Consider the following 115,343-nt stretch of genomic DNA (forward strand, 5'->3'; position numbering starts at 1 on the left):
CCTCAAGGTCAATGTCACCCATGTTGTTAAATGAATCATAGACGCCATTATCAGCCCAAAATTTAGATTGCTCGGATTTAGGATCGACTTTGACGTTTACGGCACCGGGCAACCTTTCAGGCTTTGCGTATTCAAGTCCTTTGTCATCATCCTGAATAAGTTCAGCATAATGAAACATGTCTAATCCGTAGATTGTTTTCCCCATCTATTTTCCTCCTAGAAAAATGTTTTGACGTACCTCATACCCTTGTGAAAGATTTTTGTATCTGTTTCGTAAAGATCGACTGAATCGTACCTTCCGTAACCTAAACCTTTCATCAGTTTGTCTATCTGTTTTGCTATTTCTGTTTCATGCGTTCGCGTGTCTGCTTTTGAAAATACACTTAGCTGAAAACGAACTTCACTAGCAGCTGCTTGGTTGTCTCTGTATTCCTGGTCCCTATCTGTAATCTCTGAAAACACAACTCTAGGGAATGCGGCCACATCATCAGCCACAAGATTATGAAAACCACCCGTGACAAGCTGCTTTAATTCATCGTTTTTTATTAACGCTGCACTCAATTCTTTCTTTGCATCAAAGCTCATTTAATAGGCGCCGTGATAATTCTTTCCATGATCTTCACAGCTTGTCCCTCCCCTTCGATTCCGCCTTTCTCTATAAATGGATGCGGCGGCATTTTAGACGTGCCCCACTCTAAAAATCGCCCTCTGTAAGCGACTTTTCTATTTGGCCCAACCGATACAAACATCTCACCGTCTTTTGATTCTCTTGCAGCTGAAACAGTGATGTTATCGACCATGTGAGGCTGATTTTTTGAACTCTTATTCACGTTACTTTTTTGGTGCGCGGCTATCACCTCGCCGCCAGCTTTAAGTGCTATCTTTTCAGCTTTTTCGACGTCGTCACCGATTTTATTAAAATATCTCGTTAAATCTTCAAATCCTTCAATATCCATATCAGCCATTAATACCGACCTCATTACATGTGACTTCAAGCTGTTTCTTTTTGTTTTCTATGTCGTTATAATCCATTACATCGAAAGTGCGATAGATTGGCTCTCCTGCCTCGTCTGTTCCAGTTTGAAGAAGGATTCTCATGTCTTGCTTAACGTCTTCCCGGTATCTTATTGTGATTTTCTTTGGTGACTTAACGCCTAACGCACCTGCAACAAGCGTGTCTGATTTTGAGCCGGAAAATCCTTCAATTGAACCCCATGTCTCAAAAGCATTTTCGTAGGATTCATTCCAATTCAGCTCATCATCCTGTACCCTTTTCTTTACTTGAAAAGTTAATCGGCGATTCAACTCGCTTATTTTCTTCATCCTCTTCTGCCTCCACATAGCGAAGTTGAGTTAGTTGGTCCCGAATAGTAAAAGGGATGGATGAGCCGGAAACGCCTGACTCATACACCCCTCGATTTTCGTACCAATGTGCAACAAGCATGCCTGTTACAAGCGCATACTGTGCATTTCCTTCCACATAACGTCCTATACCATTTTTGATATATCCCTTTGCTGCAGTAATTAAGGTTTTAAGCAAGGCGTCATCTTGGTCGGTATCAATCTTTAAATATTCATCTTTCAGCATTTTTAAATCCATAGAAGACCGCCTACTTATTCAGTATTTTCTTTACCCTCAAGCTCATTGACTCGCGTCTGTAAATCGGTGATCATTTCTTTTACTGCAGAATTGAGATTCTCCCACATAACACTGCCAGTGCCTAAAGTACGAGAGTTAACAGATTTATCTGCTAGGTGTTTATTTGTAACTGCGCCTTCCTCAATAACAGCAGCATCACCCTTATCACCTTTCGGGCCCTGCTCTCCTGGATCGCCTTTTGGACCTTGAGGACCGGTATCACCTTTTGGTCCTTTTTCACCCTGCATCCCATGAATGTAAAGAGGATTTTCTTCGCTGTTTCCTTTTACGTATACAGCAGTGATGGGTTTTCCATCAGCGTCTGCCTCTGCAGATGTTAATACTCCGTTACTTTCATTCAAAAAATCTTTTGCCATGTTAGATCAATTCCTTTCCTTTGTTTATTCTTTGCTTATTCTTTGCTCAGTTTACTTTGCAGCTCTTTTATCTCGTCTTCCATTCCCTTGAGTCTAGTTTCAATAGACGAATTAAGATGCTCCGGCATGACGCTTCCCGTCCCGATGTTTACCGAACGAACCGCTTTTTCGGCCAGCATTTCATGTGTCACGGTTCCTGGTGCAGCTGATCCGCCACCACCTAAACTTACTTCCTCGCCGTCTTTAACGATTTTTCCGCCCGCAAATTCTAAAACACCACCGATAACAGTTCGATCTCCGCCGTCAGTGGTGTAATTTTTTGTCACTCGCATGACTTATTCACCTCTTTTTTATTTACTCGCTTATTGACAACTGGCCGTATACTACCGCTTCTTTGTCCCAAGCCACAACGTCTTCACGTTCAATCGCTCGTACTTTCGTTGTGTTTGTCTCAAACGATCCTGCCGCAAGATTCGTATAGTCGATAGATTGTTGCTGACGATCGAATAAGACAACTGCCTCTTTTAAATCACCAACAATTACAGGTGCTTTCCCTGCTTTTGTTTCTAAGACTTTGTTTGAGATCACCACCACACGACGACCAAACAGCATTTTGTTTGTTGGTTCAGAAGGAATATCTTTGAGTAGATATTTGCCGTCCGCATCTTTCAATTGATCAAGATAGTTAAATCCGTCTTGGTTTGTCATAATGATCGCACCGGCTGAAATGGCGGTATCTAACGTAACGTTTAAAGTCTTTTTAATGTCATCCAAACCTTTAAATTCAACCTTTTTTAAGTCATCAATGATTTTCAGAATAAGCGCATTTCTTGTCGCAACTGATTTTTTGACAAACCATTTCGCCACATACGTCATGATGGCCTGATCAGTATCTTGTAGCAATGTATTTGAAAGTGGTAAAAGCCCTGCATAATCGGTGATGCTATATGTTAATTTTTTAAACTTAGGCTGATCTGTTTTTGGAATTTCCGCCATTTCCTCGATGTCTTGGAACGGTGTCATGTCTGCATTTTTTTCAAGCATACGACTACCTGACCGGGTTGCAACCGGCTCGACCGTGACATATTGCTCAAGTTGATGTAATTGCTCCCGCTTTAATTCTTTAATGGTTCTTGAAATATCTTCAGGGATCAGGATTCCGCCATCTTCTTCGTTTTTTCCTGACATCGCTCTAAACTCAGGATTTTCTAGGAATTCACGTTCTTCATGTGTTAAGGATTTACCTCGAAGAGACTTCATGAACAACTTGGTGAATTTCTTTTGACGTTCTTCCTTATCCCCTTCGGCTCCTTTTCGTCCCTCAGGGTTACGTTCTAGCTCCGGCACAAAAGGACCAACGTTAGATATGTCAGGAACGTCAAGTGATCGTCCTTCTACCATCAATTCAATTTGATTCTTAAGCTCTTTCACTTCATCGAGAAGCTGGCGCGCTTCCTCTGTTTTTCCTTCCGCTAGTGCTTTATTAGCATCTTCTTTCTTTTGCGTAAACTGCTGACGTAATTCAATTTCTTTTTTAGACATTTTTATTTTTCCTCCTCATAGAACGCAAAAAAGCCTTACTCTGGAAGATCAAGGCTTAATAGTTCCAATTCAATTTTTAAAGTTTCATCTGTTGGTGTGCTTCGTTGTTCTTTCATTTCTTCTACTTTCTCTAAGCTGCGGGCACCTACCACAGCTTCGGTATCGCTATACGCTGGTGTCGTTACAAGAGATATGTCATAAATGCGGTGAATGTTGTTTATTCTTCGTTCGTATATGTCCTCGTTTTCGTTAATTCTCCATTCGTCGGGTTCGTCTCCGTTGTAATCCAACGAAAAGGCAAAAGAACATTGATTAATAACGCCGCTGCGTATATTCTCCATGAGATCGCGCGCATATGACGTGTCTGACGGTTTAAATCTGAATTTAAGACCTATGCCATCTATTTCGAGTTCAAGCCGTCCTGATTCCCCTGGAACGGTGTTTCTTGCTAGAGGAAAATCCTCACGATGGTTAAAAAGTGCAATGACGTTTGATAGATCGGTAGATTCTAAAGCGCTCCTGCTGATAATTTCTTTGAACCACCCCAAACGCTCGGACCATTTTTCAAACTTCAAAGCATAGCCTTCCACATATTCAGCTTGTCCCTCACCGTCGGAACGTATCTCAATTGGCGTCGTGAGCAGCCGCACTTCTTTTTCTTTACTCATTCTTGCTGTCACCTCCCTTCACGGTTGAACCAGCTTTAAGCCGCTGGTATTCTTCCATAAAGTCGAGAAACACATAATTCAAACTAGATAGATATTTTTCGCCATGTTCAATAGGGTTTCTCTCAATCAAGTCGCGAATCTCATTTTTATTTAAAAGACCCGCTTCACTCATGGTCTTAAAATACTCTGCTTGAGTTTTACTATCGCCGCGCAGCTCACTATCAACATTGAATTTTACATAATGACCCGCTTTTTGATCATTGTCAGTAAACAGCTTAATATTTAATTCTTGTTCAAAATTCACGATCCATGGTTGCAATGTGTTTTTTACGTATTCCAAGGATTGATGCTCAATGTTTGAAAATGTGGCTTTATCAAGCTCATTGAGTTTATGCAACGGAACTTTATATATCATTGCAATTTGAGCTTTGTTGAACTTCATCGACTCGACGAATTGGGCTTCTTGCAACGGCATGGCAATAGATTGATATTCTAGTCCATTATCAATAATGGCTATGTTTTCACCTTGGTTGACCCGCAGCCATTCTTTACGGACGTTCTCTTTTGGTTTTTCATCCAAGAAAGAAGGTACTTTTAGAATGCCTCGCGGCGTGGCTTCGTTTTTATATAGTTTTGCGTTATATTTTGTGGCAGCTGCTTGAGCGCCTATATGCTCTCTCACTACCCCAATAGGCGACTTACCGTGAATGCCATCCGTTGATAAACCTTTAAAATGCAGCACTTGGTGTTCATATAGTTCCATCGTTCTTCCGTTAACAGTGGTTTGGTACCAAAGCCTCCCTGAGTCGGGATGGATGTATGCTATTGTTGAATCCGGCCGCAACGGGTAAAGGTTTTCAGGGAAACCATGTGCCCCAAATTCAATCATCGAATAAGCATTTCCCCATGTGAGGACATGCGTCATCATCAGTTTTTTCCACACATAAGCAGTCATGTATGGATTCGGCCTTGCGTAGATTGCATAGGCAGATGGGTGATTAGGGTTTCTGTTGACTCCTTGACTCTCTTTTTTAAAAGTGTGTATCGGTAGCTTTGCGATGTCATCAGAAAGTACGTTAACACATGCGAAAATGTCCGGCTGCACAAGTGAATTGCTTTCACTCACTCTTTCACCGCTTGCCGTTTCTCGACCTCCGAATAGATTGATCAGCTGACTGAAACCGTCTATTGTTGTTGAGCTGGATCGTTTTTCAAAAAACTTATCTATAAACATTTATTTCACCTCTCTTTCTGCCGCGCATGATTTGACAGCAAGTAGGCATAAAACATAAAAAATACACCCGTCAGAAATAGACCGATGTTTGTATTTACCCGATACGCTGCCAGCAGAATAAAGATGCACCCTCCGATAAACAGCAAGTCGTTTAATATTGATTTCAGAAGTACAATGAATTTTTTCACTCTCTCACATCCTAAAAACTGAAATTTCCTGAAAAGTGTTCGTTTAAGTCAACGTTTGCACCCATATCGTGATACATTGCTCTTGCAAAAGCATTCATAACTGCTGCAGCTGGATCTATTCTTTGCGGTGATTTCGCTTTGTCTAACATGATGTTTTCTTGAGCATCTTGTTTAATGATCGCATTATTATACGCAAAAGTTAGAAGAGGATCGTTCCCATGAATGACCTTTCCCTCGTATACCTTTTGTCTGTAATCCTTTGTGGGTAAAGATAGATGCTGAATCCTTTGCGGCAGCTCAACCATATTAAATCCCTTACTCTCAAGCCGTTGTGCAAGGTGTAGCGCATTCCATTTGTCGTAAGCAGCTTCAATGACCCTTAATTTGTTGACGTGTGCAAATTCAATGATCCACCTTTCGACAAATTGATAGTCAACTGCCTCCCCTGGTGTGAATGTCATCCAACCTTGATCACGCCATAAATCATAAGGCACTTTATCAGTAGCCATTTTCTCTTTTGCCTTTTCCTCTGGAATGAAGGAATGCTGGCCGACATAATAAAAACCATCAAGAACGCCAACCCACCCGACAGAAGTCAAGTCCGTTGTCATAGATAAATCTAAACCAAGATAGATCGCCATTTCTTTTAGATCGGGTATTTCACCATGACAGGCCCGCCATTTAGACATTTTCATATATCCGTTGTCTTTTTGATCAACCCATCCATTCATGTTTTTTGTAAGGAAACTTCTCATCTTTTCAGGCACATCTAATGCAACTTTTAACGCTGCCCTTAGTGATTCCATCCCCTCCGGGTAAGTTGCGACTATCGGATTTGCCTTGATCCAGTTCGATTCATCCTTTATATCGTCTTGGGGATCAAGCTCACAGATCATAACAAAATAATCATCGTTTTCAATTTCAATGTCGGGATCAAGAATCTTAGAAACATACTGATACTCTTTAAAACACGGCCCGTTTAAGTTGAAACCTGCAGTAGTAATGATAATCATCAAAGGGCTACGACGGGCGACCATACCACTATCAATAACATCATATATTTCACTTGTTTCATGAGACATATATTCGTCAACTATCCCTAGTGATGGGTTTTTTCCGTCGCCAACTTTTCGGGCTTCACGGGATAACGGTTTGATAATTGAATTTGTCGCATATTTCGTGACCTGTCCGTTGGCGTCTGTGTATTTCCCCTCTAAAATAGGTGCGTGCTGTAGTTGCTCAAGGATTGCTTGATAGACTTCATCTGACTGCTCCCTTGACCAACCAGCAATAAACACACGATGTTTTTCCTTAGTGGGAAATATTTCATATGAAGCCATGATAGCCAGCAATTGTGATTTCGCATTTTTTCTCGCTAACTGAATATAAGCCTTTCTAAAACGCCTGGCACCATTGATCTTTTTGTAAAACCCATAGATATTAGCAGCCATGAATAGTTGAAAGTCTGTAAGCTCAATAGGTTTACCGGCCAATACGCCTTCAACATGGTTAAACTGTTTGGCCCATTCGTAAAAATCTAGGACTGCTTCCGCGTCAAAATAATAAGGGCAATCTTCATCTGCTAACCGCTCTACGTCTTCAATAAATCTTTGGACAGCCCACTTGTGTTTCTTGCCTGCTTTTATTTCCCCCGATTCGATCTTTTCGCAATATGACCATACACGCTCAATTAAAAGCTCTGCGGTCATTTCCTGCGTTAGCATTACATGCGACCTCCAAAGCGTTCTTCTTCTTTTGACTTCGGTTTCCCATCATCTTTTTTCGGAATGACAAGTTTGCAGCGAGAGGAAATGGTTAATCCTAAATCACTTGATGCTTGTCTGCATTGCTTAAACAGCTTGTCTTGATTTATAAGAAGATCACTGTAGGCAGCATTCGCAATTTCAAACTTTTCTCCCTCTGAATTTTCAGCAAGGGTTGTGATCGGCGTATCTAATATGATTTCTGTTATTTGTAGGTATTGTTTTCTTGCAAACAAAAAACGGGCAAGCGCATCAACATCTAAATTTGTCATAATTCCGATGTTTTTTAGCTCGTCCGCTATCTTTTTGAATTCTCTTTTTAAGTCTTTTGGTAAGTAAGAAGGAGCTTTCACTTTGTCATCTGGTGCCTTTATTTCTTGCTCTCTTCTTTCTGCAATCTCTTTCTTGGTAAGGTTTTTCTTCCCTTTCACTAGCAACAAGTCAACTGGTTGTCTCGGCCTTGCCATCCCCTCACCTCCTTCCGAATTTTCATTTAGGGAATTTCTCGCGATGTTGAGGGAGACGCGGTCTACGCCAAATCGTTTCTAGGGATTTAACCCCGGGGGGTGCCTTCAACTTCAATGCGAAGCTGATTCATTTCTCTTTCTAAATCTGCTCGTATTGAATCTATTTTCTTTTGGTGTTGATCAAGTAGGCTTTTGTTCCTCGTCATCCGAACAGCATTATATAGCTTACTGATCCTGCTTTGCTGCTTTCTGATTTCAGTGTTTGTATAGTAGGATGTGTACTCAGCTTTACACCCTGGACATACAAGAAAGTGACGTTTGATTCCACGGCCGATCTTCATAATCCTAGAACAGTATTTAACTATGAAGATTGTTCCGCAGTGATCACATGTGCATTTTTTATAATCCATTTCCAAACCCTCCATCTTCTTTAGCGGTCTTTCTGTTATGGCAGGACTCACACAGCGGCTGCCAGTTAGAAGAATCCCAAAACAGTTTCTTATCTCCCTTATGCGGTTTGATATGGTCCACTACTGTAGCGGCAATACGTTTGCCTTGTAGCATACAAGACTGACACAAAGGATGCTTTCTTAAATAGCCTTCACGCGCTTTACGCCATCGGCTGTTATACCCACGGCGAGACGATGATTCACGGTGCAGATCATATAACGGCTTCGATGTCTTATGCTGCTGGCAATATCCTTCGCGCGTTAGTTGAGGGCATCCAGGTTCATTGCATGGTTTCAATGATTTTTTCACAATTATGCCTCCCCAAAATAAAAAGCACCCCGAAGGATGCTTGAAAATTATTCTTCTCTTTTAATTACCAATAACTGCATCATTTCACTAAATGTATTTGTGTAAATGGCAAATACCTCAAATGAATTCAACTCTCTACCTTGTTTGATTTCTTCTTTTATTCTTTTCCATTCGGATTTCAAGATTGTTTGCTGATTGACATCTACAGATCTGAGTATGTCTGTTAATACTTCAATATCTATATTTTCACCTTCAAATAAAAGCATAACTAACTCTTGAGAAAGTTCGTTCAATGTATTGGCACTAACTTCTTGTGGATTTAACAATAACCTAATATGTGTTTTAGTTTTCTCTAGTAAGTGATATTTATCTAATAAGTTATCTGACCCTGTTCCTGTGATCTTACGACGATTTACATCTAAATAAATCTCATTAGTTAAAGTATTAAATTCAACAAACTTTTCTCTTAAGTTATTTAACCATTCTATTCTTTGTTTGACTAAAGCATCAACTATAGCATTTCGAGATGCATTCTTATATGTAATCCAGGCAGTTAAACCAACACCTAACAAAGCTATCAATGCACTTACAATAGCAATTATCATCGTGAGTTGTGTATTTCTTGAAGCCGTTTCTGCTGCTATTCTCGCTGCTTCAATATATTGATTTTCATTAGACATATTATCCCTCCCTTATATTTATCGGAAAGGATGTAAACCTTTTGATAAAAAGCGACCTCCGCAAAGGAAGTCGCTCTCAATTTATCACCTAATACCATCATAACTACTCTCAGACAAAATGCTTTGCCAAGATCGTGCCAAAAGTGTGCCATTTTATAAATATTGTGGCGGGACATTCTTGATATATTTTACGTCAACAACTTTGCTATTATCGTATGTATAAATAACTCCACTTTCCCTCAAATAGGGTAATATAAATTTTATATCAGCAATATTAAAAGAATTATACACTTCATCAAGAAAAGCACTATAATCTTCTGTATCGCTTTCTGGAAAAGTGGCTTTAACCCATTTCCTAAACTTCAAAATACTTTTCTTTTTTTGAATGCTATTACTATCTTTTGTTGATCCCATATCAATTTTTTTGAACCGTTGATTGATTTCGTTGTATTTATTATTTAATTTTAAATGGATTTCTTTTAATTGTTCATTTGAAATTGTCCCTTGTACTTCAAATTCTTCTTTTAATACGTTCTCTGTAAAGTTCTTTAATTCAGACGTATTATTTTTCATAGTATTCTTTAAATCATCAACCTTTTCCAATGCTAATAATAGTTCTGTTATTTTTTCTTGTGCTAATTCTTGAAAATCCGTTAATTTCTTAGCAGTTTCTTTGATTTCAGTGATTGATTGTCTTTGACCAGCAACATCAGCTAATGTCATAAAAATAGCTATAACTCCTAGAACAATAGAAATTCCTGTGGCCATTACATTTACTTGATTCCCTGCATCCTCATTACCTCCAAATACATATACTAATATTGAAACAATTATTAAAAGTGCAATAATACAAATGTATACAAAATGCAAAACATTTACTTTTTCTTTCACCATTAATCTCCAATCTTTTTTAAGAACATTATATAACTGGATATATCATTTATCCACACAATTCACCAATTCACCATATCTAATATTGTGTCTAACTCAGGGAAACGCTGAATCTTTTGCCCCTCTTGCTTTTCAGCCATTTCCTTAAAATCAGTTGGACATTTTCTCATTTTGGCGAGCTGATCTAAAAAGCAAAATTAAGACTCACCTTTTACTAAACAGGTGAGTCCATAAATTTATCTTTACTAAAGCAAATATGATATTTTATTCCATAGTGAGCAAATATATAATATTTCTAGAATCGATATGGTATACTTGATTTTTTAATCTCATCAGATGAAATATCAATATCCACTAATTTGAGAAATTTGCGAAGCCCTTCCAAATTAATATCCATATTGTTTTTTGGTCCAATACTTACACCTAAAACAGCTTTTTTATCAAATTTCGATTCTATATAAGGAATAAAAGTCCCATTCGATATTCTACATTGATAGGTTTCTATATTTCTGATAGCTAACCTAAACTCTTCTTCCTGTGCAAAGCAAACATCTTTAAAAAATATAGAGATATAATTTACTAACTCTAAACTGCCAAGCAAAATTGTCGCATAAGTTCTTTCTGAGAGCTCTTTATAAATTTCAGCAAAGTCAGTTGCTGAAACCTTTTCTTTTGAGATCTTTTCGGCAGTTTTTTTTAAAACTTCTTCTAAATCAACTGCTGAAGCGTCATTTTGTAATATCTCTGCTATTGCCTCGTCCAAAATCACTTCTAAATCAGCTGCTGGAGCTTCTGTTTTATTATCTGATGGCGATTTAGCTAAAACTTCATTGAAATCAACTGATTTTCCATTAAGAGTTCTTATGGTATAAAACATACTAATTAATACGGGTTCTAATAGCTTTTTTTGCTGAGTAATATCATAATTTACTTGTGAAACAATCACATTCAATCCAGCCTTTTTAAAGCTGGCAGTTAGCTTATTTAAATCAAGCTTAATACAATATCCATCATTTTTTGAATAATTTGACCATAGTAAATTTGAATCTGGGTTGGTGCTAAAGGAAAGTGAATAACAATTCTTTTTTTCCTGTTCAAAATACAAAGTAATTAACATGTCATAATCCCTCATGATAGATTCTGTTTCACTTTCACTTAATCCATATTTTTCACAAAAGGAAAACATTATTTCTCTGCTTAACCCTAAAGTATATTTTATTTCATTCATATCATTTAAGAAGTCAATATGAGAAATCCAAAAAGCCTTATTTTCAAGAATCCCCTTAAAACCATGAATATCTGTATAATGATATATTTCTCTTGGTTTCTTTTTACTAGATATAAATGGTCCAAAAATTTGTTCAAGAAATTCATACTCAACCGTCAAAATTATTCACCACTCCTAATATTATTAATTACTATTAATATAAACTTTTGGAAATTTTAATCAAGGATAAATATTGGGTGAATATTAAGTTCTTACCTTTAGATTCAAATTATTTTGAGTCCTTAATTTCATATCCCAAAATTGTCCATCGTTTTGTCCATTGTATCCTGGGTGATTCCGATATATCTCAATGTAATATCCGGACTTGAGTGATTGAACATTTCTTGCAATAAAGCAACATCCTTGAATTTCTTATAATGCCAGTAACCGAATGTCTTCCTTAGTGTATGTGTGCCTATATTTTCAAGGCCAACATACTCAGCTGCCTCTCTCAAAATGATATATGCACTACTACGACTAATTGGCTTGTTTAGTCCCTCTCTGCTTCTAAATACATACTCTTGATCATCACGATCTTTAATATATTGATCTAGTGCTTTCCGAAGCGTCTTGTTTATCTTGATTCTTTTTTCTTTGCCTGTCTTCTTCTCCCTTAAAGACACATATTGTTTCTTAACGTCTTTGACACGTAATTGAAGAAGATCAGATATTCTCAAGCCTAAATTGATCCCGGCCACAAAAAGCAGCAGGTTTCGTTTATTCCGCTCTCCAAGATATTTTTTTATATAATGGATCTGATCAAGATCCCTGATCGGCTGAACAAAATTCATGATTTATCCCCCTGCTTGTACACTTCTTCTCTCAAAGCAAAGGCCAGTCTATAATATGCTTTATTTTTAACACGATAATAATTCCTTTGGCTGAGCCCCATTTCAGCGTAAATCTCGTAATCATACATTTCTTCATCCTGCATATAGAGCATAACTAAAATGCGGCGCTCTTTTTGCGTAAGACGATTGATTGCACGCTGAATCCGTTTCATGAATTGTTCACGTTCTATTTCCCAATCCATTTTTTTTAGAGCTGCTTCTTCTGTGGTTGAGTGGAACTGATTTGAAAAACTCGGTGGCGTAATGGTGTATGTTGTTGTGATCTTCGGAAGAAAGTCTTCAGGTGTTTGAAGCCTTAACATTTTATACTTTTCTAACATTCTTTCCATCTTTGCTCTAGTTTTTTCCTCGTCGATTTGCGGAATGTCTAAACTTGTTTGATTCATGATAATTCCCCCTTTATTTTCTGCGCATGGCCCCGCCTTTGGCTCTTCTCAGTCTTTGCATGTTTTGCCCCATGAGTTCACGTATCTCTCTTTCTGTAAGCTCCTGCGGCTGTTTTTTCGGTTTATCCTTCTTCATGTTCATCCTCCGTTCAGACAAAAAGAAAACGGACACCAACCAGCACCCTTAAAAGGTGTTGATCAGTGTCCGCAGGCTCTCCGTCTTGGACTTATTCAATGTCATGTACAATTTTTTCAAGTAAAAAAGTGCCTTGCATTAAATTTATTGCTTCTTCAACTTTATTTAATTGCTGAACATCATCGTCAAATAGGTCCCTATGCTTTTTATAGATAAAAAACTCTTCCGAACAACAAGTTGTTGGATCACGCAAAGGGTCTTTTTCCCCAAATCCCAAACATACAGTCCCCACATGTGGTTCTCTTTCACACTTTTGCCACTCTTCCAAAGCCGGAAAAGTGTGCCGACTAGATTGATTAGTTTTCAGCCATAAACAACAAGTACTTACATATTTCAGTTGCTCTAAGATATGGTCATCTCGATTATCATTATGTTTATATTTAAGTTCCGATGAAACAAGTGCTCTTAGAGATACTACTAGTACCATCAACTTTACAATTTTTCTGACACGCTCGACATCATTTTCATTATTATATAAATTAATTAATGGTCCAACAATTTGCGAATTAGTATCAAAGGCGATTCGATCCAAGATCTGTTTGTCACTATTAACAGAATCATACTCCTTAAAGTTTTCAATTTGACCAAAATAGAGCCCCGTCAGTCGATTTACTTCATAATCTTTTAGTGCTTCTTCAATGGCATGTCTGTTTTCAATAATAGTTCCATTAATCGCTTTGATTATCGCTTGAACTCTTTGATCATCTTGTTTAACCTTTTCTCTTTCTAGGTATGCATTAACAACAGCAACAATTAATTCGGTAATTCCCACTATTTTTTCCTCCTTTAGTCATTTAGAAATATTATTAGACTAAATGAGAGAAATATTAGTTTTTCAAATGTAATCTCTCCTTTTTAAGACAATCAAGTAACCAATTGCTCTCAATCGGTAATAATAATCGTCAGGATGTCCGTGCCATTTTACTCCTTATCCAAATGTTGCTTCCGGCTCTTCATCCGGCGTCACTTGATCTTCTTCCCACTCAATATCAAGGTCGAGCTTCACACCATTTTGATTTAATCTCATTAGCAAAATTTCAAATTCGTTCAGATATTTAAGAGATTTCAATTCGTTACTTGTTCGATAGTTAATACCCCATTCCTTATCTCTTTTATACAGAGAAATTGATATCTCGAAATTCATATCTTCGTCATGCTCACATTCAAAAAATATTGTGGCGTGTTCAAAAACACTCCAAGATCTGTCCTCGTTACGCTCAACTTGAACACTAACTTCAACCGCTTCATACTCTGGTCCATCATCAAATTCAACTTCAAGGCCGTCAGTTTCTACTTTCTTCGCTACATACTCTTTCCAATTTTCATAAAGATCGGACAGCTTAATTGTTTTTTCTTTTTCTTCAATCATTAAATTCTTGAAGTTCTCAAGCAGTGTTCGGTTATCAAATGACGCTTCTTTTATCGTTTCGACTAGCACATGATCCAGTTTGGTGATGTATTCTGAGTAATCGTAAGTTTCAAGGTAAGGAACAATTACACTTTTCAACTTGTTTTCAATGACTTTCCTTGCTTCTCCACCGTATGAAGAAAACAGGTCTTCAAGCGCTTTTGAAACGCCTTGTTTCAATTGCTCTGCGATAAGATTTTCAACGATTCCATTTTCTAATTGTTGTGCAATAACATCTTTAATATTTTTTTCAAGGTTCATTATTTTTTCCTCCTAAGTCGTTCCTCAAATTTATTTTCAAAATACGAACACAAGTTCTATTTTATAGTGTATAATACTTTTATTCTTGTAAAAAGGTGGTGAATTCAATGGCTAAAAATAAATCTGAAAATCTTTTAATTACTTTTCTAGCCTCAGTTTGTATCACGATGATTGTATTAAAATTAGTTCCAACACTAGCAGGGAAATAAATCCCTGCTTCTTTATTGTCCAAGTCCCCCCATCAACCCAGCGACAGCAATGATCCCCATGAAAGCCAGCAGCGTGAAGATAACAGGCCCGTTTGACCCACGCTTTGTCATGACTACATTTCCTTCGATGATCAAATCAGGACAGTAATCAGCAAGCACCGGCACGAAAAATTTCGGCACGCCTATATATGCAGCTGCATCATCTATTGTCATTGCTTGGTTTTTGCAGGCTTTGACAGCCTGTGAAAGCTCGACATGTTTAGGTAAGTTCATGGTATTTCCTCCCCCGCAGGGGATGAACCCCTGCTATCGTTTAGTTTTATAACTGAAATCAAATCTAACTCTGTCAAAACTTCCTTTAATCGTTTCAATGATTGTGTGACCGTGTTCGGGAGCCTCTATGTAATGCGCTGTGTTGTTGATCCCGTCCAGCACGATCACTTGTACCTTGCCTTGTTCAACTAATGTTGTGAAAGGCTCGTTTTTTGTTAATGAGATAGTCTGCGGTCTATTCACAATCTTCACTCCAATGTGATATAATTAAGGTTCCTAAGCTTAATTACTCACATTGAACTGATGTGAATTCTTACCGCTGAGACTCGACGGATTGATCTGTGCGCTGCCAACGCCAGTCTTTACGTCTGAGTCTCTTTTTATATGGTTTTGGTGGGTGTTGCTGCCTATATGCTGCCAGTTCATCCGCTGACATAACCCACGCTTTCACTGGACCTGCTTTGTATGGGTTCGCTGCTTTTTCCAATGTGTTCACCTCCATTTATTCATCCCTTTGAGGAACGTTGAGATTATAGATTCTTTCTAGCTCGTCGTCAGTCAGTTTCTCGCAATATTCCCGCCCATAAGCCCCGTTTGTAAGACTCAACCACTCGATCAAAAATTCTCTCTCTGCAACTGTCATCACTTAATGCCTCCCCTCTTTTTGAGGTGGCGCACGGCTGCTGTCTTTAGCTGTTTAGGACAATCTTCATATCTAGCAATGACTTCCAGTTGGCGTGCTGTCGCTTTTTCAAATGGCAACAGGATGCTTTTTCTTTTCATGCTTGTCTTCCTTTCCAAAAACTCCACCTTTACGTGGTTCGATCTTTCCCAACTCTGCTTGATCAAGTATCAGCAACAGGATGTCATCGACATTGCGGACCAAACGATTTGCGATGTGTCTGATCGGTTCATGGTCCTGCCACATTTGTCTAAATAAAATGATGTCTTTTTCATCCCATATGAAATCGCTGTGCGGGCAAGCGTAGTAAACCGGTTGTTGTTCAAACAGCTTGCGTAAATCTCTTTTTTTGTAGCTCATTGTGCATTTTTTGATATACATAGGCTCGTTTGCGCCGACACCGTTCGGACGCTCCTTGACCTTTCCTCTTTTTGAAAAATCAATCATCAGCAACAATACTTCTTCTGCCGGACGGTTAAATAACTCCGCCATTTCAACGACCGATCTTCCTTCGTACCAATAATCAAGAAAACGTTTAAGACCTACGATCGTCCATTCAAAATTGACATGATCCAAAATGATTCTAGTGACACTCACTTTGCAATTTCCTTTCTGCGACCGACCTCTTTATGTACAACGTGCACAGATGTCGTCAAATTCTTTTCTACGAGCCAATAAAGTGGGTTTAACCCATTTACCACTAAAATCTTCCTTTCGGCTCTCGTGGGCTTTCTACCGCCTTTTTTCATGTTCGTTCCTCCTTGTGTTTTTCATACTCATTCAGACTTGCTTGCAGCCGATCTATTAAACTATCAACCTTCTCGGAAGTGATGATACTGTTCATGCTTACACTCCTTTAGAACGGCAATGCTTCTTTACGCTTGTCCGATGTGTCTTTAAAAATGATGTACTGCTGTTTTTGGGTGATGCGTGATACTAGCTTGCTGTCATACATTTGATACAGCTTTTCGCTAGTGAGGTTTGTTGTATAGATGGTCACTTTATCCTGCCGAGCAGATGTAACTTTGTAGATGAGACGATGAATGAAATCGCTGGCTTTACTATCCGAATGTTCTGACCCTGTTTCTGCACCGATGTCATCTATCACGAGAAAATCGGCTTCTCCCATCAACTGTGTCACATATGCTTCTGTGTACTTACTCTCTTTGTTACTGAATGAATCTTTAATTGCCGTAGCAGCATCTTCCATATTGATGAACAAACAGGATCGACCGTTGTCTTTAGGGTTGTCGGGATCAGGAGGAACATTAAGTTCTCTAAGTGCTGCATATGCAAGATGACTCTTCCCCACTCCTGGATGTCCCTGCAAAAAGATGTTGAACACCTCACCTTGTTGCAAGTGTTTAACAAGATCCATCATGCGGTTTTTATTCTTTGTCTCTTCTGTTTCAGATACATCGTAATTATCAAACGTTGCTCGTGAGACAGTTCGATCCCTGAACATACTGCGCTTTTCCAACGTGTTAAATTTCTTCTGACGCTGGCTATATTCAATTTGACTTTCTAAGTCTTTTTGCAATTTCTTTGACTCTTTTTCCAGTTCACATCGAGGGCAAATAACTTTCCCATTCATCACCATCATTCGGACAGGTTTTACAACATCTTCACTGCCACGAGTGTATTTATGCTTATTACAGTAATCAGAATGGAAGGTCATTTTGTCGGTTATGACTTCGGCTGCCGCCTTTATGCTGCGCACGCTTTATCACCTCATCACTGTTGTTTAAGTAACCTTCGAATTTTGTCCCAAAAAGTGTTTCGGGACGAAGGAATTTATTCATATCAGGGTTATCACGCCATTCAAAGCATTTTGCTAAGATGACCTTTTTAAAATCATCGAATCTGAATCCCTCGTTCCATCTTGCTTTTATTAGTTGCTGCGTCTTTGGTGTGGTGTGACGATAATTTTTCTTTGACATTTGATTGAGAAGGTCAGTTATGAGTTTGAATGGGATTTCAGGTTCATCCGCTGTCGGGTTTCCCGACAATATATCTTTATTCTTCTTTCTTACTTCTTCTTTCTTACTTCTTCTTTCTTGTTCGTTACTTTGCGTTACTGTAACGTCACATGTAACGTTACTGTTAGTGTCTAGAACAAGAGCCTTCTGCTTTTCTCTATGTTTGGCCACTCGTTTCCTAGTGTCTTCCCTGATCTTTTCGAGGGCATCTAAATTTTGATGCTTCTCCCAATTACATATACTGATATAATTCTGTTCATTAATTTCTATCATGCCAAATTTCCTGAATGTATCTAAAGCCATACGAACAATTCCTAATGGTCTTCCAAAGATATGCGCTAACATTTCGTCTGTGTAAGGCACGTTTTCGCTTAGATAAATAAAACCAGATGCGTTAGTTTTTCCTGCTTGAGCAAGTAATTTAACCCATATAATCAACAGAGTGTCAGATTCAGGCATTTGTTCAATGAGTTTAATTTTTTCATCATCGAACATCTGGGTGCTTAGTTTCACCCATTTGACTTCCCCCATCTTCAAAAGCCTCCTAATGTTTTTTATGAATAGTTTTTCTCATTAAAGCTTGTCCTTTTAAAAAAGGTGAAACAAAAGTTTCAAGCCTCTTTATTTTTTTTGTTCTTCTCTTTTTTTACTGGTGTGTAATAAGGCGCCACAGCCTCAGTAAAAAGTTTTTCTCTGTCTTCTGTTCCAAAGAAAACTTCTCCGAGAAAAAGGTTGCTTTTCCTCTTTTGCTTTTTCTTGGCCATAAAGATCACCTCGAAACATAATATGCAATGTGGACAATAGGACTGCCCTTTGAATTATGATTACTATAGGAAGCACTCATTTTAAAAAAAATAAGCCGGTGGCAAATTTAATTTTTCACTTAGTTGAACTAAAGAAGAGTGCGACGGGTTAGCTTTCCCTTTTTCCAATTTACAAATATAAGAGCTAGAAAACCCTGTAACCAAGCCAAATTGACGTTGAGTTTCATTTCTCTCTGACCTTAGTTTTTGAATCTTTTCTGCAAAAGTTGAAGTTTCATGGTCCATCGTTTTCACCCCCTAAATGCTTCTTATAGGAAGCACAAGTAAAATATACCATCCTTCTGCTTTTAGTGCAACCATAAATTTCACAAATGTTTCTTATAGGAATCTTAAACATGGTATAATTAATACTGGTGTTACTAATCAGTGGCGTTAAATCGAGGTGACTTTATTTTATGGATAACAAGAAAAATGAGTTAATCGGAATAAACTTAAAAAGACTAAGACAAGAGCATAAACCAAAACTGTCTATTAGAAAGCTTGCTCAAGAAGTTGGCTTAAGTAACGGCTATTTATCAAAACTTGAAACGGGCAAAATCAAGAGCCCCTCTTTGGAATCTTTGACAAAACTTGCAGATTTTTTCAATGTTGATCCCACTTACTTTGTAACTGATCCGAGGGACATTGAAAAAATGGGTAAAGAAGCTGAGAAAGTAGTTTTCGCGAAAGAACTAACTCTTGAGAATATCCAAAATGCAAACATTATAGATGCAGATGGCAAACAAATAACAGATGATGAGCGTAATTTCATGCTAGATGCCCTTAAAAATTACAGAGCTTCTAAGGCTAAATTTTTAGAAGATGATTCACCTGAAGAGGATTGATTTTGATCTTCTTTTTTTGTTGCTTCTATGATATCCATTAATTCTTCATATTTTATAACCATTTCTTTTCCCTCCAAAGAACAATCATTCTATATATGTTTTAATCCGCATTGGATATATTTATGAAAATTTCCTGTTTTCGTATTTTTTGAAAACAGGAAACTTCCCCAGAAAACACGAAAGACGATACCAGATTACAGGTAGCGTCTTTTTCATATCTTATATTTACATTCCAGGTCTTACATCTTTTGTTTCATATACTGTTTCTGGGTTGTTAGTGATAAGTGAGTGAATTTCCGAAACAACTATTGTTGCTCCTAGTGTAACTGTTAAAACAATTACATTGAAACGTTTAGTCATGTATAGCACCCCCTAACTCTTAGAGTGTATACCTAAATCCAATTCTATTCAATTCATTTTTTGGGAAACTTGCCCTGAAATAATCTTTGCTTTTTGAAAAATAATGATGGGATAATAGCAACTTTTCTGAAGACAATTCTGTTATTCCATCAAAAAGAAGCGCATATTTATTATACCTTTCATCCTGATAAAACTTGCTTAAATCCCCATCATTTTTTAATAACGTGGCGAATTCACTCACTGCGAATTCATCACTAATTCTTTTGTTCCAGTATTTTTGAAGAAAAACTATTTCTTCTTTATTCTCATTTATTTCGGCCAGTCTATCAGGGAATTTTGAATAAAGGTCAATACATTTAAGATAATAAGAAATTGATTGTTCATAGGATTCTAGAAAATATGAAAGACCTAAAATATGATAAGCAGTAATGTTGTGAGCTGTGCTGAAATTTCTATCCAAAATTCTGTTAGCTATTTTTCTTGATTGGATTAATTCTGTTTTTTGCTTTAAGTAAATATTAACTTGAATTTCATCTAACCTAGCACCGTATGCAATTTTTAGAAACGGATCATTAAGCTGAAACAATAAGTCATTTATTTGATCAATAGTATAAATAGTTAAATCATAAAGACCATTCAAATAATAATAATAAACTTGTAAGACCTTCCCCATGATTTCAGTTTCCAAAAATGTGGTCTTAAAAAATCTTAGGTTATCTATAAAAGCGTTCCTTTCAAATGTAAACCTCGACTCAATCATTAGTGAATATAAAGCACACAACTCCTGAGACTTGGGATTCCTTTTGCTTTTGTATTCTCGTGCAATCACACTTGTGTAGTCGTACAATTGTTTAGAATAGCAATATTCTAAAGCAGCAGGAACATTTTTAGAACTAATGCCTTCTTTAAAATAATTTAAAATGAGTTCAATTTCGTTCTCTTTGTCAATGTAATTAATGATCTTATGAACTATCCAGAACGAGACATCCTTACCATATAAAAATTTGCTTAAATAACTACTGCTTATGCCCAGCTTTGTTGCAACTTGTTTTTGACTTTCTTTAGACATTTCTATTGAGTTTCTTAAATGTGTCCGTAAGTCTTTCGCGATTGTACTTGTCATATATGATCACCTTACCATTGTTAAATTTATCATGAAGTACAAAAAAATGTTGTCGTAAATTGTCGCAGAAGTATGAATTTTTGCTCTATAAATAAGTTAATTCAATTATAATCCTATTGTGTAACTTATTAACATACGACTTTCGGAGTTATTTAGATTAAAGGTTTAATTTGCAAAAGGTTTGCTTAGCATTCGAAATATGATTTCGAACAGTCTTTTCGCTAATAAAAAGCTCGCTTGCAATTTCTTTTGTTGTTTTATCTTGGACGAGCAATTCGAATACTTCTCTTTCTCTTTTGGTTAATAGCGGCTTGGATTGAAACTCTTTCTCCTTCAAGTATTGTAACCCTCCTTGCTAAGGTGAGAGCTCTAGTCTCTATAGAATGGGATTCTGTATAGTCGAGATATCATATGCCGGGTACTTGAGGTAGGTGACGTTAAAATCGAGAATTCCCGCAGATCGGCGTCCAATTTCCTCCCTTCAAACCGCACAAAAAAGGACGAGTCCCCTATAGAGACATCATCCTTTATCAAACAAGCTTTTAAAATATCGAAATGGCTCCTGTTAAAAGAGCAATAAGTGTTGTAAACAGGGCTGTGAGTACGGTCCATAGCAGTGCGTACTTTTGCAAATCACCAATATCTTTATTCAGCATACTCACAAGCAGTAATGTGGAAGCGACAAGCGGACTCAGTAAATGGACAGGCTGTCCGATAATAGAGGCGCGCGCAATTTCCACTGGATCAATTCCGTAAGCTGCGCCGGCTTCAGCTAAGATTGGCAGCACCCCGAAATAATAAGCATCATTTGAAAGAACAAATGTAAATGGCATACTCGTCAAAGCGACAATGAGTGGAAAAAATGAGCTGTATGAATCTGGAATCATGTAAATGACCAAGTTAGCAATGGACTCCACCATTTTTGTTCCCGAAAAAATGCCTGTGAAAATTCCTGCGGCAAACACAAGGGTAATGACCGTTAAGGCATTTCCTGCATGCGATAAAATCCGCTCACGCTGATCTTCAACTTTTGGATAGTTGATCATAAGCGCAATGACAAAGCCAATGAGAAAGAGTACAGGAATCGGTACGATATCCAATACAAGTGTGACCATGACAGCAATCGTCAGGAAGAAGTTGACCCAAATCAAGTTTGGTCTCTTCATATCAGCTACGCCATCTTCAATTGATGCCGCCAATTCAGGAGAGATCGAGACCTCTTCTTTATACTGAATCTCGGCTACCCCAATGCGCTTCCGTTCTTTTTTTCCAAGAACATACGCTGTAAAAAGGATAAAAAGACCGCCCCCTATCATCGTCGGGAGTAATGGAATGAAGAATTCCGCTGCATCTAAACCAAGTGCAGCAATCGCACGAGTAGCTGGACCGCCCCAAGGCGTCATTCCACTCATAATGCCTAGTGATAATAATGAAATCGTCCCTAAAATCAGTGGGTTCATCCCAATTCTTAAGAAAAGTGGAAGCATAGCTGATACGGTAATCATGTACGTTGTGGTCCCATCACCATCTAATGCAACAAGCATAGACAAAATCGCTACCCCAAAAGCAATTTTGACCGGATCGCCTTTCACAAAACGTAAAATCAGTTTGATCAATGGGTCAAACAATCCAGCATCCAGCATGACACCGAAAAATAAGATGGCAAATAACAATAAAGCAGCAGATGGTGCAACGGTCTTGAGTCCATCAAGCATCATGTCCCCTAATCCGCTGTAAAATCCACCGATTAATGCAAAGATGATTGGCACAACGGTGAGAGCCACCACCGGATGCATACGTTTTGTCATAATAAGAAATGTAAAAGTCACGACCATCAAGATCCCTAAAATAGCTAGCACTTCATATCCCTCCATCCTCTTCTTTACACGATCCACAAGCGCCCCTTTTGCACTTGCGGCCCGAAATGTTAGCGCTTTCTATTTCAAGGATATAATAGCTTTTTTTATAATGAAAATATCGATTTTTTCGTCTATTCAATAAATTTTTTTTATAATTAGCCTTGCTGACTTCTTAAAAACTCAATGAATGCTTTCACAACAGACAAATGAAGGGAATCTGGCTGGTACATGAGCCATGTATCTCTTAAAACAGGCTGTCCATCTTTATACGAAAGACCTTTTACAAATAGCTCATCACTTGGTCTGAGGCAAATTTCCGGGACAATGGCATAACCTAAACCATGCTTCACCATCTCTTTTGATGTATCTTGCCTGTCTGTCTCCATTGTCACAAGCGGAGGCATCGTGAACGTCTCCTGCCACCATCTGTTAATCAATCGTTTTAATGAACTATCCGTGTGATAGTCAATGAGCGGCAGCTTAGGAAGATCCTTTAGCTGTATTTCTGATTTTGAAATGATACAAAGCCGTTCTTTATCAAGCAAAAATCGCTCTCCATTCCAGTCGTAATCTCCTCTTAAAATCCCTAAATGTACACTTGATGTACCTAATAAATCCATGACTTTTGTGCTCCATCCTGTGTTCACCATAAATTGAACATGTGGATACTGCTTAGAAAACTCTCTTAAAATTTCCGGCAGTTTATATTGAGCAAAGTTACTCGACACCCCTAGTCGGATCGTTCCTTTGACCTTTTTTTGCATATTGAGCATGCCATCTTTCGTTTGCTGGAGCTGCTTGAGCATGTCATTTGCGTATTTAGCCAAATATTCGCCCTCTGATGTAAATTCAATTCCTCGTTTTCTTTTAAAGAAAAGCTTCATGTCAAATTCCTCTTCAAGCTGTTTCAATCGATAACTTAAGGCAGGCTGCGAGACAAATAATTTTTCTGCCGCTTTTGTGATGTTCTTCTCTTCATATAGCACCCTTAAAAACCGCCAATCTTTCTCATCCATTGTGTGCCCTCCTTTTGACCTTGTTATAAAAATAATTTATCGGTTTCTCTTAAAATAATGTATTTAACTTATTTCTTATTATACTTTACCATTTTGATTAGATAAATAGTAACTAAACAATTGAGGGTGAGAGCAATGAGAAAAGTTCCAATCACAATCATGCGAGGCGGTACAAGCAAAGGGGTCTTCATTCAAGCCAATGATGCACCTTACGAACACGATGAGCTCGAAGCATTTCTATTAGACATTATGGGCAGCCCTGACCGGCTACAAGTTGATGGAATCGGGGGCGGTAATTCTTTAACAAGTAAGGTGGCCATTATCGATAAAGCCACTCGTCCAGATGTGGATGTGAACTATACGTTTGCACAAGTCAGCATCAATGAAAGATTTGTCGACTTTAAAGGAAACTGTGGGAATATCTCATCAGCAGTTGGACCGTATGCCATCATTAAAGGACTTGTCCAAGCAGTTGAGCCTGTCACAACAGTACGTATTCTGAATACCAACACGAATAAAATCATTGTGGCAGAGGTAGAAGTCGAGAACGGAGAAGTAAAATTTGAAGGACAGGCAGAAATTCCAGGAGTGAAAGGAACAGGTTCTCCCATTTATTTATCCTTTGAGAAACCTGAAGGCGCTGTCACAGGTAAAACCTTTCCGACTGGAAACAAAATGGATATGATCCAGACAAAGTTTGGAGAGATTCCGATCTCAATCGTTGACATTGCAAATCCAATCGCCTTTGTCCGTGCCAAAGATATTCAATTAAAAGGAACTGAATTGCCTGAGGAGTTTACAGACGAATTGCTGGATGATTTAGAAGAGATTCGTTCCATCGCTACTGAAATGTGCCACTTTGCACCAAAAGAACTGGCCACATTACAGTCTCCAGCTGTTCCAAAGCTTGCAATTATCAGCGAGCCTGCTGATTATGTAGATACAAATGGAATATTGAGAAGAGCAGCAGATATGGACATCATCGTTCGGATGCTATCGATGCAAAGACCGCACCAAGCACTTGCCATTACCGGATCTGTCTGTGTGTCAGCCAGCTGTTTCATGGATCAAACACTTCCGGCACAGCTGTTTCAAGGTCAAGATGATACACTTCGAATTGGTCATCCTGCTGGTATTATGCAAACTGAAATTGATATCTCACAAAACAGAGTGAAAGTCATTCGAACCGCAAGAGAAATTCTAGATGGAGTGGTCTTTACAAAAAAAGACTACATGGTTCAACCTCAAATAAAAAGAGAAGCATAAATGAGACGTCATCATGTCGACAAAGAGCTAAAATGAACTGATTTTAGCTCTTTGTCTTTTTTTCAGTTTGAAGATCTTAAAGCAACTCCGTTCTAACATCGAATGCAACGGTTTGTCTACACACTCATCGAACGAGAAATTGTCTACTTGGGCGGTGCATCAATATCTCCTGCTGAATGGGCTTTTATATGTCCTTGATCATCTTTTAACTGAATATGACCATAACGGTTCACACCACAGCAAATCCCTTCCTGCCATGTTTGCTTTTCACGATCTAATGAAATACGAAGCGGTTGATTCAGCCGATATAATCGTTTGTTATAGAGGGCTGTGAGGGCTTCAAATCCTTCCATTTGCCAGCGTGCATGGTATTTTTCAAAGGCCGCTGCCAAATCTTTCACTAGCTGGTCCGCTTTCACCTCAGTCAGTTCTGATAGGCAAACGGTTTTATACGGAACGTGCTCCGGCTTTGTCTCTACATTGATGCCCACACCGATGTAAATGGCGCTGCGGTCTGCTTCAATTAATGTGCCAGATACTTTCGCTTCATTAATCAATAGATCATTTGGCCATTTGATTGCCAGCTGATCCTCTACTCTCATGAGTGGTTTGAGTACATCATAAATGGCGAGTGCCGTCAGCGGGGCAATCGTTGATTGGGTGGAGATATCTACTGGCGGTTTTACTGTCATCGTGACAGCCACATTGCCTGTAGGCGTTTCCCACGGTCTGCCAAGCCTGCCTCTTCCCGCTGTCTGCTGCCGGGCATATACAGCAAATGAAGGGGTTTCTCCTTGCTGAATAAGCCTTTTCGCTTCATTATTTGTACTATCAATGGTGTCGTATTGAAAAATCTTCATGCGCTCTCCTTTTGTTTCTTCTTCATTATGATTCTTTTATTATAACAAAATGAAACATGTGACCGTGATCCTTTAATGTCGCTGAGCCTGAAAAGTCTCTTTTTCTTCTTCTGTAAACGGCACAGGTGCCCCTGTATCTTTACTTATTTGCACCATGGTGACTGAGCCTGTAAAACACGGTTCTTGCTGTTCATTTTCTCCTAAATAATGAAGGATGAGAGAGCTTGATCCAACCTTTTCTGGCTTTACATACACTCGCAGTCTCTCACCGATCTCCACTTGCTTAATGTAATCACATTGAAGGTTTGCCACGACCGTAATCGTCTCTCGCGCACGCTTCATTCGTTTATCTACAATTCCCGTTTTTTGAAAGAAGGCAATCCGCGCCTCTTCAAAATACACAAACGGGGTGACATTGTTCATGTGACCAAACATATCCGTTTCTGAAAAACGGACGGTTGTTTCCACATAAAATCGAAACGATGCCCTCCACTCATCAAACGGTTCTTCAATATATGACGGCAGCCTCATTTGATCCACTCCTTATTCGCAAACAAAACGCCTCTCCCTTATTGGAAGAGGCGTTTGTTATGTTTTGCATCCAGCCTCTTGTAAACACTCATCATGATTGGCAAGGAGGACTGAATGTGATGTTATTCTGCGTGATCGCTTCCGAAGAAGTTACGGAAAGCTTGTAATGTTGTATCTCGGTTAAGTGCTGCAATTGATGTTGTGAGCGGGATTCCTTTCGGACAAGCCTGCACACAGTTTTGAGAGTTCCCGCAGTTTGCAAGACCGCCATCACCCATAATTTCTTCTAAACGGTCAGACTTATTCATTGCACCTGTCGGATGTGCGTTAAATAGACGAACTTGTGAAAGCGGTGCAGGGCCCATAAAGGAAGACTTATCATTCACGTTTGGACAAGCTTCAAGGCAGACACCACATGTCATACACTTTGAAAGCTCATACGCCCATTGACGCTTTTTCTCAGGCATTCTTGGTCCAGGTCCAAGATCATATGTGCCATCGATCGGCACCCATGCTTTGACTTTTTTCAATGAATTGAACATACGGCTTCGATCAACCTGCAAGTCTCTCACAACCGGGAAAGTTTTCATCGGCTGAAGACGAATCGGCTGCTCTAGCTTGTCAATTAGTGCTGTACATGACTGGCGAGGCGTTCCATTAATGACCATGGAACAAGCGCCGCATACTTCTTCAAGACAGTTCATGTCCCAGTTAATAGCCGTTGTTTTTTCACCTTTTTTATTGACCGGGTTACGTCTGATTTCCATGAGTGCGGAAATGACGTTCATATTCGGACGGTAAGGGATTTCGAATTCCTCATCATAAGGCTTGCCATCTGCTGTATCTTGACGTGTGATAATAAATTGAATCGTATTTTTTTCACTCATCTTATTTCTCCACCTTTTTCTTCGAGTAATCTCGTTTACGAGGTGCAATTAACGATACATCGACGTCCTCATAGTGGAATGCAGGTTTTTGGTTTTTCCCTTTGAACGTAGCCATCGTTGTTTTTAGGAATTCTTCATCGTTTCTTTCTGGGAATTCCGGTTTATAGTGTGCGCCTCGGCTTTCATTCCGGTTGTAAGCCCCAATCGTAATGACGCGTGCCAGCTGAAGCATGTTGTCAAGCTGACGCGTGAAGGCAGCGCCTTGGTTGCTCCATGAAGCTGTATCGTTGATGTTAATATGCTTATAGCGTTCCATTAGTTCTTCGATCTTCTGGTCTGTTTTTAAGAGCTTCTCGTTGTAACGAACCACTGTAACGTTATCCGTCATCCATTCTCCAAGCTCTTTATGAAGCACATATGCATTTTCTGTGCCATCCATGCTAAGGATGTTGTCCCATTTCTCCTGCTCTTTCTTCACGGCACTGTCGAATGTTGCAGATGATAAATCTTCTGCAGACTTTTCAAGACCGCTAATGTATTTCACAGCATTTGGTCCAGCAACCATTCCGCCGTAAATCGCAGAAAGCAATGAGTTTGCACCAAGTCTGTTTCCGCCGTGCATAGAGTAATCACATTCTCCGGCAGCAAACAAGCCTTTGATATTCGTCATTTGATCATAATCAACCCATAATCCGCCCATTGAATAATGAACAGCCGGGAAAATTTTCATCGGAAGCTTACGCGGGTCATCACCCATGAATTTTTCATAGATTTCAATGATTCCACCAAGCTTAATATCAAGCTCTTTTGGATCTTTGTGAGAAAGATCTAGGTACACCATGTTCTCTCCGTTGATGCCAAGCTTTTGCTCCACACATACGTCGAAAATTTCACGCGTTGCAATGTCACGCGGTACAAGGTTCCCGTATGCTGGGTACTTTTCTTCAAGGAAGTACCAAGGTTTTCCGTCTTTATATGTCCAAACACGTCCACCTTCACCACGAGCTGATTCACTCATGAGACGCAGCTTGTCATCTCCTGGGATCGCTGTTGGGTGAATTTGAATAAATTCTCCATTAGCATAATGAGCACCTTGCTGATAAACGATCGATGCAGCTGATCCGGTATTAATCATGGAGTTCGTTGATTTACCGAATACGATACCAGGGCCGCCTGTTGCCATGATGACAGCATCTGAACGGAAGGATTCGATTTCCATTGTCGTCAAGTTCTGTGCGACAATGCCTCGGCATACTTCCTCGTCATCTAAGACAGCGCCAAGGAATTCCCAGCCTTCATATTTCGTCACAAGACCCGCTACTTCATAACGGCGAACCTGCTCATCTAGTGCGTATAATAACTGCTGACCTGTTGTCGCACCAGCAAATGCTGTACGGTGGTGCTGTGTTCCCCCGAAACGGCGGAAGTCCAGTAATCCTTCTGGTGTTCTGTTAAACATTACACCCATACGATCAAGTAAGTGGATAATGGACGGCGCTGCTTCACACATTGCCTTTACTGGCGGCTGGTTAGCTAAAAAGTCTCCGCCATATACCGTGTCATCAAAATGCTCATAAGGTGAATCTCCTTCACCTTTTGTATTGACCGCTCCGTTAATTCCGCCCTGTGCACAAACAGAATGCGAACGTTTCACAGGTACGATTGAAAATAGTTTAACAGCTGTTCCCGCTTCTGCTGCTTTGATAGTTGCCATGAGACCAGCTAAGCCGCCTCCGACAACGATGATGCTAGAATTACTCATTGTAGCCCCTCTCCCTCTTCTACTAATCTATTTCCTCTTAAACAAAAGCGAAAATTGCTCTTAGCCCTACATATGAAAGCGCTATAAATATACCTAATGTCACATATGTGGAGATTCTTTGTGAGCGTGGTGAAACTGTAATTCCCCAGCTGACAGCAAATGACCACAAGCCATTAGCAAAGTGGAAAATAGTAGATAAAACGCCGACAATATAGAAACCTAGCATAAATGGAGAGCTTAAAATATTCGCCATCATGTCATAGTTTACTTCAGCTCCAAGCTGCGCTTGAATGCGTGTTTCCCATACGTGCCAAGTGACAAAAATCAATGTGATGATACCTGTAATCCGTTGCAGTCTGAACAACCAGTTTCTTAAGTAACTGAAGCGAGACGTGTTGTTTTGTGCCGTAAAGGCTATGTACACCCCATAAACAGCATGATAGATCAGTGGTAAGAAAATCACGAACAGCTCAAGTGCATATCTGAATGGAAGCTGTTCCATAAAGTGTGCAGCTTTGTTAAACGCCTCTGGTCCATTCGTCGCAAAGTGGTTAATCACTAAGTGCTGTACTAAAAATAGACCGACCGGAATGACGCCAAGCAAAGAATGCAATCTCCGATAAAAAAATTCTTTGTTCCCCGACATTACTTTACCCCCTAGTAAAAAAAGTGCAATTGCTTGAAAATTGTCTTACCCCCGCTTCTTTCAATTGTAAGCACTTTATTCAAATTTATTGACAATTTCATTTTACTCCTATGTCAAAAAAGCGTCAAGAAACCGCGTACATAAATTAAAATTTTCCGAAATTTAAAAGTTTTAAATCAAAATTCGTTTTACTACAATAAGAATTTCTTAGACTTCAGGGAAAACTCTGTCATCATATGCCCACATAAGCTATAATAAATTGTTGAAAGAGGGGAGCCATACAATGAATAAATTCGAATCTAACTTAGAACAGCTAAAAGAAATTGAAGTCAATGGATTTGCCTACGAGCTGATACGCGAAGTTCTGCTGCCTGACATTCTTGGTCAGGATCATTCATCTATGATGTATTTTGCGGGTAAACTGCTTGCTCGTAAATTTCCTCAAGAGTCATGGGAAAAGATCCCCGAATTTTTCCATGATGCCGGATGGGGAACTCTCACGATGGTCCATTCTAAAAAACAGGAAATTGAGTTTGAGCTCGAAGGTCCACTTGTATCGAATCGACTCAGCTACCAAAAGGAGCCATGCTTTCAAATGGAAGCAGGTTTTATCGCTGAACAGATTCAGCTTCTCAATGAGCACGTGGCTGAATCCTATGAACAAGTAAAAAAGCGTGCTGATAAAGTCATTTTAACCGTTAAATGGGATTTAAGAGACCCTAGCTAACACTGTTTATGAAAGGCGATGACTTCGTGTCACGCCTTTTTTATATACCCTTCTATCATAGCACAGTTGGCGTAACGGTTTACGCACGTTTTTCTTTCTTCATATGCTGATGATTTCCAATATAAAAAAGAGGTGTATCTTTTTACGGAATACACCTCTTTTGAAGATTTAAGAATGAGCAGCGGCGCTCACCTTTGATAATTCAAACGCATCATGAAGGGCTTCTACCGCTTTCACCATATCTTCACGATCAACGACTGTGGAGACTTTGATCTCAGACGTACTGACCATTTTCACTTGAATGTCTTTTTGAGCTAATACAGCGAACATTTCAGCCGCAACGCCTGGGTTTGAAACCATACCAGAACCCACGATGGATACTTTGGCTAATTTGCTTTCTGTCTCAATCTGCTCATAACCAAGCGCACCTTTGTATTCTTCTAATACTTCAACTGTTTTAGACAAATCATCCGTTTTCACAGAGAAAGAGATGGAGGTCTGATTGGTGCTTGTGACAGACTGAATGATGATATCGACATTGATATTTTGCTTTGCAAGTGTCGTAAAAATAGTCGATAGCGTTGTTAAACCGCTTGAAAGGCCGCATACCGTCACGCGTGTCATCTGATCTTCAAATGCAATGCCTCTTACAACTAAATTTTGTTCCATGGATGATTCCTCCTCAATTAACGTACCCGATTCATTTTCAATACTAGAACGGACTTCTAGTGGGATTTGATAATTTTTCGCAAATTCGACCGCTCTCGGATGCAGCACACCTGCTCCTAAATTGGCTAACTCAAGCATTTCATCGTATGAAATTCCTGCAAGTTTTCGCGCAGACGGTACATAACGAGGATCTGTTGTAAACACACCTGGTACGTCCGTATAAATATCACATTTGTCCGCTTTGAGTGCCGCAGCTAGTGCCACTGCTGTCGTATCTGATCCACCACGCCCAAGTGTTGTAATATGTAGATCATCCGCAATTCCTTGGAAACCTGCTACAACGACGACTTTTCCCGTACTCAGTTCTTCTTGGATTCTTGCTTCATCGATGTCCACGATTCTTGCATTTCCGTGCACCTTCTCTGTTTTCACCCCAGCTTGCCAGCCTGTAAAGGAAATGGCATCATAACCTTTTGCTTGGAGCGCCATCGCTAATAATGAAATGGTCACCTGCTCACCAGTTGTCAGTAGCATATCCATTTCTCTTTTGCTTGGATCATCTGTGAGTTCTTTCGCTAGGTCTACTAGAACATCCGTTGATTTGCCCATCGCAGACACAACCACGACCACATCATTTCCTGCCTCGCGTTCAGCGATGACTCTCTCTGCGACATTGCGAATTTTTTCTGTCGATCCAACAGATGTTCCACCAAATTTTTGTACAATTAGTCCCATGTCTACCACCCTTTTTCAAAAGATCACGTGTGAGAGAAGAGGCTGCGGAGACTGCTCTGTTCACTGCAAATAAAAAAGCAATGAGAGAACAAATCTCCCATTGCTTTAAAATCATCATCAACGATGCAAACAATGAGATAGCCCTCCAAGAAATGAATTCTTGACAGCCCTACATTTCTTCAATGTACAGCCAGCGAATAAAATGAGTGGATTTTATTCACTTCGGCGACGCTCCCCTTTCAGCCCTCTTCCTAGATCCCCTCGATCTCTGAAGGCTTACTCTTGAAGTTCGCACCTCTATCTTCAACAAACAACACGTTCATTTATTAAATTAGTCACATCTTAACAGACTTTTGGAAAAAGTACAATCTATTTTTTTAATGCCTCCATTAAAAGTTCAGCCGTTTGTTTCGGAATACCAGCGTCCTGAAAATCCTGGATAGAGGCTTCTTTCATCTTTTTCACAGAGCCAAAATGTTTAAGTAACTGCTTTTTGCGCTTTTCCCCGATACCTGGGACATCGTCTAGAATAGACTGGAATGCATTCTTCCCGCGCAGCTGCCGGTGAAAACTAATCGCAAATCGGTGCACTTCATCTTGAATACGCTGCAATAAATAAAAGGCCTGACTATTCCGTTCGAGCGCAACAATTTCAAGCGTATCACCCATCATAAGATTCGATGTCCTGTGTTTTTCATCTTTCACTAGACCTGCCACAGGAACAGACAGATTTAATTCATTTTCGAGCACATCTATGGCTGCGTTGATTTGTCCTTTTCCTCCGTCGATTAAAATCAAGTCAGGAAGCGGCAGTTCATCCTTTAACACCCGGGTATACCGCCTTCTAATGACTTCACGCATGGAAGCATAATCATCGGGCCCCTCAACGGTTTTAATTTTGTATTTTCGGTACTCTTTTTTATACGGCTTCCCGTCTTGGAAGACAACCATAGCGGATACGGGGTCTGCTCCTTGGATATTGGAGTTATCAAACGCCTCAATCCGGTATGGCATATAAATATTGAGTGCATCGCCAAGCTGCTCCACTGCACCAATTGTCCGTTCTTCATCACGCTCTATAAGCGAGAACTTTTCTTTGAGAGCGATTTTGGCGTTTTGGTGGGCGAGTAAAAGCAAATCCTTCTTCTTTCCTTTTTTCGGCTGATGAACATTCGTTTCAAGCAATTGCTCAATCATCTCTTGATCGACGCTGTCCGGCACCAAAATTTCTTTCGGCAGAAAGTGGTTGTTTTTTTCATAAAACTGCCCCATAAACGTGAGAAATTCTTCCTCAGGGTCTTGATACATCGGAAATAGGCTGACATCACGTTCGATTAATTTCCCCTGTCTGATGAAGAAGACTTGGACACACATCCAGCCCTTATCATAAGCATAGGCAAACACATCACGATCAGATAAGTCACTCATCGTCATCTTTTGCTTTTCCATCGTTGAGTCAATATATGCGATTTGATCTCTCAGTTCTTTTGCCCGCTCAAACTCTAATTGTTCGGCCGCTTCTTGCATCTTTTCTGTTAATTCTTTCTTGATTTGCTGATGTCCTCCGTTTAGAAATCTTGTGATTTCGTCGACGAGCTGTTTATTCGTTTCTTCAGAAATGTCATACACACACGGAGCAAGACATTGTCCAAGATGATAATAAAGACAGACTCGGTCAGGGAGTGTCGCACATTTTCTAAGTGGATATAAACGGTCGAGCAGCTTTTTCGTTTCTCTTGCTGCTTGTACATTTGGATATGGACCGAAGTATTTCCCTTTATCCTTTTTCACATTGCGGGTGACAATCAGCTTAGGATGACGTTCATTCGTAATTTTAATAAAAGGATACGTTTTGTCATCCTTGAGCATGACATTGTATTTCGGGTCATATTTTTTGATTAAATTCAGCTCTAAAATAAGTGCCTCAATATTTGAAGAGGTGACAATGTATTCAAAGTCTTCGATTTCACTGACAAGCCGCTGCGTTTTGGCATCATGAGATCCTGTAAAATAAGAGCGGACCCTATTTTTTAATACCTTTGCCTTTCCCACATAAATGATCGTATTTTGTCTATCTTTCATTAAGTAACAGCCTGGTTGATCAGGTAAGACTGACAGCTTTTCTTTGATCAATTTGTTCATATTTTCATCCGTCCTTGTTTTCCTCTTTCACTCCTTCTAGTGTATCACGAACATTTGTTTTATACCACGATGAAAGAAAAGCGGCTCTCGACTATACGAGAACCGCTTTTGAGATCATGCCACGCGGGCATCGATCGGTTTATAGATGTTTGTTTACAAGCTCAGCTAATGCTTCTTTTGGTTTGAAACCAACAGACGTTTCGACGACTTCACCGTCTTTTAAAACAAGAAGTGTTGGGATACTCATAACGCCGTATTTACCAGCAGTTTCTTGGTTATCATCCACATCAATTTTTACAATTTTCATTTTATCGCCCATTTCTTGATCAAGTTCTTCAAGAACTGGAGCAATCATTTTACAAGGTCCGCACCAAGGTGCCCAAAAGTCTGCAAGAACAACACCTTCTGCAGTTTCTTGTGAAAATGTTGCGTCAGTAGCTTTTACGATTGCCATTATTCATTCCTCCAATGTAAATTATGCTTTTTAGTATAGCATCTACCAATGTGACTTGCGAATGAAATGCTTACGAATCATTTTTTATGAAATGAATTAAAAAACAAACCGTATGATCGCACCAATAACAACAATCGCACCGATGATCATCAGAATGGTTCTAAGCATATGACATGACTCCCTTTCCGCTTCATTTACAATGTATGATGCCCCAACATTCTTCTCATCAAACATTGAAATATGCGATCAAGCCAGATCGACGGTCAACATTACAACCGACATAGGCGGCAGATCAATAGTCAGCTCGCCGTGCTTAACAGCAAATTGCCGAAAGTCCGCAGGCTGAACGGAATGAGGATCATCGAACGTGTTGTGCGCATTCATCCGATCAGCAGTCAGCACACGGCCAGTGACCTTCGTTTTTGCATCGATTCCCTCTATCGCTAGAGATACGTCTGCTTTTTCATGGGGATTCACATGACATAAACTAATATGCATCTTATCAGATGACCGCGAGGCTGACACACTGACTTGAGGGATTTTTTCACCCCGGCGTTCATATGAAGGGACATTCAATTCTACTTCAAGCGCTTCTTCTTCTTGATGCACTTGAAACATATGAAATACGTGATAGGTAGGTGTCAGGAGCATCTTTTCGTCCTGCGTTAACACCATCGCTTGCAGCACATTGACGGTCTGGGCAATATTCGCCATATGAATCCGCTGGCAATGGCGATGAAAAATATGAAAATGCAAGGCACAGACTAGAGCATCTCTTAATGTGTTTTGCTGATACAAAAACCCTGGATTTGTCCCCGGTTCTGGATCATACCATGTCCCCCATTCATCAATAATCATCCCGATTCGCTTGTCTGGGTCATAACGATCCATGATCTCTCCGTGATCTACAACAAGCCGCTCCATTTCAGACGCCTTTTTCAGCGTTGTAAACCACTCATCCTCATCAAAATCAGTCGCTGACCCTTTCTTCTCCCATGTTCCTGGGACCGTATAGTAATGCAAACTGAGCCCATCCATCCATGGCGCTGCAAGCTCCATTAACACTTTTGTCCAATTCACATCATTTGAATTCGCACCACATGCGATTTTGTAAATGCGCTGACCAGCAAACTCTCTCACATACGTTTGGTAGCGTTTATATAAGTCTGCATAATACTCTGGCGTCATATTTCCACCACATCCCCAGCTTTCATTGCCTACACCAACATACGTCAGCTCCCACGGTTCTTGTTTTCCATTTTGAATCCGCCAATCCGACATAGGTGTCCCTTTAGGAAATGTGATATATTCAATCCATTCTGCTAATTCTTGAACAGAGCCGCTTCCAACGTTTCCACAAATATAAGGCTCACATTCAAGTAATTCACACAGTCTCATAAATTCATGTGTACCAAACGCATTTGATTCAACGGTGCCACCCCAATGAGTATTCACCATCGGCTTTCGTTCACTCAGATCACCGACGCCGTTTGCCCAATGATACTCGTCTGCAAAACAGCCGCCCGGCCACCTCAGCACCGGGATATGTAAGGCTTGAAGTGCCTTTAGTACATCGGTACGAATCCCCTCAATATGGTCAATCGATGAGTCTTTCCCTACCCAAATGCCGTCATAAATTCCTCTTCCTAAATGCTCTTGAAAGTGTCCATAGATGTGTTTAGAAATGCGTCCAATCACTTCATTCACTTTTACTGTCCCATTCACTTGTAAACCGCTCCTTTGTTTCGTGATGACATACAAAAAAACCCAGAATACCTAGGCATTCTGAGTGTATGAGCGTTAAGAATGGATATTCATCTTTTTTAACTCTTCATTTAAAAGCGGAACGACTTCGAATAAGTCACCGACAATTCCGTAATCGGCAATTTTGAAGATTTCAGCTTCTGGGTCTTTGTTGATCGCAACAATGACTTTACTGTTGGACATACCGGCTAAATGCTGAATAGCTCCTGAAATCCCGCAGGCAATGTAAAGGTCAGGTGTGACCACTTTACCGGTTTGACCAATTTGCAGGGCATAATCGCAGTAGTCAGCGTCACATGCACCACGCGAGGCACCGACTGCTGCGCCAAGCGTTTGGGCAAGTTCTTTCAGCGGTTCAAAGCCTTCTTTGCTCTTGACCCCCCTGCCTCCTGCGACAATGACCTTCGCTTCAGATAAATCTACACCTTCTGATGTTTTTTTAATGACTTCCTTCACGATCGTTCTTAGGTTTTGAATATCGACAGAAACTGGCGTCACTTCTCCGCTGCGTGACGCATCACGCTCCAGCGGTGCCACGTTGTTTGGACGGATAGTAGCCAAAAGCAGACGATCTGTTGAAATGACTTTTTCAAAAGCTTTTCCTGAATAAATCGGTCTAGTGAAAACAAGATGTTCACCGGTAACGCTTACATCTATTGCATCTGAAATTAATCCTGTTTGCAGGCGTGCAGCTATTTTTGGTGACAAGTCTTTTCCGATCGATGTATGACCGAACAGCACTGCATCAGGATTGACTTGATCTAATATTGCTTGAAGCGCCTGCGCAAAACCATCAGACGTATAATAAGAAAGATGCGGGTGCTCAACGATCATCACATGATCCGCTCCATAATAAAGCAGTTCATCCGCTTGGTCTTTGACGTGATCCCCTATTAAAACGCCAATCACTTCACCGCCATCAGCCACCTCGTGAGCGGCAGCAATCGCTTCAAAAGTCACATTTCTTAATTTACCGTCACGACTTTCTCCAAGTACAACAACTTTTTTACTCATCCTTTAAGCTCCCCCTTGTTCTCGTGATATCGTAAAGTGGATGTTTAGATGACTTTTGCTTCATTTCTTAGCAGGTCTGTCAGTTCCTTGACCTGATCCTGAAGCTCGCCGCTCAGCACCTTGCCACCCTCTTTTTTCTCCGGTAAAAAACGTTCAATGGTTTTGATTTTATATGGCACATCGTCTTCATCTAGATCTAGATCGTCTAATTCTAATTCTTCTAAAGGCTTTTTCTTTGCCTTCATGATGCCTGGTAACGATGGATAACGAGGCTCATTGAGACCTTGCTGCGCGGTGACCACTAGCGGGAGCTCGGCAGAAATCACTTCCACATCCCCCTCTGCATCTCGCTCAATTGAAGCTGAGCCGCCGTCAATTTGAATACTTGTAATGGTTGTGACATATGGAAAGCCGAGTAATTCAGCAAGACGCGGGGCCACCTGTCCAGACCCGCCGTCAATCGCTACATTCCCTGCTAAAATTAAGGAAGCTTCTTTATCTTTGAAATAGTGATATAGAATCGTAGAAGCGGAAAACTGATCCCACTCCTCCAAATCATCTTCAACATTTAATAAAACGGCTTGATCGCAGCCCATTGCAAGTGCTGTTCTAAGCTGCTTCTCCGCATCTTCATTGCCAACTGTCACGACCGTTACTTCTCCCCCGTGCTCATCCCGAAGCTGAATCGCTTCTTCAATTGCGTACTCATCATAAGGATTAATAATGAACTCTGCCCCATCTTCTTGAATAGCACCAGACTGAATAGAGATTTTCTCTTCCGTGTCAAACGTACGCTTCATTAAAACAAAAATATTCATTCATTTCTCCCCCTTGTGTCGTACTAATCCCTTATTCCCCTTTAAAATTCGGTTTGCGCTTTTCGATAAAAGCCTGGATGCCTTCTTTGGCATCATTCGACTGGAACACCTCAGCAAACTTTTTGGCTTCCAGCTTCATTCCGCCATCATATGAGTACACTTTTGTCGCATTCAATAACTCAAGCACATACTCAAGCGTTTTAGGGCTTTTCGCTGCAAATTTCGCCGCCAATGTTTTGGCTGTTTCCAGCGCTTCTTCCTCTGTTTCCGCAAGTTTTGAAACAAGTCCGCAGGCAAATGCTTCTTCTCCTGTAATCGGCTCAGCTGTTCCCATCATTTCAAGTGCTTTAGCTGATCCAACATAGCGAGGCAGGCGCTGCGTTCCGCCGAATCCTGGGATAATACCGAGATTTAATTCCGGCAGTCCCAGCTTTGCATCTTTTGTTGCGATTCGAATATCACACGACATCGCCAACTCAAGCCCGCCGCCTAATGCTGCCCCGTGAATGGAAGCAATCACCGGTTTTGGACATTGTTCAATTCGTTCAAACACTTGCTGTCCTCTGTCTGCAAGGCTGGCATAATCAGATTCTTCCTGCAAGGTCGTAAATTCTTTAATATCAGCACCTGCTGAGAAAAATCTACCTTCTCCATGAATGACAATAGCTCTCACTTCACTGTTTTGTTCAAGCTGATCAAACATGTCGTTGAGTTCAGTGAGAAGCTGAGAGGATAAGGCATTTGCAGGTGGGTGTTGAATCGTGATGAGTGCTGTCTGTTCGTCTTGGTGTAAGCTAAGTATTTTTTCCATGTCAATCATCCTTTTTCAATTGTCTTTAAGATTGATGTATTCCGTTTAAGAGAAGATCATGTACACTTTCTGCGAGTGCAGGCAGGTCATACTTTTGATCATTCATGACCCATGTTGTAGCGGTTTCGTCAATCGTCCCAAATACCATTTGTCTCGCTAAGCGGACATCTAGATTTTGTCTAAATTCTCCTGTCTTCTTTCCTTCGGCTAAAATGGAGTCTAGCATATTTAAATACCCTTTCAGCACCTCATTGATTTTTTGGCGCAGTTCAAGGTTTGACTGCCTGAGTTCAAGCTGTGTCACTAGGGCCAAATGATGGTCTTGAGATAGCAGGCGAAAGTGTTCTCGAATGAGGAGAAGAAGCTTTTCTTTGGCAGACGGTTTCTTTTGAATATCTGTTTCCATCCGTTCGATGAATTGTCCCATTTTTTCTTTGAACAACGAGATCAAAATGTCCTCTTTGTTTTTGAAATAGAGATAAATGGTTCCGTCTGCTACCCCTGCTTGTTTGGCAATCTTTGAAACTTGTGATTGATGGTAGCCGTTCTCTGCAATCACCACAACGGCTGCATCAATAATTTGCATGTACTTCGGTCTTTTCTGCTTCAATGTGCTTCGTCCCTTTCTAAATTGAATGAGCATTCATTCATAACTTTATGTTAAAAAGAAACGAGTGATTTGTCAAGTAATGTTCTTCTTTCTTTTCAACCATTAGCATACCAGAGCAGACACGTACAATTCAAATCATCCGGCCGCTTGACCGGATGATGCTGGTTCATTCTCTCATCGATCGACTGGTTCTTCTGTTGAAGATGATTGCTTTCTTTTTTCTTCTTCAATTAACACTCTGCGCAAGATTTTCCCTACAGCCGTTTTAGGCAGTGATTCCTTAAATTCGTAGACACGCGGCACTTTAAATGAGGCAATTCTTGTTCTTACAAAACGATCCAGTTCATCCTCTGTTACATAGGCATCCTTTTTCGGGACAACAAAGGCTTTTACTGTTTCCCCTCTATACGGATCTGGAATACCCGCCACAACCACTTCTTGTACAAGCTCATGCTCATAAAGGGCTTCTTCAACCTCTCTTGGGTAAATATTATAGCCGCTCGCGATGATGACATCTTTTTTCCGGTCTACGATATAGAAAAAACCATCCTCATCCATATACCCAATATCTCCTGTGAAAAACCAGCCGTCTCTTAACACTGCCGCTGTCTCCTCCGGCTGATTCCAGTATCCTTTCATGATTTGAGGACCTTTGACGATAATCTCTCCGTGCTCATATGGCGCTTTGAGTCCACCCGTTTCTTCACAATAAATACCGGCATCTGTATTCGGCCAAGGGCACCCGATACTTCCTATTTTGTTCGCTCCCCATAAGAAATTGGCATGAGTGACAGGAGAAGTTTCTGAAAGTCCATACCCTTCCACCAGCCTTCCTCCTGTTAGTTTTTCAAAACTCTGTTTGACTTCAACAGGAAGAGCGGCCGATCCGCTTAAGCATGCGGTGATGGATGATAGGTCATACTTTTCAATATTCGGATGATGAAGCAGGGCAATATACATCGTTGGTGCTCCTGGGAACAGCGTCGGTTTCTGTTTTTCAATGGTCTTCAAGGCATCCGCTGCATCAAAACGCGGAAGAAGAATCATTTGATGACCTTCTTTGACTGCAAGGTTTAGCACGGTCGTCATGCCGTATACATGAAAGAACGGAATGATCCCAAGAATCCGTTCTTTTCCACGGTTCGTTTTATACATCCAGGATGCACACATTTCTGTATTGGCTACTATATTTTCGTGTGTGAGCATGACCCCTTTTGGTAAACCGGTCGTTCCGCCTGTATATTGCAAAACTGCGACATCCTCTTTCGGTTGAAAGGATATTTGCGGAATCCGTTCTCCTGACGATTCTTTCATGATCTGTGAGAAATGATGAATGGTCTCACTCTTCTCCACTTGGATGACCATGTTGTTTTTTCTTCGCTGGACAATCGGAAACAATATGTTTTTCGGAAATGGCAAGTAATCTTGTAATTTCGTGACGATCAAATGTTCCATACTTGTCAGCGCTTTCATTTTATAGGCCTTTGGATACAGTAGATCGAGAGTGATCAGCACCTTAGAGCCACTGTCCTCCATTTGATATTCCAGTTCTTTCTCCGTATAAAGCGGATTGGTTTGAACGACAATGCCGCCTGCTATTAAAACCGCATAATAAGAAATCACCGATTGCGGGCAGTTTGGCAGCATAATCGCTACTCTGTCGCCTTTTTTGACACCGATGTCAATCAAGTGACTGGCTAATTTCAGTGCATCTTCTTGTAACTGCTGGTAGGTGATGTTTTTTCCTAAAAAATGAATGGCTGTATGCTCAGGTGCTGCCTCTGCGGAGCTGAATAAGTAAGATTGCAACGTTTCATTTGGGATGGTGAGTTCGTGGGGAATTTGATTCGGGTAATGCAGAAGCCAACGTTTATCTGACTGCATAAAAACCCTCCTTCCTGAACTTTCGTACTATTTTATTATAGCAAACTTTTCCTTATGGCTGTTTGCTTTTTTCAAATCGAGCTCGTTCCATGACACATCTTCATTTTTTCGCCGGTGTTTCTATAGAGGCTCTTTTCCCTTCATGATGCCACTTTTCGTATAATCCACCGATCGCACGAAATGACTCATGGACTCTCTCCACAATCTGTTTATGGATACTAGGGTCATTAGGTAAATGTGTGTGGATGTTGTCCACTTGATATTGTCTCATCATGTCTAGATACACAGTTAGAAAGATGGTGTCTTCTAAAATCCAATAAACGACTTCATCCGCCTCTTTTGTTCTTTTATGAAGCACTTTAATCCCTCGTTCATATTGAATAAGAATATAGCCGGCTGGATCAATTTCAATATAGGGGCTCAAATCATCAAAAAAACCAGTCGTTTGAAAAGGACGTGCAATATACGGTTCATATATGTCTTGGGGAAGAGATGTCTTTTTGAGACAACTGTCAATGCGCTTTATGAGTTCGTCTTTTTGCAAGATTTGATTCATTCTGATTCGCCGCCTTTGATGAGTGAAAAGCTGTCAAGGTTTTTCCTGACAGCTTTCTAGAATGTATTCTTCATTTTACAGGAACATGTAAACGGCACCAATAACCGCAAAAGTGCAGGCAACTACAATTAATACTTTGGCTAGTTTTTCCATGTCGTCTCCTTAAATGCCGGCTGCTACTACATAAGACAGCCCAACAGAAATAATGAGTGAAATAAACCCGACCGCTCTATTATCATTCTCAATCTCTTTGTCTACTTTAAATCGTGGTGTTAAAAATTCAAAAATGAAATAGCTGACGAGCAGCATCACAAAGCCGTATACGCCCCATCCGACCATTTGAAGAAGCGAGTTGTGCTGGGCGATGGAATGCTGAAAGACATTGGCAATCCCAAAAATCTTCCCGCCGGTTGCCATAGCAACAGCTAAGTTCCCCCGCTGAATCTCTTCCCAGTTTTTATAGGAGGTCACGAGTTCAAATATGGTAAGAAATAAGACAAGACATAGGACAGCCACGCTGTAATAGGCGGCAATTTCCACAAGTTCATTTTCCCAAAAGGCTTTCATGCGTTTTCTCCTTTTTACTTTAATTCGACGATGGTGACGCCTGATCCTCCCTCGCCTTGTTCTCCAAAACGAGCATTTTTTACACTACGGTGCTGTTTTAATAATTCCTGGACCCCTTTTCTCAAGGCGCCAGTGCCTTTACCGTGAATGATCGACACACGCGGATAGCCAGCTAAGACGGCATCATCTAAGTATTTCTCGACTCTGCTTAAGGCATTCTCATAACGCTCTCCTCTTAAATCAAGCTCAAGTGATACATGGTAGTCTTTTCCTTTGACCGCCGTGATGGCTTTCTCCTGCTTAAATTCCGGTGCTGATTTGATAAATTCCATATCTTTTTCTTTTACTTTCATTTTTAGAATGCCCATTTGGACACTCCATTCTTTGTTACCCGTTTGTTCGATGAGCGTTCCTTTTTGGCCAAACGTCAGCACTTTGACTTCATCACCTGGCTTTAGCTGTCTTGCTGCTTTTTTCACCGGCTCTGGTTTTTTCTTACGGTCAAACTCAGGGACAGCTTCTTCAAGACGCTTTCTCGCGTCAATGAGTTCATGTTCTTTGAATGAACGATGCTCACTTTTAATGGACCGAAGCTCTTGAATAATCTCTTCTGCTTCTTTTGTTGCTTGTTCAATTTTTTCTGCCGCTTTTTGTTCGGCTTCTTCAAGCAGTTTGTCCTTTTGTTCATTCCATTCAAGGATTTGTTTTTGCAATTCTTTATGGAGCTTCTCTGCTTCTTTTCTATAGAATTCCGTCTCATGCAGTTCTTCTTCTGCTTGTTTTTTGCTGTCTTCTAATGAAGCAATCATCTGATCGACTTCATTATGTTCCGCGTGCATATCTGCTTTTGCACGGTCAATTAAATGATGAGGCAGTCCTAGACGCTTGGAAATTTCAAATGCATTACTTCGTCCCGGCACCCCGATGAGCAAGCGATATGTAGGGGATAAGGTTTCAATATCAAACTCTACACTCGCATTTGTGACGCCTTCTCGGTTATATCCGTATGCCTTCAGCTCAGGATAGTGAGTCGTTGCGATGACGCGCGCATTTGTTTGATGAACTTCATCTAAGATGCTCATCGCAAGTGCTGCACCTTCAGCAGGATCTGTCCCCGCACCTAATTCATCAAATAACACGAGTGAATTAGACGTCAAATGCTTTAAGATATCCACAATATTGACCATATGAGATGAGAATGTACTCAAGCTCTGTTCAATAGACTGCTCGTCCCCAATATCAGCAAAGACTTGATCGAATACAGCCACTTCTGATCCTTCTTCGACTGGAATATGAAGACCTGCCTGCGTCATCAGCGTAAGAAGTCCGAGTGTTTTTAAAGTGACGGTCTTACCGCCTGTATTTGGACCTGTGATGACGATCGTAGAAAAATCTTTGCCTAGCTCAATATCATTTGCCACAACCTGATCTCGGGGCAATAGGGGATGTCTTGCCCGTTTTAAATAAATCTCCCCCTGGTTATTCACAGTAGGTTTTGTGGCTTTTTCTGCTTTTGCATATTTGGCTTTGGCGAAAATAAAATCTAATGTCTGAAGTTCATTCACATTATGAAGCAATTCATCAATGTGCTCTGACACACTCGCTGTCAGCATTTGCAAAATCTTTTCAATCTCTTGCTTTTCTTTTAGGCGAGTTTGCTGCAAGGTGTTATTTAAATCCACGACCACCTGCGGCTCAATAAAAAGAGTTGCGCCTGAAGAAGATTGATCGTGAACAATCCCTCCATAATTCGAGCGGTACTCTTGTTTTACGGGAATGACAAACCGATCATTACGAATGGTCACAATGGTGTCTGACAGCATTTTCGAGGCAGATTGTGAACGAATCATTGATTCTAATTTATCTCGCACTTTTGATTCTAGTGATCGTAACTGTGTTCGTATGGTGCGGAGGGCTGGCGTTGCGTGATCAAGCACTTCTCCATTATCACCAATACAGCTTTCGATTTCTTTTCTCACGTCTGGCAGTAAAATCAGCGATTCTGCATATGTATGAAGACGGGGTATCTCTACTCCGTCCTCATACATAGAGGCGAGAAAGTGCTTCATGTTTTTTGTGGTATATAACAGCGCCGCAATTTCCATCAGCTCAGAAGGGCTTAATATACTGCCTATTTCTGCTCGTTTGACTCCTCGTCTAATATCCGTTAACCCGCCAAACGGCGCAGATCCTTTTAAACGAATCACATCTTGCGCTTCTGCTACCTCTTCTAGCAGATGCTGAATGCTCTCGATATCTGTGAGTGGTATTAAGTCCTGCGCTTTTTCTTTCCCTAAAGTCGAAGCAGTATAGGACATGACTTTTTCTTTTACTTTATGAAATTCTAATGATGCTAACACTTTTTGTTGCAGCATGGTCCAGCCTCCTAACGACTACCTGTCACGCGTTAAAAACTTTTTCATCTCATTGAGTGAAAATGTATTCACGACATTTGCTTTTGGTGTCCATCCTTTTCTTGCAGCTGTGACACCGACGTCCATATGATCGAGCATAGCGATGTTGTGCGCATCTGTATTGATCATGATGTTCACACCCGCTTCGTTTGCTTTCATTAAATGCTCTGTTTTTAAATCAAGTCTTGACGGGTTGCTGTTGAGTTCCAGTGCAGTGCCCGTTTTTTTCGCAAGCTCTATGAGCTGATCAATATTTAAGGCATAGCCGTCTCGTCTACCGATCAAACGGCCAGTTGGATGAGCAATTAAATCCACATGCTGATTATTCAAGGCATTTTCTAGGCGCTCCATAATGACTTCCTCCGGCTGAGAGAAGCTAGAATGAATAGACGCAATGACAAAATCCATGTCTGCTAGAAAGTCATCATCATAATCTAACGATCCATCCGGCAGAATATCCATTTCGACCCCTTTGAAAATGTGAAAATGCTCGAATTCTTGATTCAGCTTATCAATTTCTTTTGCTTGCAAACGCAAACGTTCTTTTGTTAAACCGTTTGCTACTTTTAAATATTGTGAGTGGTCTGTAATGGCCATGTATTCATAGCCTTTTGCGATACATGCCTCTGCCATTTCGCGAATAGAAAAAGCGCCATCACTCCATGTCGAGTGCATATGAAGATCGCCTTTGATATCTTTTCGTTCTACAAATTGCATACTTTCTTTATACGTATCAATCTCTGCTCCGGTTTCACGAATTTCTGGCGGAATGAGCGGAAGTTGGAAATGTGCATAAAAAGCGCTTTCGTCTTCAAATGTTTTCACATCCCCAGTTTCGATCGTTTCAACCCCATATTCACTAATACGCTCACCGCGTTCCTTCGCAAGCTGGCGCATACGAATGTTATGATCTTTTGAGCCAGTGAAATGGTGCAGCGTTGTTGCAAATTGGTCTGTTGTCACAAGCCGGAAATCTACACTGATTTCAAAATCAAGTGCAAGCATGACAGATACCTTCGTATCACCGCTCGCAATGACATCTTTGACATCATCAAGAGCAACAAGTTGTTCTCTCACTTGTTCAGGATTATCAGTCGCAATGATGTAATCTAAATCTTTGACCGTTTCACGCGCACGTCTTAAACTGCCCGCTCTTGAAAAACGGATGATTCCCTCCATCTGTTCCAGCGCATGATCAATTCGTTCTGCCACATCTAATGCAAAACCAATTGGCAGTCGTTCTGGCTGCTTTCCCGCCTCCTCAAGAGCGGCAAGAATCTTTTCTTCTGTTTTTTTGCCAAACCCAGCAAGCGTTTGTACTTTTTCCGCTTCACATGCTTCTTTTAAAGACTGTGCATCGTGAACACCAAGCTCTTGGTAGAGCTTAGCAATCTTCTTCCCGCCGAGTCCTTGCAATTTTAAGAGCGGGACAAGTCCTTCAGGCACTTCTTTTTTTAATTGTTCGAGTGTTTCAGACTGTCCTTTTTCGATATACTCTGTGATCACAGCAAAGGTTCCTTTTCCAATGCCGGGTAATGCTAATAGGTCATCTATTTGAGAAAGACTGCGGTCATCTTGTTCCAGTGCCGCAGCTGCTTTACGAAAGGCAGAAATTTTAAAAGGATTATCTCCTTTTAGCTCCATATAGACTGCAATTGTTTCAAGAAGTTTGATAATATCTTTTTTATTCATCTCTCATCCTCCAGCCACTTTGGCATCTTCCTATATAAATATACAAACTTTCCCTTCATCCTACAACTTTCTGTCATGGAATGAGAAAAAACTTCTCCAAGAAAGGAGAAGTTCTTAAACTCCATACGTCGACCAGAGGTCTTTGACAAGACCGGACAGGTAAGGGGTGCTATTTACGATCACATCTGCTAACATTGATTTGCTCATCATGGTTTGAAGCGCATCGACTGGAAGTAATGCAGCCACAAACAATAGAATAAACACAAATAGATAGGTTTCAAGAAATCCTAAAACAGCGCCAAACAGTTTGTTGACCTGTTTAATCACAGGGATACTTGCAATGGTTGTGAGCAATCCGCCGATGATAGCGAGCAGGATTTTGGTCAAGATAAACAGAATGATAAACGCAATGGTATTATAATAAGCTGTTTCTAGATTCCCACTAAAGAAAGCGAGCTGCGCTTGACCGCCGCTAAAATTAGGTGCTGGAATCCACGTAAGCTGTGGTGCAAGTGACTGATAAAACATAGAAGCCACTAAAATAGAAACAACAAAGCTAATCAATTTAATAAATTGAAGAATAAACCCGCGTTTTAGACCGACAAGCGTTCCCATAAGAAGCAAAAACAAAATGATGATATCGATCACGGTAATTTCATTCCTTTTCTTTTAGATGAAGCTCTAGTTTTTCGTATTGCTCTTTTAATTTCAAGTAGTCGTGGACGACATTGACTGCTGTCAGTACAGCTAATTTGTTTATATCAAGGTATGGATTTTTTTCATTGATTTCTCTCATTTTATCATCAACAATTGAAGCAACATGTCGCATATGCATCTTCGTTTCTTGGCCGATGATCGTATAGGACTGTCCGTAAATCTCAACTGTTGTTTTCGTTTTACCGCCGTCAGACAACGTTTCTCCTCCATTCCACGAGAATCCTAGTCTCTATCATAACATGTTTAGACATTGAATGGAAAGACGAGCCCTTCCCTGTTATGGTACACTTTAGAAATCAATGATATCAAGGTAAAAAGGAGTTATCCACTGTGCCCCAATCCGTCTTAAAAGCAACATCAGAAGACATGAAAAAAATGAAGAGCGTGTACGCTCAGCATTTAACTGACACTTTGCCGCCAGGCGCTCTTTTTCAAGCAAAGGTTCCCGGCTGTACGATTACAGCCTACAAATCTGGAAAAGTACTGTTCCAAGGACAAAAGGCAGAAGCTGAAGCGAGTCAGTTCAACCATTTACAAACAGCTGAAACAAAAAGCAAAAAAACACCATCCATCACACAGTACAGCCCACCACCCGGCATTGCTTCCATGTCGGTTATTGGCTCAGATGAGGTCGGTACTGGCGATTATTTTGGACCCATTACGGTCTGTGCGGCTTATGTTGATTCCAGTCAGCTTGCTCTCATGAAAGAGCTCGGGGTGAAAGACTCAAAAGGACTAAAAGATCCGCAGATTATCAACATTGCCAAAGACTTGATCAAAACCATCCCGTTCAGCCTTCTCGTGCTTCGGAATGAAAAATACAATGCGATGCAGGAAAAGGGCATGAGCCAAGGGAAAATGAAGGCACTGCTTCATAACCAAGTCATCACCTCCGTGCTAGAAAAACTGGATGGCAAGAAACCAGAAGCCATTCTCATTGACCAATTTGCCGAACCAGGCATTTATTTCAGGCACCTTGCAGGGAAAAAGATCATTCGGGAGCGTACATATTTTAGTACGAAAGCAGAAGGCATCCACTTATCGGTTGCTGCAGCTTCTATTATTGCAAGGTATGCTTTTTTAATTGAAATGGATAAATTATCAAAAGCAGCGGGCTTTGACATTCCAAAAGGGGCCGGTCCGCATGTTGACAAAGCGGCAGCAAAGCTGATGAAACAGCACGGCGAAGAGGCTTTACGCCAATTTACAAAACTTCATTTTGCCAACACCCAAAAAGCGAAAAAATGGTTATAATCAAAAAAGAGCTATCGCCCATAAAGCGATAGCTCTTTTTATTATCCGCGCAAGACGGCTTGATACGTATCTTCTAATGCTTTCAATACGTTTGTATGAACAGCCGTGACTTCTTCCTCGGTCAACGTTTGTTCTGGGTTTAAATATTGCAGAGAGAATGCAACAGATTTCTTGCCTTCTTCCATATGCTCACCCTCATACACATCAAAGACGGAAAGGTCTGTGAGCAATTGGCCGCCAGCTTCATAAATGACTTGCTCAAGCTGTCCGCTTGAAATATGCTGATCGACGACAAGTGCGATGTCTCTTGTCACTGCTGGGAATCTCGGAATAGCCGTATATTTCATATCCTCTGTTTCAGACGTCATTACATCTGTTAAATCAAATTCAAATACATACGTTTCTTTTAAATCTAATTCCTTTTCCACTACTGGATGAAGTGCAGCTACAAAGCCAATCACTTTTCCATTTAAATGAACATCGGCTGTACGTCCTGGGTGAAGGCCCTCACGCTCTGCTTGAACATACGTGATCTCTTCTGATACACCAAGCTTTTCAAACAGCCCTTCTGCAATACCCTTCGCTACATAAAAATCGACAGCTTTTTTCTCGCCCTGCCAAAGATTTTTATGCCAAAGACCTGTTAACGCACCTGCCACATGCTCTTTCTCTACTGGTTTTGCGCCTTCCGTTTCCGCTAAGAAAACAGAACCTGTTTCGTAAAAGGCAAAAGAATCAGCTTGTCTTGCTAAGTTATATGCGACAGAATCAAGTAAGTTTGGCAGAAGGCTTTGTCTCAGCACACTGCGTTCCTCACTCATTGGCAGGGAAAGTCTTGTTTGATAAGCTGAATTTAAAGCAAAGGCTGTGGACTTATGCTGATTCGTTAATGAATACGTAATCGCTTGAGAAAGCCCTGCGCCCTCTAAGAAACGTCTCACCTTTCTGCGCTTCACTTGGTATGGCGTGAGACCGCCAACGGTACCAGCTGTCGCAGGCAGTGTAGATGGAATATTGTCGTATCCGTATAATCTCGCGACTTCTTCAATGAGGTCCTCTTCAATCGTAATATCCATTCTGCGGGAAGGAACCGTTACGACAAGCACATCATTTGATTCACCCACAGTAAAGCCTAGTTTGTTGAAAATCTGAATCATATCTTCTTTTGAAATGCTCATGCCAAGCACCTTGTTCACACGCTCAGTTGATACGTGGATGACATTCATACTTGTTTCAAGGTGGTTTTCCTCAACTGTACCACTTAGCACTTCGCCACCTGCATACATACTGATCAATTGCGCTGCTCTTTCGGCTGCTGATTTCGTCCGCTGCGGATCGAGCCCTTTTTCAAATCGTGTGCTTGATTCACTGCGAAGCCCTAAGTCTCTAGATGCTTGACGGACGGTTTGTCCGTTGAAATATGCCGCTTCTAAAAGAATCGTTGTCGTCTCATCACGCACCTCTGATTCAAAACCGCCCATGACGCCTGCAACAGCATGCGCTTTTGTGCCATTTGTAATGACAAGATGCTTCGAAGACAATGTACGTTCTTGTTCATCCAGAGTTTGAATCATTTCATTTTCAGCCGCTTTACGTACGACCACCTGCTTTGAACCAAACCTGTCATAATCAAAGGCATGTAGAGGTTGACCGTATTCAAGTAAGACAAAATTCGTAATATCCACGACGTTGTTAATTGGGCGGATACCTGCATTCATCAATCTTGTTTGCATCCAAAGCGGTGCTGGTCCAATCTTTACATTTTTAATGATCTTCGCTGCATAAAGTGGATTCGCTTCTTGATCCTCAATTTTAACAGAAATATAGTCTGCTGCTTTTTCAGAAGAAGTGTCATGCGCTGTATCAGGAAGCTTGATGTCTCTCCCTAAAATGGCGGCAACCTCATAAGCCACTCCTAGCATATTAAGGGCATCGGCACGGTTTGGTGTTAAGCCAAGTTCAAGTACCGCGTCATCTAATTGAAGCGCTTGAAGGGCATCATCTCCTGGTTTCACGTCATTCGGGAAAACAAAGATACCTTCTGCATATTCTTTTGGTACGAGCTTGCTCTCTACGCCTAATTCTTGCAGAGAACAAATCATGCCATGAGACTCTTCACCGCGCAGTTTTGCTTTTTTAATTTTAAAGTTTCCAGGAAGGACTGCACCAACCGTTGCGACGGCCACATGCTGTCCTTTATCCACATTTGGAGCCCCACATATAATTTGCACCGGTGCGTCTTCGCCGATATCAACAAGACATTTGTTTAATTTATCCGCATTCGGATGCTGTTCACGTTCAATGACGTGTCCAACGACAACACCTTTGATGCCTTCGCCTTTATACTCAACGGCTTCCACTTCAATTCCGCTTCTTGTGATTTTCTCTGCTAATTCATCCGGCTGAATGCCTTCTAAATCGACATAGTCCTCTAACCATTTATATGAAACAAACATGTTGATTTCCTCCTCTTAGTCCTGCTTAAATTGCTTCGTGAATCTAATATCATTTGTGTAGAAATGACGAATGTCATCTATGCCGTATTTCAGCATGGCAATACGTTCAACACCCATTCCAAAAGCAAAGCCTTGGTAAGTATCTGGATCAAATCCGCTCATTTTCAATACATTCGGGTGAACCATTCCTGCACCTAAAATTTCAATCCAGCCTGTTCCTTTACATACAGAACAGCCTTTCCCGCCGCATTTAAAGCATGACACATCAACTTCAACGGAAGGTTCTGTGAATGGGAAAAAGCTTGGGCGCAGTCTAATTTCACGATCTTCACCAAACATTTTTCTTGCGACTGTCTCAAGCGTCCCTTTGAGGTCACTCATGCTAATATTGTGATCGACCACAAGTCCTTCAATTTGCATGAATTGATGGGAGTGAGTGGCATCATCGCTGTCACGTCTATATACCTTACCAGGGCAGATGATTTTCACAGGGCCTTGGCCTTTATATTTCTCAAGTGTACGTGCTTGAACGGGTGATGTTTGCGTTCTCATGAGTGTGTCTTCAGTAATATAGAAGCTGTCCTGCATATCACGTGCCGGATGTTCTTTTGGAAGATTGAGCGCTTCAAAGTTATAGTAATCTGTTTCTACCTCTGGGCCCTCTTCAACGGTATAGCCCATGCCGATAAATAAATCTTCAATATCTTCTACGACAATCGTTAATGGATGTCTTGCCCCGATTTTGATCGGACTTGCTGGTAATGTGACATCAATGGTTTGAGAAGCCAGTTTCTTTTTCACTTCTTCTGCTTCTAGCTGCTCATTTTTTTCAGCAATGGCACCAGCAATCTGCTCTCTCACTTCATTTGCAAGTGCGCCCATTTTTGGTCTTTCTTCAGCGGAAAGCTTGCCCATTCCGCGCAGCACTTCTGTAATCGGACCTTTTTTCCCTAAATATTGAACACGAATATCATTGACTTCTTTGAGCGAGCTGGCTGCTTCTACCTTCGCTATCGCTTCTGTTTCAAGCTGTTTTAACGTTTCTTGCATGAGTGTTATCCTCCTTTTAATATACAAAACCGTCTGAATAAACGGGTGTTTGATTGTTTGAAGACAATAAAAAAACCCGCCCCTCCAAAAAAGAAGGGACGAGTTGTGGTCGCGGTACCACCCTTGTTAAGCACAAATATATGTGCGAATAAGCTTCATTGACATAACGGAATCAAACGAATCCGGTTCACCTTTACGCAAAACCTGCGGTCCCGGTGACAACTCCAGAGGTGAATTCCTGTTTCAGCATTCCTTAAATGCACTTTCAGTCTACGATGCATTCTCCCTATTAGGACGCTCCGTGAAACAATCTTCCTCTATCATGGTTTTTAAAATATTAGTTTCATTATAGTGAAAAATAGGACGTGATGCAACACTATCCGCGCAAATGATAGACAAGAACCGCTGCTGCCACAGCCACATTTAATGATTCCGCTTGTCCGTACATTGGAACATATAAATTTTGATCTGTCATTTGAAGAATCTCTGGATCAATACCTGCTCCCTCGTTGCCTACAATTAACGCAAATGGACCTTCTGATGCTATGTGTCTATACTCTTTCGCATCTTTCAAAGCACTGCCATATACAGGTATGCCTTGCGCCTTTAATGCTGGAATTGTCTGTTGTAGCGTTTGTTTTAAGATAGGCAGGTGAAAATGAGACCCTTGTGCTGAACGGAGCGTTTTTCCGTTAAACGCATCAACGGTTCCATCCCCTAGAATCACAGCATCAAGCCCCGCTGCATCTGCTGTCCGAATGAGTGTGCCTAAATTCCCCGGATCCTGCACTGCATCTAACAGAAGCATTCGTTCATACTTTTTCTCCTCAAATACAGGAATTGTACAAACCGCTGCGATTTGCTGAGGTGTTTCCGTTTCCGTCATCGCAGTAAAAGCCTCTTCACTTAATTCATACAGCTCAATGTCAGGCTCGATGTCAGCAGGGAGCATGTCAGGCGTTGCGACCATTAACTCTTTTACAACCCCGCTTTTCAATGCTTCTTCTACTAAGTGTTTTCCTTCAACAAGGAACAGCCCTGTTTTCGTTCGTTCTTTTTTTGTATGGAGCTTTTTCCATTGTTTAATGTGTGCGTTTTTAGCTGATTCTATATATTTCAAGCGACTTTAACTCCTTTAAATATCATGAATTTATTATATCTCAAGCACACTACATAATAAACCTGTCTTTGAGACAGAATAGGGCTATCACCATCAAAAAAGGAGTGTGGGCAATGGATTTTAATTTAAGAGGCGCAGTGATTCAAAACATTACTGGCCATAATCAAGAGCAGCTTGAGCATACGATTTTAGATGCGATTCAAAGTGGCGAGGAAAAAATGCTGCCAGGGCTTGGCGTTTTGTTTGAGGTGTTATGGCAAGAGGCATCAGAAGATGAAAAAAATGAAATTCTTGAAACATTAGAGCAGGGCTTAAAGCCTGAGCATCAGCAATAACAAGAAGCCGGTTTGCTTATCTCTGAGCAAGCCGGCTTTGTTCATTTAGCCAGTGATTGGCGTCTCCATTCGAAGAGCAGGATCGCGCCAAATCTCGATCCACTTTTTAATAGCGAACACGATAATGACAAAACCTAAAATCAGCATAATCATCGAAAGCACGGCATTCAGTACACTGTAGCCAGATGCTTCAGGATTGAGATAGACATTCGCAACCATCCAATAACCCGCATAATTCACCGTCACATATAAGTAAGCAAGTGGAATTAAACAAGTCAACATATACCGTCTTTTATCCGCAATTTTTAATACAACCGTCGCCCCAATGATTAATCCGACCGAGGCCATTAATTGGTTTGACACGCCAAAGAGTGCCCAAATGGACCCAATGTCTCCAGAGTAAAGCAAGTATCCCCACATAAAACAAGCAAGTGCACTTGCAAAGACTGACCCTGGTACCCAGTCATTTCGTTTCAGCGGTTTATATGCTTCTCCAAAGAAGTCTTGGATCAAATATCGCGCGACACGGGTTCCTGCGTCAATCGCCGTTAAAATAAAGACGGCTTCAAACATAATCACGAATTGGAAGAAATAAGAGGCCAAATGACTAAAGAACGGAATACCCGTAAAGATGTACGCCATCCCTACAGCTAATGTAACAGCTCCACCTGTTCTTCCTTCTAAGTCAAGACCGATTTCTTTGCTTAGTTGAGGAAGATTCTCGACACTCATACCAAGCGTACGGAACACTTCAGGTGTACTATTAATTGCAAAATAATCTCCCGGATGAAGCGCAGTAGCGGCAATTAACGCCATGATTCCCACTAAACATTCTACGAGCATCGCGCCAAACGCAACCGGCTTCATATCACTCCAACGATCTAGCATTTTTGGCGTTGTGCCAGAGCCAACAAATGCATGAAAACCAGAAATCGCACCACAAGCAATGGTAATCGAAATAAAAGGCCATACAGGTCCAGCTAAGACAGGCCCTCCTCCATTTACAAACTCCGTAAACGCCGGAAATTGGATGGTTGGATTAACCACAAAGATTCCCGCAATCAGCGCAATGAAAACACCAATTTTCATAAAACTGCTTAAATAGTCTCTTGGTGCCAAAAGCAACCAAACCGGCAGGGCCGCAGCAAAAAAAGCATAGATTGGCAGGGCAAGAGCAAGCGTTTTTGTATCAAGTGTTAACAAATCTCCAAGTGCTGTTCCTTGAATATTCGGTCCAAGGAATACCCCCAACATCAGTAATATGAATCCCGCAGATGTCGCCAGCTTTAAATTGCCAGTCTTTTTATAATAAAGGCCGACTCCCATCGCTATTGGAATGGTAATACCAACTGCAAAGGTTCCCCAAGGATTTCTTTCTAAAGCATGAAGCACAACCATGGACAGTCCTGCCATTGTAATTGTAATAATAAATAACATGGCGAGCCCTGTGCAAAATCCCGCCACAGGACCAAGCTCCTCTTTCGCTACCTCGGATAGTGATTTCCCCTTTTTTCGCATGGAAGCAAACAAGACCACAAGATCATGAACAGCTCCGCCAATCACCGCTCCAATTAAGAGCCAAAGGAGACCAGGTAAATACCCAAATTGTGCGGCTAAAATCGGACCAACTAATGGACCAGCAGCGGCAATTGCAGCAAAGTGATGCCCAAATGTGACCCATTTGTTTGTTGGCACATAATCTTTCCCATCCTCGAGTGCATGAGCCGGTGTAGGATGATCATCTGTGACCTTTAATACCTTCACCATCATAAACGTGCCATAGAGGCGATAGGCAATCGCTAAAATACACATCGATCCTATCACAATTGAAACCGCATTCATTTAACCATCCCCTTTGTATAAACAATTTGTTACAAATATAACATAAATTGATTGATTTTTCTTTCTTTTAAAACCGAGTTGACAAATAGGAATAATTGATTTAATCTAAAATAAGCTTCACCTACTTCCATAAACTCTCTTTTGACAGAGCCTCAATTGGCTCTGTCCTTTTTATTGATTTCATCTTACATAAATACAAGATAGATCACATGTGCCTTCCTCACTAGAAAAATATCACTTCATTTACTGAAAACAGTTCTTTTGACACAACTTACATTCCAAAGTTCATTTCCTGGGAAATTCAACGCAATTAAAAAACCTTTCCCCATACTGAGGAAAGGTTTCATCATTAAGAACCGTACGTAATTTGTTCGACCGTTTTTTGATCAAGTCTTTTGATGACTTCTGTTAAAAGCTTCACCGCATTTTCATAATCATCTCGATGAATCATGGCTGCATGGGTATGAATATATCTGCTTGGAATCCCGATGGATAGTGATGGAACGCCATGACCTGTTAAGTGAATACCTCCAGCATCTGTTCCTCCACCTGGCATGGAATCATATTGATAAGGAATGTTTAATTCATCTGCAGTTTGGACAACAAAATCGCGAAGCCCTTTATGAGAAACCATGGAAGCGTCGAATACAACAATCGTTGGTCCTTTGCCAAGTTTGCTTGTTGCTTCTTTTTCAGTAATACCTGGTGTATCACCTGCTACTCCAACATCAATAGCAAATCCAATATCAGGCTGGATTGTAGCTGCAGCTGTTTTAGCTCCGCGTAAGCCAACTTCCTCTTGGACAGTTGCTACACTGTATGCAATATTTTCATGCTGAGTATCCTTTAAATTCTTCATGACATCAATCGCTACTGCACAGCCGATACGGTTGTCCCAGGCTTTTGCAAGAAGCATTTTTGCGTCATTCATTACCGTAAACTCAAAGTAAGGTACGATTTGATCTCCAGGGAGGACGCCCCATTCCATTGCCTGTTCTTTGCTCGAAGCCCCAATATCAATGAACATATCTGTGATTTCGATTGATTTCTTTCGTGCTTCTGGTGATAAGACATGTGGCGGTTTAGAACCAATCACACCTGTAATGTCTCCTTTTTTCGTCACAATGGTGACACGCTGCGCCAACATAACTTGTGACCACCAGCCACCGACCGTTTGAAAACGAATATAGCCTTTGTCATCGATTTTTGTCACCATGAATCCTACTTCATCTAAGTGACCAGCAAGCATCACTTTAGGCCCATTTGCATTTCCTTCCTTCTTAGCAATTAAGCTGCCAAGGCGGTCTGTAGAGACTTCATCCGCATATGTTTCTATGTATGACTGCATGACTTTTTTTACATCACGTTCATTTCCTGGAATCCCTTTTGCATCCGTTAGGTCTTTCAGCATAGTTAATGTTTGATCTAGTTTTGTCATTCTGTGTATCCTCCTTTTTCTTCATGGTGCATTCTTATTATACAAAACCTCTTTCGTTCAATACGATCTTTTTATGAATATTTTTTCGTTAATCGAAATATTTTTTTAAAAAAAGTTGAAACCTTTTGTCTTTCTCATTCGTAGTACATCAGATAACGGTATTGGAGGTGCATCCTGTCATGTTTGTCATCCTCATTAGACTTGCTCTTGTTGCATTGCTTGTCTATATTTTCTACATGGCGGTAAAATTCTTCTCAAACCCGAGAAGAAAGCTGAAACAAGCACAATTAAAAGAAGGCTTTTATTTTATGGACGAACAGCAAAATGCCCGTAAAAATTTTAATTTCGTCTATAAAGGTGTCTTGTTTGAAGGGGAGAAGCATGTTCCTTCTAAGGATCATCCTCTGTTTGTCCACTCCATTTACGTTTGGACGGAGTCACCTGAGAAGCTAAATGAATTCACATTAGAAGACTTTGAAAAACTTGAGGAAAACATCATTGAACGGTATCCTCAAACAAAAATTGATTGGGATCAGCCCATCAAAAAAATCAAACAAAAAAAGGGAGCAGACACGCCGACTTAACGGCGTCTGCTCCCTTTTCAGATGAGATTGAGATAGACCAATATCACCAATTGGACAACAATTAAAGCAGGCATACCCATTTGAAAGGCAGGATGCTTCGTTTTATGACGGAAATACTGCATGCCAAGAAATGACCCAGCAGCACCAAAAAGTACTGCGGTACTCCATAAGTGCGCTTCTGATATTCTCCATTTGTGTGCTTTCGCCCGGCGTTTATCCTCTCCCATGAGACAAAACCCATAGACATTGACCAAGATGAGCAGCACGATCAGAGCGATATTCATTGATTTCACCTCACATGATGAGAAAAAAAGATCACTCCTTGGCGGAATGATCTTTTATATGACTTACTTGTCTAGTTGTGCTTTTGCAGCATCAGCAAGCTGGTTGAATGCGTTTAGGTCATTCACAGCAAGATCAGCAAGCATTTTGCGGTTTACTTCGATACCAGAAAGCTTTAAGCCATGCATTAAACGGCTGTAAGAAAGACCGTTCATACGAGCTGCAGCATTGATACGAGTGATCCATAGTTTACGGAAGTCACGTTTTTTCTGACGACGGTCACGGAAAGCGTAGTTTCCAGATTTCATCACCTGTTGGTTTGCTACTTTATATAATCTATGTTTTGAACCGAAATAACCTTTTGCTAATTTAAGAACCTTTTTACGACGCTGACGCGACACAGTTCCGCCTTTTACTCTTGGCATTGTAATTCCCTCCTATGTTTCCTATTCCAGATTACTTGATGTTTGCAAGTTGTTGTTTGATACGTTTGAAATCTCCAGCACTTACGATTGCGCTCTTACGCAATTTACGTTTTTGCTTTGTAGATTTGTTAGCGAACAAGTGACTTGTGTACGCATGAGAACGTTTAAGTTTACCAGAACCTGTTTTTTTGAAACGTTTAGCAGATCCGCGGTGAGTTTTCATTTTTGGCATTGGATGTTTCCTCCCTCTGTTACTTTTACTTTTCGACTTTTGGTGCAAGCATGAGGAACATGCTGCGTCCGTCCATCTTAGGTTTTGTTTCTACTGTTGCTACTTCAGCGCAAGCTTCAGAGAAACGGTCTAACACGCGCTGTCCGATTTCTTTATGCGTAATCGCACGGCCTTTAAAACGGATAGAAGCTTTCACTTTATCTCCCTTTTCAAGGAATTTGATTGCATTACGGAGCTTCGTGTTAAAATCATGTTCATCGATTGTCGGGCTCAACCGAACTTCTTTTAAGCTAATGATTTTTTGATTCTTACGTGCCTCTTTTTCCTTCTTCTGTTGTTCGAATCGGAACTTACCGTAGTCCATGATTCGGCAAACAGGTGGTTTTGCATTTGCAGCAACTAACACAAGGTCAAGATTGGCTTTCGTAGCAATTTCCAGAGCTTCCTGGCGGGTTTTAATCCCCAGCTGATCGCCATTTTGTCCGATCAAACGAACTTCACGCGCACGAATACCTTCATTAACTAATTGATCTTTGCTAATAGTGAGCCACCTCCATGAGATTTTGAATTGAGTTCACAATTCATTTTGACCATTTCGTTGTATGTTTTACAGGCAAACAAAAAGTGTGGGCATATAAAACACCCACACTGCGAACATTTGCATGAAAAAATAAATGTACGGTCAACCTGTCAACTACAAACATGTGTCAATCAGGTGAGAAGCGGGTGCTTCTGCTTGTGATATCTATTCAATTCGTTAACTATTCTACACAATTTTCATTTGTCCGTCAAGTAACCGAACTCTTGAAACAACTTTTTCATTTTAGCATGACGAAACGATTTGGGCAAGCTTTTTTCAAACAATGCTGCGATTAAAGTATCAATTGCAAGAAGATTGGGATGACAATTACGGTGACAACCCCTACTACCACCACAGCGATACTCGCCATTGCCGCTTCCACTTCCCCCATCTCAATCCCAACAGAAACGCCAAGCGCATGTCCAGAAGTACCAAGTGCAAGGCCTTTGGCCACTGGGTTTTTAATCCGAAACAATTTTAAGAAGAAGGCACCTAGCGCATAGACAATCACCGCATTAAAAATGACTGCAAAGGCTGTAATATCTGCAATTCCGCCAATATCTTTTGCAATTGGCAAAGCAATCGCTGTCGTCGCTGCTTGTGGGAGCATGCTTTTCATAACAGCAGCATCAAGATGAATCCCTTTTGCTACTACATAAACAATCGTAATAGAACAAAGTGAGCCGACAAAAATAGCGGATAGAATTTGCCACCAGTATTTCTTCAGCAGTGCTCGCTGTTTATAAAGAGGAATCGCAAACGCGATGGTCGCAGGCTCTAAGAAAAACTTGATAATCTTACCGCCTTCATTATAATCTGCATAGGAAAAACCGCCAATTTTCAAAAACAAAATGCCTAACACCATGGCAACAAATAGCGGGGTAAATAAGAAGAAACCTTTAGACTTTTTAAATAAAAATGTGCCAATCCCAAAGGCCACTAATGAGACGACAATGCCAAAATAAGGACTCATAGTACTTGTACCCATCTTACACCTCTCCTTTAATGCGTAGTTGAAGCTGGTTTATTTGAATGAGAAGGAGTGGATTTGCTCTCCTTTGTCTTTTGTCGCTGCTGTGGTCTTTCTGATAACTGCATCAGAAGCTGAGAGAACAGCCCAGTGGCGGCAAGTAACATAATGGTTGCAATGATAATCACACCCACTACCTGTACCCCTACTTCTTGCATGACACCTAATGATTGAATGACTGAGATACCAGAAGGAACAAATAGAAAACTAATAAGACCTGTCAATGAACTGCCTAATTGCTCTACTTGCTCTAGTTTCACAATCTTTGTTGTTAATAAAATAAATAATAGAACCAAACCAATAACAGATGCTGGCATCGGAATCGGTAAATACATTGAAATGAGATTAGAAACGAACATTACCGTTGCAAAGATAAATGCTTGAGATAGAAATCCATATACTTTTGTGGCACTCATGCCCTTTCACCTCTTTCTTCGACTGCCCTTAGTATATGGCATGAAACAAACAAATGAAGCGTTTACAATAAAACTCACCTAATATCCTGACTGAAATGCAAAAAATGAGGATTGAAATGCAAATGAAAAAAGCCGCCCTATTCTAATAGGAGCGACTTCTTTAGTTCTTTCGCATATGTTCGGCTGACAGGGATGATAGACCCATCTGTCATATGAAGATTATACGTTGAATTAAACCAAGGCTGCACTTCTTTCATATGAGACGTGTTGACGATATAGCTTCGGTGAACTCTCATAAAATAAGCCTCAGGTAATTTCTTTTCAATGACCACAAGCGGTTCTGTCACCTCATACATTTGATCTCTTGTTTTCACAACCTTTTTTCCTTCACTAAGCCCTACATACATAATCTCGTCAACCTGCAAGATCACAATAGACTCATCGACAGAGATCGCTAATTTTTGGTTGTGAGAAAATTTGTCTTCTGAAAGAGACGGTTCCTGCGTCTCAATAGCTTTCCACTTCTTAAACTTTTGCATCGTTTGCAACAGCCGCTCTTCATCAAAAGGTTTTGTTAAGTAATCTAGTGCACTCACCTCAAACGCCTTCAGCGCATATTGATCAAATGCTGTAGCAAATACAATCGCCGGCGGATCAGACATTCGGTTGAGTCTTTTGGCAATATCAAATCCATTCTCACCTGATAAATCGATATCTAAAAAGAGCAAATCGGGCTTATGATCGACCATCCGGTCAAAAGCAGATTCTATATTTTCCGCTTCCTCTATTTGAACATTCTCTTTTGTTCTTTGTAACAAATATTTTAATTCGTCTCTTGCTAAAACTTCATCATCTACAATCAATACCTTTATCAACGAGAATCATCCTTTTTTACATAATCCATTGGAATGCGAAATGAGATGTCAGTGCCTTTGCCGCTATGAATGGATAAAGCAGCTTGCCGGCCAAAAATTCCTCTTAGCCGCTGGTCTAAATTATAAAGTGCTGTACCTGTTCCTTCTTTTGATTCAACTGGCGATTTTAATAATTGAGCCATCTTGTCGTCTTCAATCCCCTGGCCATTATCTGTGACTTTCATATAGACATGCCCATCTTTTATCAAAGCGGATACGATGACTTCACAAGTTGTTTGATGTTTAGGAAAAGCATGTCTCACTGCATTTTCAACAAGCACTTGAAGCACAAAGGGAGGGATCATGACCTGTTCCAGCTCTTTTTCAATTTGAAAGGTCACTAGATATTTATTTGGAAATCTCGCTTGCTCCAGTGATAAATAAGCCTCCACATGCTGAATTTCTTTATGCATTGGAATAAGCAGCTGGCGAGCACCTTGTAAATTCGATCGAAAATAAATACTCAGCTGTAGTAGCAACTTCCTTGCCATCTCTACATTCGTTCTACACAAAACGGAGATGGTGTTAATGGCGTTAAATAAAAAGTGCGGATTCACCTGGGCCTGAAGCGCCTTGATCTCTGCATCTTTCAGCAGACGGCTTTGGGTCTCAGCCTCCCCAAGCTCAAGCTGTGTGGAAAAGAGCATCGCCAAACCTTCTGCAAGCTCTTCTTCTACTCTGCTTAATCCGACTGGAGAATTGAAATACATTTTTAATGTTCCAATTGTTTGACCATTAGACGTGAGTGGAAGCACTATGGCTGCTTCAAGCGGGCAGTGGGCGACTGAACAATTGATTTCATCTTTTGAGTGCGCCTTCATAATCTTCCCACTTATCAACACTTGCTTAGACAGTCCTGTAATCAGGCTTTTCGATGGAATATGATGATCTGTTCCATCACCGACATGCGCTAAAATCTTTTCCGTATCTGTTAAGGAGACAGCATCTGTTTCTGTTAAACGATGAATGATTTCTGCCACACTTTTACATGATTGTTCGTTTAGCCCTTGCCGGAAATAAGGAAGTGTTTGATCTGCGATAGAAAATACTCGATGCGTCTGCATTGCTTTCGCCTGCTCTTCTTGGCGAATTACTGACTGTAAAATAGATAAAAAGATAAAACTCCCGATTCCATTCACAAAGATCATCGGCAGCGCAATAATACTCACAAGGCCCCAAGCATCAGCAAATGGCTTCGCAAACAGAAGGATAATGACCATTTGTAAAGATTCCATCGCTACACCAAAAATCGCTGCTTGTCGCGGTGTGACCATTCGATTCTTCCGCTTAAATCGCCTGCCGACATAGCCTGCAATCACACCGGCTAAAATGGAAGAAATTGCACAGCTAAGCGCGGTGCTCCCTCCTAGTGAATAGCGATGAATGCCAGCTAAAAGCCCAGCACCAATCCCTACAAACGGCCCTCCTATTAAGCCGCCCATTTCGATCCCCATAATTCTCGTATTGGCGATAGAACTTGATGAGCCTAAGTGATATGAAAATTCGTGGTTCATCACAATCTGCTGCTGGATTTCAATTCCAGTGTAATTGCTGATGATACTAAAAGAAGCAAAGATAAAGACAAGGATTGCCTTTTTTCGAAACCCTTGATTATGTAGTAAGAGATTGCGAAAGCCCTTGACATGGGCAAGCACAAATCCCAAAATAACGATGATTCCTACACGCTCAATCATCATAATAATTAAATGAAGCAAACCGGCCACCTCAATTGATGTATGTGATATCTACTGTCTATCTATTCTATCATGCACGGTCAATGCTCAAAAATCTCTCAAATCTTTTCTTTATTGCCCTCTGCTTCTATTGTAAAATGAACATGAGCCTGTCACATGCAATTGAGGGTAACTACATACATAACAAGGGAGAAGATCATGAAAGCCGTATTTTTCGATTTAGATGATACTTTGCTTTGGGATGAAAAAAGCATTCATACCACTTTTCAGGAAACATGCAGGGAAGCGGAAAAGAAATATGGACTTGATCCAGAATCGTTTGAACAGATTGTGCGTGAAGAAGCAAGAAAGCTGTACTCTTCTTATGAAACATATGATTATACTGTTATGATTGGCATTAATCCTTTTGAAGGACTGTGGTCTAATTTTAGTGAGCCGATTAGCGAAGGCTTTCAAAAGCTGAACGCCCTTGCACCAGAGTATCGCAAAAATGCCTGGACGAACGGCTTAAAAGAGGCAGGCATTGATGATGAAGCATTTGGTCAATACTTAGCAGATTTCTTTGCAGCAGAGCGCAGAAAACGCCCGTATGTCTATGAAGAAACGTATCCTGTTTTAGAGCGCCTGAAGGGCACCTATGAATTACTCCTTTTAACAAATGGAGATCCTAGTCTGCAAAAAGAAAAACTTGCAGGTGTTCCGGAACTTGCCCCTTACTTTAATGAAATTGTGATTTCAGGAGATTACGGAAAAGGAAAGCCTGACCCTGGCATCTTTGAGCACTGCCTTCAGCTGTTAAATCTCACAAAAGATGACGTCATCATGGTAGGAGATAATCCAAAAACAGATATTCTCGGCGCTTCTCGCGCTGGCATCCAAACCGTTTGGATCAATCGTCATGGCAAGAAAAATGAAACAGATGTGACTCCAGATTATGAAATTAAAGACTTACACGAATTGTTTGATATTTTAAAATAAACCATAGGAAAAACACCCTTCTCCTGATCGAGATTGGGTGTTTTTTCGTTTTGGGCTATACAATTGCTGCTAAACTTTGTGCTTGACGATCTAAGCCGCGTGCTGCTTCTCCTACATTCATGAATTCCTCGCTTGCCTGCTTGACAAGATCCCGGTTTGTAAACACGCTTGTCTTTGCACGGCTTGTTCCGTTGCTGACCTTTTCAACTTCTAAATGGATCGCCTTCACATAACGATCCACCTTTACGATCGCTTCCTTTGAATCTGTCGCAAGCTTACGGATTTCTGCCGCGACGACACTAAAGCCATTTCCATAGGAACCCGCATGCGCAGCTTCTATGGCCGCGTTCAATGCGAGCAGCTGCGTTTGGGAAGCGATACTGTTAATCGTTGTAGCAATTGAGCTGATCGACTCCACCTGCTCTGTTAACCCTTCTAGCAAACTCATGTTTTGATCAGTTTCATTCGCAATATGTTCAAAAGAAGCATTTACACTTTGACTATGCTGGATGCCGATTTCCGCTCGCTCCATTAATTTTGCAGACATATCCTTTAGGTCTTCTACTACCTGCTTCATTGTGTTTTCTCTCTCCGTAATATCTGTTGCCACTTTCACGACAGCCACTACATTCCCCTCTTCATTGAGCACTGGTGTATACGTCGCTTCAAGCCATAAGGTGTCACCGTACTTCGTGATCCGCTGCACCTTTTCCTGAAACACTTGACCATTCTTCAAACGCTTCCAAAACATTTGATAACTTGCGTCTTCTGCAATATGCGGAGGACAAAACTGTCTATGCTTTAAACCAATCATTTCTTCCTTTGAATATTTCATGGCTTTTGCAAAAATATCATTGACCCATAGGACCTTACCTGTGACATCAAATTCAATCATCGCCAGTGAGTGCTCTAGCGCACGAAGCACAGCTGATTGCTCCAATACTTGTGTTGATACAGTATTTGTTGTTTGAATCATTGCTTTCATTCCCCCCATTTGCCTCTCTCTAATAGTACATACTTACCCATACTTTCGTACTATCTAAACGTATCATTTGCGTACTTGGATCACTAGTGGAGAATTTTTTTCCATAAGAAAAAAGCCAGTAACCTCAATAGATGAGATCACTGACTGTTTCGTGCGCCTTCATTATTTTTTTGCTTCTGCGACTGCATGTTTCACAAAAGCTTCGAGGTCCATTGTTTCTGAATCTTGTTCCCCATATTTTCTTACATTGACCGCGCCATTTTCTGCTTCTTGATCACCGACAACCAGCATGTACGGAATCTTTTGCATTTGCGCTTCTCTAATTTTGTATCCTATTTTTTCATCACGACTGTCTAGTTCTACACGCAGTCCTTCAAGCTGCAAACGTTCTTGCACTTTTTTCGCGTAATCTAGATGGACAGATGGTGAAACCGGGATGACTTGGAATTGTACAGGTGCTAGCCATGTTGGAAGAGCTCCTTTGTATTCTTCAATTAAGAAGGCAACGAAGCGTTCCATTGTGGACACAACTCCTCTATGAATGACAACTGGACGATGGTGTTTTCCATCTTCTCCGATATATGTGAGATCGAAACGCTCTGGAAGTAAGAAGTCTAGCTGTACAGTAGACAAAGTCTCTTCTTTTCCAAGAGCTGTCTTTACTTGGACGTCAAGCTTAGGACCATAAAATGCCGCTTCGCCTTCTGCTTCATAGTAGTCATGTCCAAGCTCGTCCATTGCATCTTTCAGCATAGACTGTGCTTTATTCCACATTGCATCATCGTCAAAATACTTCTCAGTATCTTCTGGATCACGGTAAGATAAGCGGAACGTATAATCATTTAAGCCGAAGTCTTGATACACTTCTTCAATTAGGCGAACTGTACGAATGAATTCGTCTTTGATTTGATCTGGACGAACAAAGATATGGGCATCGTTTAATGTCATCCCACGAACACGCTGAAGGCCGGATAAAGCACCTGACATTTCATAACGGTGCATTGTGCCAAGCTCTGCAATCCGAATTGGCAATTCGCGATAGCTATGCGGCTCGTTTTTGTAAATCATCATATGGTGCGGGCAGTTCATTGGACGGAGAACAAGATCTTCATTGTCCATTTCCATCACAGGGAACATGTCTTCTTGATAATGCGCCCAGTGGCCTGATGTTTTATACAATTCTACACTCGCAAGAACGGGTGTATACACATGCTCATAACCAAGGCGTACTTCTTTATCAACAATATAACGCTCAATGACGCGGCGAATTGTGGCCCCTTTTGGCAGCCAGAGCGGAAGACCTTGGCCCACCTTTTGAGAGTTCGCAAACAGTTTCAATTCTTTGCCTAGTTTACGGTGATCACGCTCTTTTGCTTCTTCAAGCAGACGTAAATGCTCGTTTAATTCTTCTTTACTGAAGAAAGCTGTTCCGTAAATACGCTGAAGCATTTGGTTGTTACTGTCGCCTCTCCAGTAAGCACCTGCAAGGCTTAACAACTTGAATTCTTTGATTTTCCCTGTAGACGGCAAGTGAATACCGCGGCATAGATCGAAGAATTCACCTTGCTCATAAATTGTGACGGCTTCGCCTTCTGGAATTGCTTCTAACAGCTCTAGCTTCAATTCATCACCAATTGCTTCAAAGCGGGCTTTCGCTTCTTCTCTTGAAACTTCAATGCGCTCAATCGGCAAATTGCTGTTAATGATTTTTTTCATTTCTTTTTCAATCTTTGGTAAATCTTCAGGTGTAATCGCTACATCGATATCGACATCATAGTAAAAGCCATTTTCGATGACAGGGCCTACACCAAACTGGACGTGATGCTCTTTTCCATAAATGCGTTTGATTGCCTGTGCAAGCAAATGCGCTGTGCTGTGTCGCATAATATCGAGCGCTTCTTCACTCTTATCTGTGATGATCTCGATTGTTCCACTTTCTAACAGCGGCGTACGCAGATCTATTTCTTTGCCGTTCAATTTACCGGCAAGCGCTTTTTTCTTTAGGCCTGGGCTAATTGATGCCGCGATGTCTTCTGTTGTAGCTGTTTTATCAAACTCCTTGACTGCTCCATCTGGAAATGTAAGTTGAATTTGTTCTGACATCTCTAGTCACTCCTTTTTTTGGCAATATAAAAACCCCGCCCCCTGGAAAGGGACGAGGTTGAATAAACGGAATCGTGGTTCCACCCTTTTTCCCGTATTTGCAGCTTGCTTTGTCAAAAGCAAATACGGCTTGTGGTTCAATAACGGGAATTCCCGTCAGCTATTACTAAACAGTTCACAGCTGATGTTCAAAGGTGGTAAAGCAAATGGTCCTCTGCCAGGAAGCTTTCAGCCACGGCTTCCCTCTCTTTAAGCGGGTGTTCATTTGTTCATGTCCTTATCAATACGGTCTCTGTATGAAGTTACACCGTATTATAAAACGTTTTTTCGTGAAAATCAAGAAAGCTTTTCACTTTTCTTTTCCAAATGACTAGGAACAAATTGAACATGCTGTTCCTGAAACGAATGAGAAGGGAATACCTCAACTCTTTCTTGAAAAATATTTTGAATGGTTTGCACCATCGAGTGACCTGTATCATCTGTAAATAGGTCAATCTTTTGTGGCGCAATGGATACAAGCGGTGCAATCAACTGCGAATCAATATACATTGGATGCTCTCTTACAAACTGTCTGTCTATGTATTGTTTTTGATCACGCTCAGAAGCGTACCGAAATTCCCAAATCATCAGGCGGTCCTGATGCACAACATGTACTTTTTCAAGCTTAGGTTCTCTTGACATCACATAGTCTCGAAGGGATTGAATAAAGTTTTGATATTCTTGTTCCATTTTATATTCTTCGATGGATACTTCAACATAGTTCTTCAGCCTTCTGTCATACGCTGAGAGCCTAAATGTCATAAATGAACCAATGGAAAAAACACCTTTCTGTAAAGAAATCGTCTCAAGCTCTTTTTTTAACAGATCCTCCCTCGGTGGGTCTTGATGAATTCCAGGGATATCATCTAGATCCCCTTTCATGATGCTATGGGCGATTGAAAGAATTTGGTGTTGCTCTTCTGGATCTTTAAATAAGTATGTGTTTTCAAGGATGCTACGCATGCGTTCATTTTCTTTGCATTCCAAAAAAAAGTGAATCAGCAATGTCCGCACAATGTGCTCTATGGCTTCTCCTGATTTCTTCGCTTCTATGAGAAGCCGGTCTTTCCCTTGTTGAATCGAAATGTGATGCCGACTGTCCAAGTGTTCAGCAAGATGTAAAAAAGCGGCGGTATCATATTCATCTTCAAAGATTATTTCAAGCATGTTTGTCCCCCCTAACGACATCTGTTACATATATATGGGGAGAACATAAAAAATAGACGCCTAAAATAAATCAGGCATCTTTCTTTTTAAAATCAGTGGCACTGAGATAAAGATCAAATAAATCAAACAAACAATCGCTAAGGCGGCATAATTTCCGCTTACAAAGCTTGATCCAAGGACATTTAACGCCACAGTACCAGGTATTAACCCTAAAAAAGTCGCTGCCGCAAATGCACGATAATTCGCACGTGAAGCTGCTGCAGCATAACTGACAAAATCAAAGTGAATGGGCGCAATGCGTAATAAGAGGATATAAAGAAATCCATGCTCTTGAATACGGGACGTCACCGCTTTTAGCTTCCGATTGCTTGATTCGGTTTCCTGCTTGTTTGAACGGAAGGTTGAGGCAAGCAGGAAAGATCCTGTTGCACCTGCTGTCGCACCAGCTAAGGCATAAATGGTCCCAAGGACACTGCCGAATGCCAAACCTGCTGCTAGCGAAAAGACGGTGAGAGGGACAAGCACAAATGGACGAAAAAGTGATAAGAAAAGAAAGACAAAGGGAGCTAGCATCCCAAATTGAAGAATCCAATTCTTCACATCTTTCGGCGACAGTTGAAGATGCTGTTTGTTGAGCCACCATAGCACAGTAGCTAGAACGCCAATCACGAGGAAAAGCAGCCATTTTCTTTTATTCATTTCATCCGCTCCCCTTCACGTGACCTATCTTTTTATAAATGACGGCGATTTTCTCCTTCAAGCAGAACTGGTTCAGCTAGGTAGAGAATACGTTCCATTAATCGAGCTGCCTTCACCTCTTCTTTTTCCCCGCGCTGTGAGTACGTAAAGTGATGCTTTAACTCATTCGGTGAGAAATTAGAAGAGAAAAAAGTCGGCAGCTGCTCTGCCATGCGGTATTGCAAGATTGTTCCTAAAAGTTCATCTCGTACCCAGCTTGTCATCGACTCTGCTCCAATATCATCAAGCATTAAAATTGGTGTTGATTTGACCATATTCAGCTTCTCTTCGAGTGTATGATCGGCTAACGAATTTTTTAACTCTCTCACAAATTCAGGCACGTATACAAGGAGAGATGGATACTCTTTTACCGCTAGCTGCTGCGCAATCGCTGCCAGAATAAATGTTTTTCCGACTCCAAACTTTCCATGTAAATAGAGGCCTTTTCCCTTACCTGTTTCATCATAACTTTGCAAGAATTGACCTACTTTTTGAATGACTTCTTGTCTTCCAACCACATTTAAATCAGCAAACGTCGCTTGAAGAACATTCTGCGGAATGTACATACTTTTCATGAGTTCTTGCTGTTTTTTCTGTCTATCAAGCCGCAGTTTGACAGGACAAGGGGAATATTCAATATCAATGCTCTGACCTTTGATCACAAGCTTCGGGTGATACCCGTCTAAAATGACATTTACATTCTCTTCCTCTAAGCAGTAAGAACAGCCCTTTGATTGTTGTACATATTCAAAGAGCCTGTTCAAGCTGCGATTGATCATGTCTTCTTGGATGTCCTCTTGATGCTCCTTTAAAAAAGCTTTTACATCTTCATCAGCTAGGACACTTTCTTTAATCTGATTGTATCTCACGCGAAAATCTACCCGCCCTTTTAGCTGATCAAATGAACGACCGATCGGTTTCATCTCCATCTCACCTCACATTAATGTGCATTGTACTTTTTCATATTATTAAACTGATCTAACAATTTTTCTTTTTCTCGTTCGAGGTCCTCTGTAGACAAGTTATCTGTCTGTTCTTTTGGCTGTTCTTTCGTTTCAGCTTCCTTCATCCAGTCAGGCAGTTTCTCCTCGCGGATCACTTTTCCTGATCCATATGATTGACGCTTATTTTTTTGCTGCGCCCATTCTGTCATTTGCCTATTCTCTTCTTTGGCAATTTTCATAGCAGCTGCCACTGTTTTGATTTTCTTTCGCACCCAGTGGGCGGCGATTTTCTGCATATATGTTTTGGACAGTTTCATATCGGTTTTTAGCAGTGTATAGTAGATCAGGACATTCATGACCCCAGGCTCTAGCTGCTGCTCAAGCATAATATCTTCAACAATTCTTAAGTCTGCATACGTCGGCTCAATGCCATCTGCCATATCTTTTAGAAGCTCTCTAGGCGAAATATGATCAAGCTTTTCAATCAATTTCGCATCAGGCGCATCTGCACCTGAATTCTGCGTGACATTGTGACGTAAATGCCTTGGCTGTTTTTGATCAATCAGCTTCGGCTGTTCACCTCTGTATTCAATTTGATACCAGTCTCTCGCTGCTTTTCGCAGATCCTCAGTTGATATCATCTGATCTGAACCACAGGCACCTGCGACAATATTTTGCATTTGCAGCGGGGTGATGCCATAGACGACCGCTAACTTCTTAATTGTCTCTTTCACTTGCTTTGTCAAAGCTTTTCTCGGAATCATCATGTCCGACATACCTGCTAACAATAAATCAAAATCAAAAGATTCATCTGAAAGCGGTGCAGGCTGACTTGAGCCAACTGTCACATATTCGTAGCCCTCGTCAAGCGATGACGCCTGATTGATTTCCTCTGTCATCTTGCGCTCTCCTGGCTGCAAGACGTGAAACACTTCTTCAAACGATCGGGAGATGTTCTTTGCATCAGCAGGAACTCCTGGATAAGAAAAATAATCACGAAGCTGCATATATTTAGCTTTCTCTACCCGATGATACAAAAGGACATTCAGCATACCGTCTTGGAAAAATTCATCCGGTCTCAGCGGCGGCACGAGCTCATATGTAAACAGTCTGCCTTCTTCCGTTTCCTGTTCATATGTGCGGAGTAATCCGATCGCTTCAAGCTTTAAGCGCTCCTCAAAAATATCATTTAAATTCGTTTGCAGCATCACCATCAGCTGACGGTGAGGTGCGGGTTTCCCCCACATTCGATTTTGTTCCAGCTCTCCCCACAGCGTCATGTATAAACTGAAAGCGGACATGCCAATAAGCGGCTGATATAAAAGAGTAATAAGCTGTCTATCGATGTCACCGAGCAATGAAGCGCTTTTGACGACATACGGATCGACGGCTAGCACTTCCTTCCAATGCTCTGTCATATGCTGATCCTCCCTTAATACGGTTGTCTTCATTGTACACTCTTTTTGCGTTTTACGCTTTACGCAGGAAAAAGAGCATGAAGAATCTTCAGCTCTTTTTTAGCGTTCTTTCTTTAATAAATCTTTTAATTCATCAATAAATACATTGATATCTTTAAACTGACGGTAAACCGAGGCAAACCTGACGTAAGACACTTCATCAATTTTCGCCAGCTCGTCCATCACCATTTCCCCTACAAGCTCGCTTTTCACCTCTGACATGCCTTGGTTACGCAATTCCTTCTCGATGTTAAAGCAGACATCCTCGAGCTGTTTTAAAGCGACAGGACGTTTTTCACATGCTTTGATGAGGCCTCTCAGCATCTTTTCCCGGCTGAATTCTTCTCGAATTCCTTCTTTTTTCACCACAATCAATGGCAATTCTTCTAATTTTTCAAACGTCGTGAAGCGATATTGACAGCTTTCACACTCTCTTCTCCGACGGATGGACTTCCCTTCATCTACTGGTCTTGAATCAAGCACCCTTGTGCCAAGGTGCTGACATGTGGGACATTTCATTTCATCAGCTCCGATCTCTTCTTGGAAGTTGTTTGTCTAGTTCTTTATAAAGGGACAAAACAGCCTTTTGACTGTAGCCAAAGTCTGTTGGCAGTGCTGTTTCTGTTGTCACATTAAAATCGACAGCTGTTTCAAAAGGACGAATTGAAATGACAGTCGCCACGAGAAAAGCTTTTTTCGGCGTTCGTATGTTTGCGCTGATTTCACCTCGTTCTGCTGAAACAGATGTCACTTGATAGGAATCGTTTCTTGAAAGAACGGCTTCTACCGCTTGGAAAACTTGAGTTTGTGTCGATTTGTAGTAATGGCTTTTCAGCTCTGACACTGGATGATGGTCAGATGTTTCTGTATGATTTGAAATGAATCGTTTGAGCTTTTGTCCTAAAGTCATACACGTATCCCCTTTGTCATAAACCCTCTTCTTTATTTTATAAAAAAAACCTTTGTTTTCCTAGAACAAAAGTATAGACAGGTTGGATCATGCTGGATGTCGTGTATGGAACAAATATAAAAAGGAGCATAACACAAAGGCATTTAATGCTTTTGGCCAGCTCCCATTGCAATCTTTTTTATGTTTACAGTGCTTTGGCTTGCGCCTGTTTCACTTGTACAGGTCCCATGCCTCGAGGAATTTCGATGTTTTCTCTTGTTTCAGCACCTAGTTCATCTCCGATATGATCTGCTGCAATATTCGGATCTAGATCGCCGCAAGTATAAACATCTATGCTCGCATAACCATGTTCAGGAAAGCTGTGAATTGTCAGATGAGATTCAGAAATAATGACAACTCCACTTACTCCTTGAGGTGCAAATTTGTGAAAAGCAACCTCTCTTACTTCAGCTCCTGATTTCAAAGCTGCATTTACAAACGTTTTTTCAATAAAATCCATGTCGTTCAGTTTATCACAGTCGCATCCCCATAACTCGGAGATAACGTGACGTCCGATTGTTTCCATCATGGACCCCCCTTAAACAAGAATGAAAGAGTGAAGTTCTAAGCAGCCGGACCGGACATATACCACGGGGGAAAGTTAGTCCAAAGAGGTCCTAACCCTTTAAGTATACCCGAATGAGTCTGCGAACAAGAAGTTCACGAAAAATAGTATACTTTGTTTAGACCCATTTTGCAAGCTGTGTTTTTAGTGGGATTTTCTCTCATTTCTTGAAAAGGGACGTTCAGTCTTCTTCATTTCAAACAGCTGAAAGCTCTTTCATCTGGGAACCAACAAACTTTACAAGATCAACCACTCTGCAAGAATAGCCCCATTCATTGTCATACCATGCAAGAACTTTTACTTTTCTGCCTTCCATCACCATCGTTGTAAGTCCATCAACGACAGCAGAATAAGGGTTTGTGTTAAAGTCTGTGGAGACAAGTGGTTCTTCGGTGTAATCTAATATGCCAGCAAGAGATGTTTTTGAAGCCGTTGCAAAGGCAGCATTGACCTCTTCTGCTGTCACATCTTTTTTCAAGTCGACCACAAGATCAACCATCGATACATTAGAAACTGGCACGCGAAGTGCAAGTCCATGTAATTTCCCTTTCATGTGCGGCAGCACTAAAGAAAGCGCTTTAGCGGCACCCGTCGTCGTTGGAATGATGGACTGGGCACATGCTCTTGCCCGGCGCAAATCCTTGTGGGGGTTGTCGATATTTTTTTGATCATTTGTATAAGCATGAACCGTTGTCATTAAGCCGTTGTCGATGCCAAATTCATCATCTAACAATTTGACAACTGGCGCTAAACAGTTTGTTGTACAAGATGCGTTTGAAATAACGACGTGCTTTTCAGGATCAAGATCATCCTCATTGACACCCATTACAATTGTAACGTCTTCATTTTTACCTGGAGCTGTAAGTACGACCTTTTTCGCTCCGGCATCTATATGGCCCATCGCTTGATCTTTTGAATTAAATTTCCCTGTTGCTTCGATCACGATATCAATCCCAAGCTCTCCCCATGGGAGCTGCTTTGGGTCTCTATTATTGAGCAAAAGCACTCTTTTGCCATTGACAATCAACGCGTCATCTTCTGCTGTCACATCGCATTCGTAACGTCCATGATTTGTGTCATATTTAATTAAATGTGCTAGCGTTTCGGCAGGATAGCTTGCGTTCACCGCTACAATTTGAATTTGATCATCAAGCATTGCTTTTCTGAAGACCATGCGTCCAATTCTGCCAAACCCATTGATCGCTGCTTTTACCTTCATGAACAGGTCACTCCTCTATTATGTGTTATACTCAATAAATTTATTTATGAAATTAGTATATCACATTAGAATGTAATTGCCAGTATATAAACGTATATTTTCAAAAAAGGGCTGTTCTTTGCAATGAAATTGACGAAAAAAGCATAAAAAAAGAAGAGTACTGTATGTACTCTTACTTATCTGTATGTTCCCATTCGTTTAATATGTTCTCTAATTGCTTTCTAATAAAAGCAAGATCTTTTGTGTTTTCTATCACGCGGTCTGCTTTTTGGCATTTTTCCTCAAGAGGCTGCTGGGAGTGAATGCGATTCAGTGCTTCTTCCTCGCTCAGGTCGTTTCGATTCATGAGCCGCGACAGCTGCAATTCAGGCGTCGTGTACACAACGATGATGCGGTCGACTAGCCCTTCCAGCTTGCTCTCGAATAGGAGCGGGATATCAAGCACAACAAATGTTTCATTGTTGCTCACCCCTTCATCACGCTGCTCGAGCATTTCCTTTCTGACTTCAGGATGAACGATGGCATTGAGCTTTTTTCTTTTCTCTTCATCAGAAAAAATGATCGCTCCAAGCTGCTGCCGGTTCAGTTCACCATTTGGCAGAAGAACCTCTTCACCAAAAGTTTGAACGATTTGATGAAGGGCAGCCGATCCTTTAGAAACCGCTTCTTTTGCAATGATATCAGCATCCACCACCCGAATGCCTTTCTCTTTTATCATCTGCGAGACTGTGCTTTTTCCGCTAGCAATCCCGCCTGTTAATCCAATGACGAGCGTCAATTCGTTTCCTCCTTTACAGCTTCCACACCCCAATTAAAATGAGCAACAGCCCTGGTAAGCATGCGAGTTTATCGATCCAGCGCCAATTGGCCAAATAATGACCTGCACGCAGTCCGATGCATACAAAAAGAGAACTCATCACAGCGACCGTGATGCTCATGACAATTGGAGAAAAACCAAGAATCGCGGCACCAATCCCTGCACCAAATGCATCGATGGATAAAGCAATTCCAAGAAGCACCGCTTCCATTCCATTAATGGTGCCAGAGCGGTCAATATCTGCACTTGTAGGCTTTCGTAAAATATGAATGACAAGCCCAAGAGACTGCACTTCTACATTGAGAAGTGTTTTTTCATGAAGGAGCAAATCACGCTCTTTCGCTGGTTTATAAAATTGATACAGAACCCAAAGTCCGATGGCAATTAAAATGCCTCCACCCAGTTTATCTGTCACTGAGACAGGGAGGAATGTCGTGAGCAGGCTGCCAATCAGCATGGAAATGAGCAACACAATTCCTGAACAGCAAGCAATAATAACGATGGCTTTAAATGGAATCCTCATCTTGCGAAGACCATACGTAAAACCTACAGAAAAGCTGTCAATGCTGACGGCAATAGCTAAAAACAGAAGCGAAAACGAAATCATACCTGTACTCTTCCTTTCTGTTCATGCAACGATGATCAAGAGTCTCTAGGCGTCCTTAGACTCTTCTTCACTATATGAAGAGTAGGTGGGCTGTGTGTCAGTCTACACCTTGCTGAAAAAAGAATGTTTTTTATCGTATGCATGGCAAAAAGGAAGCATGCTGACGGCTTACCTTTATGAAGGGCGTTTTTGGCAGATCACACAAAAATGAGTGCCGCGCCCTCCCACCACTGTTTTCTCTATAATACTGCCGCACGTCTGGCAAGGTTCTCCCCGCCGGTCATATACAAGAAGCTGTAATTGAAAAGTCCCAATATCACCTTGTGAATTGATGTAGGAGCGAATGGTGCTACCTCCTGCATCAACAGCCACTTGAAGCGTGTCAATAATATGTTTGTGGAGCACCTTGCAAGATGCAAGACTTAGCTGATTCGCTTTTGTTTCTGGATGAATACCTGATTTAAACAGCACTTCATCTACATAAATATTACCAAGGCCAACCACGATTTTTTGATCAAGTAAAGCCGTTTTGACTACGCGGGAGGTTTTCTTTAATTGCTCCCATAAATAGTCTGGTGTAAATGAATCTGAAAAAGGTTCATACCCCAGCTGTGATAGTGGAAGTTCTTTTTCTTCTTCGCCTGGCTGAAATAGGTGCATCGTCCCAAATTTACGGACATCATGATACCGAAGTTCGGTGCCATCTGTGAACGTAAAGACGACGTGTACATGTTTATCATAAGGCTCACCAGTTTCATGTACACGGTATTTCCCTTCCATTCTTAAATGGGAGACCATCACATAGTGGTCTAAATGAAAGAGTAGAAACTTCCCTCTTCTTTCAATGGTTTGAATGGTTTCTCCTACCATCCTTCTAGCGAACTCTTCCGGTTCCCCAGGACGTTTGATGATATTTGGCCATTTGATATCGACCGTTTCAATCGTTTTTCCTTTGACTAACCGCTGAAGAGTGCGCCGGACGGTCTCAACCTCTGGTAATTCCGGCATGCTCCTCGCTCCTTTTTCTCTCTTTATTCTTTATTTTGCGTCGTACCAAGATGGGCCTGAAGCAAAATCGACTTTTAGCGGCACATCGAGCTGAAGTGCGCTTTCCATGACTTCAGGGACGATTTTTTCTAATATGGCGATTTCTTCTTTTGGCGCTTCAAAGATCAGTTCATCGTGCACTTGCAATAACAGATTTGCCTGCAGATTCTCTTCTTTTAACTTTCGCGCCATATCAATCATCGCTTTTTTGATGATATCGGCAGCACTGCCTTGGATCGGTGTGTTCATTGCCGTTCTTTCCGCAAAGCTTTTCACATTAAAATTACGGCTTGTGATATCTGGGATATATCGTCTGCGTTTAAGAAGCGTGGTCACATACCCTTTTTGTTTTGCTTCCTGCACGATGTCCTCCATATAGGTTTTCACGCCTTTAAAGCTTGTTAAATAACGTTCAATGAAGGCCGCTGCTTCTTTTCTTGTAATCCCAAGGTTTTGAGACAGTCCATAATCACTAATTCCATATACGATTCCGAAGTTGACAGCTTTTGCCTGTCTTCTCATAGAGGAAGTCACTTCTTCTTCTGAGACATGGAACACATCCATGGCTGTTTTCGTGTGAATATCCATATCTTGCGTAAAGGCTTCAATCAAGTTCTCATCTTGAGAAATGTGCGCGAGTACACGCAGCTCAATTTGAGAATAGTCAGCTGCAAACATGAGCCAGCCTTCTTTTGACGGAACGAACGCTTGACGAATTTTCCGGCCTTCTTCTAAACGAATCGGGATGTTTTGAAGGTTTGGGTCTGTTGAGCTTAGTCTTCCTGTTTGTGTAAGTGCCTGATTAAATCTTGTGTGCACTTTATGCGTATCTTTGCGTGTCACTTTCATTAAGCCTTCCACATAAGTGGATTGCAGCTTTCCTATTTGACGGTAATGCAGAATGGACCGAATAATTTCGTGCTTGTCTTCAAGCTTTTCAAGGACATCCGCAGACGTAGAGTAGCCTGTTTTGGTCTTTTTGATAACCGGCAATCCTAATTTTTCAAATAAAATCACACCAAGTTGCTTCGGTGAATTAATGTTAAATGTTTCTCCTGCTAACCGATGAATGGTTTCTTCATATTCCTTCAGCTTCTTCGTGAGTTCTTCACCCATTTTCTGAAGACGTTCAACATCCACTTTTACCCCAAGAGATTCCATTTCACCTAAGATGAGGGCAAGTGGCAACTCTAAATCTTCATACAGCTCATGCTGATCATTCTTTTCTAACGCTTCAAGGGTCAAATCATGCAGCGCAGAGATCGCTGCTGCTTTTCTTCCAAGATGGTCTTTTAGCTCTTCTTCAGGTGGAATCGCCTGTTTCGCTCCTTTTCCGTAAACTTTTTCATCGGAAAGGGCAATATTCAGGCCATATTCCTTCGCCACACTTGCAACGTCCTCATAGGATTTCTGCGGATTGACCACATAGGAAGCGAGCAGGACATCGTTATCGACACCTTTTAGATCAACATCATGCCATCTGAGCGCAACAACCGCTCTTTTGGAATCAAAGACCCATTTCTTCTTCGTTTCATCCTGTACCCATTGTTTAAACACTTCAGATTGCAGAGCATCTTCTTTTGTCATAAAAAATGCACCGTTCTCATTATGGATCGCAAACCCTATCAAATCGGCTTCGTGATAATTGTCTCCTAGCTGTTCTACCACAAGTGCAGCGTGATCTGTCAGCATGTCCTCCGTGACATCTGTCATTTTCTTTACGTCTAGTTCGTCTATTTCTACTGGTTCATCTGATTCTGGCGCTTCTCCTAAACGCTCTAGCAGCGTTTGAAAGCCCAGTTCTTTATAAAGCGAGATGACCTGCTCCATGTGAGGACCTTCATAGGCGAGCTCTTTGCTTGACACATCTATTGGTGCTTCTACGAGAATCGTCGCCAGCTTTTTACTCATCACCGCTTGTTCTTTATATTCTTCAAGCTTTTCTTTTAGCTTTTTCCCGCTGACTTCGTCAATATGATCAAGCAGATTTTCAACCGTTTCAAACTGCTTTAGTAATTTAATCGCTGTTTTTTCACCGACACCAGGCACGCCAGGGATATTGTCTGATGAGTCTCCCATCAGCCCTTTCATGTCGATGATTTGATCTGGTCTGAGGCCGTATTTCTCTTCAATATGGGCCGGTGTGTAATATTCTACTTCTGTGATGCCTTTTTTCGTAATGGCTACTGTTGTATGGTCTGTTGATAGCTGCGTTAAGTCTTTATCTCCTGAGAAGATTTTGACCTCAAAGCCGTCCTTTTCTGCCTCTACAGCCAGTGTGCCGATAATGTCATCCGCCTCGTATTGCGGAAGCTCGTACCTTTTCACTTGATAAGCATCTAATAGCTCACGGATGAACGGCATTTGTTCTGATAGTTCTGGCGGAGTTTTTTGTCTTCCGCCTTTATATTCCTTAAAGGTCTCGTGACGGAAGGTGGTTTTACCCGCATCAAATGCTACGAGCATATGAGTCGGCTTCTCGTCTTCAAGCATCTTCATTAAGATCATCGCAAAGCCATAAATGGCATTTGTATGTACGCCTTTATCATTGGATAATAGCGGCAAAGCAAAAAAGGCTCGATAAGCGAGACTGTTTCCATCCACAAGTACTAATTTCTTTTGATCTGTCATCTTTTAATCCTCCATCGACTGAGCCGGCTCAGCCGTCTCTTTCGCACATTGTATGTTCATTTTATCAAAGTTTATTTTGAAAAGAAAATAGACGAGCCTGCATAAAAAAGGGACGAAAACAACAAGTGTTTTCGTCCTTCCAAAATTGGCTCCTTGGATGAAGGGGTTCCTATTCATCCTACCAATGATTGATTAACAAAACATGAATTCATTGTAAAGATCATGTAAATTTTAACGCCACTTTCCATTCTTCTCTATTTTGACTTTAAACTCACGGTAAACGTCGTCCCTTTGCCTTGTTTGCTATGAACAGAAATCGTTCCTTCATGTGCTTCGACAAGGTGTTTGACAATGGCAAGACCAAGCCCTGTACCGCCTGAGTTTCTACTTCTATCTTTATCAATTCGATAAAACCTCTCGAATATTCTTGGAATCTCACTCTTTTTCATACCGATCCCTGTATCTGCTACATCAAATTCATAGCTGTCTTTCCTCTGTCTTGCTGTGATCGTGACACTTCCTCCCTCTGGTGTATAGGTGAGGGCATTATTGATCAGGTTGAGGAAAATTTGTTTTAATCTCAGCGGATCTGCCATGACATAGACCGGCTCTTTCGGGACACGCACTTGTAGGTCAATGCCTTTTTCAGCAGCCTTTTGTTTTAGCAGTACTTCAATCTCTTGAATGATTTCTGTCGCATTGGCTTCTTGAATATTCAGCTTAAAATGCTGCTGTTCAATTTTCGAGAGATCAAGTAAGTCTTGGATGAGCGTTTCTAAACGAATACTCTCTTTTAGGATGATGGACAAAAATTGTGTCAGCGCTTCTTTATCGTCAATGGCACCATCCAGAAGTGTTTCAGAAAAGCCTTTAATTGACGTGATCGGTGTCTTTAATTCATGTGACACGTTAGCGACAAAGTCTTTTCGCATCTGTTCTAGCTGCTTTGTTTCTGTCACATCATGAAAGACAAGAACAATCCCTTTCCATTCATCGTCTGTACTTAAGATCGGGACACCATCGACTTGGAAATAACGGCGCTCGATGTCAACAGCGAGACGTAAAAACTTTCGGACCTTGGTTTCTGTCATGAAAATTTCGTCTATTAACTCAATAATCTCTTCATGGGTAAAGGCTTCATGATACAGCTTGTGCATGTAAATATGTTTTTGCACTTTGAATTGCTTGCGGAATGTTCGATTGACTAAGTGAATATAGCCCATTTTATCAATCAAAATAATCCCCGCTCCAATGTTTTCAATGACCGTTTGCAGACGATCTCGCTGCATTTCGCCAGCGCTTGTCATGTCTTGAAGACTTTCTGCCAGACGCTTCATTGATGTATTGAGTTCACTTGTTTCAATGATCAGCTCTTCATAGTTATTTGTATCATAGTTCCCTCGTTCAAGCTGTTTGGCCACCTTTGTGGCATAATCAATCGGCTTTACATACTTCATCGACATGCGATAGCCAAAAAAGACGATGATAATGATGGCCGAACCAAGACAAAAGGCTAATGCAAGCCAGAGCTGACCATCAATCTCATTCAAAGGCTGGAATGAAGCATGAAGAAATAAATATCCCGCCGGTTCGTTTTGTTTCATCATTGGGACTGCATAATGAAACAGCGCATCCTTCTCATCCTCAATGAACGTTCCTTTTGTTTGAAGCTGCTCACTTTTCAGTGTGTTTAAAATGACAGCCCTTTGTTCTGCTTGACCCGTTGTATGTATGATATTCCCCTTCACGTCCACAATCGACGCATTCATATCGAGATGCTGCTTTGCTTGATTGAGAATCTTCTTGTTTTGCTCCGCATTCAAATCTTCAACATTCATAGAAGAAAGGAGAAAACTCGATTCCTTTTCCATTCGTTCGGTTAATTTTGTTTCATAGAAAATATGAAACATATGATCCAAGAAAAGACCAAGCGCAACAAACACAATAAACAGGAGAAAAATGAGCCCAGAAAAAAGGCGGGTTCTCACTTTACTCATTTGGCTTTGGCTCCTCCAATTTGTAGCCTAAGCCTCGAATGGTTTTAATATATGTTGGTTTTTTCGTGTTCTTTTCAATTTTGTCCCGCAAGTGGCTGATATGCACATCCACAATACGAGTATCACCTGCAAAGTCATAATTCCAAACCGCACTTAACAATAGATCACGCGTCAGGACACGGCCTTTATGCTTAGCCAAATAAAGAAGCAGTTCAAATTCCTTTGGCGTGAGCTCTAGACGTTCTTCTTGGAAATAGACTTCGTAATGTTCAGGTAAAATGCGCAGGTCTCCAATTTTGATTTGGTCTGCAATGATCTCTTCCTTCTCTTCTTGCACGGGAGCCGGCTGAGATTGCTGTGCTCTTCTCAAAATGGCTTTTACCCGAGCACCCACTTCTCTAGGACTGAAAGGTTTTGTCATGTAATCATCGGCTCCAAGTTCAAGACCGAGCACCTTATCAAATTCATCGTCCTTTGCTGTCAGCATTAAAATAGGGAACATCATTTTTTGAATTCTCAGTTGTTTGCACACTTCAATGCCGTCCATTTTCGGAAGCATTAAATCAAGCACAATCAGATCAGGCTGTTCACTTGCTGCTTTTTCAAGCGCTTCTTCTCCGTCTCTTGCTGTGACGACATCGTAGCCCGCCCTTTCAAGGTTATAGCTTAGAAGTGTTACAATTGATTCTTCATCATCCACAACTAATATTTTTTTATTCATGTTGTGCCTCCAATTAGTGATTTCCCCTGCATCCGGTTTTTTGTATCTTATGTGAAAAGCGAGAAGTCATGCTTTCTCTTTCATTTTAACGAAAGCTTAACAAGAGAACAATTTAAAATTTCGACAAGATTGGCTTTGTAAACAAAAAGAAGACTCCTCATACGAGAAGCCTTCTTTTTTATTCATATTAAGACAATACTTTCATGACGTTCTTTACAGATTCAACAGAACGGTCAAGCTGACTTCTTTCTTCTTCTGTCAGCTCAAGCTCGATGATCTGCTCAAGGCCGTTTCCACCTACGATTGTTGGAACTCCAAGGTAAATGCCTTCGTAGCCATATTCACCTTCAAGGTATGCAATCGTCGGCATGACACGGCGTTGATCTTTTAAGATCGCCTCAACCATTTCAACGAGTGAAGCAGCAGGTGCATAATACGCACTACCGTTACCTAATAGGTTGACGATTTCACCGCCGCCTTTTCTTGTTCTTTCAACAATTGCATCAATTCGCTCTTTAGGAATTAATGTTTCCAGCGGGATACCGCCTGCATAAGAGTAACGTACAAGAGGAACCATGTCGTCCCCATGTCCGCCAAGAACAAAGCCCGTCACATCTTTCACAGATAGGTTTAATTCTTGAGCAACGAACGTACGGAAACGTGCTGTATCAAGAATTCCTGATTGTCCGATGACTTTTTCTTTTGGTAATCCTGATTCTTTATAAACTGCATATGTCATTGCATCAACAGGGTTTGTTAACACAACAATGATCGCTTCTGGAGAATATTTAACGATTTCACGTGTCACACTGCGCATGATTTTTTCATTTGTTGACACGAGGTCGTCACGGCTCATTCCCGGCTTTCTTGCAATTCCTGCCGTAATGACCACGACATCAGAACCGGCTGTATCTTCGTAGTTAGAAGTTCCTGTAATATTCGCATCGAAGCCTTGAACAGGGCTTGCTTCCAGCATGTCAAGTGCTTTCCCTTTTGTCGGGTTCTCAAGCTGAGGGATATCCACTAATACGACATCCGCTAATTCTTTTTGAGCTGTTAGAAATGCTGTAGTTGCTCCAGTAAAGCCTGCTCCGATGACAGATACTTTTTTACGCTTGTTTGCCATTTCCTTTTTCCCCTTTAACTTTAAAGTTTAAGAATCAAGACAAGTTTTTGATGAGCTCGTCAGCAAACTCAGAACATTTCACTTCTGTTGCACCATCCATTAATCTAGCAAAATCGTACGTGACGACTTTAGATGCAATTGTTTTTTCAACAGATTGAATCACTAGATCAGCAGCTTCTTGCCATCCAAGGTGCTCAAGTAAAAGCACGCCTGATAGAAGAACAGAAGATGGATTCACTTTATCAAGACCAGCATATTTCGGTGCTGTTCCGTGAGTCGCTTCAAAAATAGCGTGTCCTGTTTCGTAGTTGATATTTGCACCAGGTGCGATACCAATTCCACCAACTTGTGCTGCAAGTGCATCAGAGATGTAGTCTCCGTTTAAGTTCATTGTTGCGACAACATCGAACTCAGCTGGACGAGTTAAAATTTGTTGAAGGAAAATATCTGCAATGCTGTCTTTGACAATGATTTTGCCAGCAGCTTCTGCTTCACTTTGCGCTTTGTTTGCCGCATCTTTTCCATCTTGTTCTACAATACGATCATATTGTGCCCATGTAAAGACTTTGTCGCCAAACTCTTTTTCAGCCACTTCGTAGCCCCAGTTTTTGAAGGCTCCTTCTGTAAATTTCATGATGTTTCCTTTGTGAACAAGTGTCACAGATTTACGGCCTTGGTCAATCGCATATTGGATCGCTGCTCTGACAAGACGAGATGTTCCTTCTTCAGAAACTGGTTTGATTCCGATACCTGATGTTTCTGGGAAACGGATTTTATTCACACCTAATTCGTTTTTCAAGAAGTCGATTAACTTCTTCACTTCGTCTGATCCTTTTGCATACTCGATTCCTGCATAGATATCTTCAGTGTTTTCACGGAAGATGACCATGTCTGTGTCTTCTGGACGTTTCACAGGAGATGGTACACCTTTGAACCAGCGAACTGGACGTAAGCATGTGAATAAATCAAGCTCTTGTCTTAGTGCCACGTTCAATGAACGGATTCCTCCGCCAATTGGTGTTGTCAGTGGTCCTTTGATCGCGATTAAATATTCACGAATGTCTTCAAGTGTTTGCTCTGGAAGCCACTCGCCAGTTTTATTGTAAGCTTTTTCACCTGCATATACTTCTTTCCAAGTGATTTGCTTTTCACCTTTATATGCTTTTTCTACAGCTGCTTCAAGAACTCTTGATGCTGCTTTCCAAATGTCAGGACCGATTCCGTCCCCTTCGATAAACGGGATAATTGGATTATTTGGTACATTCAATACGCCGCCAGTAACTGTAATTTTTTCGCCTTGTGACAATGATATTACCTCCCAGGTTATGTAGTGAATATTTGAAACTTCCAAGCTTGATGTCTGCAAGCCAAGAAGTTTTTCACGTGATTCGTTTTTTGTTGATATGGAGGCTGATTGGTTTAGATGGATCAGCCTCCGCTATTCTATAAACATTAGTCTCTTTCACTGATCGGAACAAACGTTTGAAGATCAGGTCCAATATAGTCAGCTCTTGGACGGATCAGACGGTTGTTGTCATATTGCTCTAAAATGTGAGCAATCCATCCAGAGAATCGGCTGATCACGAAAATTGGTGTAAACAAGTCATGATCAATTCCAAGACTGTGATAGACAGAAGCAGAATAAAAATCAACATTTGGTGGAAGATTTTTCTCTGATGTCACGATTTCCTCTGCGCGTACAGACATTTCATACCATTTTGGCTCGCCTGTGAGATTTGTTAAGCGCTGGCTCATTTCTTTTAAATGTTTTGCACGCGGGTCACCCTGGCGGTAAACGCGGTGGCCAAAGCCCATAATTTTCTCTTTCTTCTCTAGCTTACCATGAATATAGGAATCTACGTTTTCAACTTCGCCAATTTCTGAGAGCATCTTCATTACGCCTTCATTCGCGCCGCCATGAAGTGGTCCTTTCAATGCGCCGATAGCGGCTGTTACACCAGAGTAGATATCTGATAGTGTAGCAACACATACACGTGCTGTAAATGTCGATGCGTTTAATTCGTGATCCGCATGTAGAATGAGCGCTTTATCAATCGCTTCAATTTCTACTGGTGAAGGCTCTTCGCCGTTTAGCATATATAAGAAGTTTGCAGCATAGCTGTATTCTTCTTTTGGCTGTACAGGCTCAAGTCCCTTTCGAATACGTGAGAATGCAGCGACAAGTCCAGAAATTTTCGCTTGTAAGCGAATGGCTTTTCTGTAATTTGCTTCTTTGTCCATAATCTCTGATTCGTCATCAAGTAAACCTAATAAGGATACCGCTGTACGAATCGCAGACATTGGATGAACCCCATCCAGCGAATAAGATTTAAAGTGCTCAATGATCTCTTGCGGAATATGAGCATTTTCATTGAGCTGCTGCTTTAACTCGCTTAGCTCATGCTCATTCGGCAGCTTTAAGTGCCATAACAGGTAGACAATTTCTTCGAAAGTCGCTTTTTCAGTTAAATCATCGATATTGTACCCTACATAAGTAAGAGTATCATCAATAATTGAGCTTACGGATGAAGTTGTTGCCACGATACCTTCAAGACCTCTTGTTGCTGTCATGTTCAATCTCCCCTTTTTAAAAAGATTCCCCTTCGTTGCAAAATTCTCGCTTTTTGAAAGCGCTATCCAACCAAAATAGGCTGGCAGGTTTAGAAAAGAAAATGCTTACATTTACCTATACGGTTAGAGCGCTTTTAGCCTCATATCTCGTGTTTGATCAATGAGTTCAAAATTAAGCCTATTCCCATTATAAACAATAATCAGACATTTGTTAAATGTTTAACTATAATTTTTTTTGATATTTTTTTTTCCAGCCTTCCGGTTCGGGCATGGAATAAAGGGATTTTGCTTCTTTTAATATATTTAATTATGTTTTTTTGCAAAAGCTCACGCCAGAAAAAAATCAAAAGAAAGTGGCATGAGCCACTCTCTTTTTAACCGCTGAAAAATTTCACTGCTTGCATCGCTAAATAGGCAATTCCAGCACCAATCAGCGGGCCAACAGCCACACCTTTGAATAAACTAACTGCCAAAATCGTACCGAATACAAGTGCTGCTGTGATATGCGGATCGTTTTCGAGTAGCACAATGCCGTTTTTTGCAATTAATGCTACTAATATACCCGCTCCAAGAGCTATCCAAGCATAGGAAGATTTCATCGCTTCTCCAAGCTGTTTAAATCCAATGTCCCCTGTTGCGATCGGTACAAGCACAGCGATCGTGATGACCGTCACACCCCAATTGATACCTTTTGATTGCAGAACCGGGAATATTTTTTGATCCAGGCCAATCAGCTTAATGGCAATCAGCACAGAGACCGCTAAAATTAAGGAATTGTTTTTTGCAATAAGTGCAATAACGAGTAAAAGAACCAAAAACAAATTTGCTTGAGTAAACATACGCCGCTCCTTTCTTTCTTTTTATTGCGACCTTTTCATATTACTAATCTTTTTGAATAAAATGAAGTATCGGACATGCTTGTTTTTTGGAGGGGATTGTGTGAATCACACTTATGTGGGCATTTTTTTGCGAAGTTTGATGATTTTCAGCATCGCCGTTTGTGCGGTTGTTTTTTTATATCAGTCTTTTCCGTTTTTATATCCATTTTGGATTGCATTTGCCGTGTCGTGTTTGATTCATCCAGCCGTATGCAAAATCGAAAACATGACCGGGATGCCAAGAGGTTTTGTTGTCATCATTGTGTTATTACTCTTTTTAGTGGCAGCAGCTGGATTCATGACACTTTTAGTGGCGGAAATCATTTCAGGAAGTGCTTATTTAGCAAAGGTCCTGCCAGGTCATCTTGATCAACTGATTGGGATCGTGGAACGTTTTTTCACAGATCAGATTTTGCCTTTATATCATGATTTGACTGCTCAATTTAATACACTTCAAGCAGGTCAAAAGGAATCGATTTTAGGACAAATCCAAGCACTTGGTGACGAAGCAGCGGCAAAAATCGGGACTTTCCTTTCAAAAACTCTTGAATTCATTCCAGCTTTTTTAGGTCTTTTGCCTGACGCAGCAGCGACGCTTTTATTTTCCGCACTAGCGACTTTTTTTATCACAAAAGATTGGTTTACGTTAAAAAAATATGGTTCTCGTATCTTTCCCGCCAAATGGATGCTTCATACACGTGCCATTTTATCTGAAATCAAAAAAGCCATTTCTGGCTTTATGAAGGCCCAGCTTCTCCTTGTTGCCATGACCATTGGGATCGTGCTGATTGGACTTTTCATCTTAAAGGTCGAGCATGCGATTGTGATTGCTCTATGTATTGGTCTAGTTGATTTACTTCCTTACATCGGGAGTGGCACCGTTTTTCTTCCGTGGATCATTTACTCCGCCATGACAGGAAATCTTTCACTCGCCATTGGACTAGGCATTTTGTATATTGTGGTACTCATTCAAAGACAAATATCAGAGCCAAAAGTCTTAAGTAAATCAATCGGTCTTAATCCTTTAGCAACACTTGTGGCGCTGTTTGTCGGGTTAAAATGCTTTGGTTTTCTTGGACTTGCACTCGGTCCCGCTTCTCTTGTCGTTTGGCAGGCGTTTCGTAATGCAGGGGTTTTCAGAGACCTTTATCAGTACATTCGGTATGGTGCGCAAAAATAAAAGAGACCTGATGCGAAGGTCTCTTTATCGTATAATCGTATAGCGTTTGCGATTGGACATGTTTCTAAGCCAGCGCTCAAAGAGCGGTTTGATCCGTTTTCTTGTCATGGGAATGAGCAGCACAGCCCCAATCAGATCAGAAAGGAATCCAGGTATGAGCAGCAGCAAACCACCGATCAGAATGCAGAAGCCATCGACAATGGTGGCCCCTGGCATTTTGCCATACTGTAAATCTCGCTGCACTTTCTGAAATGCTTCTATTCCTTGTTTTCTTGCAAAGTAAGCACCTAATGCGCTTGTTAGCACAATGAATAGCATCGTTGGTAAAATACCAATGATGTTACTTGAGATTAAAAATAAACTAATTTCCACTGCTGGGAACAGAATCAATAATAGTAGAAAATATTTTTTCAACCATATCACCTCATGGGGTCTCTTTCATCGAAAGCTGTTTACTTTTTTTAGTGTAACATAAAAAAAGAGAGGAGTCAGATAACTCCCCTCGTGTGTGATTTAAAGGACGCTTGCACGGCCTTTGTAGATCGCTCCGCGTGCTGGATCTACTGTAATCTCTTCGCCTTCTTTTAGAAGTGTTGTGGCACTGTCAAGACCGACAATGACTGGAATTCCAAGACTAAGTCCAACGACTGCTGCATGGCTTGTTAGACCGCCTTCTTCCGTGATAAGGGCAGACGCTTTTTCTAAAGCACCCATCATATCACGATCTGTGCAGTTTGCGACAAGAATCGCACCATCGTACATTTTTTCCTCTGCTTCTTTTCCGCTTTGTGCAATAACAACCGGTCCAAATGCAGATTTGCGGCCAATTCCTTGACCCTTCGCAATGATGTCACCGACAACATACACTTTCATTAAGTTCGTTGTACCAGCTTCTCCAACCGGCACACCAGCTGTAATGACAATCAAGTCGCCATGTCTTACATAGCCAGATTCAATAGATTTTTCTACTGCATTCTCTAGCATTTCATCAGTAGATGACGTATTTGATCCACTCTTCGCAAATACACCGAATACGAGAGATAGCTTTCTTGCTACTGATTCGTTTGCTGTGACTGCAACGATTGGTGCTTTAGGTCTATATTTTGAAATCATTCTTGCTGTATGACCACTCTCAGTAGGTGTCACAATCGCTGCCACATCAAGCTTCATAGCTGTGTGCGCAACAGATTGACCGATCGCATCTGTAATGCTGACCTCTACTTCTTCGCTTCTGCGAGAAAGGATTGCTTTATAGTTAAGTGCTTCCTCTGAACGTGAGGCAATGTTGTGCATCGTTTGCACAGCTTCAACTGGATATGTTCCTGCTGCTGTTTCACCAGATAGCATGATCGCATCTGTACCGTCAAAAATAGCATTTGCCACGTCACTTGCTTCCGCACGAGTTGGACGCGGGTTACGCTGCATGCTATCCAGCATTTGAGTTGCTGTGATGACAGGCTTGCCTAAACGGTTGCATTTTTTGATCAGCATTTTTTGAACAAGTGGTACTTCTTCTGCCGGAATCTCTACACCAAGATCTCCACGCGCGACCATCAGTCCATCTGATACCTCAAGGATTTCATCGATGTTATCAACGCCCTCTTGGTTTTCAATCTTCGGAATGATTTGAATGTCAGCTGCGTTGTTCTTTTCAAGTAGCTCACGAATTTCAAGAACATCAGAAGCTCGTCTCACAAAAGAAGCTGCGATGAAATCGACACCTTGTTCAATTCCAAACAGAATATCATTGGCATCCTTTTCTGTAATACCCGGCAAGTTCACACTCACACCTGGTACGTTGACACCTTTTTTGTTTTTCAGTGTGCCTGTATTCATTACTTTTGTGACGATTTCTTTTCGGTCCTTATTTAACTCTTTTACTTCTAGACCAATCAGACCATCATCTAATAAGATGGTTGAGCCCACTTCTACATCATGAATTAAATCTTCGTACGTCACACTGATTTTTTCAGTGTTTCCCACAATGTCTTCCATACTCACGATAAGATCAGCACCAGCAACTAACTCAATTGAGCCGTTTTCAACTGTGCGTGTACGAATCTCTGGACCTTTTGTATCAAGAAGGATCGCAATGTCCTTGCCTAAAGTTTTACCTGCTTTGCGAATGTTTTCAATACGTGCACCATGCTCTTCAAAATCTCCATGAGAGAAGTTTAGTCTGGCTACATTCATTCCTGCTTCAATCAATTCAGTCAGCTTTTCAATGCTTTCACTTGCTGGACCGATTGTACAAACGATTTTTGTCTTTCTCATTACTGTTCCTCCTAAGGTCTTCTCGTTTTATATAGAGAGCTCTTGTGAAAGTCGGTACATATTTTGATCGACTGTATGCTTTTTATCTAAGATGTCTAAAATATCGTGATGAACGAGTTCGTTGCTTTGAATACCTACACAGCGTCCGCCTCTTCCTTCAAGAAGAAGTTCTACTGCATACGCTCCTAGGCGACTTGCGAGCACTCGGTCAAACGCACTTGGAGAACCTCCACGTTGAATATGTCCTAAGACAGATACACGCGTTTCAAGGCTTGTCTCCTCTTCAATTCTCTTACCAAATTCGACACCGCTGCCTACGCCTTCTGCGACGATGATGATACTGTGCTTCTTGCCGCGCTCATGTCCTCTTCTCAATCTGGCAATAATTTCGTCCATGTCATAGTCTGCTTCAGGAATCAAAATCGATTCAGCTCCGCCTGCAAGACCTGACCAAAGGGCAATATCACCTGCATGTCTTCCCATTACTTCCACTACGTATGTACGTTCATGAGATGTGGCTGTATCACGAATTTTATCAATGGCATCAATGACTGTATTTAGTGCTGTATCAAAGCCAATAGTGAAATCAGTACCAGGAATGTCATTGTCAATCGTGCCAGGGACACCTACACATGGAAAACCGAGCTCTGTTAATTTCTTCGCTCCCATGAATGAGCCATCTCCACCGATGACAACAAGTCCTTCAATACCGAATTTTTTTAAGTTCTCAATCCCTTTTTCACGACCTTCAACTGTCTTGAATTCAGGACATCTTGCCGTGTAAAGTTTTGTTCCTCCACGATGAATGATATCGCCTACTGAACCTATTTCGAGTTTCTCAATTTTACCGTTAATTAGACCTGAATATCCATTATAAATACCGTAAACTTCTACATTATGGTAAATTGCTTTCCTTACAACTGCGCGCACAGCTGCATTCATTCCTGGGGAATCCCCACCGCTCGTTAAAACTCCTATACGCTTCATCTTTTTCACCTCAGAGACCATATATGAATTAAACATACCATTTCCACTGCTTGAAAACAATCATGAGCAAAACCGGATGTTTTCAATACGAATTTCTAAAACCGTACTTATTATACAATTAAATAAAATGTTTTTAAACAAAAGTTAAGAAAGTCATGAAAGCACTTTGTTCAAAAAACAGTTGATTCAATTGCTCTAAACCTTGTCAAATCAACGTTTTCAGACGTTTCAAATTTTATGAAAACAAAAGAAAATTATTTTCAAATAGCGCTTACATCAGATCGTTTTGATGAAAAAAGACGAAAAAAATAAACGCCAGCCAAAAGGCTGTACGTTTATTTAGTTTACCCCAATATATTGATTTTCAATCGATACTTTGCCGATTGCTTTGTATTTTTGATATCTTTGTTCGACTAATTCTTCAGGCGATTGTTTGAGCAAAGATGTAAGTGACTGTTTTAATGTTTTTTCAATGTAGGCTGCTTGTTGTTTCACGTCTCGGTGTGCTCCACCTTGCACTTCTTTAATAACATCATCTATAATATCTAATTCTTTTAGGTCTGGAGCAGTAATTTTCATTGATTCTGCAGCTTTTTTCGCAAGTGATGAGTCCTTCCAGAGCAGTGCTGCTGCACCTTCAGGTGAAATCACTGAATATGTTGAGTTCTCTAGCATAAATAGGTGGTTTCCTACGCCTAAGCCTAGTGCTCCGCCACTTCCGCCTTCTCCAATGACAATACAGACAACCGGTACACGAAGTCCTGCCATTTCGAAAAGGTTTTTCGCAATTGCTTCACTTTGCCCGCGTTCTTCAGCTGCTTTACCAGGATAAGCTCCTTTTGTATCAATAAAGCAAATGATTGGACGATTAAATTTATCTGCTTGTTTCATCAAGCGCAATGCTTTACGGTAACCTTCTGGATGCGGCATCCCGAAATTACGGCGCAAGTTTTCTTTTGTGTCTTTTCCTCGCTGATGACCAATGACTGTGACAGGAAGTCCTTTAAACGTAGCAATTCCTCCAACGATGGCTTCATCGTCGCCATAAAAACGGTCACCGTGACATTCGAAAAAGTTATCAAACAGCTCTTGAATGTAATCGAGAGTTGTTGGGCGCATCGCATGACGAGCAATTTGTACTCTGTCCCACGGCTTTAAATTTGTATAAATGTCTGTTTCAAGCTTACTCAGACGCGTTTCAAGGCGCTCAATTTCCGCACTTAAATCCATCTCTGAGTTTTGTGTGAACTTTTTCAATTCATCAATTTTCGCTCGAAGTTCAATGACAGGTTTTTCAAATTCTAGTTCTCCAGCCACTCTCGTTCACCTCCTGTGCTGTGTAATGCTAAGATTTGGCCTAATGTTTCTTTCATTTCTGCACGGTGAATCACAGCATCTAACTGACCATGCTTCATTAAAAATTCAGCCGTTTGGAAGTCCTCTGGTAGGTCTTCACGAATGGTTTGTTCAATGATTCTGCGACCAGCAAAACCAATTAATGCACCAGGCTCTGCAAAGTTGTAATCACCGAGAGACGCGAAACTAGCTGATACACCGCCAGTTGTCGGATTGGTCATCACAGAGATAATCAGACCTTGATCCTCGCTGAACAGCTTTAATGCTGAACTTGTTTTTGCCATCTGCATCAGACTAAGAATCCCCTCTTGCATTCTTGCTCCTCCAGATGCAGTGAAGATGATAAATGGCACCTTGTCCGCTTTTGCTTTCTCAATAGCTAATGTAATCTTTTCACCAACGACTGAGCCCATGCTGCCCATACGGAACGTGGCATCCATGACAGCAATGACAGCACTTTGACCTTTAATTTCACCTTTTCCTGTTACGATGGCTTCATTCAAAGATGTTTTTTCTCTGTCTTTCTGAAGCTTTTCTTCGTAGCCTGGGAAACCGAGCGGGTTCTCAGAAATGAGGTGACCGTTAAATTCTTCAAATGTGCCTTCGTCTACAAGGCTTTCAATACGTTGTTTTGCATTCATTTGCAAATGTCTGCCGCAATTCATGCAAACACGTAAATTTTTATCTAGTTCTTTGGTGAGCATTATTTTTTTACATTGCGGACATTTGGTCATGATGCCTTCAGGCACATCTTGACTTGCCTGTTCAGAGGGTACAGATGCATATTTTTTCTTTTTACTGAAAATATTCTTGATTGACAAATGACTACCTCCCTTTTTGAAGGGTTTTTTCTTTACACGCACATCCACTATTATAGGACATGTCATAACTGTACCGAAACTATTGTACTTTTTTTGTCAAACGCTGTCATCCTTCATTCAATTTTTTCAGTGGGGAATTGATGAGAAATGAGTATAGGTTTGGGGCGCTGAGTAGTTGGTATATGTGAATTGTGAACGTCTACAAAAAAATCTCATTTAGGATGAAAAAAATTTCGTGTAAGAGAGGAAATGGTGCACGTTTTTCCTCCAAATTTAGAAAGAACGTGCACACTTTTCCATTTCGATTACTCGCCGATAATCGTTAATTTTCTTGTTTTTTCTGCAACAGCTTCTGGGTCTACTTTAATTCTTGAAACGCCCGTTTCCATTGCTGCTTTTGCCACTGCTTTGGCTACTGCTGGCGCTACTCGTGCATCAAATGGTGCAGGGATAACGTATTCCGCTGACAATTCTTCATCTGATACAAGGGAAGCAATTGCTTCAACAGCTGCAATTTTCATTTCTTCGTTAATGTGTGTCGCACGTACATCAAGCGCTCCACGGAAAATACCAGGGAATGCAAGGACGTTGTTCACTTGGTTCGGGAAGTCAGAACGGCCAGTTCCTACAACACTTGCACCTGCTGCATGTGCATCTTCTGGCATGATCTCTGGGTTTGGATTCGCCATTGCGAAGATGACAGGATCTTTTGCCATTTTTCCAACCATTTCTTTAGTTAAAGCACCTGCTACTGAAACGCCGATAAAGACATCTGCGCCTTCAATCACTTCTTCTAAAGAACCTTCTTTACGATCTTGGTTCGTGAATTTAGCTACTTCATTTTTCACTGCATTCATACCATTCGGACGGCCTTCATAAATAGCGCCTTTTGTATCACACATGATGATATCACGTACACCGAAATGATAAAGAAGTTTGATAATCGCAATTCCTGCTGCTCCAGCGCCGTTTGCAACCACTTTAATTGAAGACATTGATTTTCCAGACAGCTTCAGTGCATTCACAAGTCCTGCCACTGTTACAATCGCTGTCCCGTGCTGATCATCGTGGAAAACAGGAATGTTTGTCTCTTTTTTCAAACGCTCTTCAATGATAAAGCAGTTTGGTGCTGCAATATCTTCAAGGTTCACGCCGCCAAACGTCGGCTCAAGAAGCTTCACTGTTTCAACGATTTTGTCTACATCGTTTGTTGCAAGTGCGATTGGGAATGCATCAACACCTGCAAAGCTTTTGAATAAGACAGCTTTTCCTTCCATTACTGGAAGAGATGCTTCTGCCCCAATGTTTCCAAGCCCTAACACAGCACTTCCGTCTGTGACAACAGCGACCATATTGCCTTTCATTGTATAATCATACACTTTGCTTGTGTCGTCATAAATATCTTTACATGGCTCTGCCACACCTGGTGAGTAAGCCAAGCTCAAGTCTTTCGCATTTTTCACTTGTACCTTTGATTTTGATTCGAGTTTGCCTTGATTCTCTTTGTGCATATGTAATGCTTCTTCTCTTAATGACATGTGATGAACACTCCTTCAAGTGGAAAATGATTTAATGAATTGCTAAGTTGATAAGCACATACTTGGCAGTTTAAATACACAGAATCTTTAAAATGATAACACAATAGGTGAAATTGTAAAACATATTCAGACGATTTGTCATCATTTAATCACAACGTTTTGTTCACCTAGCAGCTCTTTTAACTGGAAAATGACCGCATGATCTGCATGAACTTTGTATGCATCTGGAAGTCTCATCGTCTTTTTTTGCTTTTCATAATACAAATAGACATCTGCTTCTCCCCTGTGCATGGAGATTACTCGCTTCACTTGTTCTAGCAGCTCCTGCGTATGGTTCTCTTCTTTGACTCGAATGTAGACAGATTCTTTTCTTTTAGAGCCCATCTCTTCCAGTAGAACAGCTTCTTGTACGATGATTTGACTGCTCTCATTTCTGACATCTATTCTGCCTTCAACATAAAGCATTGCGCCCTCCTCAAGTAAGGGGGACAGCTTTCTAAATTGCTCTGGAAAGACGACACCTTCCATTTCTCCCGTTTCATCCCCGAATGTGACAAATGCCATCGATTGTCCATTTTTTGTCCGAATCGATTTCACCTTTGTCAAAAGACCACCCATTGAGATCTTTCGCTTTATATAGGAAGAAAGTCTGATGATTTCCACCGCACCATTCTCTCTTAAGCGATCTCGATACGCTTGCACAGGGTGATTTGATAAATATAACCCGAGTGCCTCTTTTTCAAATTGCAGGAGATCAACAAGCGGCAGTTCGTCTATCTCCGCATATTTTGGCTTAATGGAGAACGTTGTATCCCCAAGAAAGTCCAGTTGATCCTCAGGTGTTAAAAATGACACATGGTCTAACGCAATATCTATCGATGCTAATAACGAAGCACGATTTGGATGAAGCTCATCCATTGCCCCTGAGAAAATGAGGGCTTCAATCGTTTTTCGGTTGACACTCTTTGTTGATACCCTTGCGCAAAAATCAAATAAATCTTCAAATGGCCTTTCCTGTCTTGCTCTGTATATATCCTTTACAGCTGACACTCCGACATTTTTGATGGCTCTTAAGCTGTAGCGGATCTCCCCTTTTTCAACCGTGAATGGAAATTCGCTCTTATTAATAGAAGGCTTCAACACAGATATCCCTTTTTCCTTTGCCTCATAGAAATATTGAGCCACTTTGTCTTCATTTCCAATCACACTCGTTAAAAGACCGCACATAAAATATAACGGATAATGCGCTTTTAAATAAGCAAGCTGAAAGCCGATCATGCTATATGCAACAGCATGGCTTCTATTAAAACCATAGTTTGCAAATTTGACGATTAGGTCATAAACGTCATTTGCAATGTTAACAGGATACTCCTTTTTTAGGCATCCTTCAACAAAATGGCTTCGCTCTTCATCAAGCACCTTTTTATCTTTCTTTGAAACGGCTCTTCTTAGTAGATCGGCCTCGCCCAGCTTAAAGCCTGCCATCTTTGCTGCAATCAGCATGATTTGCTCCTGATAGACGATGACCCCATATGTATCCTTTAAGATGTCATACAAATCTGGATGCGGGTAGGAGACTTTCACTCTGCCATGCTTTCGGTCGATAAAGAGCGGGATATTCTCCATCGGACCCGGGCGGTATAAGGCATTGACAGCCACGATATCTTCTAGACTAGAAGGTTTCAGTCGTCTCAGCACCTGACGCATACCTTGTGATTCGAGCTGGAAAATCCCCGTTGTATCTCCCGCTGATAACAAATCAAACGTTTTCTGATCTTCATATGAAATGTCACTAAAGTTAATGTGGACGTTTTCCTGTCTTTCAATCTGGTTTTTAATGGATTCAATTAATGTTAAGTTTCTCAAACCTAAAAAATCCATTTTTAAAAGACCGAGATCTTCTAAATAATTCATCGCATATTGCGTCAAATACACTCCATCATGCCCTTCTTGAATAGGCACGACTTGTGTGAGCGGCTCCTCACTTAGGACAACGCCGGCTGCATGTGTTGACGTATGTCTTGGTAATCCTTCTACCTTTAAAGCGGTTTGAAACACTCTTTGCAGCTCTTCAGATTGCTGGAGCAGTGTTTTTAATTCTGAGGAGACTGTCACCGCTTCTTTCAGTGTCGTCCCTGGCTTTGATGGGATGAGCTTTGCAAGGCGGTCTGCTGCTTTTGAATCAATTCCCATCACACGTCCGACATCTCTTAAAGCTGCCTTTGCGGCAAGTGTTCCAAACGTGACAATTTGCGCCACATGCATATCCCCATATTTGTCTTTTACATATGAAATGATTTCATCTCTTCTCGTGTCAGGAAAATCGATATCTATATCTGGCATGCTGATGCGTTCAGGATTTAAAAAACGCTCAAATAAAAGCCCGTGACGGATCGGATCGACATCTGTAATAAACAGAACATACGCAACTAAAGAGCCTGCTGCTGATCCCCGGCCAGGACCTGTGACAATGCCATGATCATGAGCATACTTCATAAAATCCCACACAATGAGGAAATAATCACTGAAATTCATTTTTTGAATGATGCTCAGCTCATACTCAAGCCTTTTGATGTATGTGTCATTTGAAGCAATCTGTCTTCGTTTCATGCCTTCTTGGCACACTCTTCGTAAAAATTGATCAGCTGTTGATTGATCAGGCGTCGGATAGGTTGGCAGTTTCGTCTGGCCAAGATTTAAATCGACCTCGCAGCGGTTTGCAATCTCAACCGTTCTTGCCAGCAATTCTGGATCATCACCATACCACTTCATCATTTCTTCGATCGATCTGAAATGCTTGTCTCCTTGGTCTTCCTCAATTTCTGATAACTGCTGGCCTGCTTTAATGGCTTTTAAACATGTATATGCGGTTTTGTCCTCTTGATGGATATAGTGGACGTCACCTGTTGCCACAAGCGGGATGTTCGCCCTTTTTGAGAGTTCCCTGAGCTTATGAGACAGCTCTTCGTCCTGCTGAAACGGCTGAACGGCTAAATACACATGTTCCTCACCAAAAAGATCTTTTAAATGGCTGGCTGCATCCCTTGCTTCATCTAGCTGATCATGTTGCAGCAGCGTTTCAATATAGCCGGATACGCCTGGTGTGATGGCAATAAGGCCATGATGATAGGCTTTCAGCCATTTCTCTTTCAGGCCGGTTTTTGACTTTGATTTCAAGACACTGCTAATTTTGATCAAGTTTTGATAGCCTTCATTGTTTTTGGCAAGGAGGATCAAAGGATAAGCCTCTGTCTCTTGTTCATCTATGAAGACAGAAGCTGTTAAACCGATAATCGGTTTGATGCCATGTGTTTTACATTCCTTATAAAATTCAACCGTTCCATACATCACATGGTCATCGGTAAGAGCGAGCGCTTGATAGCCAAGTTCTTTCGCCTTTAATACGAGCTCCTTGACCTTCGCTGCACTGCTCAACAAGCTGTATCCACTGTGAACCTGAAGATGAACATAGGACATGCTTAATCCACTCCTTTCGTCTAAATTCATTCTTTCATTATAAATCGCGATGCGGTGAGAAACAAATGTTCTTTCTTTTCCGCTCGTTCATACTTGTCCAGCATTCGCCATATATTGAATAGAGTGAGGTGGGAAAAATGGATGTGAAGGAAGCCTTTATTCCAAACTTTATTAGCTGTTATTTTATCGCACTAGGGGTTATTTTGGGCGGTGCCATTATAGGCGGGGTAGGTGCATATTTATCTGGTCAGCCACCGCTATCAATTATTTCAAGTCTTGCCAACCGCTTAAAAATTTGGGCACTTGTTGCGGCAATCGGTGGAACTTTTGATGCGGTCTATAGTTTTGAAAGAGGGATTTTCGAAGGGAACACACGTGATATTTTCAAGCAGATCTTGCTCATTATCTCTGCTATGGGCGGTGCGCAAACGGGGTATCTCCTGATTACGTGGCTCACTCAGGAGCATGTGTCATCATGAGGGTGCCTGAGCTGTATAAACGTCCAGGCTGGCAGCGTTTTTTTGCTGGGATGATGTTCGGCGCAATTATCAGCTGGCTGATTTTTCTCTTTACGTATGGCACCTTTCAGGAGAAGCAAGTGACACTGCTCAGAAGCCAGCAGCACCATATGGACAGTCTGAAAGAACAAATCACACTCTATCGGGAAGATTTGCATAAATTAAATGAAGACAATAAGCAGCGTCTGCTTATTCAGAGCGTAGACGTTCACCTCGTCAACCGAGAGCAGTACAAAATCCCGGAGCCAGATACCTTGAAATTTGAAGATCAGGTGAAAGAGGATATCTCAGAGGTGATCACAAAGGATATTGAAAGTGTCTATAAAACAAAAGAGCTCTTAAAACGGACCGTGGAAAATAAAGAATATACGATTAGAGAAAAGGCATACCGGGCCAAAGTCACCGAACTGACCATCTATACAAAGCTTTCGCTTGAAGTACGTATTTCCTTTGCTGAATAATAGATGATGTGGAATTTTTATGAATTTCTGCACTCAATGATCGCTTTTCACTTGTTATTTTTATACACTAAAAGAAGAACGAGATGATCATAAGAAAGAGGTGAGAACAATGGAGGTTTACAGCTATCGTCAAATGGCACGAGACAAAGCAAGCCGGATTAAAGACGGCATGTGTGCTTATGCTGAGACAGAAATGATGGCCCATTTAATTAAAAAAGAATTAAAGCATCAAAATCTCCAAGCCTATGAAGATTCAACTGACATCGGCTGCTGGTTTATCCCTGTATCCAAGTAACCCTTTTCTCAAAGCTCAAAAAAAGAGAGGGGGACTTGAAGCCCCTCTCTCACGATGATGATTTACATACTTCTTCTAAATCACGCAAAATCTCATCTGCAACTGCCCAATCATATATGGACGCACCGGCTGCAAGCGGGTGACCTCCGCCATGATATTTTTTAGCAATGGTGTTAATGACGACGCCTTTTGAGCGGAATCTCACACGAATCTGATCGTTCTCTTCCACAAAAAAGACCCATGCCTTAATCCCTGCAATATTTCCAAGTGTCCCAACAAGCTGTGAGGCTTGCTGCGCTGTTGTTTGGAACGACTCCAAAATGTCACGTTTAATAAAAACAGAAGCTACGCCATTCTCTGATAAAGAGATATGTTGAAAAATATAGCCATTTAATTTCACGACATTCAAATCCGTCTCATACAATTGATTGAAAAGGTCTGATGATGAAAACGGATATTCGATGAGTTCACCCGCATATTTGAGTGTCTTTTTCGTTGTGTTTGGGAAAAGGAAACGGCCTGTGTCTCCTACAATGCCGGCATAAATGAGTTCTGCCGCCTTTGTATTCAGCTGATATCCTTCTTCTTTCCCCTCTAAATACAGCTCATAAATCATTTCACTGACAGAGCTTGCTTCTGTATCAACCCAAAGCAAATCACCATACGGATCTTCATTCGGATGATGATCAATTTTCATCAGCTTATCGCCCATTGAATAGCGCTGATCATCAATTCTTGCTTGATTCGCAGTGTCACAGACAATGACAAGGGCACCTTTGTACACTTCATCCGGCACGTCATCTAATTCATATAAAAATGAAAGGGATGGCTCAGGGGTTCCTGTTGCATAAATATTTTTTTCTGGATAGGTGGCACGCAAGATTTCCGTAAGGCCGCACTGCGATCCATATGCGTCTGGATCAGGTCTTACATGTCTATGAATGATGATGGTGTCATATAATGATATGGTTCTAATCAGTTCTTTTTTCATAAATACTCCTTCTTATGCGATACTCTTTTTATTATTAAATCATAATCTACCCAGACAGAAAAGTGAGGAATAGACAATTTATTCTAGTAAGCAAGCCTATTTACGTTTAAAATAGGGTTGTAACCACTTACAATGGAGGCTTGGCACATGCTTGTTTTGATTGTGTTTATTATTTGTTCTGCCATGTTTTATTTATACTACAAAGCAAAGAATGTCCGTACGAACCGGCCGGTCGAAAAGAAATTCTGGTCTGCCAAATCAAGTATGGCACTTGGCTGCTTTGTCCTGCTCTTCGGTGTGAATCAATTATTTTTAAACCGCTCGTCACTCGCATTTGTCATTGGGTTTATTTTTGTTGCAGTTGGTATCGGCAGTACATGGGCCGGATATAAAGCCTATAAGCACTATCTTCCGCTCTTTTTAAAGGAAGGCGAAAAAGACCACGCATAATAGAGAAAGGGCTAAAATGAACTTGATTTTAGCCCTTTCTCTTCTTTTCAGCGTGTTAGAAAACCTTTGCAGTCTAGGAAGGACAGCTACTTTTACGGAGCGAATTTGTCATTCGTGAGCACCAGCACGCAGGACTGATAAAGAATACGAGGGTTTGTTTACACGCTGAAAGGGCGCATTCATGCCGCCCTTTTTTGCCATTTATCCTCTCTCCATCAGCTGCACCATCAACATCGCTTTGCCTACAATATTTGACTGATGGTAAACTTCCACTTCCAGCTTTCCAAACTTGCGCCCAACTTCTAAAATATTCGGTTTGATCTGTATCGTGGATTCCATTTGAACCGGTTTTAAGAAATAGACAGAAAGACTTTCTACAATTAGTTCGCCTTTTTTATGAGACTTTAAGAAGCGGTTGGCTGATTCGATTAAAATTTGTGTAAACACACCATACGAAATATTACCGAGTTGATTTGTCATTTGTGGTGAGACTTCATATTGGTACACCGCATCTGTTTTTGGTTTTTCTGTCTCAGTCTCCTTAAATCCTCGTGACACGACATCATCCAACTTTTCACCGACCTGCGGCTGCTTTTGAATCATTTGCAGCGCCTTCAGCACGTCCTGACGGCTAATCATCCCAATCAGCTTCGCATGATCATTTACCACTGGCAGTACCTCAATACCTTCCCACACCATCATTTGTGCAGCTGAAGCGACAGATGTTTTACCAATAACGGTCAGCGGATTTTTTGTCATCACCTTTTCAATCGGTGTAGAACGGTCATGGCCGGCAATATCCTTTGAGGTCAAAATGCCGTGAATTTTCATTTGATCGTCTGCTACCGGGAACCGGCCGTGCCCGGTTTCATAATTCTTTTCATACCATTTCTCAAGTTTGTCTTCTGGCGATAAATAGACGGTCCGTTCTATCGGCGTTAAAATATCCTCCACAAGCACAATTTCTTTTTTAATCAACTGGTCATAAATGGCCCGGTTAATGAGAGCCGCTACGGTAAATGTATCGTAGCTTGTTGATAAAATGGGCAGCTCAAGCTCATCGGCGAGCTGAATAATTTCATCATCTGTTGAGAATCCGCCCGTGACCAGCACAGCCGCTCCCGCCTCTAATGCTTGCCGGTGAGCATTGATTCGGTTTCCAACGATCAACAGGTTGCCTGCTGCTGTGTATCGCATCATCGCATCCAGTTCCATTGCACCGATGACAAATTTATTTAACGTTTTATGTAAGCCGGCTCGTCCGCCAAGTACCTGACCATCAATGACATTGACGACTTCCGCATATGTCAGCTTTTCAATATTTTCTTTTTTCTTCTGTTCAATTCGAATGGTACCGACTCGTTCAATGGTGCTCACGAACCCTTTATTTTCAGCATCCTTAATAGCCCGGTAAGCCGTGCCTTCACTGACTTTCATTTCTTTCGCTATACGCCGGACAGAAATTTTCTCTCCGACATCCAATGAATCAATATACGATAAAATTTGCTCATGCTTTGTCGCCAATCCCGTTCACCCTTTTTGTTTTCAGCGTTTTCATCTATATTTCATTATAAAGGCAGGAGGCTTTTAATAGCAATTTGTCTTTTACTCAAGCACAATAAAGGCAAACAAAAAAACCGGCTTTTTTGTGCCGGTTTTAGATGGGGGAAATCCGAGATAAGTCCAAAAAGCGCCATACAAATGTAAAAAAATGAAAAAAGAACACAAAGGCCCTCCATTAAGCTGTTTTAAACCCTAACCCCAGCCTTTCATCTAAACTAAAGGTTCAGGCAGTTCTTCTAAATCAATGATGTAATCGTTCCTTAAGATAAGGACTAAATACACTTAGGTCATCCGGGTCTATGTTAGTTCCAAAACTTATTCCCCAAAACAAAGTTCCATCTAAACAAATCAAAACCTTTTTGAAAAGTCATTAAAATTTACATGTTCCATCTGAACAATAATCATCGAGCGACGGCTCTAATTTATGCTCTTCAGCCTTAGCCTTCGCGTAATCTTCTTGCCAAACATTTTGTAATGTTTCTAAAAATACTTGGCTAGGTTGCGCTCCTGAGATGGCATATTTGTCATTCACTACGAAAAAGGGCACACCTTGAATCCCAATATTTGATCCCTCGGCTTTATCAGCTGCAATATTCTCGTTATATTTATCATTTACTAAAACATCCAAAGCTTCGTTGACATCAAGACCTATCTCACTTGCAAGTTGAACAAGTGTTGCATGGTCACCGATGTCTAGTGAATCCGTGAAGTGAGCTTTCATAATACGCTCTATGAACTCCTTCATTTTACCTTTCTCTTTTGCATAATAAGAAAGACGATGTGCATCATATGAATTTGTAGGAATCATTTTATCCATTTGATAATCTAATCCAACTGCTTTCGCTTGTTGCACCATGTGATCATTTAACGCTTTTGCTTTTTCATATGGGATACCATGCTTTGAAGATAATACTTGATGGATATCCATCCCTGTATTTTTTTTCGCATATGGATCTAATTGAAAACTACGAAATACGACTTCTACCTCTTCTTTATGTTCAAACTGTTCTAACCCTATTTCAAATTTACGTTTGCCAATATAACAAAAAGGACAAACATAATCCGACCATATCTCAATTTTCATTTTGAATGCTCCCTTTTAAGCTGATTTAATTATTATAGACAATGGGCATTTTTCTGTTCAATTGGCTTTGCTGAGTAGCGGCATATATGAATTTCACCACATTTTCCCTAGTGACGGATAGTTTAGCCTACCAATCGCCGAATGAATAATCATCAGATTGCCCTTTGTGTTTGACATTAGGATTATTCATTCGTACAACCGTCATATCTAGGTTAGATTGTTCAATTATTCCTTCCATCTTCTTCATTTTTGGTGATTGATGCCGGATTATACCCCAATGGAGACATCTTGTTCACTACACCCTTTCTCTTGTTATAAACAAAAGTACAGTTTCAAATTACAGGAGGCAAGCCGGGGTCGATCCCTGTCATATCAACGGATACATCCCACAGTCGCTTGGCAAGCTTCGGATCTTTCGCCTCCTCTGAGCGGGAACATTCACGGGAAGGTCCCCGCAACTCGCCTAACCCTGACGGCCCGTAATAGCCGCCTGGCTTTATCTTCCCTGTGGCTGCGTGCAACGCGCCCCAGGCACCCATGGCCGGTTTGGCAAAGAACAGGCCGATCAACGGCATCATTACTTTGCCAGCCATGTTATCGCGTCCAAGGTCCGTTCCCACTAGGCCCGGGTGACAAGCCACGACTGTTACTGGTGATCCCGCCGCCCGCAACCGCCGGTCCAGCTCGAAGACGAAGAGCATATTCGCGAGCTTACTGGCGCCATAGCGCGGGAGCCATTTGTAGCTTTTTTCTGCATTAAGGTCTTCCCACTCGATTTTCGCGTCTTTGTGTTGACCGCTACTCGTGACGACGATGCGCGACCCAGGCGTTTCCATGAGCTTGGGCAGCAACAGCGTGGTGAACGCGAAACAGCCAAGGTGATTGACGCCGAACGTCAGCTCAAAACCTTGCACAGTGTGCCTCAGTTTCGAACCTTGCACGCCGGCATTGTTGATCAATACATCGATGCGTGGTTCCTTGGCGGCCAATTCAGCTGCACTCCGCACACTCTCCATATCCGCCAAGTCGAGCGGCAGGAAAGCTAGGTCCGCTCCCGGGGTCTTCCTCCGAATCCGATCCATGGCTTCTTTCGCCTTCGCATGGTTGCGGCAGGCCAGCAGCACACGTGCACCTCGTGCTGCCAGCACTTGCGATACTTCGAAGCCAATTCCGGTATTGGCCCCGGTGACGATGATGCATTTGCCCGATTGGTCAGGTACATTTTCATCCGTAAATCCTGTGTGACCGCTTGCCCCAAAAATAGTGATGTTCATGGTCTTCTGCCTCCTTGTGTTATGATAGGTACTATTTTATTTATTAACAACCAATTGTCTTTTCAATTTTTGGGTATGATTCTGAATGATCACAATAATTAGCTTGATAAAACCCTCCCAAAAAAAACATGTGTTATTTAAGCAACATACGTTGTATAATTGATGATAAGATGAAAAAGAACTATCAACAACCACCAAAATGGCTAACATGTTGTTTACCCAACACTTCTAATGTATTGTCGTTTTTAGACAAGATGATGAACCCTAAAAGGAGAAGAAAAAATGATTATGCAAAAAAAAGATCCGAGAATACTTCGTACAAGACAATTGATTGTAGACTCTTTTCTTTCGTTAGCTAGTGAAAAAGATTTCAACCATATAACGGTACGTGATATCACAGAAAAGGCTACTATTAACCGGGCTACATTTTATGCGCACTTTGACGATAAATTTGATTTGTTACATTCTACAATCACCAATACATTTACAGACAAATTGAAAAAAAGACTCAATGATCACGATGGATTCAATGAAAAAGTCATTGCAAATATTTTTCTAGCCATGTGTGATCACCATAAAGAGATAAGCGACCTATGTCCTAAAGGTTATCAATCTTTAGGAACTATTATCGAAAGTAAAATTAAAGAGGAGTTACAGAAACTAATAGCTGATCTTATGCTAAAAGGAACTAACAACATCATCGAATTAGAGGATAAACAAATGGTAACAACCCTATCTACTATGCTAAGTTGGGGGATTTACGGAGCTGCATACACATGGAATAAGGATGGAAGACTTATTTCATCAGAAGAGCTAGTGACTAAGACCCTGCCTATCTTTAAAAATGGCATGAGTAAATATTTCTTTTAAAGAAACTTATGTTAATTATCAAAAGTAGCGATAAACTTTTGGTATTAACTGTTTTATGATAATAAGTTAAAAACTCCAGTCATCGTAATTTAACAATCGGGTACTATTGTTGAATAAAACTTAGATTTTCAAACGACTTTATTGTTAAATTTTTAGTGTAGTGAAGTATCTTACATCAAAAATTAAATAACTACAGTTTTAACCCCGTCCTAAATTTAGAACGGGGCTATGCATGTTTGAGACTTTAAAATTAAATAACTTTATTGCCATATTACAGGAGGGCTTATACGGAAAGCTAAAAGCATAATAAGGGCTTATGTACTTTTATTTACATTTTCTTGCATCTGCATGGCGCTTTTTGGACCTTATCTCGGACTTACCCCTAGATTATTGGCAAAGGGCTAAAATGTACTCTATTTTAGCCCTTTGCCTTCTTTTTAGCGTGATAGAAAACCTTTGCAGTCTAGGAAGGTCTAGCTCAATTTGACATTCGTGAGCACCGGCGCGCAGACCTGACAACGAATGCGTGGGTTTATCTACACACTGAAGCCAATATTTGTGTGCCGGTTTTTCTGCATCTTGATTAAATATCGATGGATTCTCCGCTGTTTAATACGTGACCCACGCCGCCATGCAAGCTGTCTGCAAACGCATGAGGATCTTGCTCAATCGGCGGGAATGTACTGTAATGAATCGGTACGACTTGTTTCGCACGAAGCCACTCTGCTGCGATTCTTGCATCGTCTGGTCCCATTGTGAAGTTATCACCTATTGGCAGGAAGGCGAGCTCAATATGATTCAGCTCCCCAATGAGTTTCATATCCGAGAAGAGAGCCGTGTCTCCAGCATGATAAATTGTTTTGCCTTCAGCAGTAAATAAAATACCGGATGGCATCCCTGTATACGTAATCGTTTTGGATTCTTCATCAATGACCGCTGAGCCATGGAACGCTTGCGTCAGCTTGACTTTACCAAATTCAAATTCACGTCCGCCGCCAATAGAAAGCGGGTGTGTTTTCACCCCTTGCCAGCCTAAATAAGTGGCAAGTTCGAATGGCGCAATCACGAGTGCGTCATTGTTTTTAGCGATTTCAATCGTGTCTCCGACGTGATCTCCATGCCCGTGCGTGAGCAAAATCACATCTGCTTTCACATCTTGCGGTTTGATATCCGTGTGCTTATTTCCATTTAAAAATGGATCAATCCAAATATGGTATCCGTTTGTTTCAATGTGTACGACTGAATGTCCATGATATGTAGCTTTCATGTAAATATATCCACCTTTCGAATTTGATCTCATTTTGTCTATTCCCTCTATAAAAAGCTGAAAAACTTAGTGCCTGTGAATTACATTAAGACCACCTGTTGCTTCAATGACGGTTCCTGTAATGAGGTCTGAACGGTCATCACATAGAAATGAAATGATACGACCGATATCCTCACCTGTCCCAGACCGACCAATCGGTGTTTCATCGTCTTTTATCTGACGTGCTTCCTCTATCGTTGATTCTTTCATGTCTCCAACGATTTTGCCTGGACACACCATATTAGCGGTGATGCCGTTTTCGGCTTCTTCAATCGCAATGGTTTTCGTCAATGACGCAAGGCCCACTTTTGCCGCTCCGAAAGCTGATCTGTGCATCCAGCCTGGCGCATGGTCTGCTCCTTGAAAGCCATATGTGATAATCCGGCCAAAGCCTTGTTTTCTCATCATAGGGATCACCATTCGGAACAAATGGAACACTGCGGATAGGTTGCCTTCCATCATTTGATACCATTCGTCTTCAGAGTAATCCGCGAGTTTTTTTCGTTCAAAAATATAAGGTCCAGCATTATTGATCAAGGCATCAATCCGCCCAAATCGCTCTGCTGCAAGCTCGACCATGTTTTTTAAATCTTCTTTGTTTGTTACATCGCCTTGGACAAATTGAAGCTTTTCTTCGTATTCTTGCAGTTCTTCTTTCATCTGCCGGACAGCTTCATCATCACTTCGATAATTCACTGTCACAGAATACCCCATATTCAGTAAAGACTCGGTGACTTTCCTACCAAGTCCTTTAGAACCCGCTGTTATTAATGCGTGTCGCACACAATCTCCTCCTAAAGCAAAGGTTGCAAGTTCATGTGTTTCTTTTGTTATCTTTACTTTACTATAAACCGGCTTCCTTCGCACTTTTGAACCCTTTAACAGTGAGGGGAAAACCGTATAGGGTGATTCATCCACTTTTTCATATCCCATGAACCATGGATATCGAGAAGTAGCGAAACAAACCGATAGCATTCTCTCACCTCATGAAGCTGGCGAGGAAGCGGGCAAATCTCTTCATAGCCCAATTGAACAGCTTGTGTAGCTTCTTTTGTCAAAAGATATTCTAGTGCAATCAAATCAAACGCAGCTGGTCCAAATACAACATATTCCGTATCAACTAGACTCGTCACTTGATCATCGTCTTCAATATATTGCGATGGGTCTAAATCAATTAAAATGAGACTGGCTGCATCAGGAGGACTTAGCTTTTCAAGCTTTTGCTGCACCTTTTCTGCATAATTCTGATATTCAGGCTGATCAGCGTAATAGTGGCTGATGAGTTTGGAAACTGCCTTTTTTAACAGCGCATGGAATTCTCTCAAATGTCTCTTTTCTCCCCCGTATACTGCACCGAAAAAATTTGTTTGATATGAATGAAGATGCGCTAGTTTCCTCCCGTAATCCCTATAGAATTGTGCTGAACGGCCCTCAAAAGATGTTAAAGGGATTCCTTCTACTTTTTCCATGACATAAAAGTGTTTCCCCGCCTTCTTCACTTTACGAACAACTTTCGGAATATGAAAGGAATTCGCATGAGCCAGCTTTTTATTGATTTCATCAAGATGCTCCTGTACAGTACGGGCATCTACTCCATATATCATGTTGATCCCATACACAAATTCACTTTCTTCTCTTGCAGTTTTTGGAGATTTCACTACATATTCCGTCTGATCTTGCAAGGAAATCAGCCACACATCATTAGCCCGGCCGTCGTATGGTTCTCCTAACGTTTTCACTGATACGATAGGCTGATCAAACAAAGCCTGAAGCGTTTTCTTCATGAACTGTTGTCACTCCTTATTCAGCTTGACACTGGTATGCTTTCATTTTCTCCAGTGAAGATCAATCTCCTTTTTCCCATGAAAAAAACCATCCGTATAAACGAATGGTTTTGGCGAATTACGCTAGGCAGGCTTTTGCTTTTTCTAAAGCGAGCTGAATTTGTTTGAATCCAGTTCCACCTGCACTTGTTCTTTTTTCAACAGCAACATACGGATCAAGAACAGTGTAAATGTCTTGTTCAAAGAGGCCGCTTGCTTCTGTAAATGTTTCAAATGGAAGGTCACTTAAATAGATGCCTTTTTGAATGCATGTATACACAAGCTTCCCAACGATTTCGTGTGCTTCACGGAATGGCATACCTTTTTTCGCAAGGTAGTCAGCCACTTCGGTCGCATTTGAGAAATCTTCTTTTGTTGCTTTTTTCATGACATCTTCGTTCACTGTCATCGTTTGAATCATGCCTGTGAAGATTTGCAGGCTGCCAGCGATCGTTTTCACCGTATCAAACATGCCTTCTTTATCTTCTTGCAAGTCTTTGTTATACGTAAGCGGTAAGCCTTTCATAATCGTGAGCAGCCCCATCAGGTTGCCATATACCCTGCCTGTTTTTCCGCGGATCAATTCAGCCATATCCGGGTTTTTCTTTTGCGGCATCATGCTGCTGCCTGTTGCGTACGTGTCATCAAGCTCAATGAATTTGAATTCTTGAGAGCACCATAAAATGATTTCTTCACAAAGACGTGAGAGGTGCATCATCACAAGACTGCTATTAGACAAGAACTCTAAAATGAAATCACGATCACTCACACCATCAAGGCTGTTCTCGTAAATATGGTCAAAGCCCAGAAGCTCTGCTGTATATTCACGATCAATCGGGAATGTCGTTCCTGCTAACGCCCCGCATCCAAGTGGTGACACATTAATCCGCTTCAATGAATCTTGAAAACGCGCTTTGTCCCGCTCAAGCATCCAAAAGTAGGCGAGCATATGATGAGCAAAGGAGATAGGCTGTGCACGCTGTAAGTGCGTATATCCTGGAAAAATCGTTTCAACGTGCTGTTCAGCTTTTTCTACAAGCACTGTTTGAAAAGAAGAGATCAGCTCAATGATATGCTCTACTTGGTTATTCAAATATAAATGCATATCGGTTGCGACCTGATCATTCCGGCTTCTCGCTGTGTGCAATTTGCCGCCAAGCGGACCAATCTCATCAATGAGCATTTTTTCAAGGTTTAAATGAATGTCCTCATAATCTACTGAGAAATCGAGTTCATCCGCCTCTGCCTTTTTCATGAGCGTATTCAGTCCGTCTTTGATTGCAGCGGCCTCCTCATCACCGATGATACCGCATTTATTCAGCATACTTGCATGGGCAAGGGAGCCGGTCAGATCTTCTTTGACTAATTGTTTGTCGAAATGAATGGATGCACCAAACTCATCGACCCATTTTTCTGGTGTTTTTTGAAATCGGCCTCCCCAAAGCTTTTTCATGCTTTAACCTGCTCCTTTTTGTTCACGATGCTGTTTACTTTTGTTGGTAAACCCCAAAGGTTAATAAATCCTACAGCTGCATCATGATCGAATTCATCTGCTTTTGTGTAAGTTGCTAGATTTTCATCATAAAGTGAATATGGTGATTTACGTCCTTCTACAATGGCATGGCCTTTAAATAGTTTCACACGTACAACACCTGTTACGTTCTTTTGCGTTTCTTGTAAGAATGCATCTAGTGCTGATTTAAGTGGTGAGAACCATAAGCCATTGTATATTAATTCAGCCATTTTTTGTTCAACGATTGGCTTAAAGTGTGCTACTTCTTTAACAAGCGTTAAGTCTTCAAGTTCTTTGTGTGCTTTTAATAGGGTAACTGCACCTGGGCACTCATACACTTCACGAGATTTGATTCCAACAAGACGGTTTTCAACATGATCGATTCTGCCTACACCATGCTGGCCAGCAACTTCATTTAAATGAAGGATGAGATCAGATAATGAATACTGGATTCCGTCAATGGCTGTTGGTTTTCCTTTTTCAAACGTGATTTCAATGATTTCAGGTGTGTCTGGTGTTTTTTCAAGTGGATTTGTCAGATCATAAGCACCTTCTGGCGGCGCTGCCCAAGGATCTTCTAAAATACCACATTCGTTACTTCTGCCCCAAAGGTTTTGGTCAATTGAATATGGGCTGTCTAAGTTAATCGGAATTGGAATCCCGTGCTTTTGTGCATAGTCGATTTCTTCATCACGAGACCATTTCCATTCACGCACTGGTGCAAGAACTTCTAGGTCTGGATTCAATGCTTTGATTGATACTTCAAAACGAACTTGGTCGTTTCCTTTACCTGTACATCCGTGTGCAACGGCTACGGCATTTTCTTTCTCTGCGACTTCCACTAACTTTTTGGCAATGAGCGGACGAGATAGTGCAGACACGAGTGGGTATTTTCCTTCATACATCGTGTGGGCTTGCAGTGCAGCAAGTGCAAATTCTTCAGCAAACTCTTCTTTTGCGTCGATCATGTAAGATTGAACAGCTCCGACTTGAAGTGCTTTTTGTTGAACGAATGCTAAATCTTTTCCTTCACCTACGTCCAGGCAGCAAGCAACAACTTCGTAACCTTGCTCCTGTAACCATTTAACTGCAACAGAGGTATCAAGACCTCCGGAATATGCTAATACGACTTTTTTATTTTGTGACATGTTTGAAAAGCTCCTCTCGCTTGTTTTGATTCTGTGAATGTTTTTTGCATAAAAATAAGTTTTAATTTATAAACATGCATTTAGTATGTATACACTGTAACAAGGAAAAATTGTTTTTTCAACCCCTTTATGAAAAAAACTCTGCCAAATTTTCTTGGCAGAGTCATTTTGGGCTATTTTTGATCTTTTTCAAGCTCTCGCAAGACATGAGGAAGCTCTGGAATAATGAGTTTGGTCATGGCTAACCGAACTGCTCCGGTAGAGCCTGGTGTGGCAAAAACGGCTTTTTGGTTAATCACCCCTGCCGTCGCTCTAGATAAGATAGCGGCTGATCCAATATCTTCTGTATAGCTCAGCATGCGAAAAATTTCTCCAAAGCCCGGCAGCTCTTTTGAGAAAAGAGGTGTAATGGATTCAATCGTGACGTCCCTTGCTGCAATACCAGTTCCCCCGTTTAACAAGACGGCATCAATCTTCGCTTCACTTGTTCCTTCTAAAACGGCATCTTGAATCGCTCCAATGTGATCTTTCACAATATCGTATGCAAGAATAAGGTGCCCTTGTTCTTTGAGCAAATCAATCATCAGACGGCCGCTTTTATCTGTTTCTTTTGTCCTTGTATCACTGACGGTAATGACTTTTACATGAAGCCTCGTTTTCGCTTCGCGTTTATGTTCTTCGACGCTCATATCTTCACACCGCTCCTTTCATATTGCCTCACATTATAGCATGCTGATTTCAATAGAAAAAAGCCCTTTTCCGCTGAGGAAAAGGGCTTCAAAAGGATATTACGCTAAACGCATAACGTCTCTTGCAATCATAACTTCTTCGTTCGTTGGAATCACGATGACTTTTACAGGAGAGTGAGGGTAGCTGATGAATGCTTCTTCGCCTCTCATGTTGTTAAGAGATGGATCCCAATATACGCCCATGAATTCTAGACCACGAAGTACACGTGCTCTCACTTCTGAGCTGTTTTCACCGATTCCAGCTGTGAAGATGATGGCATCTACACCATTCATTCTCGCTGCATAAGAACCGATGTATTTATGAATACGGCTTGCAAAAATATCTAGTGCTACTTCAGCACGGTCGTTTCCTTCTTCTGTCGCTTCTTCGATATCACGAAGATCACTTGAAAGACCAGACACACCTAAAAGACCACTCTTCTTATTCAAAGTAGAAAGTACTTCTTCAGCTGTATGTCCTGTTTTCTCCATAATAAATGGAATAAGGGCAGGGTCAATGTTACCTGAACGTGTTCCCATTGCAACACCCGCAAGTGGTGTGAAACCCATTGACGTATCGATTGATTTTCCGCCTTCAACTGCTGCGATACTTGCACCATTTCCAAGGTGGCAAGAAATCAAACGAAGCTCTTCAAGAGGACGGCCTAATAGCTCTGCTGCACGCTCTGTTACGAACTTATGGCTTGTCCCGTGGAATCCGTATTTACGAATACCAAAGTTTTTGTAGTAGTCATACGGAAGGCTGTATAGGTAAGACTGCTCTGGCATTGTTTGGTGGAACGCTGTATCGAACACAGCAATCGCTGGTACGTCAGGCAGAATTTGTTTGAATGCTTTGATTCCTACAACGTTTGCAGGGTTGTGAAGTGGTGCAAGCTCTGAAAGCTGATCAATGTCTTTGATGACTTCATCTGTTAAAACAACAGAATCGCTGAATTTTTCTCCGCCGTGAACGACGCGGTGTCCTACGCCATCAATTTCATTAAAGTCTTTGATGATGTTAAATTCAATTAGTTTTTCAAGCAGCATTTTAACCGCTACTGCATGATCTGGAATATCTGTGACTTCTGTTTTCTTTTCTCCATCTACAGAAATCGTGAAGATACTGTTGTCCATTCCGATTCTTTCAACAAGACCTTTTGTTAAAACGGTTTCTTCTGGCATGTCGAACAATTGGAATTTAAGAGATGAGCTTCCTGCGTTGATTGCAATAATTTTGGACATTACTGTCGCTCCTTTTACTCAGTTGTTATATAAGGTTTCACGTTTTTTCGGTGCTATATTCAACCTGTTTGAACGGGTCTTTTATAGTTTAACGATAAGTCCGAAAAATATCTGACTTTTTCATTTAAACATTGAAAACTTTGCATTTCAAGTACACCTTCGAACTGTTACCGCTTACATCAATAAGTCGTTATTTTCTGAATAGTAAAATAGCCAGACATCACTCTGGCTATTCTTTCGTTTCTTTTTCTTCTATAAACCATTGGTCTAATTTTCTCATGACGCCAACCATTGCTTCCTTCTGTGAGAAAGAAGGCAGATTGGCAAATAGCATACGTTTCGGTGCTTCGAGCCCCTCTTTTTTCTTTTGCATCACAAATAAGCTTTTGGCATGCTTTTTGTCTTTGAACATAGAGACTGGCAGCTGAATTAACGCATTCATATATGCATGTTCTTTGATGAAATCCTTTAATTGTACGCTTTCTTTTCCTTCAAACAAATCATTTGGAATGATGAAGAATAAGAAGCCGCCTTCTTTCGTATAACGAAGACTTTGCTCAATGAATAAATAATGCGCAAAGGAATGACCTTCTTTTGCCTTTAATTCATAGTCTTTAGCGCGCTCATCGTTTGGATAAAACCCGACAGGAAGACTACATACAGCAACATCTGCTGGTGAGATAAGAAGCGGCTCTAAGCTGTCCTGGTGGAAAAGCTCTACTTCTTTTTCTTCTAAGTTCGCTTGTGCCCACGCAATTTTAATGAGCACGTCATCAATTTCAGAGGCAAAACCGCGTGTTGTTTCTGCTGTTACATTGTTGAGGACCGCAAGCAGTAAATTCCCTGTTCCCGCTGCTGGATCAAAGACAACCAGCTCTTTTTGTCCTTCTAAAAATTTATTGACCAAATAGCTGACAAACAGACCAATTGTATCAGGTGTCATCTGCCGGTTTGGATGTGAAATATCCTTTTGTCCTTTTAATACGGCGAGCTGAAACGCTTTACGAATCTGCTCATGATCATAAGAGGCGAAATCTGCTTTCTCTATTAAATCTTTTAGTAAACCGTTTCGATCATTTGCCTGGAAAAAGGCTTCTCCTGCTTCTGCCAATGCTTCAATATAGGAAATGTTCTGTTCCTTTTTTAAACGAATTGAAGCTGTATCGAGCAGCTCAAAAATCGTACTCACTTGATCTTTCTGCAATGCTTTTCTCTCCTCGCTTTGTTAAAAGCTATATGTTCTCATTGAAAAGAGCCCCAGTATGAAGCCGGAGCTCTTGTCGATGCTGCTTTTATAACAGTGATTTCGCAGCCTCAATGGCTTTTTCATAATTTGGATGATTGGTTGCTTCGCTTACGTACTCAGTGTAAACCACTTTTCCGCTTGGGTCTAATACGAAGACCGCACGCGCCAATAAACGCAATTCTTTCATATATAAACCAAACGCTTCACCAAATGACATATCTCTATGATCAGATAATGTTTCAACATTTTCAATTCCGTTTGCTCCGCACCAGCGTGCTTGTGCAAATGGTAGGTCTGCACTAATGGTATAGATATTGACCGGACCTAAACCGGCTGCCTCTTCATTGAAACGTCTTGTTTGTGCGTCACACACACCTGTATCAATAGAAGGAATCACTGAGATAATCGTCACTTTTCCTGTTAAATCAGAAAGTGAAACTTCCCCTAGTGAGTTCGTTAATACCGTGAAATCTGGAGCCTGCTCGCCTACTTTCACTTCATTTCCTACAAGCGTTACTGGGCTCCCTTTAAATGTGATCGATGCCAAAACAATTCCTCCCTTATCAAATGTATGGTTCTATCATAGTAGAGAAAGCAAAAAACTGCAAAGCCTAATCGTCCATTTTGAAAAAAAAGTTAACTGCGGGGCAGCTAACTTTTTAAAGGTCTATGTCATCTAGTTTTCGTTCTTTGTGACGATGCTCCCGTTCATCCTTCTTAAACATGTGCTGAAGACGTTCAATTGCTTGAGG

General features: G+C 41.1%; 125 protein-coding genes, 1 riboswitch and 2 other annotated features (2 of these 128 cut by a window edge). Of the genes, 13 read left to right on the top strand and 112 right to left on the bottom strand.

What is annotated here, in order from left to right:
• The 33 genes from NSQ17_RS13170 to NSQ17_RS13330 form a co-directional block, all read right to left on the bottom strand.
• Window positions 1–205: the start of a major tail protein gene (locus tag NSQ17_RS13170; RefSeq protein WP_286068725.1), read on the bottom strand. It extends 422 nt beyond the left edge of the window; 205 of the gene's 627 nt are visible here — the first part of the coding sequence; its start codon is at window positions 203–205; the stop codon falls past the left edge of the window.
• An 11-nt stretch (window positions 206–216) separates the two neighbouring features.
• Window positions 217–585, bottom strand: a complete 369-nt coding sequence (locus tag NSQ17_RS13175) for a DUF3168 domain-containing protein (protein WP_342467493.1) — start codon at window positions 583–585, stop codon at window positions 217–219.
• Window positions 582–965: an HK97-gp10 family putative phage morphogenesis protein gene (locus NSQ17_RS13180; protein WP_342467494.1), complete on the bottom strand. Its 384-nt coding sequence runs from the start codon at window positions 963–965 to the stop codon at window positions 582–584. The genes NSQ17_RS13175 and NSQ17_RS13180 overlap by 4 nt, the downstream gene beginning before the upstream one ends.
• Window positions 958–1,323, bottom strand: a complete 366-nt coding sequence (locus NSQ17_RS13185; protein ID WP_342467495.1) for a phage head closure protein — start codon at window positions 1,321–1,323, stop codon at window positions 958–960. Before NSQ17_RS13185 ends, NSQ17_RS13180 begins: the two co-directional genes overlap by 8 nt.
• On the bottom strand, window positions 1,259–1,600 hold the full coding sequence (locus tag NSQ17_RS13190; protein ID WP_342467496.1) for a head-tail connector protein: 342 nt from the start codon (window positions 1,598–1,600) through the stop codon (window positions 1,259–1,261). Before NSQ17_RS13190 ends, NSQ17_RS13185 begins: the two co-directional genes overlap by 65 nt.
• 14 nt (window positions 1,601–1,614) lie before the next feature.
• The gene (locus NSQ17_RS13195; protein ID WP_144462626.1) at window positions 1,615–2,016 is read right to left on the bottom strand and encodes a collagen-like protein; all 402 of its coding nucleotides are present in this window, start codon (window positions 2,014–2,016) and stop codon (window positions 1,615–1,617) included.
• A 35-nt stretch (window positions 2,017–2,051) separates the two neighbouring features.
• Window positions 2,052–2,348: a hypothetical protein gene (locus NSQ17_RS13200; protein ID WP_342467497.1), complete on the bottom strand. Its 297-nt coding sequence runs from the start codon at window positions 2,346–2,348 to the stop codon at window positions 2,052–2,054.
• 22 nt (window positions 2,349–2,370) lie between these two features.
• A complete protein-coding gene (locus NSQ17_RS13205) occupies window positions 2,371–3,558 on the bottom strand; it encodes a phage major capsid protein (protein WP_342467498.1) in 1,188 nt (395 codons plus the stop codon).
• A gap of 35 nt (window positions 3,559–3,593) precedes the next feature.
• On the bottom strand, window positions 3,594–4,226 hold the full coding sequence (locus NSQ17_RS13210; protein WP_342467499.1) for an HK97 family phage prohead protease: 633 nt from the start codon (window positions 4,224–4,226) through the stop codon (window positions 3,594–3,596).
• Complete coding sequence (locus NSQ17_RS13215; RefSeq protein ID WP_342467500.1) at window positions 4,219–5,460, bottom strand: phage portal protein; 1,242 nt, start codon at window positions 5,458–5,460, stop codon at window positions 4,219–4,221. Before NSQ17_RS13215 ends, NSQ17_RS13210 begins: the two co-directional genes overlap by 8 nt.
• A gap of 5 nt (window positions 5,461–5,465) precedes the next feature.
• A complete protein-coding gene (locus NSQ17_RS13220) occupies window positions 5,466–5,648 on the bottom strand; it encodes a hypothetical protein (protein ID WP_251190870.1) in 183 nt (60 codons plus the stop codon).
• An 11-nt stretch (window positions 5,649–5,659) separates the two neighbouring features.
• On the bottom strand, window positions 5,660–7,372 hold the full coding sequence (locus NSQ17_RS13225) for a terminase TerL endonuclease subunit (protein ID WP_251210908.1): 1,713 nt from the start codon (window positions 7,370–7,372) through the stop codon (window positions 5,660–5,662).
• On the bottom strand, window positions 7,372–7,878 hold the full coding sequence (locus NSQ17_RS13230) for a phage terminase small subunit P27 family (RefSeq protein ID WP_342467501.1): 507 nt from the start codon (window positions 7,876–7,878) through the stop codon (window positions 7,372–7,374). Before NSQ17_RS13230 ends, NSQ17_RS13225 begins: the two co-directional genes overlap by 1 nt.
• Before the next feature lie 399 nt (window positions 7,879–8,277).
• Window positions 8,278–8,637: an HNH endonuclease gene (locus tag NSQ17_RS13235; RefSeq protein WP_342467502.1), complete on the bottom strand. Its 360-nt coding sequence runs from the start codon at window positions 8,635–8,637 to the stop codon at window positions 8,278–8,280.
• A 47-nt stretch (window positions 8,638–8,684) separates the two neighbouring features.
• Entirely contained in the window at window positions 8,685–9,317 is a 633-nt protein-coding gene (locus NSQ17_RS13240; RefSeq protein WP_342467503.1) for a hypothetical protein, read from the bottom strand.
• A 153-nt stretch (window positions 9,318–9,470) separates the two neighbouring features.
• Complete coding sequence (locus NSQ17_RS13245; protein WP_342467504.1) at window positions 9,471–10,208, bottom strand: hypothetical protein; 738 nt, start codon at window positions 10,206–10,208, stop codon at window positions 9,471–9,473.
• A 295-nt stretch (window positions 10,209–10,503) separates the two neighbouring features.
• Window positions 10,504–11,595 (bottom strand): DUF2971 domain-containing protein, encoded by a 1,092-nt coding sequence (locus NSQ17_RS13250; RefSeq protein WP_342467505.1) that lies wholly within the window; start codon window positions 11,593–11,595, stop codon window positions 10,504–10,506.
• A 128-nt stretch (window positions 11,596–11,723) separates the two neighbouring features.
• Window positions 11,724–12,266, bottom strand: a complete 543-nt coding sequence (locus tag NSQ17_RS13255; protein WP_342467506.1) for a site-specific integrase — start codon at window positions 12,264–12,266, stop codon at window positions 11,724–11,726.
• Window positions 12,263–12,712, bottom strand: a complete 450-nt coding sequence (locus NSQ17_RS13260; RefSeq protein WP_342467507.1) for an ArpU family phage packaging/lysis transcriptional regulator — start codon at window positions 12,710–12,712, stop codon at window positions 12,263–12,265. The genes NSQ17_RS13255 and NSQ17_RS13260 overlap by 4 nt, the downstream gene beginning before the upstream one ends.
• Window positions 12,713–12,725: 13 nt before the next feature.
• Window positions 12,726–12,848 (bottom strand): hypothetical protein, encoded by a 123-nt coding sequence (locus NSQ17_RS13265; protein WP_342467508.1) that lies wholly within the window; start codon window positions 12,846–12,848, stop codon window positions 12,726–12,728.
• 91 nt (window positions 12,849–12,939) lie between these two features.
• The gene (locus NSQ17_RS13270) at window positions 12,940–13,680 is read right to left on the bottom strand and encodes a hypothetical protein (RefSeq protein WP_342467509.1); all 741 of its coding nucleotides are present in this window, start codon (window positions 13,678–13,680) and stop codon (window positions 12,940–12,942) included.
• Window positions 13,681–13,836: 156 nt separating this feature from the next.
• On the bottom strand, window positions 13,837–14,577 hold the full coding sequence (locus NSQ17_RS13275; protein ID WP_342467510.1) for a hypothetical protein: 741 nt from the start codon (window positions 14,575–14,577) through the stop codon (window positions 13,837–13,839).
• Between the two features lie 79 nt (window positions 14,578–14,656).
• Window positions 14,657–14,809, bottom strand: coding sequence for a hypothetical protein (locus tag NSQ17_RS13280; RefSeq protein ID WP_186437305.1), 153 nt, complete (start codon window positions 14,807–14,809; stop codon window positions 14,657–14,659).
• Window positions 14,799–15,059 carry a hypothetical protein gene (locus NSQ17_RS13285; protein WP_342467511.1) on the bottom strand — a complete coding sequence of 87 codons (261 nt, stop codon included), beginning with the start codon at window positions 15,057–15,059 and terminating at the stop codon, window positions 14,799–14,801. Before NSQ17_RS13285 ends, NSQ17_RS13280 begins: the two co-directional genes overlap by 11 nt.
• Window positions 15,060–15,092: 33 nt before the next feature.
• A complete protein-coding gene (locus tag NSQ17_RS13290; RefSeq protein ID WP_035701916.1) occupies window positions 15,093–15,302 on the bottom strand; it encodes an XtrA/YqaO family protein in 210 nt (69 codons plus the stop codon).
• A 70-nt stretch (window positions 15,303–15,372) separates the two neighbouring features.
• Entirely contained in the window at window positions 15,373–15,546 is a 174-nt protein-coding gene (locus NSQ17_RS13295; RefSeq protein WP_342467512.1) for a hypothetical protein, read from the bottom strand.
• 15 nt (window positions 15,547–15,561) lie between these two features.
• On the bottom strand, window positions 15,562–15,702 hold the full coding sequence (locus NSQ17_RS13300) for a BH0509 family protein (RefSeq protein WP_142395349.1): 141 nt from the start codon (window positions 15,700–15,702) through the stop codon (window positions 15,562–15,564).
• Window positions 15,703–15,810: 108 nt separating this feature from the next.
• Window positions 15,811–16,338: a hypothetical protein gene (locus tag NSQ17_RS13305; RefSeq protein WP_342467513.1), complete on the bottom strand. Its 528-nt coding sequence runs from the start codon at window positions 16,336–16,338 to the stop codon at window positions 15,811–15,813.
• Window positions 16,335–16,490, bottom strand: a complete 156-nt coding sequence (locus NSQ17_RS13310) for a hypothetical protein (protein WP_167550613.1) — start codon at window positions 16,488–16,490, stop codon at window positions 16,335–16,337. Before NSQ17_RS13310 ends, NSQ17_RS13305 begins: the two co-directional genes overlap by 4 nt.
• A gap of 107 nt (window positions 16,491–16,597) precedes the next feature.
• Window positions 16,598–17,461, bottom strand: coding sequence for an AAA family ATPase (locus tag NSQ17_RS13315; RefSeq protein ID WP_342467514.1), 864 nt, complete (start codon window positions 17,459–17,461; stop codon window positions 16,598–16,600).
• Complete coding sequence (locus NSQ17_RS13320) at window positions 17,403–18,251, bottom strand: phage replisome organizer N-terminal domain-containing protein (RefSeq protein ID WP_342467515.1); 849 nt, start codon at window positions 18,249–18,251, stop codon at window positions 17,403–17,405. Before NSQ17_RS13320 ends, NSQ17_RS13315 begins: the two co-directional genes overlap by 59 nt.
• An 80-nt stretch (window positions 18,252–18,331) precedes the next feature.
• Window positions 18,332–18,484 (bottom strand): hypothetical protein, encoded by a 153-nt coding sequence (locus NSQ17_RS13325; protein ID WP_169738191.1) that lies wholly within the window; start codon window positions 18,482–18,484, stop codon window positions 18,332–18,334.
• Between the two features lie 81 nt (window positions 18,485–18,565).
• A complete protein-coding gene (locus NSQ17_RS13330) occupies window positions 18,566–18,769 on the bottom strand; it encodes a helix-turn-helix transcriptional regulator (protein WP_342467516.1) in 204 nt (67 codons plus the stop codon).
• A 170-nt stretch (window positions 18,770–18,939) separates the two neighbouring features.
• On the opposite strand from NSQ17_RS13330, the gene NSQ17_RS13335 reads away from it, so the two are divergent.
• The gene (locus tag NSQ17_RS13335; protein WP_342467517.1) at window positions 18,940–19,368 is read left to right on the top strand and encodes a helix-turn-helix transcriptional regulator; all 429 of its coding nucleotides are present in this window, start codon (window positions 18,940–18,942) and stop codon (window positions 19,366–19,368) included.
• A gap of 225 nt (window positions 19,369–19,593) precedes the next feature.
• On the opposite strand, the gene NSQ17_RS13340 is transcribed toward NSQ17_RS13335, so the two are convergent.
• The 5 genes from NSQ17_RS13340 to NSQ17_RS13360 all read right to left on the bottom strand — a co-directional run bounded on the left by NSQ17_RS13340 (window position 19,594) and on the right by NSQ17_RS13360 (window position 23,726).
• Window positions 19,594–19,728: a hypothetical protein gene (locus NSQ17_RS13340; RefSeq protein ID WP_260858150.1), complete on the bottom strand. Its 135-nt coding sequence runs from the start codon at window positions 19,726–19,728 to the stop codon at window positions 19,594–19,596.
• Between the two features lie 19 nt (window positions 19,729–19,747).
• Entirely contained in the window at window positions 19,748–20,851 is a 1,104-nt protein-coding gene (locus NSQ17_RS13345; RefSeq protein WP_342467518.1) for an AimR family lysis-lysogeny pheromone receptor, read from the bottom strand.
• Between the two features lie 157 nt (window positions 20,852–21,008).
• On the bottom strand, window positions 21,009–21,188 hold the full coding sequence (locus NSQ17_RS13350) for a LuxR C-terminal-related transcriptional regulator (RefSeq protein WP_059374661.1): 180 nt from the start codon (window positions 21,186–21,188) through the stop codon (window positions 21,009–21,011).
• A 205-nt stretch (window positions 21,189–21,393) separates the two neighbouring features.
• Window positions 21,394–22,710, bottom strand: coding sequence for a citrate:proton symporter (locus tag NSQ17_RS13355; protein WP_342467519.1), 1,317 nt, complete (start codon window positions 22,708–22,710; stop codon window positions 21,394–21,396).
• A gap of 155 nt (window positions 22,711–22,865) precedes the next feature.
• A complete protein-coding gene (locus tag NSQ17_RS13360; RefSeq protein ID WP_144679840.1) occupies window positions 22,866–23,726 on the bottom strand; it encodes a LysR family transcriptional regulator in 861 nt (286 codons plus the stop codon).
• 135 nt (window positions 23,727–23,861) lie between these two features.
• On the opposite strand from NSQ17_RS13360, the gene NSQ17_RS13365 reads away from it, so the two are divergent.
• On the top strand, window positions 23,862–24,992 hold the full coding sequence (locus NSQ17_RS13365) for a PrpF domain-containing protein (protein ID WP_342467520.1): 1,131 nt from the start codon (window positions 23,862–23,864) through the stop codon (window positions 24,990–24,992).
• A gap of 143 nt (window positions 24,993–25,135) precedes the next feature.
• Here the strand turns inward: NSQ17_RS13365 and NSQ17_RS13370 are convergent, their stop codons facing one another.
• From NSQ17_RS13370 to NSQ17_RS13390, 5 genes are all read right to left on the bottom strand, one after another.
• A complete protein-coding gene (locus NSQ17_RS13370; protein ID WP_125589921.1) occupies window positions 25,136–25,852 on the bottom strand; it encodes a biotin--[acetyl-CoA-carboxylase] ligase in 717 nt (238 codons plus the stop codon).
• A 72-nt stretch (window positions 25,853–25,924) separates the two neighbouring features.
• On the bottom strand, window positions 25,925–26,383 hold the full coding sequence (locus NSQ17_RS13375; protein WP_073413707.1) for a thioesterase family protein: 459 nt from the start codon (window positions 26,381–26,383) through the stop codon (window positions 25,925–25,927).
• Window positions 26,384–26,505: 122 nt separating this feature from the next.
• Window positions 26,506–27,270, bottom strand: a complete 765-nt coding sequence (sdhB, locus tag NSQ17_RS13380) for a succinate dehydrogenase iron-sulfur subunit (protein ID WP_008345969.1) — start codon at window positions 27,268–27,270, stop codon at window positions 26,506–26,508.
• A 1-nt stretch (window position 27,271) separates the two neighbouring features.
• The gene (gene sdhA, locus NSQ17_RS13385) at window positions 27,272–29,032 is read right to left on the bottom strand and encodes a succinate dehydrogenase flavoprotein subunit (protein ID WP_008345971.1); all 1,761 of its coding nucleotides are present in this window, start codon (window positions 29,030–29,032) and stop codon (window positions 27,272–27,274) included.
• Window positions 29,033–29,069: 37 nt separating this feature from the next.
• Complete coding sequence (locus NSQ17_RS13390) at window positions 29,070–29,678, bottom strand: succinate dehydrogenase cytochrome b558 subunit (RefSeq protein WP_007501622.1); 609 nt, start codon at window positions 29,676–29,678, stop codon at window positions 29,070–29,072.
• 283 nt (window positions 29,679–29,961) lie between these two features.
• On the opposite strand from NSQ17_RS13390, the gene NSQ17_RS13395 reads away from it, so the two are divergent.
• The gene (locus tag NSQ17_RS13395; RefSeq protein WP_008345974.1) at window positions 29,962–30,405 is read left to right on the top strand and encodes a YslB family protein; all 444 of its coding nucleotides are present in this window, start codon (window positions 29,962–29,964) and stop codon (window positions 30,403–30,405) included.
• A 168-nt stretch (window positions 30,406–30,573) separates the two neighbouring features.
• On the opposite strand, the gene NSQ17_RS13400 is transcribed toward NSQ17_RS13395, so the two are convergent.
• From NSQ17_RS13400 to zapA, 15 genes are all read right to left on the bottom strand, one after another.
• Window positions 30,574–31,809, bottom strand: a complete 1,236-nt coding sequence (locus NSQ17_RS13400) for an aspartate kinase (RefSeq protein ID WP_342467521.1) — start codon at window positions 31,807–31,809, stop codon at window positions 30,574–30,576.
• A 130-nt stretch (window positions 31,810–31,939) separates the two neighbouring features.
• A riboswitch (Lysine riboswitch) is annotated at window positions 31,940–32,117 on the bottom strand.
• A 61-nt stretch (window positions 32,118–32,178) separates the two neighbouring features.
• Window positions 32,179–33,951, bottom strand: a complete 1,773-nt coding sequence (gene uvrC, locus NSQ17_RS13405) for an excinuclease ABC subunit UvrC (RefSeq protein WP_041506756.1) — start codon at window positions 33,949–33,951, stop codon at window positions 32,179–32,181.
• Window positions 33,952–34,090: 139 nt separating this feature from the next.
• Entirely contained in the window at window positions 34,091–34,405 is a 315-nt protein-coding gene (gene trxA, locus NSQ17_RS13410) for a thioredoxin (protein ID WP_007501629.1), read from the bottom strand.
• Window positions 34,406–34,651: 246 nt separating this feature from the next.
• Window positions 34,652–36,130, bottom strand: coding sequence for an alpha-N-arabinofuranosidase (locus tag NSQ17_RS13415; protein ID WP_326110786.1), 1,479 nt, complete (start codon window positions 36,128–36,130; stop codon window positions 34,652–34,654).
• A 75-nt stretch (window positions 36,131–36,205) separates the two neighbouring features.
• Window positions 36,206–37,183 (bottom strand): electron transfer flavoprotein subunit alpha/FixB family protein, encoded by a 978-nt coding sequence (locus tag NSQ17_RS13420; protein ID WP_017358243.1) that lies wholly within the window; start codon window positions 37,181–37,183, stop codon window positions 36,206–36,208.
• Between the two features lie 44 nt (window positions 37,184–37,227).
• The gene (locus NSQ17_RS13425; protein ID WP_035391188.1) at window positions 37,228–38,001 is read right to left on the bottom strand and encodes an electron transfer flavoprotein subunit beta/FixA family protein; all 774 of its coding nucleotides are present in this window, start codon (window positions 37,999–38,001) and stop codon (window positions 37,228–37,230) included.
• Between the two features lie 31 nt (window positions 38,002–38,032).
• Entirely contained in the window at window positions 38,033–38,812 is a 780-nt protein-coding gene (locus NSQ17_RS13430; protein ID WP_017358245.1) for an enoyl-CoA hydratase, read from the bottom strand.
• A gap of 25 nt (window positions 38,813–38,837) precedes the next feature.
• Window positions 38,838–39,422 carry a TetR/AcrR family transcriptional regulator gene (locus NSQ17_RS13435; protein ID WP_024718637.1) on the bottom strand — a complete coding sequence of 195 codons (585 nt, stop codon included), beginning with the start codon at window positions 39,420–39,422 and terminating at the stop codon, window positions 38,838–38,840.
• Between the two features lie 174 nt (window positions 39,423–39,596).
• Window positions 39,597–41,306: an AMP-binding protein gene (locus NSQ17_RS13440; protein ID WP_144679832.1), complete on the bottom strand. Its 1,710-nt coding sequence runs from the start codon at window positions 41,304–41,306 to the stop codon at window positions 39,597–39,599.
• Between the two features lie 100 nt (window positions 41,307–41,406).
• Window positions 41,407–41,862 (bottom strand): Imm63 family immunity protein, encoded by a 456-nt coding sequence (locus NSQ17_RS13445; protein WP_007501636.1) that lies wholly within the window; start codon window positions 41,860–41,862, stop codon window positions 41,407–41,409.
• A 162-nt stretch (window positions 41,863–42,024) separates the two neighbouring features.
• Window positions 42,025–42,429, bottom strand: coding sequence for a DUF350 domain-containing protein (locus NSQ17_RS13450; protein ID WP_007501637.1), 405 nt, complete (start codon window positions 42,427–42,429; stop codon window positions 42,025–42,027).
• Window positions 42,430–42,443: 14 nt separating this feature from the next.
• Window positions 42,444–44,801 carry an endonuclease MutS2 gene (locus NSQ17_RS13455; RefSeq protein ID WP_024718639.1) on the bottom strand — a complete coding sequence of 786 codons (2,358 nt, stop codon included), beginning with the start codon at window positions 44,799–44,801 and terminating at the stop codon, window positions 42,444–42,446.
• Window positions 44,802–44,822: 21 nt separating this feature from the next.
• On the bottom strand, window positions 44,823–46,535 hold the full coding sequence (polX, locus tag NSQ17_RS13460) for a DNA polymerase/3'-5' exonuclease PolX (protein WP_024718640.1): 1,713 nt from the start codon (window positions 46,533–46,535) through the stop codon (window positions 44,823–44,825).
• Between the two features lie 114 nt (window positions 46,536–46,649).
• Window positions 46,650–47,183, bottom strand: coding sequence for a CvpA family protein (locus tag NSQ17_RS13465; RefSeq protein WP_039964092.1), 534 nt, complete (start codon window positions 47,181–47,183; stop codon window positions 46,650–46,652).
• Between the two features lie 7 nt (window positions 47,184–47,190).
• The gene (gene zapA / locus NSQ17_RS13470) at window positions 47,191–47,448 is read right to left on the bottom strand and encodes a cell division protein ZapA (protein WP_008345998.1); all 258 of its coding nucleotides are present in this window, start codon (window positions 47,446–47,448) and stop codon (window positions 47,191–47,193) included.
• 134 nt (window positions 47,449–47,582) lie between these two features.
• On the opposite strand from zapA, the gene rnhC reads away from it, so the two are divergent.
• On the top strand, window positions 47,583–48,506 hold the full coding sequence (rnhC, locus tag NSQ17_RS13475) for a ribonuclease HIII (protein ID WP_024718641.1): 924 nt from the start codon (window positions 47,583–47,585) through the stop codon (window positions 48,504–48,506).
• A gap of 41 nt (window positions 48,507–48,547) precedes the next feature.
• On the opposite strand, the gene pheT is transcribed toward rnhC, so the two are convergent.
• The 3 genes from pheT to NSQ17_RS13490 all read right to left on the bottom strand — a co-directional run bounded on the left by pheT (window position 48,548) and on the right by NSQ17_RS13490 (window position 53,132).
• Window positions 48,548–50,962 (bottom strand): phenylalanine--tRNA ligase subunit beta, encoded by a 2,415-nt coding sequence (gene pheT / locus NSQ17_RS13480; RefSeq protein ID WP_039168856.1) that lies wholly within the window; start codon window positions 50,960–50,962, stop codon window positions 48,548–48,550.
• 15 nt (window positions 50,963–50,977) lie between these two features.
• Window positions 50,978–52,012, bottom strand: a complete 1,035-nt coding sequence (gene pheS, locus NSQ17_RS13485; RefSeq protein WP_008346004.1) for a phenylalanine--tRNA ligase subunit alpha — start codon at window positions 52,010–52,012, stop codon at window positions 50,978–50,980.
• 376 nt (window positions 52,013–52,388) lie between these two features.
• On the bottom strand, window positions 52,389–53,132 hold the full coding sequence (locus NSQ17_RS13490) for an RNA methyltransferase (RefSeq protein WP_041506747.1): 744 nt from the start codon (window positions 53,130–53,132) through the stop codon (window positions 52,389–52,391).
• A 113-nt stretch (window positions 53,133–53,245) separates the two neighbouring features.
• Here NSQ17_RS13490 and sspI point away from each other — a divergent pair, with 113 nt between their 5' ends.
• Window positions 53,246–53,467 (top strand): small acid-soluble spore protein SspI, encoded by a 222-nt coding sequence (gene sspI, locus NSQ17_RS13495; RefSeq protein WP_008346010.1) that lies wholly within the window; start codon window positions 53,246–53,248, stop codon window positions 53,465–53,467.
• Between the two features lie 45 nt (window positions 53,468–53,512).
• Here sspI and cstA read toward each other — a convergent pair whose 3' ends face one another.
• Complete coding sequence (gene cstA / locus NSQ17_RS13500; protein WP_039168858.1) at window positions 53,513–55,309, bottom strand: carbon starvation protein CstA; 1,797 nt, start codon at window positions 55,307–55,309, stop codon at window positions 53,513–53,515.
• Between the two features lie 349 nt (window positions 55,310–55,658).
• Window positions 55,659–56,747: a M42 family metallopeptidase gene (locus NSQ17_RS13505; RefSeq protein ID WP_217967926.1), complete on the bottom strand. Its 1,089-nt coding sequence runs from the start codon at window positions 56,745–56,747 to the stop codon at window positions 55,659–55,661.
• Window positions 56,748–56,926: 179 nt separating this feature from the next.
• On the opposite strand from NSQ17_RS13505, the gene NSQ17_RS13510 reads away from it, so the two are divergent.
• A complete protein-coding gene (locus tag NSQ17_RS13510; protein ID WP_008346017.1) occupies window positions 56,927–57,331 on the top strand; it encodes a hypothetical protein in 405 nt (134 codons plus the stop codon).
• Window positions 57,332–57,348: 17 nt separating this feature from the next.
• On the opposite strand, the gene NSQ17_RS13515 is transcribed toward NSQ17_RS13510, so the two are convergent.
• From NSQ17_RS13515 to NSQ17_RS13550, 8 genes are all read right to left on the bottom strand, one after another.
• Window positions 57,349–57,615, bottom strand: coding sequence for a DUF1294 domain-containing protein (locus tag NSQ17_RS13515; RefSeq protein ID WP_024718648.1), 267 nt, complete (start codon window positions 57,613–57,615; stop codon window positions 57,349–57,351).
• Window positions 57,616–57,678: 63 nt separating this feature from the next.
• Window positions 57,679–58,038, bottom strand: a complete 360-nt coding sequence (gene rplT, locus NSQ17_RS13520; protein WP_007501659.1) for a 50S ribosomal protein L20 — start codon at window positions 58,036–58,038, stop codon at window positions 57,679–57,681.
• 31 nt (window positions 58,039–58,069) lie between these two features.
• Complete coding sequence (gene rpmI, locus NSQ17_RS13525; RefSeq protein WP_003216324.1) at window positions 58,070–58,270, bottom strand: 50S ribosomal protein L35; 201 nt, start codon at window positions 58,268–58,270, stop codon at window positions 58,070–58,072.
• Window positions 58,271–58,295: 25 nt separating this feature from the next.
• Window positions 58,296–58,811, bottom strand: a complete 516-nt coding sequence (gene infC, locus NSQ17_RS13530) for a translation initiation factor IF-3 (protein WP_024718649.1) — start codon at window positions 58,809–58,811, stop codon at window positions 58,296–58,298.
• Window positions 58,812–58,882: 71 nt separating this feature from the next.
• Window positions 58,883–59,014: a sequence feature (ribosomal protein L20 leader region), on the bottom strand.
• Between the two features lie 128 nt (window positions 59,015–59,142).
• Complete coding sequence (gene lrgB / locus NSQ17_RS13535) at window positions 59,143–59,838, bottom strand: antiholin-like protein LrgB (protein WP_172673019.1); 696 nt, start codon at window positions 59,836–59,838, stop codon at window positions 59,143–59,145.
• A gap of 14 nt (window positions 59,839–59,852) precedes the next feature.
• Window positions 59,853–60,296 carry an antiholin-like murein hydrolase modulator LrgA gene (gene lrgA / locus NSQ17_RS13540; RefSeq protein ID WP_035391171.1) on the bottom strand — a complete coding sequence of 148 codons (444 nt, stop codon included), beginning with the start codon at window positions 60,294–60,296 and terminating at the stop codon, window positions 59,853–59,855.
• A 137-nt stretch (window positions 60,297–60,433) separates the two neighbouring features.
• On the bottom strand, window positions 60,434–61,171 hold the full coding sequence (locus NSQ17_RS13545; RefSeq protein WP_135009383.1) for a LytTR family transcriptional regulator DNA-binding domain-containing protein: 738 nt from the start codon (window positions 61,169–61,171) through the stop codon (window positions 60,434–60,436).
• Window positions 61,168–62,925, bottom strand: coding sequence for a sensor histidine kinase (locus NSQ17_RS13550; RefSeq protein ID WP_135009384.1), 1,758 nt, complete (start codon window positions 62,923–62,925; stop codon window positions 61,168–61,170). Before NSQ17_RS13550 ends, NSQ17_RS13545 begins: the two co-directional genes overlap by 4 nt.
• 177 nt (window positions 62,926–63,102) lie before the next feature.
• On the opposite strand from NSQ17_RS13550, the gene NSQ17_RS13555 reads away from it, so the two are divergent.
• A complete protein-coding gene (locus tag NSQ17_RS13555; RefSeq protein WP_024718651.1) occupies window positions 63,103–63,882 on the top strand; it encodes an HAD family hydrolase in 780 nt (259 codons plus the stop codon).
• A gap of 55 nt (window positions 63,883–63,937) precedes the next feature.
• Here NSQ17_RS13555 and NSQ17_RS13560 read toward each other — a convergent pair whose 3' ends face one another.
• From NSQ17_RS13560 to NSQ17_RS13655, 20 genes are all read right to left on the bottom strand, one after another.
• A complete protein-coding gene (locus NSQ17_RS13560; RefSeq protein WP_024718652.1) occupies window positions 63,938–64,858 on the bottom strand; it encodes a methyl-accepting chemotaxis protein in 921 nt (306 codons plus the stop codon).
• 171 nt (window positions 64,859–65,029) lie between these two features.
• Window positions 65,030–66,970, bottom strand: a complete 1,941-nt coding sequence (gene thrS / locus NSQ17_RS13565) for a threonine--tRNA ligase (protein WP_007501674.1) — start codon at window positions 66,968–66,970, stop codon at window positions 65,030–65,032.
• A gap of 45 nt (window positions 66,971–67,015) precedes the next feature.
• Window positions 67,016–67,263, bottom strand: a binding site (T-box leader).
• A 43-nt stretch (window positions 67,264–67,306) separates the two neighbouring features.
• Window positions 67,307–68,176 (bottom strand): putative sporulation protein YtxC, encoded by an 870-nt coding sequence (gene ytxC, locus NSQ17_RS13570; protein WP_039168873.1) that lies wholly within the window; start codon window positions 68,174–68,176, stop codon window positions 67,307–67,309.
• Window positions 68,177–68,236: 60 nt separating this feature from the next.
• The gene (locus tag NSQ17_RS13575; RefSeq protein ID WP_335364480.1) at window positions 68,237–68,875 is read right to left on the bottom strand and encodes a TVP38/TMEM64 family protein; all 639 of its coding nucleotides are present in this window, start codon (window positions 68,873–68,875) and stop codon (window positions 68,237–68,239) included.
• A gap of 32 nt (window positions 68,876–68,907) precedes the next feature.
• A complete protein-coding gene (gene dnaI / locus NSQ17_RS13580) occupies window positions 68,908–69,837 on the bottom strand; it encodes a primosomal protein DnaI (protein ID WP_008346034.1) in 930 nt (309 codons plus the stop codon).
• 17 nt (window positions 69,838–69,854) lie between these two features.
• Window positions 69,855–71,276: a replication initiation and membrane attachment family protein gene (locus tag NSQ17_RS13585; protein ID WP_017367826.1), complete on the bottom strand. Its 1,422-nt coding sequence runs from the start codon at window positions 71,274–71,276 to the stop codon at window positions 69,855–69,857.
• 99 nt (window positions 71,277–71,375) lie between these two features.
• Window positions 71,376–71,834, bottom strand: coding sequence for a transcriptional regulator NrdR (gene nrdR / locus NSQ17_RS13590; protein WP_003216720.1), 459 nt, complete (start codon window positions 71,832–71,834; stop codon window positions 71,376–71,378).
• Between the two features lie 4 nt (window positions 71,835–71,838).
• Complete coding sequence (locus NSQ17_RS13595) at window positions 71,839–72,225, bottom strand: hypothetical protein (RefSeq protein WP_017358264.1); 387 nt, start codon at window positions 72,223–72,225, stop codon at window positions 71,839–71,841.
• 184 nt (window positions 72,226–72,409) lie between these two features.
• On the bottom strand, window positions 72,410–72,790 hold the full coding sequence (gene speD / locus NSQ17_RS13600) for an adenosylmethionine decarboxylase (protein ID WP_003216492.1): 381 nt from the start codon (window positions 72,788–72,790) through the stop codon (window positions 72,410–72,412).
• A gap of 235 nt (window positions 72,791–73,025) precedes the next feature.
• The gene (locus NSQ17_RS13605) at window positions 73,026–74,048 is read right to left on the bottom strand and encodes a glyceraldehyde-3-phosphate dehydrogenase (RefSeq protein WP_017367827.1); all 1,023 of its coding nucleotides are present in this window, start codon (window positions 74,046–74,048) and stop codon (window positions 73,026–73,028) included.
• Window positions 74,049–74,220: 172 nt separating this feature from the next.
• Window positions 74,221–74,826 carry a dephospho-CoA kinase gene (gene coaE, locus NSQ17_RS13610; RefSeq protein ID WP_024718656.1) on the bottom strand — a complete coding sequence of 202 codons (606 nt, stop codon included), beginning with the start codon at window positions 74,824–74,826 and terminating at the stop codon, window positions 74,221–74,223.
• Window positions 74,827–74,839: 13 nt separating this feature from the next.
• Window positions 74,840–75,472 carry a sporulation membrane protein YtaF gene (gene ytaF, locus NSQ17_RS13615; protein WP_007501684.1) on the bottom strand — a complete coding sequence of 211 codons (633 nt, stop codon included), beginning with the start codon at window positions 75,470–75,472 and terminating at the stop codon, window positions 74,840–74,842.
• A 174-nt stretch (window positions 75,473–75,646) separates the two neighbouring features.
• Entirely contained in the window at window positions 75,647–76,480 is an 834-nt protein-coding gene (mutM, locus tag NSQ17_RS13620) for a DNA-formamidopyrimidine glycosylase (RefSeq protein ID WP_342467522.1), read from the bottom strand.
• A 30-nt stretch (window positions 76,481–76,510) separates the two neighbouring features.
• On the bottom strand, window positions 76,511–79,150 hold the full coding sequence (gene polA, locus NSQ17_RS13625) for a DNA polymerase I (RefSeq protein WP_342467523.1): 2,640 nt from the start codon (window positions 79,148–79,150) through the stop codon (window positions 76,511–76,513).
• Between the two features lie 254 nt (window positions 79,151–79,404).
• The gene (locus tag NSQ17_RS13630; protein ID WP_017358268.1) at window positions 79,405–81,147 is read right to left on the bottom strand and encodes an ATP-binding protein; all 1,743 of its coding nucleotides are present in this window, start codon (window positions 81,145–81,147) and stop codon (window positions 79,405–79,407) included.
• The gene (locus NSQ17_RS13635; RefSeq protein ID WP_007501691.1) at window positions 81,140–81,868 is read right to left on the bottom strand and encodes a response regulator transcription factor; all 729 of its coding nucleotides are present in this window, start codon (window positions 81,866–81,868) and stop codon (window positions 81,140–81,142) included. The genes NSQ17_RS13630 and NSQ17_RS13635 overlap by 8 nt, the downstream gene beginning before the upstream one ends.
• A 187-nt stretch (window positions 81,869–82,055) precedes the next feature.
• A complete protein-coding gene (mdh, locus tag NSQ17_RS13640) occupies window positions 82,056–82,994 on the bottom strand; it encodes a malate dehydrogenase (protein ID WP_007501693.1) in 939 nt (312 codons plus the stop codon).
• Between the two features lie 34 nt (window positions 82,995–83,028).
• Entirely contained in the window at window positions 83,029–84,300 is a 1,272-nt protein-coding gene (gene icd / locus NSQ17_RS13645; RefSeq protein WP_024424789.1) for an NADP-dependent isocitrate dehydrogenase, read from the bottom strand.
• 146 nt (window positions 84,301–84,446) lie between these two features.
• Entirely contained in the window at window positions 84,447–85,565 is a 1,119-nt protein-coding gene (gene citZ, locus NSQ17_RS13650; protein ID WP_160757459.1) for a citrate synthase, read from the bottom strand.
• Between the two features lie 374 nt (window positions 85,566–85,939).
• Window positions 85,940–86,404 (bottom strand): DUF441 domain-containing protein, encoded by a 465-nt coding sequence (locus NSQ17_RS13655; RefSeq protein ID WP_007501699.1) that lies wholly within the window; start codon window positions 86,402–86,404, stop codon window positions 85,940–85,942.
• Window positions 86,405–86,504: 100 nt separating this feature from the next.
• Between NSQ17_RS13655 and ytvI the strand changes: the two genes are divergently transcribed.
• A complete protein-coding gene (gene ytvI / locus NSQ17_RS13660) occupies window positions 86,505–87,623 on the top strand; it encodes a sporulation integral membrane protein YtvI (RefSeq protein WP_024718659.1) in 1,119 nt (372 codons plus the stop codon).
• 24 nt (window positions 87,624–87,647) lie between these two features.
• Here the strand turns inward: ytvI and NSQ17_RS13665 are convergent, their stop codons facing one another.
• The 7 genes from NSQ17_RS13665 to dnaE all read right to left on the bottom strand — a co-directional run bounded on the left by NSQ17_RS13665 (window position 87,648) and on the right by dnaE (window position 98,076).
• Window positions 87,648–88,037: an FxsA family protein gene (locus NSQ17_RS13665; protein WP_061419875.1), complete on the bottom strand. Its 390-nt coding sequence runs from the start codon at window positions 88,035–88,037 to the stop codon at window positions 87,648–87,650.
• A gap of 99 nt (window positions 88,038–88,136) precedes the next feature.
• A complete protein-coding gene (gene pyk, locus NSQ17_RS13670) occupies window positions 88,137–89,897 on the bottom strand; it encodes a pyruvate kinase (protein ID WP_024718661.1) in 1,761 nt (586 codons plus the stop codon).
• Between the two features lie 27 nt (window positions 89,898–89,924).
• Window positions 89,925–90,884, bottom strand: coding sequence for a 6-phosphofructokinase (gene pfkA, locus NSQ17_RS13675; RefSeq protein ID WP_017358271.1), 960 nt, complete (start codon window positions 90,882–90,884; stop codon window positions 89,925–89,927).
• 339 nt (window positions 90,885–91,223) lie between these two features.
• Window positions 91,224–92,201, bottom strand: a complete 978-nt coding sequence (gene accA / locus NSQ17_RS13680) for an acetyl-CoA carboxylase carboxyl transferase subunit alpha (protein ID WP_008346075.1) — start codon at window positions 92,199–92,201, stop codon at window positions 91,224–91,226.
• Complete coding sequence (gene accD / locus NSQ17_RS13685; protein WP_008346077.1) at window positions 92,186–93,061, bottom strand: acetyl-CoA carboxylase, carboxyltransferase subunit beta; 876 nt, start codon at window positions 93,059–93,061, stop codon at window positions 92,186–92,188. The genes accA and accD overlap by 16 nt, the downstream gene beginning before the upstream one ends.
• A gap of 305 nt (window positions 93,062–93,366) precedes the next feature.
• A complete protein-coding gene (locus tag NSQ17_RS13690) occupies window positions 93,367–94,599 on the bottom strand; it encodes a malic enzyme-like NAD(P)-binding protein (protein WP_007501712.1) in 1,233 nt (410 codons plus the stop codon).
• A gap of 141 nt (window positions 94,600–94,740) precedes the next feature.
• Window positions 94,741–98,076 carry a DNA polymerase III subunit alpha gene (gene dnaE, locus NSQ17_RS13695; RefSeq protein ID WP_274660675.1) on the bottom strand — a complete coding sequence of 1,112 codons (3,336 nt, stop codon included), beginning with the start codon at window positions 98,074–98,076 and terminating at the stop codon, window positions 94,741–94,743.
• A 137-nt stretch (window positions 98,077–98,213) separates the two neighbouring features.
• On the opposite strand from dnaE, the gene NSQ17_RS13700 reads away from it, so the two are divergent.
• The 3 genes from NSQ17_RS13700 (at window position 98,214) to NSQ17_RS13710 (ending at window position 99,350) form a co-directional block, all read left to right on the top strand.
• On the top strand, window positions 98,214–98,555 hold the full coding sequence (locus NSQ17_RS13700) for a YtrH family sporulation protein (protein WP_007501717.1): 342 nt from the start codon (window positions 98,214–98,216) through the stop codon (window positions 98,553–98,555).
• On the top strand, window positions 98,552–99,055 hold the full coding sequence (ytrI, locus tag NSQ17_RS13705) for a sporulation membrane protein YtrI (RefSeq protein WP_007501718.1): 504 nt from the start codon (window positions 98,552–98,554) through the stop codon (window positions 99,053–99,055). The genes NSQ17_RS13700 and ytrI overlap by 4 nt, the downstream gene beginning before the upstream one ends.
• Before the next feature lie 109 nt (window positions 99,056–99,164).
• On the top strand, window positions 99,165–99,350 hold the full coding sequence (locus NSQ17_RS13710; RefSeq protein ID WP_008346082.1) for a hypothetical protein: 186 nt from the start codon (window positions 99,165–99,167) through the stop codon (window positions 99,348–99,350).
• Between the two features lie 49 nt (window positions 99,351–99,399).
• Here NSQ17_RS13710 and NSQ17_RS13715 read toward each other — a convergent pair whose 3' ends face one another.
• Window positions 99,400–100,341: a bifunctional oligoribonuclease/PAP phosphatase NrnA gene (locus NSQ17_RS13715; RefSeq protein ID WP_025207776.1), complete on the bottom strand. Its 942-nt coding sequence runs from the start codon at window positions 100,339–100,341 to the stop codon at window positions 99,400–99,402.
• Between the two features lie 147 nt (window positions 100,342–100,488).
• On the opposite strand from NSQ17_RS13715, the gene NSQ17_RS13720 reads away from it, so the two are divergent.
• Window positions 100,489–100,791, top strand: a complete 303-nt coding sequence (locus tag NSQ17_RS13720) for a YtpI family protein (protein WP_003216665.1) — start codon at window positions 100,489–100,491, stop codon at window positions 100,789–100,791.
• Between the two features lie 201 nt (window positions 100,792–100,992).
• Here NSQ17_RS13720 and NSQ17_RS13725 read toward each other — a convergent pair whose 3' ends face one another.
• From NSQ17_RS13725 to NSQ17_RS13735, 3 genes are all read right to left on the bottom strand, one after another.
• Entirely contained in the window at window positions 100,993–102,315 is a 1,323-nt protein-coding gene (locus NSQ17_RS13725) for a CBS domain-containing protein (protein WP_017358275.1), read from the bottom strand.
• 409 nt (window positions 102,316–102,724) lie between these two features.
• Complete coding sequence (locus tag NSQ17_RS13730) at window positions 102,725–103,438, bottom strand: DsbA family oxidoreductase (protein ID WP_058336546.1); 714 nt, start codon at window positions 103,436–103,438, stop codon at window positions 102,725–102,727.
• A 332-nt stretch (window positions 103,439–103,770) separates the two neighbouring features.
• Entirely contained in the window at window positions 103,771–104,712 is a 942-nt protein-coding gene (locus NSQ17_RS13735; RefSeq protein ID WP_058336545.1) for an oxidoreductase, read from the bottom strand.
• A 282-nt stretch (window positions 104,713–104,994) separates the two neighbouring features.
• Between NSQ17_RS13735 and NSQ17_RS13740 the strand changes: the two genes are divergently transcribed.
• Window positions 104,995–105,582 carry a TetR/AcrR family transcriptional regulator gene (locus NSQ17_RS13740; protein ID WP_342467524.1) on the top strand — a complete coding sequence of 196 codons (588 nt, stop codon included), beginning with the start codon at window positions 104,995–104,997 and terminating at the stop codon, window positions 105,580–105,582.
• Between the two features lie 583 nt (window positions 105,583–106,165).
• Here NSQ17_RS13740 and NSQ17_RS13745 read toward each other — a convergent pair.
• The 10 genes from NSQ17_RS13745 to ytfJ all read right to left on the bottom strand — a co-directional run.
• Window positions 106,166–106,849, bottom strand: a complete 684-nt coding sequence (locus NSQ17_RS13745; protein WP_035391153.1) for a metal-dependent hydrolase — start codon at window positions 106,847–106,849, stop codon at window positions 106,166–106,168.
• Window positions 106,850–106,915: 66 nt separating this feature from the next.
• Window positions 106,916–107,671 (bottom strand): SDR family oxidoreductase, encoded by a 756-nt coding sequence (locus NSQ17_RS13750; protein ID WP_008343153.1) that lies wholly within the window; start codon window positions 107,669–107,671, stop codon window positions 106,916–106,918.
• Window positions 107,672–107,766: 95 nt separating this feature from the next.
• Window positions 107,767–108,672 carry an aminoglycoside phosphotransferase family protein gene (locus NSQ17_RS13755; protein WP_342467525.1) on the bottom strand — a complete coding sequence of 302 codons (906 nt, stop codon included), beginning with the start codon at window positions 108,670–108,672 and terminating at the stop codon, window positions 107,767–107,769.
• A gap of 118 nt (window positions 108,673–108,790) precedes the next feature.
• Complete coding sequence (gene argH / locus NSQ17_RS13760; RefSeq protein WP_008343150.1) at window positions 108,791–110,164, bottom strand: argininosuccinate lyase; 1,374 nt, start codon at window positions 110,162–110,164, stop codon at window positions 108,791–108,793.
• Entirely contained in the window at window positions 110,161–111,372 is a 1,212-nt protein-coding gene (locus NSQ17_RS13765; RefSeq protein WP_008343148.1) for an argininosuccinate synthase, read from the bottom strand. Before NSQ17_RS13765 ends, argH begins: the two co-directional genes overlap by 4 nt.
• 173 nt (window positions 111,373–111,545) lie before the next feature.
• Window positions 111,546–112,061 carry a molybdenum cofactor biosynthesis protein B gene (locus tag NSQ17_RS13770; protein WP_024718668.1) on the bottom strand — a complete coding sequence of 172 codons (516 nt, stop codon included), beginning with the start codon at window positions 112,059–112,061 and terminating at the stop codon, window positions 111,546–111,548.
• 99 nt (window positions 112,062–112,160) lie between these two features.
• Complete coding sequence (locus tag NSQ17_RS13775; protein WP_024718669.1) at window positions 112,161–113,345, bottom strand: acetate kinase; 1,185 nt, start codon at window positions 113,343–113,345, stop codon at window positions 112,161–112,163.
• Window positions 113,346–113,574: 229 nt separating this feature from the next.
• A complete protein-coding gene (locus NSQ17_RS13780; RefSeq protein ID WP_007501729.1) occupies window positions 113,575–114,549 on the bottom strand; it encodes a class I SAM-dependent methyltransferase in 975 nt (324 codons plus the stop codon).
• An 88-nt stretch (window positions 114,550–114,637) separates the two neighbouring features.
• The gene (tpx, locus tag NSQ17_RS13785; RefSeq protein ID WP_007501731.1) at window positions 114,638–115,138 is read right to left on the bottom strand and encodes a thiol peroxidase; all 501 of its coding nucleotides are present in this window, start codon (window positions 115,136–115,138) and stop codon (window positions 114,638–114,640) included.
• A 112-nt stretch (window positions 115,139–115,250) separates the two neighbouring features.
• On the bottom strand, window positions 115,251–115,343 hold the end of the coding sequence (gene ytfJ, locus NSQ17_RS13790; RefSeq protein ID WP_007501733.1) for a GerW family sporulation protein. The gene runs 360 nt beyond the window's last position; only the last 93 of its 453 coding nucleotides appear in the window; the start codon falls outside the window, past its right edge; its stop codon occupies window positions 115,251–115,253.

This window comes from Bacillus sp. FSL W8-0629 (assembly GCF_038593225.1).
GTDB classification, from domain to species: domain Bacteria; phylum Bacillota; class Bacilli; order Bacillales; family Bacillaceae; genus Bacillus; species Bacillus altitudinis.

Coding starts and splice junctions, on each gene's coding strand:
- NSQ17_RS13575 (WP_335364480.1), bottom strand. CDS start 68,875: ATGAATAAAAGAAAATGGCTGCTTTTCCTCGTGATTGGCGTTCTAGCT.
- NSQ17_RS13230 (WP_342467501.1), bottom strand. CDS start 7,878: ATGGCAAGGCCGAGACAACCAGTTGACTTGTTGCTAGTGAAAGGGAAG.
- NSQ17_RS13390 (WP_007501622.1), bottom strand. CDS start 29,678: ATGTCGGGGAACAAAGAATTTTTTTATCGGAGATTGCATTCTTTGCTT.
- NSQ17_RS13630 (WP_017358268.1), bottom strand. CDS start 81,147: ATGAGTAAAGTGAGAACCCGCCTTTTTTCTGGGCTCATTTTTCTCCTG.
- polX (WP_024718640.1), bottom strand. CDS start 46,535: ATGAATAAAAAAGATATTATCAAACTTCTTGAAACAATTGCAGTCTAT.
- NSQ17_RS13775 (WP_024718669.1), bottom strand. CDS start 113,345: ATGTCCAAAATTATTGCAATCAACGCAGGAAGCTCATCTCTTAAATTC.
- argH (WP_008343150.1), bottom strand. CDS start 110,164: ATGAAAAAGCTTTGGGGAGGCCGATTTCAAAAAACACCAGAAAAATGG.
- trxA (WP_007501629.1), bottom strand. CDS start 34,405: ATGGCAATCGTAAAAGCTACTGACGCAACATTTTCACAAGAAACTGCA.
- NSQ17_RS13420 (WP_017358243.1), bottom strand. CDS start 37,183: ATGAGTAAAAAAGTTGTTGTACTTGGAGAAAGTCGTGACGGTAAATTA.
- pheS (WP_008346004.1), bottom strand. CDS start 52,012: ATGCAAGAAACGTTAAAACAGCTTGAAACAGAAGCGATAGCGAAGGTA.
- NSQ17_RS13360 (WP_144679840.1), bottom strand. CDS start 23,726: ATGGATGAGAAAGATTGGCGGTTTTTAAGGGTGCTATATGAAGAGAAG.
- NSQ17_RS13715 (WP_025207776.1), bottom strand. CDS start 100,341: ATGAAAAAAGAACTGATTAGAACCATATCATTATATGACACCATCATC.
- thrS (WP_007501674.1), bottom strand. CDS start 66,970: ATGTCAGAACAAATTCAACTTACATTTCCAGATGGAGCAGTCAAGGAG.
- NSQ17_RS13200 (WP_342467497.1), bottom strand. CDS start 2,348: ATGCGAGTGACAAAAAATTACACCACTGACGGCGGAGATCGAACTGTT.
- rplT (WP_007501659.1), bottom strand. CDS start 58,038: ATGCCAAGAGTAAAAGGCGGAACTGTGTCGCGTCAGCGTCGTAAAAAG.
- NSQ17_RS13690 (WP_007501712.1), bottom strand. CDS start 94,599: ATGTCATTAAGAGAAGAAGCATTACATATGCACAAAGAGAATCAAGGC.
- NSQ17_RS13205 (WP_342467498.1), bottom strand. CDS start 3,558: ATGTCTAAAAAAGAAATTGAATTACGTCAGCAGTTTACGCAAAAGAAA.
- NSQ17_RS13635 (WP_007501691.1), bottom strand. CDS start 81,868: ATGAATAAAAAAATATTAGTTGTGGATGATGAAGAATCAATTGTAACA.
- pyk (WP_024718661.1), bottom strand. CDS start 89,897: ATGAGAAAGACAAAAATCGTTTGTACAATCGGTCCAGCAAGTGAAAGC.
- pheT (WP_039168856.1), bottom strand. CDS start 50,962: ATGTTTGTTTCATATAAATGGTTAGAGGACTATGTCGATTTAGAAGGC.
- mutM (WP_342467522.1), bottom strand. CDS start 76,480: ATGCCGGAATTACCAGAGGTTGAGACCGTCCGGCGCACTCTTCAGCGG.
- NSQ17_RS13735 (WP_058336545.1), bottom strand. CDS start 104,712: ATGAACATCACTATTTTTGGGGCAAGCGGTCACACAGGATTTACGGAT.
- NSQ17_RS13180 (WP_342467494.1), bottom strand. CDS start 965: ATGGCTGATATGGATATTGAAGGATTTGAAGATTTAACGAGATATTTT.
- NSQ17_RS13210 (WP_342467499.1), bottom strand. CDS start 4,226: ATGAGTAAAGAAAAAGAAGTGCGGCTGCTCACGACGCCAATTGAGATA.
- NSQ17_RS13555 (WP_024718651.1), top strand. CDS start 63,103: ATGAAAGCCGTATTTTTCGATTTAGATGATACTTTGCTTTGGGATGAA.
- NSQ17_RS13515 (WP_024718648.1), bottom strand. CDS start 57,615: ATGAATATCGCTCTGATCGTGCTGCTCATCTTGGTCAATGTCTATGGG.
- citZ (WP_160757459.1), bottom strand. CDS start 85,565: ATGACAGCAACAAGAGGTCTTGAAGGTATCGTGGCAACAACTTCATCC.
- NSQ17_RS13285 (WP_342467511.1), bottom strand. CDS start 15,059: ATGAACTTACCTAAACATGTCGAGCTTTCACAGGCTGTCAAAGCCTGC.
- NSQ17_RS13560 (WP_024718652.1), bottom strand. CDS start 64,858: ATGATTCAAACAACAAATACTGTATCAACACAAGTATTGGAGCAATCA.
- ytaF (WP_007501684.1), bottom strand. CDS start 75,472: ATGATTTCGTTTTCGCTTCTGTTTTTAGCTATTGCCGTCAGCATTGAC.
- ytxC (WP_039168873.1), bottom strand. CDS start 68,176: ATGCTTGAAATAATCTTTGAAGATGAATATGATACCGCCGCTTTTTTA.
- speD (WP_003216492.1), bottom strand. CDS start 72,790: ATGGAAACAATCGGACGTCACGTTATCTCCGAGTTATGGGGATGCGAC.
- NSQ17_RS13195 (WP_144462626.1), bottom strand. CDS start 2,016: ATGGCAAAAGATTTTTTGAATGAAAGTAACGGAGTATTAACATCTGCA.
- NSQ17_RS13365 (WP_342467520.1), top strand. CDS start 23,862: ATGAGAAAAGTTCCAATCACAATCATGCGAGGCGGTACAAGCAAAGGG.
- NSQ17_RS13430 (WP_017358245.1), bottom strand. CDS start 38,812: ATGGAAAAAATACTTAGCTTACACCAAGACGAACAGACAGCACTCATC.
- NSQ17_RS13755 (WP_342467525.1), bottom strand. CDS start 108,672: ATGAAGAAAACGCTTCAGGCTTTGTTTGATCAGCCTATCGTATCAGTG.
- polA (WP_342467523.1), bottom strand. CDS start 79,150: ATGACAGATCAAAAGAAATTAGTACTTGTGGATGGAAACAGTCTCGCT.
- sdhB (WP_008345969.1), bottom strand. CDS start 27,270: ATGAGTGAAAAAAATACGATTCAATTTATTATCACACGTCAAGATACA.
- dnaE (WP_274660675.1), bottom strand. CDS start 98,076: ATGTCCTATGTTCATCTTCAGGTTCACAGTGGATACAGCTTGTTGAGC.
- mdh (WP_007501693.1), bottom strand. CDS start 82,994: ATGGCAAACAAGCGTAAAAAAGTATCTGTCATCGGAGCAGGCTTTACT.
- dnaI (WP_008346034.1), bottom strand. CDS start 69,837: ATGAAACCGATCGGTCGTTCATTTGATCAGCTAAAAGGGCGGGTAGAT.
- sspI (WP_008346010.1), top strand. CDS start 53,246: ATGGATTTTAATTTAAGAGGCGCAGTGATTCAAAACATTACTGGCCAT.
- pfkA (WP_017358271.1), bottom strand. CDS start 90,884: ATGAAGCGTATAGGAGTTTTAACGAGCGGTGGGGATTCCCCAGGAATG.
- NSQ17_RS13710 (WP_008346082.1), top strand. CDS start 99,165: ATGGAGGTTTACAGCTATCGTCAAATGGCACGAGACAAAGCAAGCCGG.
- NSQ17_RS13370 (WP_125589921.1), bottom strand. CDS start 25,852: ATGAAGATTTTTCAATACGACACCATTGATAGTACAAATAATGAAGCG.
- NSQ17_RS13740 (WP_342467524.1), top strand. CDS start 104,995: ATGATTATGCAAAAAAAAGATCCGAGAATACTTCGTACAAGACAATTG.
- NSQ17_RS13320 (WP_342467515.1), bottom strand. CDS start 18,251: ATGGGGGAAGTCAAATGGGTGAAACTAAGCACCCAGATGTTCGATGAT.
- NSQ17_RS13505 (WP_217967926.1), bottom strand. CDS start 56,747: ATGACAAAACTAGATCAAACATTAACTATGCTGAAAGACCTAACGGAT.
- NSQ17_RS13745 (WP_035391153.1), bottom strand. CDS start 106,849: ATGAAAGCTACATATCATGGACATTCAGTCGTACACATTGAAACAAAC.
- NSQ17_RS13255 (WP_342467506.1), bottom strand. CDS start 12,266: ATGAATTTTGTTCAGCCGATCAGGGATCTTGATCAGATCCATTATATA.
- nrdR (WP_003216720.1), bottom strand. CDS start 71,834: ATGAAATGTCCCACATGTCAGCACCTTGGCACAAGGGTGCTTGATTCA.
- NSQ17_RS13595 (WP_017358264.1), bottom strand. CDS start 72,225: ATGACTTTAGGACAAAAGCTCAAACGATTCATTTCAAATCATACAGAA.
- NSQ17_RS13445 (WP_007501636.1), bottom strand. CDS start 41,862: ATGAATCAAATCTTGCAAAAAGACGAACTCATAAAGCGCATTGACAGT.
- NSQ17_RS13585 (WP_017367826.1), bottom strand. CDS start 71,276: ATGACAGAGCATTGGAAGGAAGTGCTAGCCGTCGATCCGTATGTCGTC.
- NSQ17_RS13185 (WP_342467495.1), bottom strand. CDS start 1,323: ATGAAGAAAATAAGCGAGTTGAATCGCCGATTAACTTTTCAAGTAAAG.
- NSQ17_RS13225 (WP_251210908.1), bottom strand. CDS start 7,372: ATGCTAACGCAGGAAATGACCGCAGAGCTTTTAATTGAGCGTGTATGG.
- NSQ17_RS13340 (WP_260858150.1), bottom strand. CDS start 19,728: ATGACTAAACGTTTCAATGTAATTGTTTTAACAGTTACACTAGGAGCA.
- NSQ17_RS13265 (WP_342467508.1), bottom strand. CDS start 12,848: ATGAAGAAGGATAAACCGAAAAAACAGCCGCAGGAGCTTACAGAAAGA.
- NSQ17_RS13605 (WP_017367827.1), bottom strand. CDS start 74,048: ATGAAGGTAAAAGCAGCGATCAATGGGTTTGGCAGAATTGGACGCATG.
- NSQ17_RS13175 (WP_342467493.1), bottom strand. CDS start 585: ATGAGCTTTGATGCAAAGAAAGAATTGAGTGCAGCGTTAATAAAAAAC.
- NSQ17_RS13310 (WP_167550613.1), bottom strand. CDS start 16,490: ATGAAAAAAGGCGGTAGAAAGCCCACGAGAGCCGAAAGGAAGATTTTA.
- NSQ17_RS13395 (WP_008345974.1), top strand. CDS start 29,962: ATGAATAAATTCGAATCTAACTTAGAACAGCTAAAAGAAATTGAAGTC.
- NSQ17_RS13335 (WP_342467517.1), top strand. CDS start 18,940: ATGGATAACAAGAAAAATGAGTTAATCGGAATAAACTTAAAAAGACTA.
- lrgA (WP_035391171.1), bottom strand. CDS start 60,296: ATGAGTGCCACAAAAGTATATGGATTTCTATCTCAAGCATTTATCTTT.
- NSQ17_RS13720 (WP_003216665.1), top strand. CDS start 100,489: ATGCTTGTTTTGATTGTGTTTATTATTTGTTCTGCCATGTTTTATTTA.
- NSQ17_RS13275 (WP_342467510.1), bottom strand. CDS start 14,577: ATGAACCTTGAAAAAAATATTAAAGATGTTATTGCACAACAATTAGAA.
- NSQ17_RS13400 (WP_342467521.1), bottom strand. CDS start 31,809: ATGGGACTAATTGTACAAAAATTTGGTGGAACATCTGTTGGATCGACA.
- NSQ17_RS13770 (WP_024718668.1), bottom strand. CDS start 112,061: ATGAGCGTCGAAGAACATAAACGCGAAGCGAAAACGAGGCTTCATGTA.
- NSQ17_RS13300 (WP_142395349.1), bottom strand. CDS start 15,702: ATGACAGTTGCAGAGAGAGAATTTTTGATCGAGTGGTTGAGTCTTACA.
- NSQ17_RS13345 (WP_342467518.1), bottom strand. CDS start 20,851: ATGACAAGTACAATCGCGAAAGACTTACGGACACATTTAAGAAACTCA.
- NSQ17_RS13240 (WP_342467503.1), bottom strand. CDS start 9,317: ATGTCTAATGAAAATCAATATATTGAAGCAGCGAGAATAGCAGCAGAA.
- NSQ17_RS13190 (WP_342467496.1), bottom strand. CDS start 1,600: ATGGATTTAAAAATGCTGAAAGATGAATATTTAAAGATTGATACCGAC.
- NSQ17_RS13730 (WP_058336546.1), bottom strand. CDS start 103,438: ATGAAAATTGAGATATGGTCGGATTATGTTTGTCCTTTTTGTTATATT.
- NSQ17_RS13375 (WP_073413707.1), bottom strand. CDS start 26,383: ATGAGGCTGCCGTCATATATTGAAGAACCGTTTGATGAGTGGAGGGCA.
- NSQ17_RS13325 (WP_169738191.1), bottom strand. CDS start 18,484: ATGGCCAAGAAAAAGCAAAAGAGGAAAAGCAACCTTTTTCTCGGAGAA.
- ytrI (WP_007501718.1), top strand. CDS start 98,552: ATGAGGGTGCCTGAGCTGTATAAACGTCCAGGCTGGCAGCGTTTTTTT.
- NSQ17_RS13330 (WP_342467516.1), bottom strand. CDS start 18,769: ATGGACCATGAAACTTCAACTTTTGCAGAAAAGATTCAAAAACTAAGG.
- sdhA (WP_008345971.1), bottom strand. CDS start 29,032: ATGAGTAATTCTAGCATCATCGTTGTCGGAGGCGGCTTAGCTGGTCTC.
- NSQ17_RS13215 (WP_342467500.1), bottom strand. CDS start 5,460: ATGTTTATAGATAAGTTTTTTGAAAAACGATCCAGCTCAACAACAATA.
- NSQ17_RS13765 (WP_008343148.1), bottom strand. CDS start 111,372: ATGTCACAAAATAAAAAAGTCGTATTAGCATATTCCGGAGGTCTTGAT.
- cstA (WP_039168858.1), bottom strand. CDS start 55,309: ATGAATGCGGTTTCAATTGTGATAGGATCGATGTGTATTTTAGCGATT.
- NSQ17_RS13260 (WP_342467507.1), bottom strand. CDS start 12,712: ATGAATCAAACAAGTTTAGACATTCCGCAAATCGACGAGGAAAAAACT.
- NSQ17_RS13425 (WP_035391188.1), bottom strand. CDS start 38,001: ATGAATATTTTTGTTTTAATGAAGCGTACGTTTGACACGGAAGAGAAA.
- NSQ17_RS13450 (WP_007501637.1), bottom strand. CDS start 42,429: ATGAAAGCCTTTTGGGAAAATGAACTTGTGGAAATTGCCGCCTATTAC.
- NSQ17_RS13700 (WP_007501717.1), top strand. CDS start 98,214: ATGGATGTGAAGGAAGCCTTTATTCCAAACTTTATTAGCTGTTATTTT.
- rpmI (WP_003216324.1), bottom strand. CDS start 58,270: ATGCCAAAAATGAAAACTCACCGCGGATCTGCTAAACGTTTCAAAAAA.
- NSQ17_RS13655 (WP_007501699.1), bottom strand. CDS start 86,404: ATGTTTACTCAAGCAAATTTGTTTTTGGTTCTTTTACTCGTTATTGCA.
- uvrC (WP_041506756.1), bottom strand. CDS start 33,951: ATGAACAAATTGATCAAAGAAAAGCTGTCAGTCTTACCTGATCAACCA.
- NSQ17_RS13440 (WP_144679832.1), bottom strand. CDS start 41,306: ATGCAGTCAGATAAACGTTGGCTTCTGCATTACCCGAATCAAATTCCC.
- NSQ17_RS13510 (WP_008346017.1), top strand. CDS start 56,927: ATGTTTGTCATCCTCATTAGACTTGCTCTTGTTGCATTGCTTGTCTAT.
- lrgB (WP_172673019.1), bottom strand. CDS start 59,838: ATGGGTACAAGTACTATGAGTCCTTATTTTGGCATTGTCGTCTCATTA.